The organism is Pedobacter sp. KBW06, assembly GCF_003852525.1.
GTDB lineage: Bacteria > Bacteroidota > Bacteroidia > Sphingobacteriales > Sphingobacteriaceae > Pedobacter.
Genome location: NZ_QAJL01000001.1, coordinates 1,420,833 through 1,536,175 on the forward strand (window position 1 = coordinate 1,420,833; position 115,343 = coordinate 1,536,175).

General features: G+C 42.6%; 95 protein-coding genes and 3 tRNA genes (2 of these 98 cut by a window edge). 43 read left to right on the forward strand and 55 right to left on the reverse strand.

What is annotated here, in order from left to right; all coding sequences use genetic code 11:
- Positions 1 to 1,330, forward strand: partial view of a peptidase domain-containing ABC transporter gene (locus tag DBR43_RS05575; protein WP_124578703.1) — the 3' portion only. 875 nt of this gene lie to the left of the window's left edge; only the last 1,330 of its 2,205 coding nucleotides appear in the window; the start codon falls outside the window, past its left edge; its stop codon occupies positions 1,328 to 1,330.
- A 27-nt stretch (positions 1,331 to 1,357) separates the two neighbouring features.
- Complete coding sequence (locus DBR43_RS05580; protein WP_124578705.1) at positions 1,358 to 2,671, forward strand: HlyD family efflux transporter periplasmic adaptor subunit; 1,314 nt, start codon at positions 1,358 to 1,360, stop codon at positions 2,669 to 2,671.
- Here the strand turns inward: DBR43_RS05580 and DBR43_RS05585 are convergent.
- The 3 genes from DBR43_RS05585 to DBR43_RS05595 are packed head-to-tail and all read right to left on the reverse strand — an operon-like array spanning position 2,668 to position 5,545.
- The gene (locus tag DBR43_RS05585; RefSeq protein ID WP_124578708.1) at positions 2,668 to 3,897 is read right to left on the reverse strand and encodes a hypothetical protein; all 1,230 of its coding nucleotides are present in this window, start codon (positions 3,895 to 3,897) and stop codon (positions 2,668 to 2,670) included. The genes DBR43_RS05580 and DBR43_RS05585 overlap by 4 nt on opposite strands.
- Entirely contained in the window at positions 3,894 to 4,340 is a 447-nt protein-coding gene (locus tag DBR43_RS05590; protein ID WP_124578710.1) for a Rieske (2Fe-2S) protein, read from the reverse strand. Before DBR43_RS05590 ends, DBR43_RS05585 begins: the two co-directional genes overlap by 4 nt.
- A gap of 2 nt (positions 4,341 to 4,342) precedes the next feature.
- Positions 4,343 to 5,545 (reverse strand): di-heme oxidoredictase family protein, encoded by a 1,203-nt coding sequence (locus DBR43_RS05595; protein ID WP_124578712.1) that lies wholly within the window; start codon positions 5,543 to 5,545, stop codon positions 4,343 to 4,345.
- 213 nt (positions 5,546 to 5,758) lie between these two features.
- Between DBR43_RS05595 and DBR43_RS05600 the strand changes: the two genes are divergently transcribed.
- The 3 genes from DBR43_RS05600 to DBR43_RS05610 all read left to right on the forward strand — a co-directional run bounded on the left by DBR43_RS05600 (position 5,759) and on the right by DBR43_RS05610 (position 11,615).
- Positions 5,759 to 6,802 (forward strand): hypothetical protein, encoded by a 1,044-nt coding sequence (locus DBR43_RS05600; protein WP_124578714.1) that lies wholly within the window; start codon positions 5,759 to 5,761, stop codon positions 6,800 to 6,802.
- Positions 6,803 to 7,231: 429 nt separating this feature from the next.
- The gene (locus DBR43_RS05605) at positions 7,232 to 9,064 is read left to right on the forward strand and encodes a M60 family metallopeptidase (protein WP_124578716.1); all 1,833 of its coding nucleotides are present in this window, start codon (positions 7,232 to 7,234) and stop codon (positions 9,062 to 9,064) included.
- 160 nt (positions 9,065 to 9,224) lie between these two features.
- The gene (locus DBR43_RS05610; protein ID WP_124578718.1) at positions 9,225 to 11,615 is read left to right on the forward strand and encodes a TonB-dependent receptor; all 2,391 of its coding nucleotides are present in this window, start codon (positions 9,225 to 9,227) and stop codon (positions 11,613 to 11,615) included.
- 101 nt (positions 11,616 to 11,716) lie between these two features.
- Here the strand turns inward: DBR43_RS05610 and DBR43_RS05615 are convergent, their stop codons facing one another.
- Positions 11,717 to 12,475 carry an MBL fold metallo-hydrolase gene (locus tag DBR43_RS05615; RefSeq protein WP_124578720.1) on the reverse strand — a complete coding sequence of 253 codons (759 nt, stop codon included), beginning with the start codon at positions 12,473 to 12,475 and terminating at the stop codon, positions 11,717 to 11,719.
- Between the two features lie 96 nt (positions 12,476 to 12,571).
- Between DBR43_RS05615 and DBR43_RS05620 the strand changes: the two genes are divergently transcribed.
- Positions 12,572 to 12,943 (forward strand): winged helix-turn-helix transcriptional regulator, encoded by a 372-nt coding sequence (locus tag DBR43_RS05620; protein ID WP_124578722.1) that lies wholly within the window; start codon positions 12,572 to 12,574, stop codon positions 12,941 to 12,943.
- 7 nt (positions 12,944 to 12,950) lie between these two features.
- Positions 12,951 to 13,544: an O-methyltransferase gene (locus DBR43_RS05625; protein ID WP_124578723.1), complete on the forward strand. Its 594-nt coding sequence runs from the start codon at positions 12,951 to 12,953 to the stop codon at positions 13,542 to 13,544.
- On the opposite strand, the gene DBR43_RS05630 is transcribed toward DBR43_RS05625, so the two are convergent.
- The 4 genes from DBR43_RS05630 to DBR43_RS05645 all read right to left on the reverse strand — a co-directional run bounded on the left by DBR43_RS05630 (position 13,522) and on the right by DBR43_RS05645 (position 19,323).
- Entirely contained in the window at positions 13,522 to 13,794 is a 273-nt protein-coding gene (locus DBR43_RS05630) for a hypothetical protein (protein ID WP_124578725.1), read from the reverse strand. The two genes, DBR43_RS05625 and DBR43_RS05630, sit on opposite strands and share 23 nt — an antisense overlap.
- Positions 13,795 to 13,845: 51 nt before the next feature.
- Entirely contained in the window at positions 13,846 to 16,056 is a 2,211-nt protein-coding gene (locus DBR43_RS05635) for a beta-N-acetylhexosaminidase (RefSeq protein WP_124578727.1), read from the reverse strand.
- Between the two features lie 154 nt (positions 16,057 to 16,210).
- Positions 16,211 to 18,346, reverse strand: a complete 2,136-nt coding sequence (locus tag DBR43_RS05640; RefSeq protein ID WP_124578729.1) for a response regulator — start codon at positions 18,344 to 18,346, stop codon at positions 16,211 to 16,213.
- Between the two features lie 125 nt (positions 18,347 to 18,471).
- Complete coding sequence (locus DBR43_RS05645; protein WP_148090757.1) at positions 18,472 to 19,323, reverse strand: hypothetical protein; 852 nt, start codon at positions 19,321 to 19,323, stop codon at positions 18,472 to 18,474.
- A 36-nt stretch (positions 19,324 to 19,359) separates the two neighbouring features.
- On the opposite strand from DBR43_RS05645, the gene DBR43_RS05650 reads away from it, so the two are divergent.
- Together DBR43_RS05650 and DBR43_RS05655 are read left to right on the forward strand one after the other, a co-directional pair.
- The gene (locus DBR43_RS05650) at positions 19,360 to 19,848 is read left to right on the forward strand and encodes a GNAT family N-acetyltransferase (protein WP_124578732.1); all 489 of its coding nucleotides are present in this window, start codon (positions 19,360 to 19,362) and stop codon (positions 19,846 to 19,848) included.
- Complete coding sequence (locus DBR43_RS05655) at positions 19,848 to 20,324, forward strand: MarR family winged helix-turn-helix transcriptional regulator (RefSeq protein WP_124578735.1); 477 nt, start codon at positions 19,848 to 19,850, stop codon at positions 20,322 to 20,324. The genes DBR43_RS05650 and DBR43_RS05655 overlap by 1 nt, the downstream gene beginning before the upstream one ends.
- Before the next feature lie 15 nt (positions 20,325 to 20,339).
- Here DBR43_RS05655 and DBR43_RS05660 read toward each other — a convergent pair whose 3' ends face one another.
- The 5 genes from DBR43_RS05660 to pepE are packed head-to-tail and all read right to left on the reverse strand — an operon-like array spanning position 20,340 to position 24,735.
- Positions 20,340 to 21,518 carry an NRAMP family divalent metal transporter gene (locus DBR43_RS05660; protein ID WP_124578737.1) on the reverse strand — a complete coding sequence of 393 codons (1,179 nt, stop codon included), beginning with the start codon at positions 21,516 to 21,518 and terminating at the stop codon, positions 20,340 to 20,342.
- Positions 21,515 to 22,315: a LamB/YcsF family protein gene (locus tag DBR43_RS05665; protein WP_124578739.1), complete on the reverse strand. Its 801-nt coding sequence runs from the start codon at positions 22,313 to 22,315 to the stop codon at positions 21,515 to 21,517. The genes DBR43_RS05660 and DBR43_RS05665 overlap by 4 nt, the downstream gene beginning before the upstream one ends.
- The gene (locus DBR43_RS05670) at positions 22,308 to 23,273 is read right to left on the reverse strand and encodes a biotin-dependent carboxyltransferase family protein (RefSeq protein ID WP_124578741.1); all 966 of its coding nucleotides are present in this window, start codon (positions 23,271 to 23,273) and stop codon (positions 22,308 to 22,310) included. The genes DBR43_RS05665 and DBR43_RS05670 overlap by 8 nt, the downstream gene beginning before the upstream one ends.
- Positions 23,263 to 23,973: a 5-oxoprolinase subunit PxpB gene (pxpB, locus tag DBR43_RS05675; protein WP_124578743.1), complete on the reverse strand. Its 711-nt coding sequence runs from the start codon at positions 23,971 to 23,973 to the stop codon at positions 23,263 to 23,265. The genes DBR43_RS05670 and pxpB overlap by 11 nt, the downstream gene beginning before the upstream one ends.
- Before the next feature lie 57 nt (positions 23,974 to 24,030).
- Positions 24,031 to 24,735 (reverse strand): dipeptidase PepE, encoded by a 705-nt coding sequence (gene pepE / locus DBR43_RS05680; protein WP_233602881.1) that lies wholly within the window; start codon positions 24,733 to 24,735, stop codon positions 24,031 to 24,033.
- A gap of 150 nt (positions 24,736 to 24,885) precedes the next feature.
- Between pepE and DBR43_RS05685 the strand changes: the two genes are divergently transcribed.
- Positions 24,886 to 25,689, forward strand: a complete 804-nt coding sequence (locus DBR43_RS05685; RefSeq protein WP_124578745.1) for a glycoside hydrolase family 16 protein — start codon at positions 24,886 to 24,888, stop codon at positions 25,687 to 25,689.
- 82 nt (positions 25,690 to 25,771) lie between these two features.
- Here the strand turns inward: DBR43_RS05685 and purL are convergent, their stop codons facing one another.
- A complete protein-coding gene (gene purL / locus DBR43_RS05690; protein WP_124580469.1) occupies positions 25,772 to 29,437 on the reverse strand; it encodes a phosphoribosylformylglycinamidine synthase in 3,666 nt (1,221 codons plus the stop codon).
- Positions 29,438 to 29,659: 222 nt separating this feature from the next.
- Between purL and DBR43_RS05695 the strand changes: the two genes are divergently transcribed.
- Positions 29,660 to 30,076 carry an immunity 70 family protein gene (locus tag DBR43_RS05695; RefSeq protein WP_124578747.1) on the forward strand — a complete coding sequence of 139 codons (417 nt, stop codon included), beginning with the start codon at positions 29,660 to 29,662 and terminating at the stop codon, positions 30,074 to 30,076.
- 10 nt (positions 30,077 to 30,086) lie between these two features.
- Here the strand turns inward: DBR43_RS05695 and DBR43_RS05700 are convergent, their stop codons facing one another.
- Positions 30,087 to 31,106 (reverse strand): helix-turn-helix transcriptional regulator, encoded by a 1,020-nt coding sequence (locus DBR43_RS05700; protein ID WP_124578749.1) that lies wholly within the window; start codon positions 31,104 to 31,106, stop codon positions 30,087 to 30,089.
- A 105-nt stretch (positions 31,107 to 31,211) separates the two neighbouring features.
- Here DBR43_RS05700 and DBR43_RS05705 point away from each other — a divergent pair, with 105 nt between their 5' ends.
- The gene (locus DBR43_RS05705) at positions 31,212 to 32,780 is read left to right on the forward strand and encodes a TROVE domain-containing protein (RefSeq protein WP_124578751.1); all 1,569 of its coding nucleotides are present in this window, start codon (positions 31,212 to 31,214) and stop codon (positions 32,778 to 32,780) included.
- A 476-nt stretch (positions 32,781 to 33,256) separates the two neighbouring features.
- Here DBR43_RS05705 and DBR43_RS05710 read toward each other — a convergent pair whose 3' ends face one another.
- Positions 33,257 to 34,456 carry a serine hydrolase domain-containing protein gene (locus DBR43_RS05710; protein ID WP_124578753.1) on the reverse strand — a complete coding sequence of 400 codons (1,200 nt, stop codon included), beginning with the start codon at positions 34,454 to 34,456 and terminating at the stop codon, positions 33,257 to 33,259.
- Positions 34,457 to 34,522: 66 nt separating this feature from the next.
- The gene (locus DBR43_RS05715; protein ID WP_124578754.1) at positions 34,523 to 35,104 is read right to left on the reverse strand and encodes a helix-turn-helix domain-containing protein; all 582 of its coding nucleotides are present in this window, start codon (positions 35,102 to 35,104) and stop codon (positions 34,523 to 34,525) included.
- Positions 35,105 to 35,486: 382 nt separating this feature from the next.
- Between DBR43_RS05715 and DBR43_RS05720 the strand changes: the two genes are divergently transcribed.
- The gene (locus DBR43_RS05720) at positions 35,487 to 36,065 is read left to right on the forward strand and encodes a hypothetical protein (protein WP_124578756.1); all 579 of its coding nucleotides are present in this window, start codon (positions 35,487 to 35,489) and stop codon (positions 36,063 to 36,065) included.
- A 238-nt stretch (positions 36,066 to 36,303) separates the two neighbouring features.
- Here the strand turns inward: DBR43_RS05720 and DBR43_RS05725 are convergent.
- A tRNA-His gene (locus DBR43_RS05725) sits at positions 36,304 to 36,380 on the reverse strand.
- A gap of 177 nt (positions 36,381 to 36,557) precedes the next feature.
- On the opposite strand from DBR43_RS05725, the gene rnhA reads away from it, so the two are divergent.
- Positions 36,558 to 37,031: a ribonuclease HI gene (gene rnhA / locus DBR43_RS05730; RefSeq protein WP_124578758.1), complete on the forward strand. Its 474-nt coding sequence runs from the start codon at positions 36,558 to 36,560 to the stop codon at positions 37,029 to 37,031.
- An 18-nt stretch (positions 37,032 to 37,049) separates the two neighbouring features.
- Here rnhA and fbp read toward each other — a convergent pair whose 3' ends face one another.
- The 4 genes from fbp to DBR43_RS32890 all read right to left on the reverse strand — a co-directional run bounded on the left by fbp (position 37,050) and on the right by DBR43_RS32890 (position 39,963).
- Positions 37,050 to 38,105: a class 1 fructose-bisphosphatase gene (gene fbp, locus DBR43_RS05735; protein ID WP_124578760.1), complete on the reverse strand. Its 1,056-nt coding sequence runs from the start codon at positions 38,103 to 38,105 to the stop codon at positions 37,050 to 37,052.
- Between the two features lie 22 nt (positions 38,106 to 38,127).
- Positions 38,128 to 38,619, reverse strand: coding sequence for a metallophosphoesterase family protein (locus DBR43_RS05740; protein ID WP_124578762.1), 492 nt, complete (start codon positions 38,617 to 38,619; stop codon positions 38,128 to 38,130).
- A 44-nt stretch (positions 38,620 to 38,663) separates the two neighbouring features.
- Positions 38,664 to 39,314 carry a tRNA1(Val) (adenine(37)-N6)-methyltransferase gene (locus DBR43_RS05745; RefSeq protein ID WP_233602883.1) on the reverse strand — a complete coding sequence of 217 codons (651 nt, stop codon included), beginning with the start codon at positions 39,312 to 39,314 and terminating at the stop codon, positions 38,664 to 38,666.
- A gap of 511 nt (positions 39,315 to 39,825) precedes the next feature.
- Entirely contained in the window at positions 39,826 to 39,963 is a 138-nt protein-coding gene (locus DBR43_RS32890; RefSeq protein WP_158622437.1) for a hypothetical protein, read from the reverse strand.
- A 262-nt stretch (positions 39,964 to 40,225) separates the two neighbouring features.
- Between DBR43_RS32890 and DBR43_RS05750 the strand changes: the two genes are divergently transcribed.
- Complete coding sequence (locus DBR43_RS05750) at positions 40,226 to 42,412, forward strand: glutamine synthetase III (protein WP_124578766.1); 2,187 nt, start codon at positions 40,226 to 40,228, stop codon at positions 42,410 to 42,412.
- 116 nt (positions 42,413 to 42,528) lie between these two features.
- Positions 42,529 to 43,710: an AIR synthase related protein gene (locus DBR43_RS05755; RefSeq protein WP_124578768.1), complete on the forward strand. Its 1,182-nt coding sequence runs from the start codon at positions 42,529 to 42,531 to the stop codon at positions 43,708 to 43,710.
- 299 nt (positions 43,711 to 44,009) lie between these two features.
- Here the strand turns inward: DBR43_RS05755 and DBR43_RS05760 are convergent, their stop codons facing one another.
- From DBR43_RS05760 to DBR43_RS05770, 3 genes are all read right to left on the reverse strand, one after another.
- Positions 44,010 to 44,345: a hypothetical protein gene (locus DBR43_RS05760; RefSeq protein ID WP_124578771.1), complete on the reverse strand. Its 336-nt coding sequence runs from the start codon at positions 44,343 to 44,345 to the stop codon at positions 44,010 to 44,012.
- Between the two features lie 314 nt (positions 44,346 to 44,659).
- The gene (locus DBR43_RS05765; RefSeq protein ID WP_199756961.1) at positions 44,660 to 46,858 is read right to left on the reverse strand and encodes a S46 family peptidase; all 2,199 of its coding nucleotides are present in this window, start codon (positions 46,856 to 46,858) and stop codon (positions 44,660 to 44,662) included.
- Between the two features lie 65 nt (positions 46,859 to 46,923).
- A complete protein-coding gene (locus DBR43_RS05770; RefSeq protein WP_124578775.1) occupies positions 46,924 to 48,144 on the reverse strand; it encodes an MFS transporter in 1,221 nt (406 codons plus the stop codon).
- A 96-nt stretch (positions 48,145 to 48,240) separates the two neighbouring features.
- On the opposite strand from DBR43_RS05770, the gene DBR43_RS05775 reads away from it, so the two are divergent.
- Positions 48,241 to 49,113 (forward strand): LysR substrate-binding domain-containing protein, encoded by an 873-nt coding sequence (locus tag DBR43_RS05775; protein ID WP_124578777.1) that lies wholly within the window; start codon positions 48,241 to 48,243, stop codon positions 49,111 to 49,113.
- A gap of 158 nt (positions 49,114 to 49,271) precedes the next feature.
- On the opposite strand, the gene DBR43_RS05780 is transcribed toward DBR43_RS05775, so the two are convergent.
- From DBR43_RS05780 to DBR43_RS05830, 11 genes are all read right to left on the reverse strand, one after another.
- Positions 49,272 to 50,393, reverse strand: a complete 1,122-nt coding sequence (locus tag DBR43_RS05780) for a metallophosphoesterase (protein WP_124578779.1) — start codon at positions 50,391 to 50,393, stop codon at positions 49,272 to 49,274.
- A 10-nt stretch (positions 50,394 to 50,403) separates the two neighbouring features.
- Positions 50,404 to 51,870, reverse strand: a complete 1,467-nt coding sequence (locus tag DBR43_RS05785) for a RagB/SusD family nutrient uptake outer membrane protein (RefSeq protein ID WP_124578781.1) — start codon at positions 51,868 to 51,870, stop codon at positions 50,404 to 50,406.
- A gap of 18 nt (positions 51,871 to 51,888) precedes the next feature.
- Positions 51,889 to 55,125: a SusC/RagA family TonB-linked outer membrane protein gene (locus DBR43_RS05790; RefSeq protein WP_158622438.1), complete on the reverse strand. Its 3,237-nt coding sequence runs from the start codon at positions 55,123 to 55,125 to the stop codon at positions 51,889 to 51,891.
- A 321-nt stretch (positions 55,126 to 55,446) separates the two neighbouring features.
- The gene (locus DBR43_RS05795) at positions 55,447 to 56,595 is read right to left on the reverse strand and encodes a FecR family protein (protein ID WP_124578785.1); all 1,149 of its coding nucleotides are present in this window, start codon (positions 56,593 to 56,595) and stop codon (positions 55,447 to 55,449) included.
- 79 nt (positions 56,596 to 56,674) lie between these two features.
- Complete coding sequence (locus DBR43_RS05800) at positions 56,675 to 57,253, reverse strand: RNA polymerase sigma factor (RefSeq protein WP_124578787.1); 579 nt, start codon at positions 57,251 to 57,253, stop codon at positions 56,675 to 56,677.
- A 121-nt stretch (positions 57,254 to 57,374) separates the two neighbouring features.
- Complete coding sequence (locus DBR43_RS05805) at positions 57,375 to 57,887, reverse strand: ClbS/DfsB family four-helix bundle protein (RefSeq protein ID WP_124578789.1); 513 nt, start codon at positions 57,885 to 57,887, stop codon at positions 57,375 to 57,377.
- 25 nt (positions 57,888 to 57,912) lie between these two features.
- A complete protein-coding gene (locus DBR43_RS05810; RefSeq protein ID WP_124578791.1) occupies positions 57,913 to 59,268 on the reverse strand; it encodes an MBL fold metallo-hydrolase in 1,356 nt (451 codons plus the stop codon).
- 86 nt (positions 59,269 to 59,354) lie between these two features.
- On the reverse strand, positions 59,355 to 59,768 hold the full coding sequence (locus DBR43_RS05815; protein WP_124578793.1) for a DUF6691 family protein: 414 nt from the start codon (positions 59,766 to 59,768) through the stop codon (positions 59,355 to 59,357).
- A 17-nt stretch (positions 59,769 to 59,785) separates the two neighbouring features.
- Positions 59,786 to 60,343 (reverse strand): YeeE/YedE family protein, encoded by a 558-nt coding sequence (locus DBR43_RS05820; RefSeq protein ID WP_124578795.1) that lies wholly within the window; start codon positions 60,341 to 60,343, stop codon positions 59,786 to 59,788.
- Positions 60,344 to 60,347: 4 nt separating this feature from the next.
- On the reverse strand, positions 60,348 to 61,139 hold the full coding sequence (locus tag DBR43_RS05825) for a sulfite exporter TauE/SafE family protein (protein WP_124578797.1): 792 nt from the start codon (positions 61,137 to 61,139) through the stop codon (positions 60,348 to 60,350).
- A gap of 77 nt (positions 61,140 to 61,216) precedes the next feature.
- On the reverse strand, positions 61,217 to 61,858 hold the full coding sequence (locus DBR43_RS05830) for a Crp/Fnr family transcriptional regulator (protein WP_124578799.1): 642 nt from the start codon (positions 61,856 to 61,858) through the stop codon (positions 61,217 to 61,219).
- A 37-nt stretch (positions 61,859 to 61,895) separates the two neighbouring features.
- Between DBR43_RS05830 and DBR43_RS05835 the strand changes: the two genes are divergently transcribed.
- From DBR43_RS05835 to DBR43_RS05845, 3 genes are all read left to right on the forward strand, one after another.
- On the forward strand, positions 61,896 to 62,786 hold the full coding sequence (locus tag DBR43_RS05835; protein WP_199756962.1) for a helix-turn-helix domain-containing protein: 891 nt from the start codon (positions 61,896 to 61,898) through the stop codon (positions 62,784 to 62,786).
- 65 nt (positions 62,787 to 62,851) lie between these two features.
- Complete coding sequence (locus tag DBR43_RS05840; RefSeq protein ID WP_124578801.1) at positions 62,852 to 63,430, forward strand: DUF417 family protein; 579 nt, start codon at positions 62,852 to 62,854, stop codon at positions 63,428 to 63,430.
- Between the two features lie 104 nt (positions 63,431 to 63,534).
- Positions 63,535 to 66,519 (forward strand): glycoside hydrolase domain-containing protein, encoded by a 2,985-nt coding sequence (locus tag DBR43_RS05845; protein ID WP_124578802.1) that lies wholly within the window; start codon positions 63,535 to 63,537, stop codon positions 66,517 to 66,519.
- Between the two features lie 75 nt (positions 66,520 to 66,594).
- Here DBR43_RS05845 and DBR43_RS05850 read toward each other — a convergent pair whose 3' ends face one another.
- A complete protein-coding gene (locus tag DBR43_RS05850) occupies positions 66,595 to 69,771 on the reverse strand; it encodes a TonB-dependent receptor (protein ID WP_124578804.1) in 3,177 nt (1,058 codons plus the stop codon).
- Between the two features lie 332 nt (positions 69,772 to 70,103).
- Between DBR43_RS05850 and lpdA the strand changes: the two genes are divergently transcribed.
- The 3 genes from lpdA to DBR43_RS05865 all read left to right on the forward strand — a co-directional run bounded on the left by lpdA (position 70,104) and on the right by DBR43_RS05865 (position 72,969).
- Positions 70,104 to 71,492 carry a dihydrolipoyl dehydrogenase gene (gene lpdA / locus DBR43_RS05855; RefSeq protein WP_124578806.1) on the forward strand — a complete coding sequence of 463 codons (1,389 nt, stop codon included), beginning with the start codon at positions 70,104 to 70,106 and terminating at the stop codon, positions 71,490 to 71,492.
- Between the two features lie 82 nt (positions 71,493 to 71,574).
- The gene (locus tag DBR43_RS05860) at positions 71,575 to 72,414 is read left to right on the forward strand and encodes an MBL fold metallo-hydrolase (RefSeq protein ID WP_124578808.1); all 840 of its coding nucleotides are present in this window, start codon (positions 71,575 to 71,577) and stop codon (positions 72,412 to 72,414) included.
- A 222-nt stretch (positions 72,415 to 72,636) separates the two neighbouring features.
- A complete protein-coding gene (locus DBR43_RS05865; RefSeq protein WP_410522650.1) occupies positions 72,637 to 72,969 on the forward strand; it encodes a YegP family protein in 333 nt (110 codons plus the stop codon).
- 37 nt (positions 72,970 to 73,006) lie between these two features.
- Here the strand turns inward: DBR43_RS05865 and DBR43_RS05870 are convergent, their stop codons facing one another.
- Entirely contained in the window at positions 73,007 to 73,219 is a 213-nt protein-coding gene (locus DBR43_RS05870) for a helix-turn-helix domain-containing protein (protein WP_124578812.1), read from the reverse strand.
- Positions 73,220 to 73,672: 453 nt separating this feature from the next.
- Between DBR43_RS05870 and DBR43_RS05875 the strand changes: the two genes are divergently transcribed.
- Together DBR43_RS05875 and DBR43_RS05880 are read left to right on the forward strand one after the other, a co-directional pair.
- The gene (locus DBR43_RS05875; RefSeq protein ID WP_008242129.1) at positions 73,673 to 74,533 is read left to right on the forward strand and encodes an RNA polymerase sigma factor RpoD/SigA; all 861 of its coding nucleotides are present in this window, start codon (positions 73,673 to 73,675) and stop codon (positions 74,531 to 74,533) included.
- A gap of 110 nt (positions 74,534 to 74,643) precedes the next feature.
- Entirely contained in the window at positions 74,644 to 76,092 is a 1,449-nt protein-coding gene (locus DBR43_RS05880; protein ID WP_124578814.1) for a glyceraldehyde-3-phosphate dehydrogenase, read from the forward strand.
- Between the two features lie 70 nt (positions 76,093 to 76,162).
- Here DBR43_RS05880 and DBR43_RS05885 read toward each other — a convergent pair whose 3' ends face one another.
- On the reverse strand, positions 76,163 to 77,146 hold the full coding sequence (locus DBR43_RS05885; RefSeq protein ID WP_124578816.1) for a potassium channel beta subunit family protein: 984 nt from the start codon (positions 77,144 to 77,146) through the stop codon (positions 76,163 to 76,165).
- A gap of 166 nt (positions 77,147 to 77,312) precedes the next feature.
- Here DBR43_RS05885 and DBR43_RS05890 point away from each other — a divergent pair, with 166 nt between their 5' ends.
- Positions 77,313 to 78,275 (forward strand): M20/M25/M40 family metallo-hydrolase, encoded by a 963-nt coding sequence (locus DBR43_RS05890; RefSeq protein ID WP_124578818.1) that lies wholly within the window; start codon positions 77,313 to 77,315, stop codon positions 78,273 to 78,275.
- Positions 78,276 to 78,278: 3 nt separating this feature from the next.
- Here DBR43_RS05890 and DBR43_RS05895 read toward each other — a convergent pair whose 3' ends face one another.
- The 5 genes from DBR43_RS05895 to DBR43_RS05915 form a co-directional block, all read right to left on the reverse strand.
- Positions 78,279 to 78,545 (reverse strand): hypothetical protein, encoded by a 267-nt coding sequence (locus tag DBR43_RS05895; RefSeq protein ID WP_199756963.1) that lies wholly within the window; start codon positions 78,543 to 78,545, stop codon positions 78,279 to 78,281.
- A gap of 144 nt (positions 78,546 to 78,689) precedes the next feature.
- Positions 78,690 to 80,375, reverse strand: coding sequence for a S41 family peptidase (locus DBR43_RS05900; protein WP_124578821.1), 1,686 nt, complete (start codon positions 80,373 to 80,375; stop codon positions 78,690 to 78,692).
- A 78-nt stretch (positions 80,376 to 80,453) separates the two neighbouring features.
- Complete coding sequence (locus DBR43_RS05905; protein WP_124578823.1) at positions 80,454 to 81,068, reverse strand: HAD hydrolase-like protein; 615 nt, start codon at positions 81,066 to 81,068, stop codon at positions 80,454 to 80,456.
- A gap of 22 nt (positions 81,069 to 81,090) precedes the next feature.
- On the reverse strand, positions 81,091 to 81,585 hold the full coding sequence (locus DBR43_RS05910) for a hypothetical protein (protein WP_124578825.1): 495 nt from the start codon (positions 81,583 to 81,585) through the stop codon (positions 81,091 to 81,093).
- 4 nt (positions 81,586 to 81,589) lie between these two features.
- Entirely contained in the window at positions 81,590 to 82,240 is a 651-nt protein-coding gene (locus DBR43_RS05915) for an ABC transporter ATP-binding protein (RefSeq protein WP_124578827.1), read from the reverse strand.
- A 65-nt stretch (positions 82,241 to 82,305) separates the two neighbouring features.
- Here DBR43_RS05915 and sucC point away from each other — a divergent pair, with 65 nt between their 5' ends.
- The gene (sucC, locus tag DBR43_RS05920) at positions 82,306 to 83,496 is read left to right on the forward strand and encodes an ADP-forming succinate--CoA ligase subunit beta (protein WP_073231105.1); all 1,191 of its coding nucleotides are present in this window, start codon (positions 82,306 to 82,308) and stop codon (positions 83,494 to 83,496) included.
- Between the two features lie 605 nt (positions 83,497 to 84,101).
- On the opposite strand, the gene DBR43_RS05925 is transcribed toward sucC, so the two are convergent.
- Complete coding sequence (locus DBR43_RS05925) at positions 84,102 to 85,436, reverse strand: sensor histidine kinase (RefSeq protein WP_158622439.1); 1,335 nt, start codon at positions 85,434 to 85,436, stop codon at positions 84,102 to 84,104.
- A gap of 141 nt (positions 85,437 to 85,577) precedes the next feature.
- Between DBR43_RS05925 and asnS the strand changes: the two genes are divergently transcribed.
- Positions 85,578 to 87,026, forward strand: a complete 1,449-nt coding sequence (asnS, locus tag DBR43_RS05930) for an asparagine--tRNA ligase (RefSeq protein WP_074605033.1) — start codon at positions 85,578 to 85,580, stop codon at positions 87,024 to 87,026.
- Positions 87,027 to 87,676: 650 nt separating this feature from the next.
- Here asnS and DBR43_RS05935 read toward each other — a convergent pair.
- Complete coding sequence (locus DBR43_RS05935) at positions 87,677 to 89,335, reverse strand: FMN-binding glutamate synthase family protein (protein WP_124578831.1); 1,659 nt, start codon at positions 89,333 to 89,335, stop codon at positions 87,677 to 87,679.
- 77 nt (positions 89,336 to 89,412) lie between these two features.
- Here DBR43_RS05935 and DBR43_RS05940 point away from each other — a divergent pair, with 77 nt between their 5' ends.
- Positions 89,413 to 90,033, forward strand: coding sequence for an L-threonylcarbamoyladenylate synthase (locus DBR43_RS05940; protein WP_073231098.1), 621 nt, complete (start codon positions 89,413 to 89,415; stop codon positions 90,031 to 90,033).
- Positions 90,034 to 90,072: 39 nt separating this feature from the next.
- Positions 90,073 to 91,257, forward strand: coding sequence for a Na+/H+ antiporter NhaA (gene nhaA, locus DBR43_RS05945; RefSeq protein WP_124578833.1), 1,185 nt, complete (start codon positions 90,073 to 90,075; stop codon positions 91,255 to 91,257).
- On the opposite strand, the gene trpA is transcribed toward nhaA, so the two are convergent.
- The 4 genes from trpA to trpD all read right to left on the reverse strand — a co-directional run bounded on the left by trpA (position 91,247) and on the right by trpD (position 94,926).
- The gene (gene trpA, locus DBR43_RS05950) at positions 91,247 to 92,014 is read right to left on the reverse strand and encodes a tryptophan synthase subunit alpha (protein ID WP_124578835.1); all 768 of its coding nucleotides are present in this window, start codon (positions 92,012 to 92,014) and stop codon (positions 91,247 to 91,249) included. The genes nhaA and trpA overlap by 11 nt on opposite strands.
- 8 nt (positions 92,015 to 92,022) lie before the next feature.
- Positions 92,023 to 93,204 carry a tryptophan synthase subunit beta gene (trpB, locus tag DBR43_RS05955; RefSeq protein ID WP_199756964.1) on the reverse strand — a complete coding sequence of 394 codons (1,182 nt, stop codon included), beginning with the start codon at positions 93,202 to 93,204 and terminating at the stop codon, positions 92,023 to 92,025.
- A 91-nt stretch (positions 93,205 to 93,295) separates the two neighbouring features.
- The gene (locus DBR43_RS05960; RefSeq protein WP_124578839.1) at positions 93,296 to 93,940 is read right to left on the reverse strand and encodes a phosphoribosylanthranilate isomerase; all 645 of its coding nucleotides are present in this window, start codon (positions 93,938 to 93,940) and stop codon (positions 93,296 to 93,298) included.
- Positions 93,940 to 94,926, reverse strand: coding sequence for an anthranilate phosphoribosyltransferase (gene trpD, locus DBR43_RS05965; RefSeq protein ID WP_124578841.1), 987 nt, complete (start codon positions 94,924 to 94,926; stop codon positions 93,940 to 93,942). The genes DBR43_RS05960 and trpD overlap by 1 nt, the downstream gene beginning before the upstream one ends.
- A 197-nt stretch (positions 94,927 to 95,123) precedes the next feature.
- Between trpD and DBR43_RS05970 the strand changes: the two genes are divergently transcribed.
- On the forward strand, positions 95,124 to 96,080 hold the full coding sequence (locus tag DBR43_RS05970; RefSeq protein WP_124578843.1) for an ion channel: 957 nt from the start codon (positions 95,124 to 95,126) through the stop codon (positions 96,078 to 96,080).
- 572 nt (positions 96,081 to 96,652) lie between these two features.
- Here DBR43_RS05970 and DBR43_RS05975 read toward each other — a convergent pair.
- Genes DBR43_RS05975 through recR form a run of 3 tightly spaced genes read right to left on the reverse strand, consistent with a single transcriptional unit; the run spans position 96,653 to position 98,937 of the window.
- The gene (locus tag DBR43_RS05975) at positions 96,653 to 97,495 is read right to left on the reverse strand and encodes an alpha/beta hydrolase (protein WP_124578845.1); all 843 of its coding nucleotides are present in this window, start codon (positions 97,493 to 97,495) and stop codon (positions 96,653 to 96,655) included.
- Positions 97,496 to 97,498: 3 nt separating this feature from the next.
- Positions 97,499 to 98,314 (reverse strand): SDR family oxidoreductase, encoded by an 816-nt coding sequence (locus DBR43_RS05980; RefSeq protein WP_124578847.1) that lies wholly within the window; start codon positions 98,312 to 98,314, stop codon positions 97,499 to 97,501.
- Between the two features lie 5 nt (positions 98,315 to 98,319).
- Positions 98,320 to 98,937 (reverse strand): recombination mediator RecR, encoded by a 618-nt coding sequence (gene recR / locus DBR43_RS05985; RefSeq protein ID WP_124578849.1) that lies wholly within the window; start codon positions 98,935 to 98,937, stop codon positions 98,320 to 98,322.
- Between the two features lie 78 nt (positions 98,938 to 99,015).
- On the opposite strand from recR, the gene DBR43_RS05990 reads away from it, so the two are divergent.
- Positions 99,016 to 100,596 (forward strand): sodium:solute symporter, encoded by a 1,581-nt coding sequence (locus DBR43_RS05990; RefSeq protein ID WP_124578851.1) that lies wholly within the window; start codon positions 99,016 to 99,018, stop codon positions 100,594 to 100,596.
- 19 nt (positions 100,597 to 100,615) lie between these two features.
- Positions 100,616 to 101,323: a TIGR00730 family Rossman fold protein gene (locus tag DBR43_RS05995; protein ID WP_073231079.1), complete on the forward strand. Its 708-nt coding sequence runs from the start codon at positions 100,616 to 100,618 to the stop codon at positions 101,321 to 101,323.
- Between the two features lie 461 nt (positions 101,324 to 101,784).
- Here the strand turns inward: DBR43_RS05995 and DBR43_RS06000 are convergent, their stop codons facing one another.
- Complete coding sequence (locus tag DBR43_RS06000) at positions 101,785 to 102,375, reverse strand: DUF502 domain-containing protein (protein WP_124578852.1); 591 nt, start codon at positions 102,373 to 102,375, stop codon at positions 101,785 to 101,787.
- Positions 102,376 to 102,384: 9 nt separating this feature from the next.
- The gene (locus tag DBR43_RS06005; protein WP_124578854.1) at positions 102,385 to 104,844 is read right to left on the reverse strand and encodes a bifunctional UDP-N-acetylmuramoyl-tripeptide:D-alanyl-D-alanine ligase/alanine racemase; all 2,460 of its coding nucleotides are present in this window, start codon (positions 104,842 to 104,844) and stop codon (positions 102,385 to 102,387) included.
- A gap of 597 nt (positions 104,845 to 105,441) precedes the next feature.
- On the opposite strand from DBR43_RS06005, the gene DBR43_RS06010 reads away from it, so the two are divergent.
- The 10 genes from DBR43_RS06010 to DBR43_RS06050 all read left to right on the forward strand — a co-directional run.
- Positions 105,442 to 106,278, forward strand: coding sequence for a GNAT family N-acetyltransferase (locus tag DBR43_RS06010; protein ID WP_124578856.1), 837 nt, complete (start codon positions 105,442 to 105,444; stop codon positions 106,276 to 106,278).
- A gap of 73 nt (positions 106,279 to 106,351) precedes the next feature.
- On the forward strand, positions 106,352 to 107,803 hold the full coding sequence (locus DBR43_RS06015) for a PLP-dependent aminotransferase family protein (RefSeq protein ID WP_199756965.1): 1,452 nt from the start codon (positions 106,352 to 106,354) through the stop codon (positions 107,801 to 107,803).
- A 64-nt stretch (positions 107,804 to 107,867) separates the two neighbouring features.
- Positions 107,868 to 108,356, forward strand: coding sequence for a regulatory protein RecX (locus tag DBR43_RS06020; RefSeq protein WP_124578857.1), 489 nt, complete (start codon positions 107,868 to 107,870; stop codon positions 108,354 to 108,356).
- Positions 108,357 to 108,493: 137 nt separating this feature from the next.
- Positions 108,494 to 108,566: transfer RNA gene (locus DBR43_RS06025), tRNA-Gly, on the forward strand.
- Positions 108,567 to 108,615: 49 nt separating this feature from the next.
- Positions 108,616 to 108,700: transfer RNA gene (locus tag DBR43_RS06030), tRNA-Leu, on the forward strand.
- Between the two features lie 19 nt (positions 108,701 to 108,719).
- Positions 108,720 to 108,896: a hypothetical protein gene (locus DBR43_RS32895; protein WP_158622440.1), complete on the forward strand. Its 177-nt coding sequence runs from the start codon at positions 108,720 to 108,722 to the stop codon at positions 108,894 to 108,896.
- Between the two features lie 519 nt (positions 108,897 to 109,415).
- The gene (locus DBR43_RS06035; RefSeq protein ID WP_124578859.1) at positions 109,416 to 109,994 is read left to right on the forward strand and encodes an RNA polymerase sigma factor; all 579 of its coding nucleotides are present in this window, start codon (positions 109,416 to 109,418) and stop codon (positions 109,992 to 109,994) included.
- Between the two features lie 88 nt (positions 109,995 to 110,082).
- Positions 110,083 to 111,213, forward strand: coding sequence for a FecR family protein (locus tag DBR43_RS06040; protein WP_158622441.1), 1,131 nt, complete (start codon positions 110,083 to 110,085; stop codon positions 111,211 to 111,213).
- A gap of 221 nt (positions 111,214 to 111,434) precedes the next feature.
- Positions 111,435 to 114,614: a TonB-dependent receptor gene (locus DBR43_RS06045; protein ID WP_158622442.1), complete on the forward strand. Its 3,180-nt coding sequence runs from the start codon at positions 111,435 to 111,437 to the stop codon at positions 114,612 to 114,614.
- A gap of 11 nt (positions 114,615 to 114,625) precedes the next feature.
- Positions 114,626 to 115,343: the 5' portion of a hypothetical protein gene (locus tag DBR43_RS06050; RefSeq protein WP_124578865.1), read on the forward strand. It continues 380 nt past the right edge of the window; 718 of the gene's 1,098 nt are visible here — the first part of the coding sequence; the start codon lies at positions 114,626 to 114,628; its stop codon lies beyond the right edge, outside the window.

The following is a 115,343-nucleotide window of genomic DNA, read 5'->3' on the forward strand; positions in this document are numbered from 1 at the left end:
AAACACCATTTTCTCCCTCTTTAACCTCATCGTATTTGCCTTTGTACTGATGTATTACAATGTGACCATCTTTATCATATTTTTGGTGAGTAGTGTCATATACACCCTCTGGGTGGTGTTCTTCCTAAAAAAAAGAAGAGAACTTGATTTTAAGCGCTTTGACATTTCCTCTAAAAACCAAAGTAACATTGTCCAGCTCATCAGCGGAATGCAGGAAATTAAACTGAACAATTGTGAGCAGCAGAAAAGATGGGAATGGGAAAGGATTCAGGCTTCTTTGTTCAAATTTAGCGTGAAGAGCCTTGCATTGGGCCAGTATCAGCAGGTTGGAACTTTCTTTATCAATGAGGGCAAGAACATTCTGATCACTTTCATTGTGACCAAAGCTGTGATCGACGGACAGCTCACCCTGGGTGCCATGATGGCCATTCAGTACATCGTTGGCCAGCTGAACAGCCCCATTGAGCAATTGCTGGGTTTCTTACAACAATTCCAGGATGCAAAGATCAGTTTGGAACGCTTAAATGAGATCCATGAACTTCAGGACGAAGAGCCACTGGACAAATCTTTCATGACCGAACTGCCTTTAAATAAAAGCGTTTCTTTTCAAAACTTAACGTTCAGCTACCCTGGAGCAGGAAACGAGCCTGTTTTACAAGACATTTCCCTGAACATTCCGGAAGGAAAAACGACCGCCATTGTGGGCATGAGCGGCAGCGGGAAGACCACTATTTTAAAACTGCTGCTCCGGTTTTATGAACCCCAAAAGGGCGATATTAAAGTGGGCAGCACCTATTTAAATCAGATTGGTTACCGGTACTGGAGGGGCAAATGTGGGATTGTGATGCAGGATGGCTTTATCTTCTCCGACACGATTGCCAGAAATATCGCCGTTGGCGATGAATATCCGGACATGCCGAAATTACTTCATGCGATAAAAATCGCCAATATCAGTGATTTTATTGAAGAGCTTCCTTTGGGACTCAACACCAAAATCGGCGCTGCAGGGAATGGCATTAGTCAGGGTCAGCGGCAACGCATGCTGATTGCCCGTGCGGTATATAAAAACCCGGAATACATCTTTTTTGATGAGGCCACCAATGCCCTGGATGCAAATAATGAAAAAACGATCATGGAAAACCTGGAAACCTTTTTCAAAGGCAGGACGGTAGTTGTAGTTGCCCACCGCCTGAGTACGGTGAGAAATGCAGACAACATCATCGTACTGGATAAAGGCTCCATCATTGAACAGGGAACGCATCAGGAGCTGACCAATAATAAAGGCGAATACTATGAACTTGTAAGAAACCAATTGGAACTGGGCGCGTAATACCGTCTGTGCAATAGATCAAACACCATGGCTAAAAAAAACATTGAAGAAATAGAAGAAGAAGAGGCAATTACGGGATACGAGATCAATAGTGAAGAGGTTCAGGAAATTATCACCGCGGTCCCCTCCTGGATCTTGCGGAGCGGAAGTACGGCAATCTTTCTCATCCTGTTCTCTATTGTCCTGGCATCTGCATTTATACAATATCCTGATGTGGTTAAAACCCGCTTAAAGGTCAATTCCCTGAATGCCCCAAAGCTGGTTTATGTAAAACAAACAGGCAAGATTGTATCGCTTCTGATCAAGGAAGGCGCTCAGGTAAAGCAAAATCAACCTCTGGCATTTATGGAGAGTACCGCCAGTCATCAGGACGTACTTAAATTACATGAAGCCTTGGCCCAAATCACGGAACAATTGAACAAAACGGGTATGGCGAAGGTAGTGGTAATGGAAAATTTACGCCTCGGTGAATTACAGTCGGCCTATCAGAATTTCTATCAGCAATACCTGCAGTTCATCTCCACACAAAACGGTGGTTATTATCTGAACAGAAAAAAATACCTGCAGCAGGACCTCCTGGAAATTGAGAAGTTAAAGAACCAGATCATCATTCAGAAAAAGATCCAGGATAAAGAATATGCCAATGTGGAGCAGGAATTTGAAGCGTATAAAAAGCTGCATCAAAAAGGGGTGATTTCCGTTAATGAGTTTAAACAACAGGAAAACAAATACCTCGCGGGCAAATATCCGCTGGAGCAGACGGTTACCTCACTCATCAACAACAATACCACCTATGCCGCCAAGCAAAAGGAAATACTGGACGTAGACCATACCATTCAGGAAGAGAAAGCAAAGTTCATCCAATCGCTGAGCAATATGGTCACAGAAACCGATGCCTGGCTCAAGCTATATGTACTGAGTGCCCCGGTGGCAGGAATTGTGAGTTATGCCGGGATCGTACAGGAAAACCAGACGATGAATGCCAACCAGGAATTGTTTGTCATCAACCCGGCGAACACGAATTTCTTTGGCGAGGTCTATATCCCACAGGACAATATGGGCAAGATAAAAGTCGGCCAGCGGACACTGGTAAAAATGCGAAGCTTTCCTTTTGAGCAGTACGGACTGATCCGCGGCAATGTCAATTACATCTCAGACGTGGCTTTTAAAGACAGTGTATTTATTGCCAAGATCGCTTTCGACCAATTTGAGAATAAAGATCCGGAGCATAAAATCGTACTGAAAAATGGCATGCAGGCAGAAGTTGAAATTATTACGGAGGAAAGCTCCCTGCTGCGCAGGTTTACCCGGAACATTACCAAAATGCTGAACAACAATTAAAAATAGGTAGAGATTCCAAACTGCAGGGCAGCACTTCTTACCGAAGGGTTGCCCAGAAGGTCTTTTTGCCCCTGAGCCCGGTAATTCAACCTCAGCACCGTTTGTGCTTTTGGTCTGAAACTGATTCCCGGCATTATACTCCAGAGTTCATCTGCAATGTTCCCGCCTGTTTCTCTAAATTTACCCACGTTCCAATCCACATATTCCAAACGACAGGCCAGGTTTAAGGTTGCATTTTGCCAACCCAGGATATTTCTTTTTAAAACCGGCTGAACGATATCTACAAAACCGCCTTGCTGTCTGGAACCAAACTGCTGTGTATAGGTTTTCGGAACATCGACATTTACCCAGGCCCATTCTCCGGTAATGAAAGTATTGAGCACCGGGATGCTGGTATTAAAATCGATGGCAAAAACCCTCAGCGCCCTTTTATCGTCTATAACTATTCCGTCGTCCTTCCATTTATTGTAGATGCCGCCCATATAAGACAAGCCTATTTCTCCTATTTTCTGATGCCTGAATGCAATTTTCCCCGTGATCAACGGCTCGCCGCTTGCAATCTCTTCAAAGCGTTCTGCATTCGCTTTCGATGCAGGCAGAAAGGTTTTGTTCTCCTTATTTGTGATAATTGAATTGTCAAAACCACTGGAAGCATACAATTCATAACCAAACATCCAGTCTTTCTGGTAGTACTTTCCATAAATCCCAAATCCGGCATTACTCCAGGTAGCGGGCAACATTTGCGTCATGGCGATGGGGCGGTCTGTGAATTCCCATTTCGGGCCATCATGATTTTGGTTAAATGCCCCGATCGGGTTTACAATCATCCCTCCCCTCAGGTTCAATAAGGGATGCAGCTCAAAATCCAGTGCAGCGAACTCCACGGCAATCTCTTTTTCTGCCGGTTCAAATTCAATTTCCGACAGGAATTTGATCTTTTTACCAATCGCAGAGGCGACAAATAAGGTCATGCGCCTGAATTGAAACTGATGGCCCTCAGACACCCCCTCCTTACCCATGTATTGCCAGTTTGCTTCCATGTAACCTCCCAGGGCTACCGGCAATTTACCCACTGCAGTAAATGGCCTGCTGTAGATCGCATCCATATTCAGTGCTTGTTTGCCGGTATCTGCAACCTTAGTCTTTAAAAGCAGCGGATCAATCTGGGCCTTTGCCAGATGGGCTGATGCCAGGATGATCAGGCCGAGTGTATAGATCTTTTTCATACTGCTTTAAGGGATATTTTGATTTGATTTTGTTCGATGATGACCGGAAAGGTTCGTAAATCGGTATCTGCCGGTCCATTTTGCATCAACCCTTTATTGTTAAATTCGCTGCCATGCGCAGGACATTGCAGTTTGTCCCCAAATACCTGTAATTCTGCCCCAAGATGGGTACAGGCCATCCATAATGCGCTATAATTCTGTTCGTCAAACCGATAGACACAAATTGGATATTTCAATTGCTCATGGTTCAGAATGAGGTACTTTTTAAAATACTTCTTTCCTCCCCCACTCGTTTCAAAATCAGTTAAAGGAACCACAAGATCAGTCCCCATAATGGTTCCGGAACCTGTTTTTAAGGTACTGCAGCTCTCCAGAAATGCTGCCATACCAATCCCGCCCAGGCAGGCAAAGCCGCAGGTTTTTATAAAATCTTTTCTTTCCATTGTTACAGTGATTTTAAGAACTTAAGGATGGCCTTTTTGTCTGCATCCGAAAGTTTAACAAATTCATTCCTGGCGCGACTGCCTTCTCCTCCATGCAGCAATATCGCTTCTTCAATACTTTTGGCCCTGCCATCATGCATCAGATGGTAAGTTCCGCCCTGCGAGTTTGGCGAAAGCCCGAGACCCCATAATGGCGGCGTCCTCCATTCAAAGGTCTTAGCTGAGCCTTCTGTATAACCATCGTCCAAACCAGGCCCCATATCGTGTAATAACAAATCGGTATAAGGATGAAAAACCTGATGTGATAAAGCCCCAACCGGAGAAAAGCCTGTTTTCAAATCCGGGCGGTGACAGCCTCCGCAGTTGATCTGATCAAACAGGAGCCGTCCTTTTTGTACTTCCGCATCATTCGGATTGCGTGGGATCGGCGCTTTAAGCGTCTGTAAATAAAACACCACATTGTTTACCGTTTGCGTGGAGATTTCCGGATCAATCACCAGCCGGCTATAGGCATCAACAGGGTCAAAGCTGGAGGTAATCCCGATATCCTGGTTGTAAGCATTCACCGTTTGATGAAGCAGGTTATACGCAGCCGCTTTTTTACCAAAACGATGAATATATTTTCCGTTTTTCGGAATTGCATGGTTAAAAGGAAGGACATAAGCGGGAAAATTTGCATAATTCGGAACTCCGGAAATGCCATCCTTATCGAGGTCCTCAGGATCAGACATTGCCAGAAGGTCTTCATCAGTCACCAGCTCCAGAAAGCCCAGACCTGTATTTGCCGGAGGTGTAAATTTCGAAAAGGTAGCCCCTGCCGGGATTTGTTCCGGCAGAAATCCGGGAATCGCCCTGTTTTGCAATTGCGGGCCTCCCTGCTCTAAAAATTTATTGCCGGTTTCATCAGTCTGTCCAAAACGGGTAAGCGTGGTAAAAGGATGTCCTTTTCCGTCTCCCGCATGGCAACTGCCACAACTGGTGGCTACAAAAGCGGGGCCGAGGCCTTTTTCCGGAGTGAAAATCTCATCATTAAAAGCAACGTCCCCGGATAGAAACCTTTGGCTTTGCTCATAGTTCAGGCCCGCCACGGGCCCATCCAGCAATTGATCATCTGCAGGTGCAGGAGGCAGGACCTTTTCACAGGATACCATCATCATTGCGCTGGCAATGATAGAAGTAGATAAAAAAAATAGTCTGGTTGGCATTTTGGTTGTTTGATTATTTCACAAATCTAATTATATAGTTAGATTTTCAAAATAAAATTGTTAGATAAACCTAACAATAATTAAAAGGCAAGACATAAACCCAGTCTACGATCATAAAAATAAGGAATCAGCATCCGATATATTCAGATAATATCCGGCAGTTATAGAGAAATTGATTAAAGAAAATACTACATTGAATCATAAAATCTGACAATGGAACCTACAGACGTAAAAATATCCCGTAAGAAACCGGTTTTCCCGGTTTCCGCTGCTTTGCAGAAATATCTGAAAAGCTATCAGCGGGATTCCAAACTTCCGATCACGTATAATGATTTGCTGATGTTTAACGAGTCTTACCCCATTATGGATAAAAATGGCAAAGACACACTCTGGGAAGGTCCGATATATCCCTCCGATCAGCTGGAAAACCTGCACAATGGTTTAAAAGTGATTTATGCCAATCTAAAGGCCTCTGGAAACCTGCGGATCGTTCAGCATAAGTATATTGATAAGATTGAATATTGCACTTTTGGGAATACCCATCCTTTCCGTGTCAGGATAGTAAACCGCTTAAATGATGTATACGATTATTTTTATGTTAAAAAAGCAGATGCTTCCAGAATTTACGGACTTGAGATGGAAGAGATCCTTTCTCCGAACCAGGTCAATTATCTGGTAGACCGGGAAACCCTGATTGAAGAGCACATTGCCGGAATCCCTGGTGATGTTTTTGCAAAAACATACCTGTATAACCCGGAGTATAACCAGACCAGGATTGCCAAAGAGTTTGTGAAATTTAACGAACGTTGCCTCGTGATGTTGCTGGGCGACATGAGGGCCTACAATTTTGTGGTACAGATCACGCCGGATTTCGACGATATTCAATTCAGGATCAGGGCCATTGATTTTGATCAGCAGTTTTACGAAGGCAATGTAAAAGTATATTTACCCCAGTTTTTCAAGGAAAATTTCCCTTATGTCAAACTGTGTATGGAAGAACTGACAGACAAGACTTTCCTGCAATATCAGCAGGAGGAAAAATCGTCCATACTACATCGTGTACGAAGTGAAAGACACCGGCTGGCTGATTTAAGAGATGTATCCAATGCCGATGTCTTAACAACTGCAGAAAATACAAATACCTTAAAAATAGGCATGGCGGAACATTTTGCAGATCCGAATTACCTGGAATGTAAAACGATGACAGACATTATTGAGCTAAATGTTAAAAACATCATCCGGCAGGTAAAGCTATAATTCGGGTTTGTAAACCTGACTACACAAACGTTTGCGTAGTCAGCAGTCAGAATTTCACTATAAACGCCTGATATCCTGACAAAAAGCAATTTTAAAGAAAAGGAAAATATCTGGCAGAAATCCCTGCATTCATGTCCTGATCATGGCCAATAGTGGTCAATTCCATCATTTCCGCAGCCTTTCAGACTGCTCTTCAGACCTTCCATCCCTCTGGTATCTAACTGGTGATCAAGTGCTCATGCAAACGTTTGCGCTAAGCTTTCGCCCGGTCTTTAAAGACATTATTTGTAAATTCTATCAGCACTAATCCCGCTGTCCTCAGAGACCGGGGAAGAAGTCAATACCTTAAACTGACCATTTAAAACCGCAGGTATGAAATAAGGACAACCTATTAACCATTAAAACCTAACCTAATCAATCCCAACCAACATGAATTTAAAACCTCTAAACTTTCTCAGTGCCATCATCGTATGTATGGTGCTTTCCAGTGGATGCAAACAACAAAAAATACTCCCTGAACAAAACACGACCGCCCATGATAAAACCGCGGCGAACAGCAATAACCCCAATATCAATACGACCATTGGAACCAATATTCAGGTCTTCAATGAATTAAAATCGGGTACAGCCGAAGGCACCCGCCTGAACATCACCCCCTGGTCTGATTTCGACGCAACCGGTTTTTACCTCGCACCCAATGCAACCTTACAGGTCACGGTGGATCAACTTACCGGAACTGCAAAGCCAAAGATCCTGATCGGGACCTATTCCAGGTATGAAGTAAAAAATAATCCTCAGGAATTTGCTTTAACTACCGGAACGAACAACATCACTGCCGATCAGTATGGAGGCCTGATCTGGGTTCGTTTTGGCACCTCAGGCACACCTTCATCCAGCGCAAGGATCACTTTTGTAAGCGGTCATCAAAGGGTACCGGTGTATATTAAAAATCAAACCACTCCTGCCGACTGGGCCAATCAGCTTTCTACCTATACCAGTTCGCCTGATGTGATTCTTATGGGGGATCGCGTGTATCAGGTATATTCCAGAACAAGAGCGGTAAATACACAAAGCCAGGACAATAATTATGTGCTGAGCAAAGCCGATCAGACGATGGAAGTCGAGGATGCTTTTAGTGGAATGGATGGTTCTGCTCCCCAGCATCAGTTAAATGTGAATCAGCGCATGCTGATGACCGAGAACGATGGTTCAGGCTGGATGTTTGCTACCTGGTATCGCACGGCTTATGTTACCGCAGCGGCACCTGCAGCCTTTACCGCCAGTATTGGCAGCGTTGACGGATGGGGCCCATGGCATGAACTGGGCCATATGCACCAGCAGGCTGCCTGGAAATGGAGTACCCTGGGTGAAGTCACCGTAAACATCTACAGTCTGGCTGTGGAACGTGCCATGGGCGTCAGTCCTTCGAGGCTTAAACGCGATAATGTATGGCCTGCCGTTGCCACTTACCTGGCGAATACCAGTCCCTCCAAAGATTTTAACAGCGATGCCATTATGACCAATGGCACCTGGGTAAGACTGGCGATGTTCCAGCAGCTATGGATGGCTTTCGGTGATAATTTTTACAAGGACCTGCACAAAATAACCCGTGTTGAACTGCCCAATGTGAGCACTAACGCCGAAAAAATGCGCTACTTTATGCTCAAATCCTGCAGTGTATCAGGCCGGAACCTGAGCAATTTCTTCAGAAAATGGGGTTTTCTGGTCAACGAAAGTGTATACACCGAAATTGCAGGTCTAGGTTTACCTCAGCCGCTCGTAGAGCCGAGTACCTTAAGCGAAGACAATACCGGTATTGAATCCGGCGCAACTTATAAACTCATCTCCGCGGTAAACAACACCAGTCTGGTTGATGTTTCAGGAAGTGGTACTGCCAATGGCACATTGGTGGCACTTTGGAGCAATAATAACCCCAGTACGCTGAACCAGCAATGGAAAGTAACCAGTGTTGGCAGTGGCTATTACAAATTACAGCCTTTACATGCCCTGACTAAAGTAATGGATGTTACCGGAGGAGTCAGTACCAATGGCACACAGATCCAACTCTATAACGATGCAGGTACAGATGGACAAAAATGGCAGATCAAGGATGTAGGAGCAGGTTATTACAGCCTTGTTCCTGCCTGTGCGCCATTGTCTCAACTGGACGTTAACGGAGGTTTTACGGCAGGAGGAACCAAAATTCAAATATGGACCGCAAGCTCCGGGAACTCACAAAAATTCAAATTTGTGAAACAATAATTAAAGCTCCCTTATTTCGGTTTAAATGGAAAAGCATCAGGAAATCCTGGTGCTTTTTTTATATCACCCAAAAACAACACAACACACTGTTTGTAATTAATCTAAATAAAGACTTACTTTGTGCCTAAATATTATTTAAACCATAAAAATATACGCGTATATGAAATTTTTACGAATCCTGTTGTTATTGAGTATCAGCTTTAATCTTGCCATGGCACAACAAAGTGCGGGGATAAAGGGAAGGGTGACGACCGCTGATGGACATGGGGCAGGTTATGTTTCTGTTAAATTATTGGGAAAACCGTTTGGGGCAACCACAGATAAAAATGGTGATTATACCATAGAGAAGGTAACTCCGGGAAAATATACCATTAAGGTCAGCGCAATTGGCTTATCTTCACAAACAAGGTCGATAGAGATAAGTCCTTCTGTTGTCATCACTGCTGATTTCATCCTGAATGAAAAGCTAAGTACCCTTACTGAGGTCAACATTTCTACCAACAAAAGGAAATATAAAACCGATAAGGTTTCTACTTCCTTAAGGTTAGCGGCACCATTGCTGGAAATCCCACAAAATATTCAGGTGGTCACTTCCGCAGCATTGGCAGATCAGCAGATCATCAGTATGAGCGATGGTTTGATCCGAAATGTGAGCGGCGCAGTAAGACTGGAACACTGGGGTGATTTATATGCCAATATCCTGATGCGTGGATCACAAATCCAGGCGTTTAGAAATGGCTTTAACGTAGTGAGCTCTTTTTGGGGGCCACTTACCGAAGACATGAGTTCTGTAGACCATATTGAATTTGTAAAAGGCCCTGCAGGATTTATGCTGGCCAATGGTGATCCGAGCGGTCTGTATAACGTAGTGACTAAAAAGCCTACGGGAGAAACCAAAGGAGAAGTCACCATGACTTTAGGAAGTTACGATCTATACCGCACAGCTGTAGACCTGGACGGAAAATTAAGTACGGACGGGCGTTTATTGTATCGCCTGAATGCAGCCGGACAGAACAAAAAATCACATCGTGCCAATGAATTCAACAACAGGTATAGCTTTGCTCCTGTAATTTCTTACCAGTTGGACGAGAAGACTAAAATCACTGCAGAGTATACACTTCAATATGCAAAAATGAGTGACGTCGGTTCTTACTACGCCTTCTCCCCTTTTGGATACGGGACCTTACCTGTTAATTACACCGCAATGCCTCCGGGGCTGAGCCCGACAAGAATCAATGACCACAGCGCTTTTCTGAGTCTGGAACATCAGTTGAATGACCAATGGAAATTAACCGCTCAGGGATCTTATTTCAACTATTCACAAAGCGGAACAAGCATGTGGCCATCTGACGTAAATGCCCAGGGAAAAATGATCAGAGCTATAGGCATTTGGGATGCTAAAAGCGAAATGACAATGGGTCAGGTGTTCCTGAATGGCTCGGTTAAAACCGGTAGTGTTCAACACCGCATCCTTGCCGGACTGGACGTTGGTACGAAAGATTATATGGCAGATTGGGCACAAAACCATAAACTGGATACTGTTGGCGGAGAATTTGACCCCTTAAACCCGGTATACGGAGCACCTGCAAACGGTTACCCTCAGTATGACCGTACATTGGATTTACCAGCAAGAGCTGTTAAAGCAGGTGGAATAATGGATCAGAGATACAGTGGAATTTATGTTCAGGACGAACTTGGTTTTCTTGAAAACAGGATCCGCCTTACCCTTGCGGGAAGGTATACCTATGTGACGCAATCACAATGGGGCGGAGACCAAACCAAAGCAAAACACTTTAGCCCGCGCATAGGCCTAAGTGTGTCTGTAGATAAAAATTTATCCGTATATGGTTTATACGATCAGGCATTTATCCCGCAGGGTGGAAAATTAGCTGGTGGGGGAAACATAAAACCGGTAACCGGAAACAATATGGAAATCGGCGTAAAGAAGGATTGGTTTGATGGCAAATGGAATACCACCATTTCTGCTTACCGGATCATCAAGAAAAACGAGCTAACCGGAGATCCGAACAGTGCGCCAAACTCAGGATTGAGTGTGGTGCTTGGAGAAAAGACATCACAGGGGATAGAATTTGATTTAAAAGGAGAAGTCCTGACCGGATTAAATGCTATGGTTAACTATGCCTATACTGATTCAAAAGTTACGGAAGCAACTGCCGGAACGAGCTTTATCAAAGGACAGCTGACTCCTGGTTTTGCCAAACATACCATCAACTCCTGGCTGGAATATAAAGTTCAGGATGGAGCATTAAAAGGAACAGGACTTTCAGGGAGCTTTACTTACCTGATTGACCGGGCAACAGCAAACTATAGCACTACCAACCCGGAACAAAATTTACCGGATTACTTTAAATTGAATGCAGGTGCATTCTGGGAAAAAGACAAGATTAAGCTAACGCTGAATGTGTTCAATCTCTTAGATAAATATTTATACAGCGGAAGTTATTATACCAATTATTTCTCCTCGCCAGCCTATTCATGGCAAACAGAAGCACCAAGAAATTACAGGTTAACCCTCGCTTATAAATTCTAAAGACCTTTCTACCTATGAAAAGCGAATTAACTCCAGCAAGCCAGCCTATGCCGCTGATGCTTGCTGGATTAATCGTTAGCTGCTATAAAATAAACCTCCTCTTAAAACAGAAAGCTTCCGTCTTCAGGGACAAAACACCTTTCAGACAAGCCTTGTTCTGCTAAAGCGGCTTTAATAAAAGTCCTTGATTCGCTGGCATGACTTACCGCCTCCAGATGGACCACATAAATTTTTGAAGCAGGCATATAGGCTGCAACCTTTAAAATATCTTTGGTATCCATCACTATCGGTTCACCTGCGACAAACCTGGCCGCCCCTCCATTGAGGACAATACTATCCGGCTGGTACTGATCCAGGGCCGCTTTTACTTTTTCACACCAAATCGTATCCCCCGCGATGTACAGGACTTCCTGCTCATGACGGATCACATAACCGGAAACGATGCCCATCATTTTGCCTATTTCTCCAACACCATGTTGTCCGCCTGTACGGCTGATCCTGACCTCATTCCAGACGAGATCTTCTTCGATCACCTGTGCATTGGTAAATCCCGCCTGGCGGATCGCTTCTATATCTGCAGGCTGACAAAACAAAGTCATGTCCTTTGGTAAAAGTGCTTTTGCCAGGTCGTCCCAATGGTCAAGATGGAGATGTGTCAGCAAAACGGCATCTGTCTTCGAGATCAGCAAGTTTAGTTCTTCAGTACCGATGGGCAAATCTACCGTTGGAATTCTGACCTCCGTTCCCGTCCGTTCAAAGGGAGGATAGAAATGCTGAGGTGCCAGCATCGGATCAATCAGGATGTTTTTTCCGTTTACCCGGAGTATCTGCGTTGCATTGCGCAATAGTTGTAAGTTCATCTGTTAATATTTAAATTTGATCCTGCAAAGATTAAGCTATCTTTTCATAACGCCCAGAAGTTCACCTTTTAGTAACCTGCTCACCATTTGGTAACCATGAATTATAAACAGTTTAGACATTGCGGCCTTGATGTGGCATTGACCATGTTATCAGGAAAATGGAAGCCCATCATTCTGTATCATTTATTTCATCAGGAACAGATTCGTTTTACAGACCTCTGGCGCATTATCCCTAAAGTGGCCAAGAAAGTATTGCTGGACCACCTGAAACAAATGGAAGGTCATGGCCTGATTGTGCGTACAGAAAAAAACACCTTCCCACCTGAAGTTTATTATCAGATCTCGGAAAAAGGAAGAGCGATGGGCCCGGCATTGACTGCACTGGAATTGTGGGCCAATGAATATGCAGCTGATGAGGTAAAAATCCTTCAGGAAGATAAAAAGAAGAAATATTTAATGACCCCATAAGCCCCATATGTTTAGCGAAATCAGTGATCCGTTAAAAAAAAGAATGCAGGATCTGGAAGAAATAGACCTCAGAGACCGGAAAGATGGAACGCCCAGAAGCCAAAGGCTTCGGCAGATCAATGCAGATACCGGAAAATTCCTGTCTCTTCTGGCTGTTAATTTACCGGAAGGAGAAATCATTGAAATCGGAACCAGTGCCGGTTACTCTACCCTATGGCTGGCTTTTGCTGCCAAAGAGCGGGGAAGGAAGGTCAGGACTTTTGAGATTGACGAAGAAAAAGTGAAACTCGCAAGGGAAACTTTCCGGATTGCCGGACTGGAAGCTGATATTGAGCTCATTCATGGAGACTTTTTAGTCCATGCTCCGCAGCTCGGCCCCATCGCTTTTTGCTTTATGGATGCAGAAAAAGAAATCTATAAAAATTGCTTCGAAGCCATTGCTGCTAAAATGGTCCCGAACGGACTGATCGTTGCCGACAATGCCATAGATCAATATGAAGGTATTAAGCCTATGATAGACCAGGTACTTAAAGACGAACGCTTTGATGCTTTAACCGTTCCCATTGGCAATGGAGAATTTATTTGTAGAAGGAAGGCTTAACCGCTTTAATCACTTCTCCTTTTTTATTCAGCAAGACCTGGATCTTTGTATTTTTAAACCTGGTGGTCTTACACTTTCCTTTGAATGAGCTGACTTCAGCAAACCTTTGTCCTGATCTGTTGATGTACCCGATCTCATAACCGCCATCCCGGGAGTACTGTCCGGCAGTCATCACCTGTTTTTCAGCGCGTGCAGATTGAGCGGCAATGACACTTAACAGCATCATTACCAAGAGCATTAACGTTTTCATAGCGGTAAAGTTATCATTATTTACATTAATCCAGCGACTTCGTTTAGGTTCTTAATTTTTTCTGATCATCACCACACCATTGCTGTCGTTGCTAACGTCCCCGCGTACTTTTGCTTTGATGCTGAAAGCAGCACCGGTTTCATAGTTACTGACCTCAAACTTATACTCATTGTCTTTCCTCGATCCGCCGGTAAATCCTTCATGTACATCCTCAGCAATCTTCTGTCCGTTCTTAAAGACCTCTACACTTTGGATATCCAATCTGGATGCTCCTTCGGTAAACCAGAAAGAAAGCGTGTAAGATCCATTTGCATTGATCTTTCCGGAGCCGTTCATTTCGAAAACAGCGAAGTCTTTACCTTTTACTTTCGAAGGGTTCCAGTCTGCCACAAATTCCCCGTATTTCTTAAACTTCTCATATTTCTCAGGGAAGTAGAGCGGAAGAGAGTACTGGTTGCTGTTCATGACGGTAATTGCATAAAAATCATTCAGTTTCGCCACCGTTACAGCTTCGTTGTATACCGCAGAATGAACATTTGGAAGTGTTCCATTGGTTGTATACCTGATTTTTGCACCCTTTACTGTATTTTCCAGCTTCAGGGTATATCCCTGATCTCCTTTTTGATTACTGATCAGTTTAGGCTGAGGAAGGCGGTAACCATAACCTGCCTGATCATAACGGTTGTAATGGGTACTCTGGCGTTGCTCAAAAGCGGTCCAGCTTTGTCTTGCAACCGGTGTCCAGCATACTTCCGCCAATGCCGACATCCTTGGAAAGGTCAGGTAATCAAAATATTTTTCAGAACGATCCTCATTGATCTGTGGAAGCTCCTGAAGTATGGTTCCATGGATAAACTGGTCTGACCATAAGGTTGCTGATGCCCCTAGGATCAGCGGGCGGTATTTTTCGTCCATACCTTTCAGCATGGGGTTCAGCTGATAGACCTTCTCTAAAGAAATTGGCGGAAGCCATCCTGCAGCTTTAATTTCACCGGGAATACTGCTTTCCGCAACGTCAAAATAGCAATATCCGGTCAGCGACATTACGGAATAATGTCCTGCTTCTGCAGCCTTAAATGCTTTTTTCTCATCGTGCCAAACCATTCCGACCGCTTTCTCTTTTAAGCCGTCTTCGATGATCTCATCCCAGCCAACAATGGTCTTTCCATATTTCTTAACCATGGTTTGAACCCTTTGGTTAAAGTATACCTGCAGTTCTTTCTCGGTTTTCAGTCCCAGTTCTTTCTTTTTCTTCTGGCAATGCGGGCATTCTTTCCAGCGGTCATATACCGCTTCATCACCGCCAATATGAATATATTTAGAAGGGAATATTTCGAATGTTTCTTTAAATACGTCTGCTAAAAAATCGAAAGTCGATTCTCTGCCTACACAATAGATGTCTTTACTGATGAAATGCTGGGCAGGAACCTCATGTTGTGCTCCTGTGCAACTCAGAAACGGGTAAGCAGCGATGGAAGCCAGCGCATGTGCCGGCAATTCAATTTCCGGAATGATGTCTACGTTTCTCAATGTCGCATAGGCCACCATTTCCTTCATGTCTTCCTGAGTATAATAACCTCCCGTTCTTTCCGGGCCCACGCCTCTCCAGGCTCCTATTGAAGTTAATTTTGGATATTTTTTGATCTCCATACGCCATCCTGCATCGTCGGTCAGGTGCAGGTGAAGGGTATTCATTTTGTACATGGCCATCATATCAATGAACCTCAGCACATATTCTTTTCCGAAAAAATAGCGGGATACATCCAGCATCATTCCTCTCCATGGATAAAGCGGGGCATCTTCGATTAAGGCACCCTTAACCTCCCAGTTCACTGATTTTTGGCGTTGCTTGTTATAGATTTCCACAGGCAGCATTTGCAGTAAAGTCTGGATGCCATAAAAAACACCCGCACTGCTCTGACCGTTGATCTGAATCAGGTCTTTGTTTACGCTTAAACGATAGCTTTCTTTATTGGCGGAGCCCGAATTTCCGGTCCTCAAAACAATTCCTTTACCTGCAGTTTTCGCTTCTTCCAGTACAAAGTCAAAGCCCGTAGCCGGAGATAATGCTGCAGCGAGTAATTCTGCCTGAGGCTTCAAACCTTTTTCAAACCAGATTTTAGTCTGGTTCCTGATCACAAACGGGTTTCCCCGTTCTTCTACCTTTTGAGGAAGTGGAATAATGTTCAGTTGTGCCAAAACCGGAGCGCTTACAAATAGTATTGCAGCCATTAGCAGGAACCCATGGAGTTTATTTTTCATCACCGTCGTTGTTATCGTCAATCACAATTTTAGTGAAATAATAACCAAAAACAGTGGTTGAAAAACCAGAACCTGCACACAAACGATTGCATTTTACATTTCAATCGTTTGCGTAATTTTACAATTACTGATCGGCAGGCTTAAAAAATCAAAATTAGCTGATGTAATCCAGTATTTTTTCCATCAATTCTGTTTCCGTAAACGGTTTAATGATGTAATCATTAAGCCCTGCAGAAATATAGCGGTCGTGGGATTCACTGGTGATTTGTCCGGTGATGGCAATAACAGGCAACTGCGCCTTGGTCGGATCTTCGAGTGCACGGATTCTTTTGGTCAGTTCAATACCATCCATTTCGGGCATCTGGATATCAGTAAGGACCATATCATAACGCTTCTCCTCCAGGAAGGCTAAGGCTTCCTGTCCGTCATTTGCGGTATCAAAGCTGATTCCCAGTTTCTTAAAGATCATTTTTATGACCAGCAGGTTCATTTCTGAATCGTCTACCACCAGAAGGTGAAGGTTTTTGAAACGGTCGCTATTGATGACCGGAGATTTCTCTCCTGCACGGTCTTCTGTATCTTTCGGGGCAATGGCATAAGGGATTTCCAGGATAAAAGTAGAACCCTTGCCCAGACTGCTTTCCACAGAGATCTTTCCTCTATGCAATTCCACCAGTTTCTTACTAATGGGCAGGCCTAGTCCCGAGCCCTTTTGCCAGTCGCTGCGTTTGGAATTGATGACTTGTGAAAACTCATTGAAAATCAAAGGAAGGTTCTCATTTGAAATGCCTATTCCCGTATCTATGACTTTAATTAATAAAGTAGCTTGTTTTTCATCTGCCTTTTTAACACTCACATCAATGCTCACCTTTCCTTTGTCCGTAAACTTGATGGCATTGGCCGTCAGGTTCATAACAATTTGCTTCAGGCGGTAAGGATCTCCATCCAGCAACAGGTCCGGAGCCGCGCCCTGTACCAGTTCCAGGACCAAACCTTTCTGATCTGCCAGGACCCTTGCTGTTTCTGCGATTTCTTTGAGGATTCTTTTATACCGGAAAGATGTTTTTGCCAGGGATAACTTTCCTGTTTCCAGCCTTGAGAAATCCAGCACTTCATTTACCGCCGATAATAACATGGAAGAAGAGTTGTCCAGCAGTTTGGACATCGAGCGCTGGTCTTCATTCAATGGTGTCGATTTCAACTGCTCTGACACCCCTATTATCGCATTTAAAGGTGTTCTCATCTCATGACTGATGCTCGTAAAGAACCTCGATTTGATGACTACCTGTTCTGCAGCCAGCTGGTTTGCTTTAACCGTCTTATCATAGGCATTGTAGAGCTTCCACATCAAGAGAATGATGGCGAGGTAAGACAAGATGCTGATTCCAAAATTGATCTGTCCTGATCTGCCTATGGCCTGAACAGAGTTGTTGGCCCTGTCTTTTAAAGAAGCTTTTTTCGCTTCAGAATTGATGTTCTCTTCATTTCTGAATTCCCGGAACAGCTGTTTTATGTTTTGAAAGATCTTTTCATTCAGCTTCAAAATAGCCTCTTCTTTTTGGCTCAGCTTTTTGCGGTTGTTTTTTAAATCGTCATACAGGCCTGCATAGAAACGTTCAATCCGTTCCAACTGCTTTTTGTTATATTCATCTACGTTCGAAGGCCCTTGTTCGTAGGTTACTTCTGTTTTGAGTGTTTTAACGGAATCTTTTTGTACTTCCTTATTCAGGATTGCATTTTTCAGGCGCTTAAAGAACTTCTCCTTTTTTACTTCAGGGGCAGCTTTTACCTGTTCCACCTTGGTTGTTTTTTTCAGCGTGGCCTTAGGAAAGGGCCTTAACTTCGGCACATCCCCGGTGATCTTGAGCAGTTCAACTTCGACATTGACATTGTTCAGAGAATCCGTAAGCCGCTTGATTTCGCCATACCGCACCATTTGCCCTTTTTTACTCTTCAGGTCGCCGACAATATTACCGGAGATATTACTGCTGTCTGCTACGGTCAGATCTTCCAGTAAACCGGAGATCAAAAGCACTTCTTTGGTATATTTTTTAAAGTAGACGGTATCCCAAAGGGTGGTGTACATCCTGAAATTGTTTTCTGCAGTCTGCAGACTCATGGTAATGGTATCCAGTTTAGAGATCTGCCGGCTATTTCCTTCTAATTCTTTCAGACTTGATAACAATACCCGCTGTTCTGATCGCTGAACTATGGAGTTGCGAAAAAGAAAAGCGATAAATAAAAGTATGATTACCGATATGATCAGAAAAGAGCGCTGCTTGTTTTTCATTGATGAGAAAAGTGGACCTGTAAAATTTTCAGTAAGACCTTTGGGCGTTTAGGTTACAAAATTCAAAGTTAAACATAATTTATAAGAACGCTAAAACAAGATACTAATTATGGGCCTGTACGGACCTACTGTATCGGATTGTTTACACCACAGAGCATGTAGCCCAATAGCGGCTGACATTTCTCGGCACAGGAGGTATAAAAAAAGCCTTCCCTGCGGTGCCCCGAGGCGGTTTCCCTGCCCCAGAAAAATTCAGCCATGCTAATGGGTTTCAAATGATGAATTGCCGCATAATTCAACAATTTAGGTGCACAGCAATCCCCCGTCCCTACAGGAATGCCCTTCTCCAGGTTAAAAGCAGCTTCCAATGAACGTTTCTCCTGCCTGAAATTGTGGATTTCATACAAGGCATTGAGTTTCGCGAGGATCCCATGAGAAACGATTCTTCTTTCTGCAATCTTTAAATACCATTCTTTAGATTCTTTTGGCAAAGTGGCAATCAGGTCTGTCAGCGGATGAATGTCGAGGTTTCCAAGTTCAACTTCAGCCACAAAACGATGTTCGTCTACCAATGGCGGAACCCATCCCGGAACATTCCAGACCCCATTGTGCCGGGAGGAAAAAGCACGAAGGACAACTTCTTTTCCTGCTGCATCCTGACAAACCAGGATCCCAAACATTCTGCCCCTCATGGCAGTATACAATCCGTCTGTAGACAAACGCGGATCAGCATCCTCCGGCGCGAGATCAAAGTCGATCCTCCGGTGTTCCGAAAGCTGCTCCATCAAGGCATAACAATGAGGAACCGCAAGTTCCGATGGCAACTCATGCATTTTTCCGCAATCCTTACAATATCCAAAACAGGAAATTGCAGCTATATTTTCTTTCCCTTCCCTTGTTACCATATCTTCCCTTAAACCCGACATTTCAACAAAGATAAGTAAAAAAACAAAATCAGTTTGGATATATGTAGTCAACTACGTAGTTTTGAATAACAATAAAATAAATGACAAATGGAAGTTCTAATCGTACCCATCAAAAATGAATCTTCGGCAGCAGTGATCGACATCATCCTGCCGATTCAGCAAATAGAATTTAACGTTCCGATTACTTTAAATGATCAACCCGATTTACTAGACATCGAAAATGTCTACTACCAGACCGGCGGCGGTTTCTGGGGTGCAAAGGTGAATGAAGAACTGGCCGGAACGATTGCCTTGTTAAAGTTCGATCATAGTTCAGCTGCCATAAGAAAAATGTTTGTAAAGAAAGACTTCAGGGGAAAAGAGCTGGGCCTGGCACAACACCTGCTGGAAACACTGATTGATTACTGCAAAGACAATCACATTCAACACCTTTACCTTGGAACAGTTTCTGTATTACAGGCGGCCATGCGCTTTTACGAAAGGAACGGATTTGAGCAAATTGAGAAATCGGCACTTCCGAAATTATTCCCGTTAATGAGTGCAGATAATGTTTTTTACCACCTAACCATAAAATAATGAGCGTTATCGATGAATCTGGTATTCTTGCCATCTCTACAAGGCTCCTTAGGTTGAGCGATCAGTTCAGGAAGGATGGGGCATTGATTTATAAGAGTTACGACATAGACTTTGAACCCAAATGGTTTGCGATTATCTATACCCTTCACCACAAAGGCATTTTGGGTGTGGTAGATCTTGCTTCGGAAATCGGGTATACGCATCCCTCCACCATCAGCCTGCTCAAAGAACTGGAAAAGCAAAAGCTGATCCGCTCAAAAAAGGATAAAAATGATGAACGGAAGCGCCTGATCCAGCTCAGCAGCAAAGGAGAAGAACTGATTGTAAGGATGCAACCCGTATGGAATTTAATGGTGAACGTCTTTGAAGAGGTCACCGATACAGAGAATAACCTGCTCAAAGCCATTACCGAGGTAGAGGAAAAGCTGAAACAGCAAAGTTTTCTGCAAAGGGCATTACAGGCGGCGGCTAAGTAAGCATCCGCTTTCCAGTTAACTGATCATTGTAAACAGTACTTTCCCGCTCATGAAGGTCATGATCAAGACGACCAATACCCCAAAGCAAGTGAGCCAGACCGGGTGTTTGTAATCTCCAACGATGCGGGTCTTATAAGCTGCAAAAAGAATCGTGGCCAGCGTAACCGGCAGGATAAAACCATTCACTACTCCCGCAAGGATCAGGAGTTTTACCGGTTTCCCAACCAGGATAAAAATGACCGTCGAAACCAGGATAAAGGCAATGATCACTTTGTTCTCATTTTTAGCAATTTTAGGACTGAAAGATTTCACAAAGGACACAGAAGTATAGGCAGAGCCGATCACAGAAGTTACAGCAGCAGAAAACATCACCAGACCAAACAACCGATAGCCGATTTGGCCCGCAGCCAGCTGAAAGACAGAAGCTGTAGGATTACCTGCATCAATTGCCAGTCCCTTACTGATCACACCCAGTGAAGCCAGGAACAGAAAGATGCGAACCAGCGAGGCTACAGAAATGCCCATAACGGCACTCGTACTCACTTCCTTCAATGCGGATTTCCCTTTAATTCCCGCATCCAGCAAACGGTGGCCCCCGGAGAAGGTGATGTAACCTCCAACTGTGCCTCCAACTAAAGTCACAATCGTAGCCAGGTCTATTTTTAAGGGAATGAAAGTCCGCAGCACCGCCTCTCCTACCGGAGGGGCTGAAGTGATGGCGATGTAAATGATCACGATGATCATGATGAAGCCCATCGCCTGAGCGAAACGGTCCATGGCTTTTCCAGCTTCCCTGATCAGGAAAATGGCAATAGCCAGCGCAGCAGAAATCACCGATCCTGTAACTACAGAAACACCCAGCAGCGCCTGCAAGCCTAGTCCGGCACCCGCAATGTTGCCAATATTAAAAGCCAGTCCGCCTAAAACAATCAGCAGGGAAATGAAGCCTCCCAATCCGGGAAGCAAGATATTTGCAATGTCCTGAGCCCTTTTTTCGGAGACAGCGATCACCCTCCAGATGTTCAGCTGAACCCCAATATCAATAATGATAGAAGTGAGGATAACAAATCCGAAGCTTGCGCCCAATGATTGTGTAAAGACTGTGGTCTGTGTTAAAAAGCCCGGGCCAATGGCAGAGGTTGCCATTAGGAATGCGGCCCCCATAAGGACACTTCTGTTTTTCATGATCTTCATTCAGCGGAATTATTAGCAGTTTTGCGCGTTTGATTTGCTGAAGATAAGGTAATCCCTTCCTTCCTAAAAGCAGCATAAATACCTTCGGCAAATGCTACAGCCGAACGCCCATCTCCATGAATGCAAATGGTATCCGCTTTAATGCTTACCGGGCTTCCCTGTTGAGAAAGCACCTCTCCTTTTTTGATCATTTTAATGACCTGAGCGATCGCCAGCCCGTGATCGGTGATCAAAGCATCGGGTTGTTTTCTGGAAGTCAGGCTGCCGTCCTGCTGATAGGTCCGGTCTGCAAAAACCTCGTTGGCAACCCCTAAACCAATTGCGTTTCCTGCATTGATCAGCTCGGAACCGGAAAGTCCATATAAAATAAGTTCCGGATCAACCTTATATACTGCTTCTGCGATGGCCGTAGCAAGGCCTTTATTTGCGGCGGCCATATTATACAATGCACCGTGAGGTTTCACATGCTGCATCGATCCTCCTTCGGATTTTACGAAAGCAGCCAGGGCACCGATCTGATAAACCACCATATCATAGGCTTCTTCGGGACTGATTGCCATTTCCCTTCTTCCGAAGCCCTGCAAATCGGGCAATCCCGGATGCGCGCCAATAGCGACACCATGCTTCAATGCCAGGCGAACAGTCTTTTTCATTACTGCCGGATCTCCTGCATGAAAACCACAGGCAATGTTGGCAGAAGAAACGAAAGGCAATATGGACTCGTCATTTCCGATATCGAAAGCACCAAAGCCTTCCCCCATATCGCAATTCAGATCAGCGGTATAATGGTTAACCATTGATGGGATATTTAAAAGTTAATGTTTGATGAAGTTGTCTGAGTTCCTGTTCTTCGGAAACCGCAAGGACCTGTGCCTGAGCTAAGGTAATTAATTCAAAGCTTAAAAGATCGCCACTTTGAAACTGGGCCAGTTTGCCTAAGTCGACACTGGCTACCTGTAAGATTCTGGGATAGCCGCCGGTGGTCTGATGATCGGCCATTAAGACAATCGGATTTCCTTCCGCAGTTACCTGAACCGTTCCGAAAGCTACCGCAGAGGATAACATTTCTTTCTTTTTCAGCAATTTTAATGCGGTACCCTCCAGGCGATAGCCCATCCGGTCTGCTTCCTTACTGATCTTAAATTTCTCTGTAAGTATGGCAGCCATGCTCTTTTCATGGAAATCTTCAAATTCAGGTCCTCTGATCACTCTGATCAGCTCATCCTGCCTGCGCTGGTACATTTTTGGACTCAGCGACCAGTTGAATGCGCCCGGCAGATCCGGAGCAGCAGATTTGAAAGGAATCAGGTCTCCGGTTTTTAAGGCCCTGCCTTCCAGTCCGCCAAAACCGGCACGAAGGTAAGTGGAATTACTACCCAATACCGGAGGCAGGTCGAAACCTCCATGAACAGCCAGGTATGTACGGCATCCGGAGCGGGCCTGACCGAAAGAAAGGATCGCTCCTTTTTGTATATGTATTGGACGCCACATCGGAACAGGGACACCATCAACTTCAGCTGAAAGATCGGCACCGGTAATGGCAATCAGCTGATCTTGTTCAAAAAGAAGAAAAGGCCCCATTAATGTGCATTCTATTCCGGCTTCTCCAGCTGTGTTTCCAACCAGCATATTGCCTAATTTCCAGGCATGGGCATCCATCGCACCAGCAAGTATGATTCCGTCTTTACGGTACCCATAACGTCCGGCATCCTGAACGGTCGTTAACAAGCCTGCTTTAAGCACCTTAATCCCCATTTTTAATCCTCCTTATTTTCTTAAATTCCTTTTCAGAAATCTCGACAAAGCGAAGCCTGTCGCCCGCTTTCAGAAATGCAGGAACTTCCCTGTCGAGGTCAAAAAGATCAATCGGGCTTCTGCCGATGATCTGCCAGCCTCCCGGAGTTTCAATGGGATAAATTCCTGTTTGCTCTCCTGCGATGCCTACTGATCCAGCAGCAATCTTCATTCTTGGGGTATCTTTTCTTGGGGCAGCAATCAATTTATTCATTCCACCGAGATAAGGAAAGCCGGGAGCAAAACCAATCATATACACCAGGTATTCCGGAGCCGTATGAAGTGCAATTACTTCTGCAGTACTGATCTTATTGTGACTGGCTACGAAGTCCAGGTCCGGCCCCCATTCTCCGCCATATAATACGGGAATTTCCAATACCGGACCGGAAGAAACCTCTTCCTCTTCCAACACTTCATTTGCCATTTCCTGGAGAAGTGGCAGCAATTTACTATAGTTGATAACCCAGGGCTCATAATATAATGTCACCGTGGTAAATGCAGGTACATATTCGACAAACCCTTCAAAGCTATATTCATCAAGGTAAGCACAAATAGCGCGTACCCTTGCGTTGATGGCAGGACTAATCTGATCACCAAGCTGGATCACAATAGCCGCATCACCAAGTGGATAGCATTTAAAAGAATTTGTTTTTTGTGTCATTTAAAGATCGCCTCAAAACAAATATAATGATATAATACCGGCGATTTCCGTTGCGGGTTAAAATCTTAATACCGAGCCTGGCTCCAGTTCATAAGGCGCCATCCGTTGCCTGAATATGCGGGAAGGCTTGTTTCCTGCCGTGGTTACCTCTTCTCCCTGAACGCGGATCCAGCTTCCTTCCCTGAGCCCAACTACCGGAGTGTCATTGAAGACATGAAATTCTTTGATCCGGGTTTCTCTCGTTTCGCCGTTATGTGTACTGTTTGGATCAGGGTCAAGGTAATGTGCATTAATGTTAAAAGGAACAAGTCCCATTGTAGTAAAGTCAGGAGGATATACAATGGGCATATCGTTTGTGTTCTTCATGTTGAGGCCACCGATATTACTGCCTGCGCTCGTGCCCAGGTAAGGGGTCCCGGCTTCCACGGCCATTTTCAGGTCTTCCATCAGGTTGAGCTGATGCAGCTGCTGTACCAATAAAAAGGTATTTCCTCCTCCTGTGAAAAAACCTTCCGCCTGTTGGATGGCTTCCACAGGATCAGAAAAAGTATGAACTCCGTTCACTTGAATGTTTATGGAATGAAATGCCTCCCTTACCTTTTCCGTATACTCGTCATGACTGATTCCTCCCGGACGTGCAAAAGGAATAAATACAATTTCAGAAACGTCTTTGAAGAAAGACTTCAATTCGGGCAGGAGATAAGCCAGGTACTCTTCTCCAAACATGGTAGAAGTACTTGCCAGCAGTATATTTTTCATCATTATCGGATTAATTGTATGCAATATTAAACACTTAGGCGGAGCTATAAAATTTATTCCTCCATTAATTGGTAAAAGTTTAGGTTTCCCTGCACTTGTTGTTAGACATCAGATATGTCTAAGAAATTTTATCAACCCTATAACCAACCAAAAATGAAAAAAATCTATGTTATGGCAATGCTTGCCATCGTCTTCTTCTCCTGTAAGAAAGACTCAAATGCTGAAGACCCAGGTCGTTCCAAATCAGAAAAAGTAAATTCAAAATCGGCTGTTATCCCTGTTCCCGGGGCAACCATTATCAATTTCAGTGGTTATACCTGGCAGGTTAAAAATGTGACAGATTTAGCTGTAGGTGGCCCCGGACCAAATTACTGGGCCAACAGCAGTGTATGGGTAGATGCTCAGGGCCTGCTTCATTTAAGGATCAAAAGAGATCCAGCTACCGGAAGGTGGAATTGCGCTGAGGTCAGTTCTCTGCAGGAGTTCGGTTATGGTTCTTATGTGTGGAAAGTAGAAGGCGCCGTAGATCAGCTCGACAAGAACGTGATTTTAGGTTTGTTCAACTACAAATCCGGGGATGACGGACATCATGAAGTGGACATCGAATTTGCAAGATGGGGCAATTCGGCATGGCCCAATTTCAACTACACCGTTTATCCGGCCTATGGAGATCCTGCGACACGTAAATTCAACACCTATGAGCTCGCATTAAACGGCACCTACTCTACCTATAAATTTCAGCGAAACAGTCAGAAGGTGACTTACAAAGCTTACCACGGACACAATGAGCTGGAAGGTAATTCCTTCTTTCCATGGAGCACTCCGGATACAGGTTTTCCTGTAAGTACGGAAGCGTTGCCGGTACACATGAATTTATGGTTATTCAATGGTCTGGCACCTTCAAATGCGCAGGAAGTGGAGATCATCATCCATTCTTTCCAGTTTACTCCTGCTTAATTCTAAAATTAAAAATTCCCCGGTATAAAAAGAGCAGCCTTTTGGGCTGCTCTTTTGTAATGATTGATCTTTTAGAATCCTATTATTTACTGGTATTTTCCAACCATTTTCTTGCATTTACAAAAGCTTCCATCCATGGAGTTACTTCGTCTTTACGTCCCTGAGGATAGTTTGCCCAATGCCACTGGAATAAAGAGCGCTCGATATGGGGCATCATTACCAGATGTCTTCCCGACTGATCACATAACATTGCAGTATTGTAATCTGATCCGTTTGGATTGGCAGGATAGCTTTCGTAACCGTATTTAGCAACGATACCATACTGATCTTCCGCATATGGCAACTGGAATTTACCTTCACCATGAGATACCCATACGCCCAAAGTACTTCCGGCAAGACTCGATAACATCACAGAATTGTTTTCCTGTATCGTTAATGAAGTAAAAATACTCTCGTGCTTCTGACTTTCGTTGTGCAGCATTTTAGGTTTTTCTTCATGGTCTTTATTGATCAGGCCTAATTCTACGAATAGCTGACAACCATTACAAATGCCCACCGAAAGGGTATCTTCACGTTTGAAGAAATTCTCCAACGCTACCCTTGCTTTTTCATTGTATAAAAATGCACCTGCCCAGCCTTTAGCTGAACCCAGTACGTCTGAGTTAGAGAAACCTCCTACTGCACCGATGAACTGGATGTCTTCCAGTGTTTCACGGCCGGAGATTAAATCGGTCATGTGTACATCTTTTACATCAAAACCTGCAAGGAACATCGCATTGGCCAGTTCACGCTCCGAGTTACTTCCTTTTTCTCTAAGGACCGCAGCTTTAGGCCTTGGTTTAGATTCGTCAATAACCGGTTTTTTACCATCAAACTGCAATGGGAAAGTATAGTTCAGGACATGGTTTTTATAGTTGTCAAATCTTTCTTTAGCTTTAACAGGACCAGCTTGTTTCTGATCTAACAGGTAAGAAGTTTTGAACCACACATCACGTAGGTGATCGATATCAAAAGTATGACTTGCTGCTGCATTTTTAACCGTTAAGGTAGCCTCGCTTTTTACTTCACCAATTTTATGGTAAGCAACACCTGCTGCTGTCAGTAGTCCCTCTACACTTGCATCTGCCTGGAATACAATTCCGATATTTTCTGCGAAAAGCACTTTGATCAGGTCTTCATTTCCTAAAGCGGAAAGGTCGATTTCTGCACCAAGGTTTCTGTCGGCAAAGCAAAGCTCTAATAAGGTAGTGATCAAACCACCACTGCCGATGTCATGACCTGCCTGGATTTTTCCGGCTTTGATCAGTTCCTGAACTGTATTGAAAGCGGTTTTAAATGCTGCTGCATCTTTTACATCCGGAGTTTCATTGCCAATCCTGTTTAGGGTTTGTGCAAAAGAAGATCCTCCAAGTTTATAGGCATCACCGGAAAGGTTGATGTAATAAACTGACCCGCCATTTTTCTGAAGAACAGGTTCTACCACAGCGGTAATGTCATCACAATGACCACCTGCAGAAATGATAACTGTACCTGGGGCAATCACCTCGCCATCGGGATATTTTTGTTTCATCGACAGGGAGTCTTTACCTGTCGGGATGTTAATTCCTAAATCGATTGCAAATTCCGAGCATGCTTTTACCGCTTCATATAAACGGGCATCTTCTCCTTCGTTTTTACAAGCCCACATCCAGTTGGCAGAAAGTGAAACACTTTCCAATCCATCTTTTAAAGGTGCCCATACGATATTTGAAAGTGATTCTGCAATGGCATTGCGACTTCCTGCTGCTGCGTCGATCAGTGCAGATAATGGTGCATGTCCTACAGAAGTAGCGATACCATCTTTTCCCTGAAAATCAAGTGCCATGACACCACAGTTATTTAAAGGCAACTGTAATGGTCCTGCGCATTGTTGTTTGGCTACTCTTCCACCTACACAACGGTCAACTTTGTTTGTTAACCAATCTTTGGAAGCCACTGCTTCCAGCTGTAATACCTGCTCCAGGTAATTGTCCAGCTGATTGATATCATAAGTTACCGCTTCGTATTTCCTGTCGACAGTTTTATCTTCCATCACCACTTTCGGTGAGCTTCCGAACATATCTTTCAACTCCAGGTCCATTGGTTTTAAGCCAGTGGTTTTAGAAGCAAAAGTAAAACGATGATCGCCGGTTACTTCTCCAACGGTATACATTGGGCTGCGTTCACGTTCTGCAATTTTATGTAAAGTATCGATATGGTCTTTACCAATCACCAATCCCATACGTTCCTGAGATTCGTTTCCGATGATTTCCTTTGCGGAAAGTGTGGGATCGCCAACAGGCAGTTTATCCAGGTCAATCAGACCACCAGTTTCTTCTACAAGTTCAGAAAGACAGTTTAAGTGTCCACCGGCACCGTGATCATGAATCGAAACAATCGCATTCACATCACTTTCCACCATTCCACGAACGGTATTTGCCGCTCTTTTTTGCATCTCCGGATTGGAGCGCTGGATGGCATTCAGCTCAATGCTGGAACCCAGTGCACCGGTATCTGCTGAAGATACTGCTGCACCTCCCATACCAATGCGGTAATTTTCACCACCCAGGATCACAATCTGATCTCCTGTTGATGGTTTATGTTTTTGTGCCTGATCCGCTTTTCCGTAGCCTACGCCACCTGCAAGCATGATCACTTTATCGTATCCTAATTTACGGCCTTCTTCTTCATGTTCGAAGGTCAGTACCGATCCTGTGATCAGGGGTTGTCCGAATTTATTTCCAAAATCAGAAGCACCATTTGAGGCTTTGATCAGGATGTCCATTGGGGTTTGATACAACCATTTTCTTTCTTCTACGCCTTTTTCCCAGGGGCGGTCTTCGGTAAGTCTGGATAATGCAGTCATATATACCGCTGTACCTGCAAGAGGCAAGGATCCTTGTCCACCAGCAAGTCTATCTCTGATCTCCCCACCTGATCCTGTTGCCGCTCCGTTGAAAGGTTCAACAGTGGTCGGGAAATTATGGGTTTCCGCTTTTATAGAGATTACAGAATCAAAATCTTTCAATTGATAGTATTCAGGTAGGTCTGCTCTTTTAGGGGCAAACTGCTGTACTCTTGGTCCTTTAACAAAGGCCACATTATCTTTATAGGCAGAAACAATTCCGTTAGGATTTAATTCTGAGGTTTTGCGGATCAGTTTAAACAGAGAAGAAGGTTGTTCCTCGCCATCAATCACAAAAGTTCCGTTAAAGATTTTATGACGGCAATGTTCAGAGTTGACCTGAGAAAAACCGAATACTTCTGAATCCGTTAATTTACGGCCCAGGTTTTCGGCTAGTTTATTTAGGTAATCAACTTCTTCGTCACTTAGGGATAGTCCTTCCTGTTTATTGAATACAGCAATGTCGCTGATTTCCAGGATTGGCTCCGGCTGAACATTAGTTGTGAATACATCCTGTCCCAGTCCGTCGTATTTTTGAAACAACATGTGGTCGTAATTCGAAGCATCAGCAGTTGATTGCTCAAACTCTTCAATACGGATAATGCCCTGAAGGTCCATATTCTGGGTAATTTCCACGGCATTGGTACTCCATGGGGTCACCATTGCTGCCCTGGGGCCAACAAAGAATCCACTTAAAGATGTTTCCGATTTAACTTTTGCGCCTCCAAACAGCCAACTTAATTTTGAAATATCAGATGGTGTAAGGCTCCGGTTTATTTGCAAGACATAAATCTTGGCAGATGGGGTTTCGAAGAAAAAGATCATATTCATAAAGTGATGCAAAGATACTTTAAAAAGTAATAATGATGCAATTGAAAAGCAATGAAAATAACGGTAGTCCGGAGCTTTGGCGCGATGGTACAAAAAAGACAACCACTATAGATTGTCTTTTTTGCATCAATAGTAATATATTTAAGCATTTTCCATTCAGAACACCGGATCCTGCTTTGATCGAATTAAAAAACAGTTTATCATTAATTAAACAAAATGGCAATAGGACTCAGGGTTGGCCCGATATTTTATAAAATAGGAACAGGAAGTCTCCTGCATTCCTTCTTTTCCAACATCGCCTATCACCTCGAGGATCATAAATGGGGCTCAAAATACCCGTTCCTGATGAAAGAACTCTATCAGGGCGAATTGTCTTTAGCAAACCTTTCTAAAGTTAAAGAGGAGCTCAATGAAATCAGAGCGGCATTCAAAGGATATGCTCCCGATCGTGTAATATGGGATATTGATGATTTAAAGCAGGCCCCTCCCTGGGGAACGCACATTGCAGAAACGATCACCAGTCTGTCAAACTATTTTGTGACCAGTGATGGAAAACAATTTTTTGATGTTTTCGACCAAGCATTGCAGGCAGGTATAGAAATCAGGAAACCGATCAAATTACAATCGCTTTAATATTTATTTATCAGCCGATCATTTCATAATGCCCCATCATATGCTTCAGGTGTTCTTTCATTTGAACAACAAGCACTTCAGGGCTCAGGACTTTCACCTTAGCACCGAAGCCCAGCAGCTCGCGCTCCAGTTCAAAATTTAGCACCACCTGAATGCTAAAAATTTTGCCATCGTTCTCTTCCCTGATTAATCGCTGGGAACGATGTAAAGGCTTGGTCATCATATACGGCGCATTGTCCTGGTCCGACCAGAATATCACCTCAGTATCTTTCTGGTGCGGATATTTGGAAACTCCGATTACATTATGATAGAAATTGGCAAAATCATCAATATTGTTCTCCTGATATTCAGCAGCCCCCTCAGTGATGGACTGGATTCTGTCTAATGCCAGGTTATATAACAATGCATTACTTCCCTGAACCACCCCTATGACAAACCATCTGTTGCGGTATTCCTTTAATAAATAAGGACTAAAGTTAAGCGCATTGGCCTTTTTAGCTTTAAAAGACTGGTAAGTGATGCCCAATGTCCGTTTGGCGACAATCGCTTTACGGATCACCTCAATATATTCCAGTCCTTTCAGGTCGTCATTCTTTTCAAAATCGATCAGTGGCTGCGTTTGCATTTCCTGAGCATATATCTTATCCTCCAGTTTGCTTAACATTTCATTAAGGTCTGCAAAATGACTAAAGCCTTTAAACTGGCTCAGCAAATGAGAAACCTCATTCAGCACCTGCATATCCTGCTGGTTCAGGGGACTATTGGTAATGCTGTAATCCTTATCCGCATAGGTATAGTATTTTCGATCCACCACCACTATAGGTGCTTCATAGCCCAGTTTATTGCTGCGCATCATTTCAAGATCTGCCTGTATTGACCTGCGGCTTACCCCGGTATCAATTCCCTGATATTCATATAAAGCATCCGAACAGGCGGTAATCAAATCTTCCAGGCTCCACTTTCTCCTCCGGTTTTGCAGGCATTGATCAATGGTCCGGTAACGAAGGAGTGCATTGCGGTTTACGGGCATAATTAAATATTTTTCGAAATTTATAAAAATAAATTACACTGCGCAAATAGACTGCGCAAGGCCTCCCAATCTTTGTTTCAACAAATAAAGAAAGGGAGGTTCCCAATGAAATTTAACAGATTAATTCAGCACATATTAGGCGTAACAAATCATGAAGGCGAATATGCCTTTCGACTGGATCGGGCGACGGAACTTTATACCGCTGTAGTGACCTGGAACCTCAATGATTCTTTCTATGAGAAAAACACCACACGTTTGAGTCGTGTGAAGGCACTCATTGCAAAGAATGACCCGGTGTTTGTTGGTAAACTCGCAGTTTATGCCCGAACCAAAATGCACCTGCGTTCTGCACCACTGGTCTTGTTAACCGAGCTTGCGAAACTGCATTCCGGAGACAATCTGGTTTCCCGTGTAACAGAAAAAGTAGTAATCCGTGCAGATGAGATCACAGAATTGCTGGCTTGTTACGAGTTACTGAATGATCGTAATCGTAAGAAAAAACTAAACCGGTTGTCAAAGCAGCTACAAAAAGGCCTTCAATCTGCGTTTAACCGTTTCGACGAATACCAGTTTGCAAAGTACAACCGGAATACCGGCATCAGGTTACGTGATGCTTTATTCCTTGTTCACCCAAAAGCAAAAGATGATGCTCAGCAAAACATCTTCAATAAAATTGCGGCTGGTGCCATGCAAACACCTTACACCTGGGAAACAGAGCTTTCCGCCTTAGGAAAAAGGAGTTTTGACGGAAAATTAGCAAGGGCAAATGCTTTGAGGCAGAAATGGGAAGAGTTGATTGACAGTGGCAGAATAGGCTATATGGCCTTATTGCGAAACCTTAGAAATATATATGAAGCAACAGTGAGTGAAGAACACCTGGAAAAGGTTTGTACGATGTTAACCTCCGCGGAAAATATAGCCAGGGCTAAACAATTTCCATTCCGCTATCTGGCGGCCTACCGGGAACTGTCGTCCAGACTCACAAGAGCAGATTGGTCATTACGATCGAACAACTCAGGTACAGCTGTTAAATCGGCTAAAGAAAAACTATGCGATGCTTTAGAGGAAGCAGTATCCATTAGCGCGGCTAATATTAAAGGATTTAATGGAAAAACCAGGGTATTGATTGCCTGTGATGTTTCCGGATCCATGCAAACACCAATATCCGAAAAATCTACCATCAGGCTTTACGATATCGGTTTAATGCTGGCTATGCTGTTACAGTCCAGATGTGCAAATGTACGAACTGGTATATTCGGAGATTCCTGGAAAGTGATCAATATGCCCAAACACCATATCCTGCATAATGTAGAGGAATTTTACAAACGTGAAGGCGAGGTCGGTTATGCGACCAATGGCTATCTGGTGATCAAAGAATTGCTTTCAGACCGGATAAAAATGGATAAAGTAATGATCTTCACAGACGGACAGCTTTGGGACAGCTATGGCTATGGCGGAAACATTAATGAATTATGGAAACTATACACTAGAAGTGTTGCTCCTGAAGCCAGGCTGTATCTGTTCGATTTAAAAGGTCATAGCACGACTCCTTTAAAAGTGCTAAACAATAATGTTTACCTCATCGCAGGCTGGAGTGATAAGATTTTTGAAATACTCGATGCTATGGAAAATGGCAGGTCTGCATTGAATGAGATTCACCAAATTGTAATATAGCGCAGCCGATATATAAAGAACTTAAAAGAAGGTGTCGTAGATAAGTGTTACTTCGCACTTCCCCAGCTGCCGGTGCAAATCCGGCCCTTGACCTGAAAACCGAGGTAGTGTAAGTAGCAGCACGGGGGGAAAATTTCACTTGCCGCCAGTTACCCTTCTTTTAACAACATTCAATGATGCACATCGCAATTGTGGCTAAGCCGCAGTTGCGATGAATATCAAACAGTTAAAAAAAATAAAATTAAAAAGCAGGAATACCCTATATATAAGAGCCTAAAAGAAGGTGTCGTAGATAAGTGTTACTTCGTCCAAGGTCCAGATACCGGTTCAAATCCGGTCTTTGACTTAAAGGTCAAAGTAGTTTAATTGGTAGAACGGGAAATAGTCACTTATCGCCAGTTACCCTTCTTTTACTAAAATTCAATGATGTACATCGCAGTTGAGACGTCCCATAACCTCAACTGCGTTTATACATTTTAATAAGGAACATATCCCTGCCACTTCCATGGAATACAAGTCTTACCAACAAGGGTTTCTATAAGTTCCTGAAATATCTTTTCACCGTTTTCACTATTGGCCATAATGATGATGGAAATGCCCCGATCCATAAAATTAATGTTGTAATTTCTCCAGGCACCACCGTTCCCTTCTTTAAAGAATGCTTTACCATATCCCGGGCAGTTCAAGAGCCCCCAGCCAAGTCCATACGATAAATTGATATCGTCATTTTCAGTTGTAACTTCGGCTGTTATAGGCGGGAACTGTGTTTTTGAATGGATGGCAATCTGTGGGGAGAGCATCTCCAGCCAGGCTTTCCTGCCCAGGCCTTTCTGCTGCATCACATTTTCTATAAATCTCGTATAATCTGCAATGGTTGTGACCAGAGAACCTCCGGCTACGGCTTCAGTACGTTTTCTTTTGATATCTATATCACCATTATCCATGTGTCCTACGGCCACATTACCATCCCCAAATGATTCATGCCAGATATAACCAGTCCTGGTCATTCCCAATGGTTTAAATACCTTTTCCTGCGCCAGTTCCTCTGTAGTTTTATGGGTAATTTCTTCTATCGTCAATTGCAGCAGTTTAAAACCTTCTCCGGAATACGCATACTTTTGGCCTGGTTTAAAATAAATTCTGATCCTGCCTGCCGAATCCCTTTCACTTGTTACCGGATTAAACCACCTTACATTTGGCAAGCCTGTAGTATGAGTTAAGCACATCCGGGCAGTGATTAGTTTCCAGCGGTCGTCATTCTTTAAGTCGGAAAAATACGGATATTCCGAAATTGGTTTTTCCAGGTACCGATACAGAGGTTTGTCCAGATCAAGTATTTTTTCTTCCACTAATTTCATCATCAGGTATCCAAAAACAGCTTTACTATATGAGGCTCCGTAAACAATAGTAGCGGTATCTAACATGGTGTTCGCCGGCTTGTTCTTAAAACCATAAGATTTAACCAATACCGCTTTACTATCGTTTAATACCGCAAGGTTCAATCCCTGAACATTCGCAGCATCCATTATCTTTTTTACGGTCCGGTCAATTTCTGAAACGGAAATTTTGCTGCCATCAAGTCTTACAATTTGTTGGTCTTGCCCGAATGTTGGCCTGAAGCTAAGCAACAGTGCGACCAATGTAATGGCCGGAAAAGAAAGTGTGAAAGGTTTCATATCCAATTATTTGTTGAACAAATATCGAATAGAATGGCCATCGGGGCAACGACATCTCCCTGTCAGTTAGCCGACATTTGCGGGATTTTTAATAAAAGGAATGGCAAAAGGGTATTTTGGCTGTTCATTTCCAAGTACCCTAATCAGGTTTCTTATGCAGACTAAAATACCTGTTGCATAACTTGCGATCAACAGGAAGAAACCCACAGGCATATAAAAAACAAGAACCGGAATGCTCAGACAGGCCGCTAAAGTTATGGTCAATTGAAAGTTAACCGCAGCTCTTCCATCAATGTCAAACCGGGGATGTACATCTCGTTTAACAATCCAAAGGATCAAAGGCAAAATGACATTTGTAAATGGCAATATGATTCCCAAAAGAGGCAGCGCATGATAAAGCAGTAAAAAATCGGTTTTTAATTCATTGGTCCCGGATTTCTCCGGAGCTACTCCAACAACGATGTCATTTGGTTCAACGCCGAGTACGTCTGCGATCAGTTTCAATGTCTGATGCTGAGGGATAACATCGCCCGCTTCAATACGCTGAATCGTACGGACGGTAACTCCCGATAACCCGGACAGTGTTTCCTGGGTAAACCCTTTTTCATTGCGAATACGGGAAAGGTTATTGTTCTGATTCTTCTTCATCGATTGAAGTAAATGACCTGCACAGCCAGATAACCTGTATAAAACTCAAGCGCTCAGTTATCCCTGGTTGAGATATCAGGATGTAAAGTAGTGGCTAATATATCCAAAATTTGGATGACACTTCGTTAATAAAAAGATATTTTAATCCTGGTGCTGAAGACTTTACAAATCACCCGGTTCTTTCAGACAGATTCCAAGACTTCGGCAGGGTCTGCACAGGTGGCAGAACAATCATTAGATTTGAATGATAGATTAAGGTTTGAATTACAGCATTATGTGTTACCAGATTAATCTCGAACAAAGACCAAATGTAAGGTATTTACAAGTTAGGGGTATCAGAAGGTTTCTGAACCCGTATCTTTGCAAAAATTTTTTTAATATAATGTCTGAAATTAACCAATACGCAGCACTGGAATATCTTGTAGGTGTACTGCAAAAGGCCATCATTGGCTCCAAAGTCAAACAAATCACCACTGATGAATCTGCCATTATTGATGGCAATGCATCAATAAGACTAAAATTACTGCCTGAAAACAATGGAAATCCTGCCTCAATTTTTATTAGGGACGAAAAGGAAATTCTGTATAGCGAAGAATTGTTAGAGGAAGTATACAAAACTCATGAGAGAACAGATCATCCTGCCTTGGCTCCTGCCAATATCATGATCAATGGTCTAAATATAGAGGCAGAGTTGATATTTCATGCGGTAAGAGATCAATTCTATACGCTGAGCGGCAGTTACGAATTTAAGAAGTTTATCGAGCGGAACAACCAGCAGGTAAGGTTCAGCATGACCTTTGGAGATGAGCTTACATTTGAGTTCATTATTTCTAATGAGTCAGATTTGGTAACTATTGAAGCCCTGATCGCGGAATCAGCACCAGCTGCTTTAAAAGCCGTGATCAATACAGATGTGGAAACCGTAAGCCAGGAAATCAATAAGCAATTTAAAAAAGGATAAGATTTAGGAAAAGTCAATGGACTTTAAACTAAAGAATTATTAAAAACATAAGCCCTGTTGTGAAACAGGGCTTATGTTTTATTCGGGTATGCCTGTTTGATACTGTGAGCCTATTCGACATACTTTTGATCTCGAAAAACGCTGCCTGATCTAAATTCCACCTGACTGAGAAATTCTGCCTGATCCTTGAAAAGCTTTATAAACAAAAAAAGCAGTCTTTTCAGACTGCTTTCAAAACTGGGGTGGAATATGGGGCTCGAACCCACGACCCTCGGTACCACAAACCGATGCTCTAACCAACTGAGCTAAAACCACCATGTTTTTTTCAACGTCACAAAAGTACGATTAAAAACATTTTAATCAAATAATTTTAACATTTAGGTCACACTTTTCTTTTAATTCCCTCTATTTCAGCAATTTTATTTTTCATAAAAATATTAATTGGTCTTCACAAATTGCATTTAGAGCTTAAAAACATAGATTTGTCCGTATATGATTGAAATTTTTACTGACGGAGCAGCAAGTGGAAATCCCGGACCAGGAGGTTACGGTGTTATTTTACGTTCAGGCAACCACTATAAGGAGTTGAGTGGCGGCTTCCGCATGACTACCAACAACAGAATGGAACTCCTGGCGGTTATAGAGGGCTTAAATGCTTTAAAAACACCTGGACAGACTGTGACTGTGGTTTCAGATTCTAAATACGTGGTGGACTCTGTAGAGAAGAAATGGGTATTTGGATGGGTAAAGACTGGCTTTAAAGGAAAGAAGAACAAGGACCTCTGGATTCGTTTCCTGAATGTATATAAGTTACACAGCGTAAAATTCGTATGGATCAAAGGTCATAACGCCCATCCGGAGAATGAGCGTTGCGATGTATTGGCAGTAGCCGCTGGTAAGAACCGCGCTGCACTTGCTATTGACTTTGAATTTGAAAAAGAAAGAGATAAGCCAACCTTATTATAGACTGGCTTATCTCTTTTATTATCCTGCCTGATCTAATTTTGCAGGAGCCACGGCATTTACATTCTTTTCTGCCGAAAATTCGGTCATCATGTCTTCCGCCATATTGACCATTTCTTTGGACCCTATAAAGATCGAACTGCGTTGATGCAATTCTGTAGGCTCTATATCCAGGATTCTGTTAAAACCATCTGAAGCTACACCACCGGCCTGCTCAACGATGAAAGCCATTGGATTACATTCATACAATAACCTCAACTTTCCTTTTGGAGAGCTGGCCGTAGTCGGATAGATATAGATTCCGCCTTTAATCAGATTTCTATGAATGTCACCAACCATAGAACCAATATACCTTGAGGTATAAGGTCTGTTTGTCGCTTCATCATGAACCTGTACATATTTTAAGTATTTCTTTACACCTTCCGGGAAGTGAACATAGTTACCCTCGTTTAAGGAATAGATGTTACCGCCATCGGGAATTCTCATATTTGGATGAGATAAACAAAACTCCCCTATAGAAGGATCTAAAGTAAAGCCATTCACCCCTTTTCCTGTCGTATACACCAACATGGTTGAGGAACCGTAGATCACGTAACCTGCAGCCACCTGTTGTGTACCTTTCTGTAATACATCTGCCAGGGTAGCCTCTCCTTCCACAGATTTCCTGCGATAAATGGAGAAGATCGTTCCAACTGCCACATTACAATCGATATTTGAAGAGCCATCCAGGGGATCAATACAGACAATATACTTCGCATTTTTCGACACCGGAGAGTCAATACGCACAAAATCATCCTCTTCTTCCGTCGCTACAATACAGCATTCTCCACCACTGGTAAGGGCGCTGATGAATTGAATATTCGCAAATACATCCAGTTTTTTCTGTCCTTCGCCCTGAATATTAACCGTTCCGGCATCGCCTAGAATATCCACCAAACCGGCTTTATTCACCTCTCGGTTTACGATTTTCGAGGCAATTCCTATGTCCCTCAGCAATCTGGAGAGCTCTCCTTTTGCATAGGAGAAGTCTGCTTGTTTTTCAATTATAAATTGGCCTAGTGTTTTAATGCCCGACATATTACTTAGTGTATTTTATACGTTATCTATTTCCTATTTCTATGGCCTCTAAGGTATGGATTTTTTCCTCCGAAATACAAAATCTAATTAATGTTTTCACCCGGTGCCATCCCGAATTTCCCGCTGCACCGGGATTTATATGCAAACAATTAATCTTTTTATCAAACATCACTTTTAGTATATGAGAGTGTCCTGTAATGAACAACATCGGGGGCTTAGTGTATATTTCACCCTTTATATTAGGCGCATATTTCCCCGGATATCCGCCGATATGGGTCATCCAGACATCGACCTTTTCGCAGTTAAAACGCAGGTGTTCGGGGAATTCTGAACGGATTTCTTTTCCATCAATATTCCCGTAAACCCCTTTAAGTGGTTTAAAGGCAGCTAAGCGATCTGCAACGTCGGGTCCGAAGTCGCCCGCATGCCATATTTCATCACATTCATCAAAGTGTTTAAAAACCGCATCGTCAAGAAAACCGTGCGTATCGGAAATGAGTCCTATTTTTTTCAAAGTATAGCTTTTTTGTTGGTTAGACAAAGCTATGGATATTGAGATCAGAAGGCAAGAAAGAAATCTTTTAACAGCAAGCGGTAAGCATTTGTATACACTCCCTTCGACTCATAGATGTAAAAAGTTTCTCTTTCGGTTATCTCTTTTAGTGCAGAAAGACAAATGATCTGACGGATAACCGGCTTGCTCTGGTCGGAACAAATGTCAATCTGTTTGAGAAGCGACAGGTTAAAAGCAGCTGCACTTTGCACCAGCAATTCCGCCTGCTTAACGGGTAAAATCACCCAGAAAAAACCTTCCTCGGTTAGTATCTCAGAAACCTTAGTTAGCAAGGATTCAAAAAACTGTGCATCCGCATGCCTTGCAATGCCCTTTCTCAGTTCGGGGTTTTTGAGATCGTTCACAAAATATGGAGGGTTGGAAACAATCAGGTCGTACTTTCGCTCGGTGACGTAATCTTCTATAGCACCGAAATGAGCCCTGGTACGTTCAGAAAAGCTGGATCTTGCAAAATTTCCTATCGCGGCATTTGCAGCGGATTCGTCAATTTCCACCGCATCTACATTGGCATCAGGAAATCGTTGCGCCAACATTAAGGCAATCACTCCGGTACCTGTACCGATATCGAGTACAAAACGCGGATTGGCATGCCACACAACCGCAGCCAGCAATACACCGTCCGTATTGATTTTCATCGCACACCCAGATTGGTCTACCTCAAATTTTTTAAACCTAAAAACACTCCCCATGATGGTATCCGAAGTTTTGTATACTATATATAATATATAGCCTGTTGTCTATGGAACGGGGACAAAGGTAAAAAACAACCATCAGGATCTTAGTTCGGGGAGGAAATAAAATTCCTGATGGTCATTAAAGATATAGCAGGCTCCGCGTTACCAACGCCGGAAATTTAGTCCTGCTATGATAAAGAATGTGTTCATGAGGTCTGGGATCTCCCATCACGCTCAGATCAGCATTCACAATTGCCCGAAAAGGTGCTACACCACCCAGACAGGCAAACATCCATATCAATATGATTAGGGGTCACATCAAAAAGGGTTGTTTCTCTTTCCTTTCGCAATACTAAGATCACGATGTTTTCATTAATTACCGACCTCCCTTTATTATCCGTCGGGATCGCGCTTGTATTTGTATGAGTTGTCTTATTATTTGTTTTTTACATTATATATAAGGAATACGGCATTATTGCAGCATGGTAAAAGAGATCGGAATTCCGGAAGGTTCTGACCTTAATATATATGCCCCATAACTTTCGTTTCTCTTTTCAAACACAACATCAAGCCAATCAGACTGGTATAGATCAAAAGAAGAATTCATCATGACTTAAGAGGTTAATTCAATGACATGATGTAAAGATTACTCACATTCCATAAGCAGAAGGCAGATAATCTCAAAATATTCAAAAAACAGCAAAAACATCAAACAAGCTGCAGAATAAGCCTATTTTTCAAAACCCTTCCCATAAAATATCCAAAAACATCAAATATTTCTTTGATTATTTCCTGACATTCGTATTTTTACAAACAATTCACAGAAAATACCAAACAAAAATTATATTTTTGATCAAATTTTAAACAAATAAATGAAAAGCTTAAGAACAATTGCATTAAAAGAGGCGCAATCAAGAATTTCACCGGAAGTAAAGTCTCCTTCGACTAAGATTTCTGAGTTTTTTGGCGTTAATGTTTTCGATAAGAAAAAAATGAAAGATTTCTTATCAAAAGAGGTGTTTGAGAAATTGATTTCGTCCATTGACCAGGGCGAGTTAATTAACCATGAGGATGCCAATCACATCGCTACAGCAATGAAAAGCTGGGCAATGGCGAAAGGTGCGACACATTATACTCACTGGTTTCAGCCACTAACAGGATCTACTGCCGAAAAACATGACGCTTTCTTTGAGCCAAGTAAAGATGGTGCAATTGAAGTATTCGCAGGAAGTGCATTGGTTCAGCAAGAGCCGGATGCATCCAGCTTCCCTAACGGAGGAATCCGTAATACTTTCGAGGCCCGTGGATATACTGCATGGGATCCTTCTTCTCCAGCTTTCATTATGGAAAGCAAAGCCGGTAAAACGCTTTGTATTCCTACCGTATTTGTTGCCTATACCGGTGAAGCTTTAGATTACAAAGCACCACTATTAAAAGCGCTTTCTGCTTTAGATAAAGCAGCAGTTGATGTTTGTCAGTATTTCGATAAAAGCATCACTAAAGTAAACGCATCTTTAGGTATTGAGCAGGAATATTTCCTGGTTGACCTTGCATTATACAATGCACGTCCGGATCTTGCCTTAACAGGTCGTGCGCTATTTGGACACATGTCTGCAAAAGGACAACAATTAGAAGATCATTATTTCGGATCAATTCCTGAGCGTGTATTTACTTATATGGTTGATTTTGAAAACGAAGCCCTGAAATTAGGTATTCCTTTGAAAACACGCCACAATGAGGTAGCTCCATCTCAGTTTGAATGTGCTCCGATCTACGAAGAAATCAACCTTGCGATTGACCACAATCAGTTGTTGATGGACTTAATGGAAAAAGTTGCCTTAAGACATAACTTCAAAGTTTTATTACATGAGAAACCATATGCAGGTATCAACGGATCAGGTAAACACAACAACTGGTCATTGATCACCGATACTGGTAAAAACTTATTATCACCAGGAAAAACACCTAAAAACAACCTGATGTTTTTAACGTTCTTCGTAAATACCATCAAAGCAGTTCACGAACACGCAGATTTACTAAGAGCAAGTATCGCTTCAGTAAGTAATGATCACCGTCTGGGCGCTAACGAAGCACCACCGGCAATCATTTCCATCTTCCTGGGTTCACAACTTGCGGATGTATTAGATGAGATCGAATCTTCACGCAGCATCATCAAAAAAGTGAAAAGCGAAGATTCATTATGGTTAGGTATTCCTAAGATCCCACAGATCTCTTTCGACACCACCGACCGTAACCGTACTTCTCCGTTTGCTTTCACAGGAAACAAATTTGAGCTTAGAGCCGTAGGTTCTTCTGAAAACTCTTCTGCTCCAATGACGGTTTTAAATGCAATCGTTGCTGATCAGCTGACTAAATTCAAAGTTGAAGTAGATAAACTGATCAAAAAAGGAGAGAAAAAAGATGTGGCTTTATTAACCATCATCAAAAAATACCTTAAAGAATCTAAAGACATCCGTTTCGAAGGAAATGGTTACAGTCAGGAGTGGGAAGAAGAAGCTGCAAGACGTGGTCTTTCAAACATCAAAACTACACCTAAAGCTTTAGATGCTTACCTGACAGAAAAAACAGCTGAGCTATTCACGAATACCAATGTATTCAGCACACGTGAGTTACATGCACGTCATGAGATCTTACTGGAAAGCTATTTCAAAAAACTTCAGATCGAAGCAAGGGTAATTGGTGAGGTAGCAAACAGCATGATCATTCCTGCAACAATTGCTTACCAAAACACTTTAATCGAGAATGCAAGAGGATTGAAAGACCTTGGCCTGGGTAAAGATGCTTTGGAGACTCCATTAGCGATCATTAACAAAGTTTCAGAGCATTTGGGAATCCTTAAAACCAATATCGACAAGATGCTGGAAGAACGTAAGAAAACCAATGCAATCGAAGACTCACGCGATAAAGCAATCGGTTATGATGAGAATGTTAAATCTTACTTTGACACCATCCGTTATCATACAGATAAGTTAGAACAAATTGTGGATGACAGCGTTTGGCCTCTGCCTAAGTTCAGAGAATTGTTGTTTTTAAAATAAACCAAACCTCCATAAACCAACTATTTTAGTTTTGTAACCCTTCAATTAATTTTGAAGGGTTATTTTTTTACGGTTAAGGCTTTAACATTCGGGCGTTTCCCTATCTTTGCAGCAACATGAGTGATAACAGGTACAACCAACGTGGCGTTTCTGCGTCAAAAGAAGATGTGCACCAAGCCATCAAGAATATAGATAAAGGTATTTTTCCGCAAGCCTTCTGTAAAATCATCCCCGATATACTGGGAAATGATGAAGCATTTTGCAACATTATGCATGCAGACGGAGCAGGCACAAAATCATCTCTGGCCTATGTTTACTGGAAAGAAACAGGCGACCTTTCTGTATGGAAAGGAATTGCTCAGGATGCCATCATTATGAATATTGATGACCTCATCTGTGTAGGTGCAACAGACCAGATCCTTTTATCCTCTACTATTGGCCGCAACAAGAACCTGATTCCGGGAGAAGTGATCGCAGCAATTATCAATGGTACAGAAGAAATCCTGGCAGAATTAAGGGCAATGGGCATCTCCATTTACTCTACCGGTGGTGAAACGGCTGATGTTGGCGACCTTGTTCGTACCATCATTGTCGACTCTACGGTAACCTGCAGAATTGAAAGAGACAAAATCATCAGCAATGATAAAATTCAGGCAGGCGATGTCATCGTAGGACTTTCTTCTTACGGACAGGCCAGCTATGAAACGGAATACAATGGCGGAATGGGTTCCAATGGACTAACCTCTGCCAGACATGATGTTTTCGAAAAATCTATCGCGAATAACTATCCTGAAAGTTTTGATCCATCCGTTCCTTTTGACCTGGTATTTTCAGGAGGCAAAAAACTAACTGATCTTGTTAAGATTGATGAAGAGACGGAAATTACAGCAGGGAAGTTAGTACTTTCCCCTACCCGTACCTATGCTCCTGTTATTAAAAAAGTATTGGAAGCACACAGAGATCAGATTCATGGTATTGTACATTGCAGTGGTGGTGCTCAGACTAAGGTCCTTCACTTTGTAAATGATGATGTGCATGTGATTAAAGATAATCTATTTCCTATTCCTCCGTTGTTCCAGTTGATTCAGGAGCAGTCTGGCACAGATTGGAAAGAAATGTATAAGGTATTTAATATGGGTCATAGAATGGAGTTATATGTCCCTGAAGCTATTGCACAGGAGATTATAGCTATATCTGAAAGCTTTAATATTGAGGCACAGATCATTGGCCGTGTGGAATCGTCTGCACAGAAACAAGTAACGATTGAAAGCGAAAAAGGTACGTTTATATATAATTAAGTAACCTGTTTACTAAAGGAACCGGCAGTATTTTTTAATTGCCGGTTTTTTTTATGGTTTTTTGGGGTTCCCTCTCGTTAAATTTTGCTGTTAAAAAAGAAGCATTACTCTTCAAAGGCTGAAAACCTTGCGCTGAAGGGCGCAAAGCCTTCTATGCCTTTTCTGAGAACGCATTCTTTTTTATAATAATATTGCTCATTCCCACCATGCTTTATAAGCAGGATGCCGATACTCGCTAAACAAAAAAGGATCAAGCGTTATGCTCAATCCTTTTTCTGTTTATAGTCATCTGGCTTTAGTTACTCCAGTTTCAATATGGCACCATTGTCTATTTTTTTCAGTTCGGTTGCACTTAAGATTTCAAATTTATAAGTGTTTTTATCTTCTTGAACAACCAGAGAAGAACCGTCGATTTTATAAGTCCCCTGACGCATGATATCACCACCAGTCAAAATTCCCGCCTTTCCATCCGGACGAAGGTTTAGAATAAATTTATTACCCATCATTGGATTATCAGGTGGCTTAACGTTAGTCTCCACAAAGGTCTTGTCGACATCAACCTTTAACAATTCCTGTTTACATGCAGTCACTCCGATGCAAAATAGCAACAGCAGTGATAAATAGATCTTTTTCATAAGTAGATAGATTAGTCTTTCTACCTAAGTTAAACAATTACAGACAGAGCGCAAAACAAAGCAGGCTTAATACAAAACAATCCCAATCCATAACCTTGAACAGCGCATAAAAAAAATGCCTCCTATTGGAGGCATTGATTATTTAACATTCAGTAAGACTCAAGTAATCTAAAAGTCTGCAATAGAACCCTGCAAACCCTTAATTTGGAGGAGAATTTTCCTTTTCCCCAAAAAAATTGTTCCTCTTTGAAGGCCTTAGGAGATTTGCCCTTCAGCAAAGATCCGAGCCTGAAAAGAGGAATAATTTTTTACTTTTACTTCTTAGCAGCAGCTTTCTTAGGAGCTACTCCATCTTTTCTGATATCCAATTCGTCGATAATATTTTTCGCACCACCCAGTACATCAATACACCACAATACATAGCGTACATCCACACAGATCGTTCTTTTAAATTTCTTATCAAAAGCGATATCACCGCTCATTGCTTCCCAGTTACCATCGAAAGCAAGACCGATCAGTTCACCGTTACCATTGATCACAGGAGAACCGGAGTTACCACCAGTAATGTCATTATTGGTAATGAATCCTACGGTTAAAGTACCATCGTTACCATATTGTCCGAAGTTCTTTTTATTGTAGTTTTCGATCAGGTTTGCAGGAAGGTCAAACTCACTGTCGCCGGGAACATATTTCTGCATGATTCCTTCGATTGTGGTCGTTGTTTTATACGACATACCATCTTTTGGAGAGTAGTCCTGTACATTTCCGTACGACAACCTCATGGTAGAGTTTGCGTCAGGATACATGATTTTCCCTGCATTTTTCTCCAGGATTGCTTTCAGGTAAAGGTTATCCAGTTCTGCTTTTTTAGTTTCAAAATCAGCCACTAAAGAACCGAAGTTTGCTTTTACATAATCTGCAGGAAGCAGGTTTACGGCATATTTATATCCCGGATCTGCTGTGATCGCATCAAGACTTGGGTTTGAAGCGATAAATTTCTTCAGTTTCTCAGGTTTGATGAAATTACTATTTTCCCACAGGTAATCTGCGTACTTCTCGAAAGTTGTTTCCGGGTTTCCTGTCCAGTATTTCTCTGCGATTTCTGCGAAGAATTTAGGTTGTGATTTTACAGGAACATCATTGTAGAAAGAAGCAAGGATCTTAGCAAAGATCTTTTTATCGGCAGCTTCCACATAGGTTTCTTCATAACCAGCGATGGTGGTGTTGATTCCTGACTTTACTTTTTCAGCAAAGGCAGCGTCTCCCTTTTTCTGATCCATGGCAGACCATGCGCGACCGATACCAATTGCAGTTGGCACCCATCCTGAAGCCATAAAGCCTTCATTGATGTAAGTACGTTGTACAGAGATCGGGTCGATGTCTTTATAGATCTGAGCATATTGGTCCATCAGGCCGGCAAATTCAGTTTTCTGAGCTGCCCATTCGGTAAATGCTTTTTCTTCTTTTCTTTTGGAGTCAGCAACTTTTAGTCTTTTCAACTGCTCTGTCTGACCAATAAAGTATTTCCAGTAATTCGCGATGTTTGCATACTGTGAAGACAATTTAAGACGGGTATCTACGCTTTTATCCATTTCCTGTTTCCAGGCTTTCAGGCGGATATCACGCAGCTTAACGATCGTAGGACTTACTTTTTCAGTAGCCAGATCTACACCATAAGAAGTCAGGTATCTGTCTGTACGTCCAGGGTAACCATAAACGATAGAGAAGTCACCATTTTTCACTCCTTTGATCGACACCGGAAGGTATTTTTTAGGTGCATAAGGAACGTTTTCAGTGCTGTATTTTACCGGTTTATTGTCTTTACCCGCATATACTCTGAACACAGAGAAGTCGCCGGTTTGACGAGGCCATTCCCAGTTGTCTGTATCGCCACCAAATTTACCAATGTTTTGAGGAGGTGCTCCTACCAAACGAACATCATCAAAGCGTTCGTAAACAAACAGGATAAACTGGTTTGATTTATAAAAATCTTTCACGTTTGCTTCAATTGTTGGGCCGGTTACCGCAGCTTTAGCGATTGCAGTAAATGCTTCGGTCATTTTTGAAGCTTTCTCTGCACCTTTCAGTCCTTTGGTTGCAGCTTCTACTTTATCCGTTACATCTTCCATTTTCAGCAGGAAACGTACAAATAAGCCGTCAATAGGTTTTTCTTCACCATAGTTCTTTGCGTAGAACCCATTGTCAAGAATGTTGTTTTGAGCGGTAGAGTTAGAGGCAATGGCATCATATCCACAGTGGTGATTGGTAAAGATCAGTCCTTTATCAGAAACGATCTCACCGGTACAGAAACCACCGAAATGAACGATGGCATCTTTCAGACTGGAACCATTTGCATTGTACAGGTCTTTTGCGGTTAGCTTAAAGCCTTGTTTCTTCATTTGCTCATAGTTCTTTCCTATCAGCATCGGGAGCCACATCCCTTCATCTGCTTTAGCTGTATTCGCAAAGGAGAACACCAATGCACACAGCAACAGATAAACTGTTTTTTTCATAATATAAATAAATTAGTTAGTGTTCCCCCAAAGTTAAGTAATTGGGATCAGTAATAGGGCAGGATTTACAGGCTAACCGTCTTTCTTTGGGAATATTTGCTCCTGTAAATGATAAATGCGATTGTCGCCGTAATACCGATCGTTCCTTCGATAAAGATTGCAGGTCTGGGGCCAATCAGGTTTGCTGCCCAACCGATCAGCAGGCTTCCGATCGGGATAATACCCTGGTATGCCATCACATAATAGCTGATTGCCCTGCCACGCATCTCCGGAATGGAATGTGTCTGTATATAAGTATTGATTGCCGAAGTCTGTGCCATCATCCCTACCCCAGCCAGCGTCATGAAGAACAAAGCGAATGGCAGCTGAGGGGCATAGGCCAGAAACAGCAGGCTTCCACCCAGGATTACTCCTGCGATGGCCACCATTTTGATCAGGCCGTTGCTGTTTTTAAGGTTGGCCAGATAGATGGCACTCAGAATAGAGCCCAGTCCTGCCGCGCTTTCAAACCAGCTAAAAGTCCTGGCATCGCCATTAAAAATATCTTTTGCGAACATCGGCATCAAGGTATTGAAAGGCATGACGAACAGACTGCTCATGCCCAGTACAAGGATCATACTGCTGAGGTCTTTATCTCCGGATACATATTTAAACCCTTCTTCGAGCTCTGCCCAGATGCTTTTCTCAGATTTATGGATCACAGTAACCTCGAGTTTCATCATAAACAAACAGATCAGTACAGGAATATAGCTCAGGAAGTTTCCTATGAAACAGAAATCCGTACCGAAAGCACTCAGGATAATTCCAGCTACTGCTGGTCCGGCGATGCGGGCAAAGTTCACCATTGTAGAATTTAGTGCGATGGCGTTTGGAAGGTCTTCCTTATCATCCACCATTTCCACCATCAGCGATTGGCGGCAGGTCATGTCAAAGGCATTGATGATTCCCTGGATCAGGCTCAGCAGGATGATTAACAATATATTATGGTAGCCAAAAAAGATGATCCCTGCCAATGCCCCTGCCTGCATCATCGAGGCAATCTGAGTAATCACCAGGATGCGGTAGCGGTTATGTCGGTCTACCAGGCTTCCTGCATAAGGAGAAAGCAATAAGGAAGGGATCAGGCTCACGAAGCCCACTACGCCTAACAACAATGCAGATCCTGTAAGCTGATACACCAGCCAGCTCACCGCCGTCTTCTGCATCCATGTTCCAATCAGGGAAATGGATTGCCCGTAAAAAAACAGTTTGAAGTTGCGGGATTTGAGGGATCTGAATAATGCCATAGGATTTATTGATGTGATGGCTCAAATTTCGGCATTAACTATATATTTGTAAAATTGATAGTTTTAATGATATTGATTAGTTTAAACGATTGATTTATGGAATTTAGGCAACTGAATTATTTCATTAAGGCAGCAGAGCTGCTTCATTTCACCGATGCTGCAGCCGCATGCTTTGTCACACAGTCGACTTTATCGCAGCAGATCAAACAGCTGGAAGAAGAACTCGGGATGCCCCTCTTCGACCGGATTGGCAAGCATGTCCAGCTGAGTGAAGCTGGAAAACTGTTTTTAAACCATGCCAGAGAGATCCTGCTGGAAGTTAAAAAGTCAAAGCAAGCCATATTTGAATTAAACAACCTGTTGAACGGCGAACTCAGGATTGGGGTTACTTACGCTTTCAGCTCCCTGTTGCTCCCCTTCCTCACCCCTTTTTCCAGGAAATATCCAGGTATCAAGCTCCATATAGAATCCGGTATTGCCGGCGAGCTGGAGGTCAGGCTAAAAAATGCAGACCTGGACTTCATCCTTGCTTTTCATGAACAATCCGACAATGAAGGATTAGACATGCAGTTGTTGTTTACCTCAAGAATTAAGATGGTCACCTCTAAGGATAATCCCATGGCAAAGCTTGACAAAATATCTTTAAAGGAGCTCGGACAAACGGAGATGGTATTGGCCAACAAAGGATTTAGCTCCAGAGATATGCTCGATCAGATCTTTAAAAAGAACAACATCGTGCCCAATATCAAAATCGAGATGAACGACACCCATTCCTTATTGTCGCTGGTAGATACCGGCAGTTGGGTAACCATCATCAGCGAGAAAGCCATTAGCGGCTGGAAAAACCTTGTCGCCATTCCAATCATCGGAAAGGAGCTGCATAAAGAGGCATTCATCATGTGGCAGAAGGGGGCATTTAGAAAAAAATCAGCAACTCTTTTTGTAGAAGAGCTGCTGAAGATTATGTAGGAGAACGTATTGATCCGGTTTTCCTTTCATTTGTTACATTAAAAATAAGGTTATTATTTCTGTAATACAATAATTAAATCAATAATTAACGCAAAAAAAGCTGCCCAAAAGATTTTTCTTCTTTTGGGCAGCTTTTTTATAATCGTCAAATCGACTATTTATTCCTTCGGTAATGGCTGTTTATTTCCACTGGTATTGATCTTATACCAGGTTTTATTTTCAAACAACGCGCCTTCATGTTTACCATTATGCTGGTCGACATCTATTCCCAGAACTTTTCCTTTATAATAAAAACCTACATTGGATTCAGTAATGGTATGGCCAACGATAATCGTTTTCACCTTATACAGTGCGAGTGTTTGATCCACTTCAGCTTCCGTAGCTTTTGGTTCTACAAAATATCCCCGGTACCAGAATAAGGAAGAACGCGTGCCGTCAAAGAATGTTCTGACTAAGGTATCTGTAAAAAGCTTTTTATCTTTTGCTTTGTCATAATATGGCCGGCATCTGGTATTGATCTCCTGAAGTCCCATTGCCAGGGTATTGATCACCGGGGCAACTCCCGCATGCATACAAAGGTTATCGCCAATCTTTTCGATCAGGTTTTTACTCCTTAACCAGCGTCCAAGCTCGGTATCCGGACCATATAATACTTTATAATCCAGGCCCATCAGCTTTGCATTTTCAAAATATTTCGGCTTCACATAACGCAGGTCGCCACTCAGGTTCATGATGTCATGGTTTCCGAGAATCGTATGCAGGTATCCTCCCTTTGCTTTCGCATCCTGCTCCAGCTTATAGAGCAGCCAGATCGTTGCCGATACTTCCTGACCACGGTCGAACAGGTCACCGCAGATCACGAGATGTCCTTTACCAAAAATCCAGTTGTACTGTTCATCAATGACTTTATTGGCCAGCAACAGCTTTCTGAAAGCTTCAAACTCCCCTTCAATATCCGAAAGTGCCAGTAATTTATCCGGTTGCTTAAATTCTGAAGGTTCATTTTTAAGCTCAGTCTGCATTTTTACAGAGAAATCCCATTCGGGATGATCCGAAAACTGCACTTTCAAGGGAACAGCGGATTTCTCTTTAAGTGTAAAGGTCTCGACCTTTACACTTCGTACACTATCTTTTGATACAATATTCCTGACGACGATCTGATCCTTCTGATACGACACATAAGGTCCGTCATTTTCATTTCTTTTCTTTTCTTCCTTAGGATCAGCCTGAAATACAAGGCCATTGATCAGAAGGGGCAATACCATCGTCAGTAGTTTCATATCTTATTTGTTATTTTATATAACCTTCATTTTGTTCCATATTTGGATTTGCGTTCATTTCCGACAATGGGATCGGCAGAACGGTTCTTAATGAAGTACTGGGAACCGCTATGGTCAGTCCGCCTGTACGGTATTTGGTGAACGCCAGTTTATGACGGGTAAGGTCGAACAAACGGTGTCCTTCAAAAGCAAACTCCTTACGGTTTTCAAGAAGGATCAGGTCTTGTAAAGCCTGTCCGGTTGCCGTAGTTGTTACTGCCGTGGCATCTGCACGTTTTGCTACCACATCTAAATCCGCTGCTGCGAGCGCATCTTTTCCACCTTGTTTAGCTCTCGCTTCTGCACGAATTAAATAGACTTCGGATAAGCGGATGACTTTAACACCTTCTTCATAAGTCGTGATGTTGTTGTATTTCGTAATCACGAAAGCAGGATCTTCTCCCCCGCTGCTGCTTCTTTTACTCTTAGCCATAAATCCCCTGCGTACATCTGTGCTCTTGTACAGGTTGTACAGGTCATCTGTAGCCAGACCATCGCCATAACTTGCACCTTGCAACAGAAAGCTCGACAAAGCATTTTGTGCCAGGTTATTGGTCGCTGTATATTGTACTTCAAAAATAGCTTCCGGATTGTTTTGAGTCCTGAAACCCGGCGCACCACCTGCATAATTAGCATTGGTCGATAAAGTATACTTATTGCTCGCGATTACATCTGTTGCCATTGCTTCTGCATTTACCCAATCACCCATATACAAATATACTCTTGCCAAAAGGGCTTTTGCCGCATAATGCGAGATATGCCCTCTGTTTGAAGCGGTAAATCCTACCGGAGCTGTTGCCGGAAGAATGGTAATTGCTTTTTGCAGGTCAGCTACAATCTGGGTATATCCTTCTTTCACGGTATTGCGCTTAGGAGAGATCACTTCTTCTTTACTCGTTCCGCTTTTGACCACTACCGGTACACCAAGATGACTGGCGTCAGCCGTTGCATTATAGGGTGCCGCAAATAAACGCAACAAGTCAAAATGTGCCAATGCCCTTAAGGTATAGGCTTCACCGATCAGGTGCTTCATTTCTGCTGTCTGAGTCTCAGGAACCACCAGTTGTTCTCCTTTGGCAATAATGATATTGCTGTTTACCACCGTCTGATATCCACGTTCCCAGGCACCTGAAGCACTGCCATCATTGGTGAGTGTAATGTATTGATCATAACTGGTATACCTGTTGGAATTCCTTCTGCTGATATACATATTGTCGGCGAGCAGATCTGGCAGCACCGTAAAAGTACGGCCATAATAATCAACACTTTGCAGGAGTCCATAAGTCCCCATTACCGCAGCTTTTGTAGTCGGCAAATCAATTACCACCAAATCCACTGCAGTTTGCTGTTGCGGATCAATTTCAAGAAACTCCTTTTTACAAGAACCAAAGGATAAGGCCACCATCAGTAATGGTAATATTTTATATGAATGTTTCATCGTTTTCTGCTTAACTGTTTAAAATTTAAGATCAAGACCCAGGAGCGCCGTTTTATAAACCGGTACATTTTTATCGGCAAGACCGTCTATTCCTACCTCCGGATCAAAGCTGATTCGTTTATCCTTGATATAAGTGTACAGATTGTTCGCTCTGAAATAAATCCTTGCACTGGAAAGCTTCGCATGTTTGATCCAGCTCATTGGCAACTGATAGCCCAGAGACACATCGCGAAGGCGGATATAATCGCCATCATAAAGGAAACGGGAAGAAGTCTGACCTGAAGCGCCTGACTGTGTACCCAGGAATACCATTTTAGGCTGATCTGTAATATCTCCCACATTACGCCACCTGTTTTCATAAGCATAACGCGTCATCTTTGTAGTAGGTGTAAAACCTCCTGAACCATCAGAAGCACTGGTTCCGCCATAATTGTCGTACACCTTATTTCCGAAGTTAAAGTTCAGCTGGAAGCTCAGGGAGAAACCTTTATAAGTAAAGGTATTTGTTAAACCACCAAAGAAATCAGGCAATGCACTTCCCTGATTGAACTGAGTAGCGGATCCATATACATTTGTGGTTTGGGTTTTAGTACCATCAGTATACCATAAGGCATCTCCGTTTGCAGGATCAACACCTGCGTAACCAACCATGTATAACTGATAGAAATCTCCACCTTCAAAACGGTTGTACACCCCTGAAACAATAGGACTGCTTAACGTGGTAATCTTATTCTTTATCGTAGAAATATTGAAACTGGTTGTCCATCCGAAACCATTATTTTCAGGCTTGAAGTTGATGCTGTTTAATTCCAGCTCCAGTCCTGTATTTTTCATCGCGCCAATATTGTCCGTATAGGTTCTCAATCCGTTTGTGGCCGATATTGGTCTGTTTAACAATAAATCTGAGGTAGCACGTGTATAATATTCAAAAGTACCTGACAACCTATTGTTGAGCACACCAAAATCCACGGCGATATTAAAAGGCTTGTTCTTCTCCCAGGTCAACAGGTTATTTCCATAGTTAGAGAAAACCAGACCCGGTGCATTGTCATAGCTTGAACTGCTATATAAAGCACGGGAAACAAAATTATCAATATCCTGGTTTCCATTCACCCCATAACTCGTTCTCAGACGCAAATCAGAAACGACGTCTTGTGCTGCCATAAAGCTTTCTCTGCTCAGGTTCCATGAAGCACCAAGAGACCAGAAATTACCCCATCTTTTTGCAGAACCAAATCGGGAAGAACCATCACGACGTGCAGAGGCACTTAAATAGTATTTCGACTTATAATCTGCTGAAGCATTTAAGAATACCGAATTCAGCGCATTGGCTGTGCCGAAAGATCCTCCTTCCGATAATATCGAAGCATTATCTAAAGTATACGTGTTTGGCAGGAAATTCTTTTTAGTCAGGTTATTACCTACGTTCACTACTTTTTGTGCTTCATAACCAATATAGGTTTTTAGGCCAAATTCGCCAAAAGTCTCATTAAAACGAAGAATCGTGGTATTTACCCAGTTCGTTGCACGGGCCGTTGAAGAGGTTGCCCTTCCACCATCTGTACGCGAGGTACCCACACCAGATTTATTATATTCCAGACGTTCATCATAACCGAAACTGATATTTGATTGGTTTTCGACAGACAAAGATGGGATAATCTGATATTTTGCCAGGAAATTACCCAGCATTCCATAAGCATCTCTCTTATCAAAACTCTCCAGCACCTGGGCCATCGGGTTGTAACGGTTAAAATAACTGAAATCATAAGTACCATCATCATTGTATGCCTTTAACCAGGGCTGATAAATGGTGTACATACGAACAGGGTTTCCAAAGGTTCCTCCATCAGCCTGACCTTCGGTATGGCGATAGTTGATTTGAAGGCCTCCGTTAAATGAAAGGTTTTCTGTAGCCTGGTTGCTCAGTCTCAGGTTACCGGTACTTCTGGTAAATTCACTACCCAATAAAGCTGCTTTAGCAACATAATGACTTCCGGAAACATAAAACTTAGTTTTCTCCGTACCGCCGCTTGCAGAAAGATCCAATTGCGTATGGTTTCCTGTACGGGTGAGCAGATCGAACCAGTTGGTATTCACGTTAGGATCAACTGCATTGTCTGCCAAAGCTTTATCGAAAAGTGCAGGATCATTGTCTTTTGGCTTATTGCCCCATCCTTCTCTCAGCAACTCCAGCATCTCAGTCGTGTTCAAAGGCTTATGACCTTTAATATTCGTCACATTATTTGCACCTGTTTGTGCAGAGGCCGTAATCACAGTTTTACCTGACACACCTGCTTTCGTGGTGATTAAGATCACCCCATTTGCCGCTCTTGATCCATAGATCGAAGCTGCAGAAGCATCTTTCAAAACCGTTACATTTTCGATATCGAAACTGTTCAGACTATTGATTTGTCCGGATTCCAAAGGAATTCCATCCACCACATACAGCGGACCACTTCCGGCGTTTACCGAACCAATACCACGGATCCTTACATTAGGAACCGCTCCCGGCTGACCAGAACCATTTGAAGAAACCAAACCCGCAACATTTCCCTGCAAAGTTTCCTGAATGCTGGCTCTTGGACTACCACCCAAAACATCAGATTTCAGTGTTTTTGCAGATCCTGTAAAGGAAGCTTTAGTCTGTGTACCATAAGCAACGACCATTACCTCAGCAAGGTCCTGATTGGAAGGCACTAAAGAAATGTTCTTCAATACATCCCCTTTTGAGACCTCTACAACAACGGTTTGTTTTTCATAACCTATAAATGTAGCCGTCAGCTGATATTTACCAGCTTTTGAAAGGTTAAACGCATATTCTCCCGATGAATTTGTCTGGGTGCTTTGTTTAAAACCTTCCGCATGCAACTGGATGCTCACCCCTGGAAGTGGCAGCCCCGTCTCATCGATTACCTTTCCTTTTAATACCATCGTCTGGGCGGCACCTTCAGATTTGATCAGTTCCAGCTCTTTTCTTCTTAGCAGGACATTATTTCCAACGATCTTAAAAGTTAGCGGAAGCACCTTTGAACATTCGTTTAAAACAGATTCCAGGGAGGCGTTTCGTACTTCGATAGAAATTCTGGTCTGGCGGATATCATGATTGTCGTAAAAAAAGACATATCCGGTTTGTCTTTTTATGGATTCCAAAATCCTTTCTAAAGGCGCATTTTTTTCCTTCAGGCTGATTTGGCTGTATCCTTTTGCACTGGCCTGCATCAGGGCCAGGAACAATAAGATGGAAGTCAACTTCATAATAAGTAGCAATTTAGGAGGTAGCCATGTCTTGGACATAGCTATAGTAATAGCATTAAAATTCATACTTTTGTAATGTTTGGGTTAATACAGTAAATAGTTCGCAAGATTGTTTTGTCCCGGATTTTACCGGGAAAGGTTAACTCAGATATTCCGCAGTTGTGCTCGAACACTTCTGCGGTTTTTTATCAGCAGATGCTTCCTTTGGGAAACACCGCTCTTTGTTGAATTACCCTGATCTGGGATCAGTCTTTTCGTAGTTTTCTTTCCATTTCTTTTTTTGTTTGTTTGGTGAGTATGGTTTGGTATTTATAAGTTGGTCTATTTTGTGACAGTGATGGTCTTGCCATCTACTCTGAAATGCACTTTAAAGAAGCTCAGGATGTCCAGTACTTCCGATAAGTTGATATTGCGGTGGATCTCCCCGGAAAATTGCCTTGCCGGCAGTGTTCCTTCGTAATTGACCTGTACATCATACCATCTGGCAACGGAGCGCATGACCGTTTGCAGGTCTGCATCTCTAAACCTGAACATGCCATTTTTCCATGCCATAACTTCTTCTTCATTCACTTCTGCTACATTCAGCTGTGCGCCACGTAATGCCGATTGCTGTCCCGGTTTCAGGATCAATTCTTTTACCGCAGCTGAAGGGCTGATCACTTTAACCGCCCCTTCCAGTAAAGTTGTTTTTACTGCAGACTCATCGGTATAAGAATTGATATTAAAATGAGTCCCCAGCACTTCTACCGTCTGCGTTGTTGTGGACACTTTGAAAGGCATTTCCGGGCGTACTTTAGCCACTTCAAAATACGCTTCTCCCGTTAAACTGACCTGACGGACCCCGGCAGTGAATACCGCAGGATAACGCAATGAAGAGGCAGCATTGAGCCATACTTTTGTTCCATCGGGCAGGTTAACCTGGTATTGTCCGCCTTTGGGGGTAGCGATCATGTTCATTGCCGGTCCTTTAGCCGCAACTGCCGAAGGGGAAAGGGTATACACCAGCTGCCCATCTTTAGTTTTGGTAATCGTGATACCAGCCTGTTCTGCCAGCTTCCCATTTCCGGCTTCATCAAGCGTAATTTGTTTGCCATCCGCAAGTGTTAGTACCGCCTTATTGCCCCCGGGAAGAATTACCGGCTGCGTTTCCGGCTTTACTTTGGACAACTGTTGCTTTGAAGAAGCTAATGGGGAAGGACTGAAGAAATCCAAAGCCAGGGACCCCAGCAATACCACTGCTGCTGCTGTCCCAATTGCGGGCCAAAGGTTACGCCTAACTGGTTTTACCTCTTCTACACCATGAATTGGCATCCTGTTCCAGATCCGGTCAGTGGCATCCGTAATTTGAGTATCGGAAAGCAAATTGCCTTCCTCCTGTTCAAACTTCAGATACCATGTTTCTACAATTGCTTTTTCTGCATCCGTACAATTTCCTGTCCTGTATTTCTCTAGTAATTCTTTTGCCTCCATGAGCTTTATCCGCTAATTAGAGTATAGACGGTTAGCCCGGGCTTAGGGCGTAAAAGAAAATGAAAATATTTTCAATTATTTAATGATGTCCCAGATAAAGCAGAAAGCTGATCAGGCCAAACTTGCTTCTAAGGATCTTCAACGCATTGTTGACATGCTTTTTAACCGTCATTTCTGACAGTTCCAGTTTGCCGGCGATTTCTTTATGGGAAAGGTTCGCTTTCCTGCTCAGCTCAAAAACCTCCCTCATCTTGGCCGGCAAGGCGCTGATCTCTTTTTCGATCAGGGCGCTCAATTCATTTTCTCTCACCAGGTGATCGGTAACCGCTTCGCTATGGTCAATGAAATGCTGAAGGGAGACCATGTATGCTGATGCTACTTTTTTATGGGAGATCACATCGATGATCCTGTTTCGGATCGCCTGATAAAGGTATCCGGAGAGGTTTGTCTTTAAAAAAAGTTCTTCTCTTTTGGTCCAGAGGGAAGTGAAAAGCTCATGTACCACATCGTCTGCTTCCTCTTGATTTCTCAGCCTGTTATAGGCGTGGATATACAATAAGCCTTTATATCGATTGTAAATTTCGGTAAAAGCAGTTTTGTCACCATCCTTCAGAAATGTAACTAAATCATGATCGGTTAAAGTCGTGTACAAGGTCATACTTTGGAATCTGCCCCCCTTTTATGAAGATTCCGCTCAATATTAATTAAATTTTCTGTAAAACCTTTAAAAGGTCAATGTAATCAAATTGTTAAGTACCACACAAAACACTGATTTATAATCACATTAGCTTCATTTCCTTTTTCCATTTGCGAAGGCGTCCTCTGGCATTCACATATGGGGAGGAGGTATTAAACTGGACCATCCTCCCCATTGTCCATTTGTCATACCAGGCAAGGCCATAAAGTGCCTCATTACTTTTTTCTTCCAGTACAGACAGGATCTGTTGTACGGCCTGTTCCAGTTTCCCGCTAATCGTTTCCAGGCTGTCCCCTTCATAATCTTTATAAAATTTCTGCGCCAGTTTCCCCAGCTCATTCCATTTATATCCGGTTTCCGGAAAATCTACCGGTAAAGCAAGCGCTTTTCGCTCCTGCCATTTCAAGACCAGTTCCGCCCATCCGCAGAGGTAAGACAGCAAGTTGACCACCGTCATTTTGGTATCTTTTGCATGTCCCTCCAGTTCGGGAAGCTGTGCCTGATTTTCTGAAATGCCTGCGATCTCTGCTTTTAACTTCTGATAGCTTGTCCGGATTGCGGTTAAAAGTTCTTCCTTATTTTGGGGGACTGCCATATGATGCTCTTCCTGTTGATGGATGCTATTTTTCTGATGCGGTAAAGTCGCGGGTAGCTCCTCCTAAATCATAGACCGGAATTTTCGCACCCAGTTCCGCAGCGATGATACTGCTTCCTGCAGCACTTCTGCTTCCGCCGGCACAGTGTACCACAATTGGTTTTCCTGCCGGAACTTCTTTAATGCGCTCCCTTAATTCTCCAAGCGGGATGTTCAGCGAATCTGCGAAGATGGTTTTCTTTTTCACCTCATTTTCATTTCTGATGTCAATAATGGTAAAATCGTCCGGATTACTGATAAAATATTCCAAAGGCATCACCGGCATGATCACATCTCCTGTATAGGTTACAAATGCAGCTTCGATCAAATCTTCATAGCCAATGCTTGCTGTTCTCCGGACCAGTTCGGTTAATTGTTCCTGATCGGCAGCTGTCAGGTAGAATTTCTCTCCCGGCCTTACAATACTTCCCAACCAGGTTTCAAATTTCTTACCATAGACGATGTTGATCGCTCCCGGTAAATGTCCTTCCTTAAAAAGGTTTTCGGGACGGGCATCGACTACTAAAATATCTTCATGAAGTGCTTCGGCATCAGGATGATTTAAAATCTTCACTTTTTCCATTTGCGGTAGAAACGCAGCAGCACCTTTACGGTTCAGGTCTACATCAAAGCCGAAATATTTAGGAATGAACGGCTGATCGGCGATGAGTTCCTGTACGAAGTCATCTTCCTTCATTTCCTGTAAAGACCAGTTGCTCAGCTTCTCTGCCCCTATCGTGCTTGAGTTGGCGCTGCTCAATGCTTTACCACACAAGGTTCCTGAACCATGTGCCGGATAAACCAGAACCTCATCCGCTAATTTCATCATTTTATCCCTCAGCGAATGGTACATTTTCCGGGCCAGTTCTTCTCTTTTCGCCTGCAGGTTTCCTACAGATTCCCTTAAATCCGGCCGGCCACAATCCCCGATAAATAAGGTATCGCCTGTAAACACTGCTTTATCGCGTCCATCATGTTCCAGTACAATGGAAATGCTGTCGGGAGAATGCCCCGGAGTATGCAGGCTTTTCAATTTTATTTTACCGAAACTGATCTCCCCGCCTTCATCAAAAGGCCTGAACGGATAAGATACTCCTGTTAAACTGTGTGCATATATTGTTGCCCCGGTATCCTGATGAATCTGCAAATGACTGCTCACAAAATCCGCATGGGGATGCGTTTCGATCACACCGATGATCGTTGCTTCAAATTGCTTCGCAAACTCATAATAAGGTTCCGGATTACGGGAAGGATCGATCAGTATGATCTTTTGTTCACATTCGCTGACTATTGCATAGCTGTAATGGGCTAAAAATTCATCTTTAAATTGTTCTATAATCATCTTTATTGTTTTTAACGTAAAACCCTTTGTCCCTACAAATTTGGGCATTATGGACTACTTTTTTAGTGATGAAAGTCACACATTGTTTAATGAGGCAATTTATCTTTGATCAGTCCGTAAAGAAATGTTCCCAGGAGCGCACCTATAATGACGATCGCCATTGTCAGATAGCCATAGCCCAGGTTTACAAACATTGGCCCCGGACAGGCACCGGTCAAAGCCCATCCCAAACCAAAGATCGTTCCTCCGATCAGGTATCTGGTATACGGACGTTCTTTATCTTTGAATACGATCGGAAGTTGGGAAGCATCTTTCCAATTCATTTTTTTAATCAGAAATACCGAGATCGCGCCCAGAACAACTGCTGTTCCGATGATGCCATACATTTGAAAAGACTGGAAGCGGAACATCTCGTAAATCCGGAACCAGGATACCGCTTCCGATTTGATCATGACAATGCCAAAAAGAATTCCGGCAAGGATATATTTTATTGATTTCATGTGTTGCAGATTTATAGTTACAGAATAAAAGGAAGAATCAGCCAGGTCATCAGTAATCCGCCGATAAAAAAGCCAATTACGGCAATCAGCGAAGGAAGCTGTAAATTCGACAAGCCCGAAATCGCATGACCAGAAGTACAGCCACCTGCATATCTTGAACCGAACCCAACCAGAATTCCCCCTGCCAGCAATAACAACCAGGTCTTAGGACTGGACAATGCGCCAAGGGAAAACAACTCGTCCGGGTTAAGTGCCCCGTTAAAATGAATGCCAAGTCCTTTCAGCTCTGCGACCGTATTTGCCGACAATTGCAGTTCATTCGGATTGCTCAGAAACTGAGCCGAGATCCAGCCTCCGATGATGGAACCCAATAAAAACAAGAGGTTCCATTGCTGTGCTTTCCAGTTAAAATCAAAGAATTTCACTTTCTTCCCTGCACCTGCCATACTGCAAATGGTCCTTAAATTGGAAGAGAAGCCGAATGATTTGCCCCAGAAAATCAGCATAAGCATGATCAGTACGATCATAAAACCTGAGAAATACCAGGGCCAGGGTTGTCTGATGAAGTCTATCATAATGTTAAAGAATTTCTTTTAAGAGGATATAGCTCCCCATTAATAATACAAACCAGCCAAAACCGGTTTTTAATTTTTTACTATCTACTTTCGCACTCATTTTACCTCCGACAAAAATTCCGGTCACTGCGATAGCGGTAATCTTTAGCAGAAATAACCAGTCGATCTCGAAATGGCCAAAGTCGCCGGAAAAACCGATCAAAGAGTTGAGCGCGATGATAAAAAGAGAAGTACCAATCGCTTCTTTCATCGGAAGGCCCACCAATACCACCAGGGTTGGAATCAGCAGGAATCCACCTCCGGCACCCAACAATCCGGTTGTTAAACCAATTCCTACCCCATAACACAGCAGTTTAGGCAAATTCAGTTGTTCCTCTGCTTTGTTGCAAACTTCTGCCGTCTTCCCATTTCTGATCATGGCAATTGCTGCAGTGAGCATCAAAATGGCAAACAATACCATCATCAGCATTCTTTCTGTCAGCTCAAAATGGTCGAATGTTGCAATGTGCTGAGGGATTGCCGGAATCAGAAACTTCCTCGTCAGCCATACCGTACTGATCGAGCTGATTCCGAATAAAAAAGCTGTTTTCACCTGAACCAGGCCATTTCTATAGTTCTGCCAGGCGCCAACCAGACTGGTACATCCTACAATGAATAAAGAATAAGAGGTAGACAGCAAAGGCGGGACTCCAAAAAGATAAACCAGCACAGGAACGGTCAGAATCGATCCGCCCCCTCCTACCAATCCCAAAGAAATACCAATCAGCGCTGAGGCCAGGTATGCAACAACTTCCATAAATCAATTTAAATAATAAGCTTAGGACAAATATGTAGATTCTTCCGCTGACATCAGGTGACTTTTGTCACCGGCCATCAGTTTAACAATGCGATATAATTTCTATATAGCTGGATCTCCCCTCTTTGTTCCATCTTTTTCAGTAACCTGGAGATGACTTCCCTTGAAGAGTTCAGGTCTGTGGCAATCTCCTGATGGGTTAAGTTCAGTTGTTTAGTACCCAGATGTTCACCTTGTTTTTTAAGGTAAAAACCCAAACGCTCATCCAGTCCGTTAAAGGCAATGCTATCGATAACCAGCAAGAGCTCTTCAAATCTGGAGCGGTAAGTTTCCATCACAAAGTAGTACCAGCTGGGATACCGCTTCATCAATTCGTCCATCAGTGCAATGGGAACCATTAAAATCGTACTGTCCTCAATCGCTTTCCCCATGATTTTACTCGATTCCTGCTTTGCAGCGCAGATCATAGAAAGGGCACATGCATCTCCCGGCTGAAGGTAATACATAAAAAACTCGTTGCCATCTGTACCCTCCCGGTAGAGTTTCACCCGTCCTTTTACAATCAGAACGGTAGACCTGAAATACTGTCCCGTTTGCATCAGCAGCTCAGTAGCTTTAAAGCTTTTCATGGTCACATGTGCGATTAGTTTTTCCTTTAATACAGGTTCAAACTGAGGAAATAATTCATGGATGTAATCACTGATGCTGTTTTGAGTCATGTTTTACGATATTTTAGGTGTTTCCAGCCTTAAATGTATGATTAATTCTAAATTTGAAACGATGGCCAGTTTTGTCGCTAAAAAATATTCCTCCGCCTCCGGAGATTGTATGTTGTCTCTTCAGGAAACAGATGCCGGGCTGTTGGCGCATCCCAGTCAACATTCACGTTATACCATTCTGTTTATTAAAGAGGGAAAAGGCGTTTTTCAGGCAGACTTTGGAAGTTTCTCATTTGAAGGACCTGTCATCTTTTTTGCCACCCCTTATCAGGCCATTCATTTTAAGGAAGCTCCTTTATCCAGGGTCCGGATGCTCCAGTTTCACGGTGACTTCTATTGTATAGAATACCATAAGGCCGAAGTGGCTTGTAATGGACTGCTGTTTAACAACATCTTTCTCGAGCCTTCGATTGCATTGCTTCCGGAAGAGTCTGTTTCATTTTCAGAACTCATGACGCAGCTGGATGCAGAACTTTCCAGGGAGGAACCCAATGAAGCCGTTCTTACCGCTTATTTACAGTTGTACCTCGCGAAGGCGAGCCAGATCAAGTTAAAGTCTGCTCCGGCTAAACTTCAAAAAAACGATTCCCTGCTGGAAGATTTCAAAATTGCACTGGAGACGAACTTCCTCCGGATGCGTAAGCCCGCGGATTATGCCGCTTTGCTCCACCTCAGTCCAAATGCGTTGGCCAAACGCTGCAGCCGTTATTTCGGTAAATCTCCTTCCAGATTAATTCAGGAACGTATCGTGTTAGAAGCTAAAAAGAAGCTGCACCTGAGCAGACAAAGCATTAAAGAAATCGCTTATTCACTCAATTTTGAAGACGAATATTATTTTAGCCGTTTCTTTAAAAAGCTGACAAAAGTCTCTCCACAGACCTTCCGTGAGAAAACAGGCATTTCTATTATGGCTGATTTGTCCATCTGATATCCTTTATTGTCCATGGCAGCAGCCGGACACAGCCGGTAAATTTGCAGGATAACAAATCTATCATGTCCAATAAATTTTCTTCCTTAGCCCATTCCCTTGCCGGTTTATCCGGTTTAAGCATTCGTCTGATCCGCATCTCCATTGCCATTGTCCTGATCTGGATCGGCGGTTTAAAAGTATACCACTATGAGGCCGAAGGCATTGTGCCTTTTGTGGCCAATTCTCCTTTTATGTCGTTCTTTTACGCACATCCTGAGGACTACAAGGCACATATGCAAAAAGAAGGAGAAGCCAATCCCGACAAGATTGCCTGGCATGAAGCCAACCATACCTATCTTTTTTCCTACGGATTGGGCAGTGTGCTCGTTGTCCTTGGTTTCTTATTACTGGCCAACAGATACCATCCGGGAATCGGAATGACCGGGGCCGGCCTGGTCATGATCATGTCTGTCGTCACCTTATCTTTTCTCCTGACCACCAAAGATTCCTGGGTTCCTGCTTTAGGGGATCCTGACCATGGTTTCCCATTGCTTTCTGCCAGAGGCAGATTGGTGATTAAAGACCTGATTATGATGGCAGGAGCTTTTACAGCACTTTGTGATTCGGCAAAACAATACCTGAATTCTAAGGCTTTGAAATAAGGCAAACCCTGGCATAGCCTTTACACAAACGATTGCGTTGATTTATTTTCCGCGGCAGGGTAAATAACTGCTAATTTTAAATATAAATCAACATAACCGTTCGTATGAAAAAATACCTTGTACCATTTGTTTTAATCTTTCTTGGCGGTACTGCTACTGCCCAGGAATTAAAATACACCAATGGGAATGATGCCTGGAACCCCGACTCTCTGGGCAATCATCGTGTGGTCCTTAATGTCAGCAGTAGCGGGAAGGTTGCCAAAGCAGTCATCCCATGGAGAAGAAAGGACCTCCAGCCGGAACAAAAAGAACTCTGGGTGGTAGACGCGAAAAGCAATCAGAGAATTGCCCATGTGAAAATTGCCGGCATCAGCAGAGAGCAGGGGACCATTTACTTTGAACCGACCTCCGGAGCCGGAACGTATTACGTTTATTATATGCCTTATAAAGTAGATGGCCGTTCCAATTACCCCAACGCAAGTTATCTCAAAAGACCCGCCACGACTGATGCAAGCTGGCCGGGCGCGACAGATAAAGCTGCCCTGGTGAAGGTGCAGGAAATCCAATCGGTAAACGCCATCAACAGCAATTACCCGATGGAGGTGATTGCCACAGCACAGGAGACGGAAAACCTGATCAGACAGCATCCGGATAAATCTTACTTTGTTTTTCCTGAAGATCGCCTGAACCCCATAAAGATGAGCACAGACCTGCCACAGCGCTGGATCCTGAAAGGTTTAAAAAACAGCTTTTCAGCCACTGCTGCAAAGGGAGAAAACTTCGCTTTCCAATTTGGGATCTATGCGGCTAAAAAAGAGCTCAACAATGTTGAAGTTAAGTTTACCGACCTTAAAAGTAAAAGCGGAGGACGCATCCCTGCCGGTCTGCTTTCCTGTCTGAATACCGATGGTACAAACTGGAATACGCTTCCTTTACATAAAACCGTAAATGTTGCTAAAGGCAAGGTTCAGGCCCTTTGGGTCCTGGCTAACCTGCCCAAAGATGCAGCTGCAGGAACCTATACCGGAACAGCTACCGTTTCTGCCAAAGGCGAAGCAAAGACGACCATTCAAATCAGCATACAGCTGAGCAATCAGCTTGCCGTAGAAGGCGGAATTAACGAGCCCTGGAAACAAACCCGGTTAACCTGGCTTAACTCTACCCTGGCACAAAAGAATGAAGTCATTGCGCCTTATATTCCTTTAGTGGTAAAGGAGCAGACCATCTCCTTACTAGGCAGAAAAATCGCGCTAAACAAAGATGGCTTACCTGCACAGATCCAGACCTTCTTTACACCGGAAATGACAGAATTGTCTGCGACTCCAAAGGACATCCTGACCGAACCGATCCACTTCCACGTAACCGGTGCCGATCATAAAGACATCAGCTGGAAAAACGGTCCGGTAACCTTTACAGAAAAACAACCCGGAACGGTACAATGGAATACCACCAATACTTCCGACAAGTTAACCATGCAGGTAAATGGCGCTGTTGAATTCGACGGTTTTCTTTCTTATACCGTTCAGCTGATTGCGCAACAGGACATCAGTCTGGACGATGTCCGCTTACACATTCCATTTACCGAAGCCGCATCAAAATACATGATGGGCCTGGGGCTTAAAGGTGGAAACAGACCGGATACGCTGAAATGGAAATGGGACGTAGCGAACAAAAACCAGGACGGTGCCTGGATCGGAGATGTGAATGCAGGTTTACAATATTCTTTGAGAGATCAGCATTATGTACGCCCGCTGAATACGAATTTTTACCTGCAGAAACCATTGATCCTTCCTTCTTCCTGGGGAAATGAAGGCAAAGGCGGAATCCAGGTTTTTAAAAAGGGAAAAGCAATCCTGTCCGATAATTACAGCGGAGCAAGGATGATGAAAAAGGGAGATACCTTGTATTACAATTTCACCTTGCTCATCACGCCTTTCCATCCGATCAATACGGATTTTCAATGGAGCAACAGGTTTTATCATAAATATGATAACCTGGATACGATCAAGGCAACGGGGGCAACACTGATCAATATTCACCACGCAACCCCGATCAATCCATTTATCAATTACCCTTTCATTGCCCATAAAGAGATGAAATCTTATATCAATGAGGCACATTTGAAGGGACTGAAAGTGAAAATTTACAATACGGTACGTGAGCTATCCAACAGTGCCTACGAGACCTTCCCTTTGCGAAGCCTTGGCCATGAAATCTATTCTCCCGGAAAAGGTGGCGGTTACTCCTGGTTACAGGAACACCTGGGTGAAGATTATATCGCCGCCTGGTATGTTCCGGAAATCAAAGATGCGGCCGTGGTAAACAGCGGAATGAGCAGATGGCATAACTATTACGTGGAAGGCATGAACTGGCTGGTAAAGAACGTAGGTATTGATGGCATCTATCTGGATGATGTTGCCTTCGACCGGACGACCATGAAACGCATAAAAAGGGTCTTGACAAAAGATGGTCATCCTGGAATTATTGACCTTCACTCGGCCAATCAATACAATAAGAGCGATGGTTTTAACAACAGTGCCAACCTTTATATGGAGCACTTCCCCTACCTGAACCGGCTGTGGTTTGGTGAGTATTTTTACTATGACAAAAACAGTCCTGATTTCTTCCTTACGGAAGTCTCAGGGATTCCTTTCGGACTGATGGGCGAAATGTTGCAGGATGGTGGAAATGCCTGGAGAGGGATGGTTTATGGCATGACGAACAGGATGCCATGGAGTGATGGTGCTGATCCACGTCCGATCTGGAAAGCATGGGATAATTTTGGCATGCAGGGCAGCAAAATGATCGGCTACTGGGTAGAAGACAATCCGGTGAAGAGCAACCATGCAAATGTGCCTGTAACCATTTACAGAAAAGATAAAAGTGTTTTAGTGGCCCTGGCCAGCTGGGCAAATGAGGATGTTAAAATTAAGTTGAACATCGACTGGAAAGCTTTAGGCATTGACGCGGCTAAGGCGACCATCACTGCGGCAGAGGTGAAGAACTTCCAGCCAGCGGCAAGCTTTAGGGATCAGGAAGAAATTACTGTGCCGAAAGGAAAAGGCTGGATGCTGGTGATTAAGGAGTAGCCTGAACTACATCCAATAAAAAATCCCCGCTCCTTTATCAGGAACGGGGATTTTTTATGTGATATTGAATTGGTATTAGTTAAATAAATATCTCACACCAATTTGTGCTTGCCATCTTGAATCAAATTGAGATACATTGTATGGTAGGTCACCTGCAGGAGCTTTGAAGTTGAAACCTCTGTCGCTTGACTGCGTAGTATTGTAGTTAATGATAGTGTTTGCACCGTTAGTTACAAAGTATTTTCTACCCCAGTCCTTGTTTAACAAGTTACCAAAGTTGATGATGTCAAGAGACAATTGTAATCTGTTTTTAGTGCTTCCGATCATACCACCAAGATCTTGCATTACACGTAGATCAAACTGATGTTCCCAAGGCATTTTAGCAGTATTACGTTCTGCATATTCACCTCTGTGTTTGCTTAGGTAAGGATCGTTCGAGATAAATTTATCAAGTGCAGTCCATTGCTCTGCAGGAGTAGCTGAACCAGCAGCAATCACCACCTGGTTTGAAGCATTTCTGGTATAGAAAGGAACCAGTTTAACTTCGCTTGCAGTTCTTGGAATATAGATTAAGTCATTCGCATTAGCGCCATCACCGTTAAGATCACCATTATAAAGGTAAGTAAACGGAGAACCTGATCTACCAACATAGATCATTGAAATTGACGTTCCGAAAGTTTTGTTTTTACCATAGTTCACACCATAGCTTAAGCTGCTGACAATGCGATGTCTAAGGTCAAAGTTTGAGAAAGACAATGGTGGGTTGTTGGCATCATTAACGATCTGGTTAAACTGCCAGTTAGAGAAAGCAGTACTGTTTGCTGCACTGTTCACATCTTCTGATTTACCATAAGTATAGGCTCCCATTAAGCTCAAACCGAAGTCAAATGATTTCGACAACTGACCTGTTAAAGTATAAGAAGATCCTTTGTTGGTGTTTTGCAATAAAAGTACGTTTGTGAAAGTTGAACTTACTTTACCAGAATAAGCAGGTCTTGTATCCTGTCCACCTGAAAGGTTAGCAGGGATTACACCTGATTGACCTTTAACATTGATGTTCTGATAAACCACGTTGTTTACTGTTTTAGAGTAAAGGGCGTCAACAGTTGCTAAAATACCACCTGGTAATTTAATGTCCGCACCTAAGCTATAACGTAAAGTTTGTGGAAGTCTGAATTTATCAGCTAATAAATTCACTTCGTATGTTTTACCCTGAGTACCGGCAGTGCTTTGTTTGTTAGGATCTGGCTGGAACGTAAGTGGAACTGCTGTACTTGCAGTCTGATCTACGCTACCATACAACATACCACTGTTTGTGAACTGATTCGCCATCCATACAAAAGGAACACGACCTGTAAACAAACCAATACCACCTCTGATCTGTGCTGACCTGTCGCCATTCACATCCCAGTTAAATCCGATTCTTGGAGAAACCAGGATTTGTCCGCTAGGCAATTTATTAGTGTATAAACCCGGGAAAGTTGAAGTAACCAATGGGTTATCCAATGGCTTATCAAAGAACAAAGGAACATCTACTCTTAAACCTGCAGTTAACTTAAAGTTTTCAGCAGCTTCGATCTCATCCTGGAAATAGAAACCAAGTTGAGCAGCAGAGAATGCAGCAGCAGGGCGGTTATCACCAGGAACGATTGAATAAGCAGCCTGAACCCTGTTTGGTTTGTTAGCTGTTAAATAATCATCCAGGTTATTATATTGCCAGTAACCACCAACGTTATTGATGAACAAGTTTCTGAACTTGAAGAATTCGTTATGTGTACCTAAAGTAAAGGTATGTTTACCTGCAAATAGTTTCAGGTTGTTTGTAAATTCAAAGATATCCTGATCTAATTCGTTCGCACCAGAACTTCTCTCTGTACCAAAATTCACAGACTGACCAGGGATACCGTTCATGTTGTTGATCTGGATGTGTGGGAAAAATGTTCCGGCCGGATCTCTCTTATCTCTGATTCTTGAATAACCAATGATTAAGTTATTTGAAAGGTTTTGATTAAAACGGCTTCTTAACTCTAAAACAGATACGTTTTGAGTGTTGCTGAATTTGAAAGCATTGTTACCAAAACGGAATGATGTACCGCTTCTTGAAATGTTGTCATCATAAGCATCAATATAGTTGTGACGAAGTGTCAATTGATGTTTATCGCTGATGTTCCAGTCTAAACGGGCTAAAACTTTATTACTTTGAGTTTGAGTCTGAGTTTCACCGAAAGAACCTACATCATAGTTATACTTGCTCTTTGTGAAATCTGCAATCTTCTGTGCGTCGTCTTTGCTCAAAACTGACAAAGGATCACCTGCGTTAAACGACGTTGGTTGTTTAATACGGGTCATCTCACCACTCACGAAGAAAAACAATTTGTTTTTTACGATTGGGAATCCAAGACGTGCACCATAAGTAGTGTTGTAAAATTCACTTGCTTTAGTGTTTAAACCATCTACACTTTTACCAACAGTATTTTGATTTCTGCCAAAGAAATAAGCAGATCCTTCTACTGTATTTGTACCTGAACGGGTAATCGCATTGATACCACCACCAGTAAAGTTACCCTGAGTAACATCATAAGGAGCAACCACTACCTGAATCTCCTGAATTGCATCCAGAGAAATTGGTTGTGTACCTGCCGGCCCACCCGGAGTACCATTTGAAGACAAACCGAAAACATCATTATTAACCGCACCATCGATGGTGATGTTGTTAAAACGGTTGTTGGCACCAGCAAAACTGCTACCGTTAACCTGTGGTGTTAAACGGGTGAAATCCTGAAGACTTCTGCTTAAAGAAGGTAAGCCTTCAATCTGTTCTTTAGAAACAGTTGTTGAAGCACCTGTTCTTTTACTGTTCAATACGGTGCTGTTTTTTCCAATCACCTGTACTTCCTGTAAATCCTGGCCACCTTCTTTCATGTTAATTTTAAGGGCGAAAGTCTCACCTAATTTAAGGTAAATGCCTTCTACTTTTTCTGCTTTATAGCCAACATAACTTACAGAGATGGTATATGGTCCACCTGTGTTAATGTTCACGAAGTTATATCTACCTTCACCACTGGTGGTAGCAGTATACCTTGTTCCTGTTGGATTATGGACAGCGATAACAGTTGCTCCGGGCATACCACCTTTTGCATCGTTAACAACCCCACTTAAATTGGATGTGGTAACCTGAGCCATTGCTGCAGAGAACGTTCCCGCAAAGACTAAGATCATGACCACGAATTTAATTAGTAATGATTTCTTCATACTTTTTTTAATTACTTTTCGTTTTTTTATGATATTCCAATATTAAATATCGCGACAAAGGTAAATATTAATTTATCCTACACCTTGATTTCAATGTTAAATTATTATTAAATATCACAATATTTTTCAACATTTAACATCTTATTTAACATATCTAACTTTCAGTTTACCAGCAAATTGTTTTTTCTTCAAAAACAGATCTCCCTCATAAAAATGTAACATCTTCAAATTATATCGCCTAAAACGTCTTTACAAAAATCTTAGAAGCGGTATTAATGAACAATTTTTTTAATTTTGGCAATTACTTAAGTTAAAATTCCTTTATATAAGATATGAACTACGATGTAATTGTAATAGGCAGCGGTCCTGGTGGATATGTAGCTGCAATAAGAGCTTCTCAGTTAGGTTTGAAAACTGCAGTAGTAGAACGCGAATCTTTAGGCGGAATCTGCCTTAACTGGGGTTGTATCCCTACCAAAGCCTTGTTAAAAAGTGCACAGGTTTTTGAATACATCAACCATGCAGCTGAATACGGAATCAAAACTGCGGCAGCTGAAGCTGATTTTGCTGCTGTAATTAAACGCAGCCGTGGTGTTGCCGATGGCATGAGCAAAGGTGTTCAATTCTTAATGAAGAAGAACAAAATTGATGTGATCATGGGTACCGGTAAAGCAAAACCCGGAAACAAGGTAGAGGTTAAAGCTGCTGACGGAACACAGAAAGAATATACTGCAACCAGTATTATATTGGCTACAGGTGGCAGATCAAGAGAATTGCCTAACTTAAAACAAGACGGTAAAAAAATCATCGGTTACAGACAGGCGATGGTCCTTCCTGAGCAGCCAAAATCTATGGTTGTTGTAGGTTCAGGTGCTATCGGTGTGGAATTTGCATATTTCTATGCAACTTTAGGTACGAAAGTAACCGTGGTTGAATTCATGGAAAACATCGTTCCTGTAGAAGACGAAGACATTTCAAAACAATTGTTGCGCAGCTTCAAAAAAGCAGGTATAGAAGTGATGACTTCTTCCAGCGTAGAATCTGTTGATACCAGCGGTACAGGTTGTAAAGTTCAGGTAAAAACAGCTTCAGGCATGCAGACTTTAGAATGTGACATCGTTCTTTCTGCTGCTGGTGTGGTTGCCAACATAGAAAACATAGGTTTAGAAGAAACCGGCATCAAAACTGAAAAAGGTAAAGTTGTTGTGGATGAATTCTACAATACCAACGTAAAAGGTTATTATGCAATCGGTGATATCGTTTCCGGTCAGGCTTTAGCGCATGTCGCTTCTGCAGAAGGAATCATCTGTGTAGAGAAAATTGCTGGTCATAAACCAGAGCCTTTAGATTACAACAACATCCCGGGATGTACTTACTGCAGCCCTGAGATCGCTTCTGTTGGTTATACCGAGAAAGCAGCAAAAGCTGCCGGATATGAGTTGAAGATTGGTAAATTCCCTTTCTCTGCTTCAGGTAAAGCCAGCGCTGCCGGTGCTAAAGATGGTTTTGTAAAAGTAATCTACGACGCCAAATACGGAGAATTGCTTGGTGCACACATGATCGGTGCAAATGTTACAGAAATGATCGCTGAGATCGTAGTGGCCCGTAAACTGGAAACTACAGGTCATGAAATGCTGAAATCTGTACATCCTCACCCAACCATGAGTGAAGCGATTATGGAAGCAACTGCTGATGCTTACGGTGAAGTTATTCACTTGTAACCCATAAATAAACGATAAAAAAACCTGTTGAGCTTTCAACAGGTTTTTTTTTACTTTTATATTTTCCTTAACCGAATGCAATATGAACTTACATACGATTGATACCGGATTATTTAAATTAGACGGAGGTGCCATGTTTGGTGTCGTTCCAAAAGCTATCTGGCAGAAAAGCACCCCTGCTGATGCAAATAACATGTGTACCTGGGCCATGCGCTGCCTGCTGGTTGAAGACGGAGACCGGCTGATTTTAATCGATAACGGTATTGGCGACAAACAGGATGAGAAATTCATGGGGCATTATTACCTTCATGGAGAAGATACCTTAGACAAATCCCTGGCTGCAAAAGGCTTCTCCCGGGACGACATTACCGACGTCTTTTTAACGCATTTACATTTCGATCATTGCGGAGGTTCCATTGTCCGCCAGGGAGATAAACTTCGCCCTGCGTTTAAAAATGCCTTTTACTGGAGCAATGCCAAACACTGGGACTGGGCAGTAAATCCCAACGACAGAGAAAAAGCTTCTTTCCTGAAAGAGAACATCCTGCCCATCCAGGAAAGCGGGCAATTGCGTTTCGTAGAAGACGTGGAAGGCGTTTCCTTTCATGAGGGCATCAATATTCGTTTCGCTTACGGCCATACCGATGCAATGATGCTTCCCCAAATTCAATATAAAGGTAAAACCCTGGTCTATATGGCAGACCTGCTTCCCTCAGTTGGACACATTCCTTTACCTTACGTCATGGCTTACGATATGTTTCCTTTAACCACCCTGACCGAGAAGAAATCTTTCCTTCAGGAAGCCGCAGAGAAAGAATATATCCTGGTGCTGGAACATGACGCAGTTAATGAATGTTGTACGCTGCAACAGACAGAAAAAGGCATCAGGCTGAACCGTACGTTTGACCTGGCGAGTATATAATCATGTTAAAGCCTTTACTGAAGGATGTTTATTAAGTACAACAGTAACTACTTGTTATATACAACAGCAGCCTGGCGTATAGCTTATCGCAGTATGACAGGGGGCACAATCCCCTCTTGCTGAACCTTTAACAGAAAAATAATAGGATCGCTTTTTGTTTAACCTTTGTTTTTTTATAAATTGGATTATTAATAATCAACCTAGAAAACCAAAAAAAAAACGATTATGGGAAAATTCGAGATCAAAACACGAAAAAACAACGAATTTCAGTTCGATCTGAAAGCAGGCAATGGCCAGGTCATCTTAACAAGTGAAGGTTATACCACCAAGAGTAACTGCATCAATGGAATTGAATCCGTTAAAAAGAACTCAAAAGACGACAGCAAGTTTGACAGAAAAACTTCGACAAACGGAAAGCCGTACTTTAATTTAAAAGCCACCAACGGACAAGTGATCGGAACAAGTGAAATGTATGAGTCGGAAGCAAGCCGCGATAACGGAATTGAATCTGTGAAAAAGAACGCACCAGAGGCCGAGATTTCAGACCTTACTTAATCCTTATAAAAAGATATGGACATTCCGGAGTACAGCGTTATGATTCAACGGCACTGTACTCCAGAATATCTCCAGGCTGACAGTCCAGTACTTCACAGATGGCATTCAGCGTCTCCAGCCTTATCGCCTTTGCTTTACCCGTCTTCAGGATGGAAAGGTTTGACATCGTAATCCCTACCCGCTCGCTTAACGCGGTAAGGGACATCTTCCTCCTCGCGAGCATCACATCCAGATTTACAATTATTGCCATATTTACACGATTAATTCCAGTTATTCATTCCAATGATGCCCTGTTTTAAATACATCAGCAATGCCATTCCTATAAATGTTCGTCAAAAAGCACTATTTTCAATTCTTTTCATTTTATGTCAGGATGACTTGTCCTGCACTTGTCAGAATAAAAATTTCAGCTTTAGGTAATTTTTACTTTCTGACTTCTGCAAGACAAAGCATATTTCTATGCAAACATAAGGCATTTGTTATTACTAATCATCATATAAATATTGATTTACAATAAATACATGTCAACAATCAATAAGGGCTCAAAATACTGACAAAAGTATTTTGGAATAATTATTGCTGTTAAAATATTGTAGAAATAACAGTTGTAAACTGTAACATTTTCAGGAATTTATGTTTTCAAATTACCTTTAAATTCTTACTTTTGCACGTTCAAACACATAACGAGTACCAAAGCATATAAATGAGACAACTCAAAATCACGCAATCCATTACCAATCGCGAAAGTCAATCTTTAGACAAATACCTTCACGAAATTGGTAAAGTAGATTTAATCACCGCCGAAGAAGAAGTAATATTAGCAAGAAAAATACGCGAGGGAGATCAGGCCGCATTAGAACGTTTAACAAAGACTAACCTACGTTTCGTGGTTTCCGTGGCAAAACAATACCAAAATCAAGGTTTAACGTTAGGAGATTTAATTAATGAGGGTAACCTTGGTTTAATTAAAGCTGCAAAGCGTTTTGATGAGACCAAAGGTTTTAAGTTTATCTCTTATGCGGTTTGGTGGATCCGTCAGTCTATATTGCAGGCTATTGCAGAGCAAAGCCGTATCGTTCGTTTGCCATTAAACCAGGTTGGTTCCCTAAGTAAAATCAGTAAAGCCTTCTCTAAATTAGAACAGGAATATGAGCGTGAGCCTTCTCCGGAAGAATTGGCAGATATCCTGGAAACTACGGTAGATAAGATCTCCGATACTTTAAGTAACTCAGGACGTCATGTATCTATGGATGCCCCATTTGTTCAGGGTGAAGAAAATACATTATTAGATGTATTGGAAAACCATGAGCCAAATACAGACAGCAGCCTGATCAATGAATCTCTTTCTGAAGAGATCAAACGTTCACTCTCTACACTAACAGAACGTGAGCGTGAAATCATCGTTCTTTTCTTTGGATTAAGTACCAACCACCCCCTATCTCTTGAAGAGATCGGAGAGAAATTTAACTTAACCCGTGAACGTGTTCGTCAGATCAAAGACAAAGCTTTACAACGTCTTCGTCATACTTCCAGAAGTAAAATATTAAAATCATACCTGGGATAAGCAAAATTCAGCTGAGCCAGCCAGGGCGATAAATTATATAAGTAAAAAAGATTGGGTACTCGCTCAATCTTTTTTACTTTTGTGCCATTCTAACCAAAAATATTCCACGCATGCTAAAGAAATACCAATCCGAATTCCAGAGTTGGATTGAAAAAGAGAAAAAAGCGATTGAATTGATTAACGTTGTTGGCCAATTGTGGTTCGACAGATCTATTGAACTGGTACTATTCCGTAAACCTTTATTTGATGTTGGAAGCAGTGAAATACTTGCGCATCACCAATATGCAAAAGAAGTAAGCGGCAAAGACATCAGCATTTACGAAACACTGGAACTTGCCGTTACCATTTCTAAATGTAACCTCGCCCCATCACGTGTTGACATTGGCAGACTAGCTTCAGAATGGCTGGAAGACAACAACAATTATCCTACAATGCACGACTTTGTAGTGAGCAAACTCAGCAAACACATCGGTAAAGACAAAATCAGCTTAAAACCTAAAGACGTTGTTCTTTTTGGTTTTGGACGTATTGGACGTATCGCCGCACGTGAACTGATCCTTCAGGCCGGTAAAGGAGAACAATTGCGCTTAAGGGCTATTGTTACCAGAAGCTATAGCGATGAAGAACTGATCAAAAGAGCAGAGTTACTACGCACAGATTCCATCCACGGTCCTTTCAACGGAACGATTGTAGAGGACTTTGAAAACAAAGCACTGATCATCAATGGTCAGACGATCTTTTTCATCGAAGCAAAACAGCCTGATGAAGTTGATTATACGCTTTATGACATCCATGATGCCCTGCTGATTGACAATACAGGGATTTTCCGCGACCGTGAAAGCCTGGGCAGACACCTGACTGCCAAAGGAATCAGCAAGGTATTACTGACTGCACCCGCTAAAGGAGACATTCCTAATGTGGTGGCAGGAATCAATGATGCCCATATTGATTATGCAAATGAAACGATTTTATCCAATGCATCCTGTACCACCAATGCCATTGTACCGGTATTGAAGTTAATTGATGATGCTTTTGGAATCGAAAAAGGACATATTGAAACGGTTCATTCTTATACGAATGACCAGAACCTGTTAGACAATTACCATAAAAAATATAGAAGAGGCAGGGCTGCTGCATTGAACCTGGTGATCACTGAAACCGGTGCAGATAAAGCAGTAGCAAAAGTCATCCCTCACCTGGGTGGCAAGCTGACCGGAAATGCCGTGCGTGTTCCTACACCAAACGTTTCCCTGGCAATCCTGAACTTATCGTTAAACAAAGTGACTTCCAAAGAAGAAGTAAGCGAGATCTTAAGACAAGCTTCCCTTTTCGGCGACCTCTCTGAGCAAATCGAATACTCCATCTCCAATGAGCTGGTAAGTACCGATTTAATCGGAAACAGTCATGCTTCCATCGTTGATGGCCCGGCAACGATTATGGCGAAAGACAATAAATCAGTGGTACTTTATACCTGGTACGACAATGAATATGGCTATACCAGACAGGTGATCCGCCTGGCTAAAAAATTAGCTGGAGTAGTGAGGTTAACTTATTACTAATCGCTTTAAAAGCAATAAAAAAGGCCGGTGTTTTGTTCAAACACCGGCCTTTTTCTTTAACCTGCTGATTTTAAAACTGAGGCAAATGTGGCTTGGTTTGCATGATCTCTTCTATGCTTGTCAAAACCTCTTCCGTTAACAAAGGAAGCACCTCCAGGGTAGTCAGATTTTCTTTCAGCTGTGCAGTCTTAGAAGCACCCAGAATTACGGTACTTACATTTGGATTTTTAAGACACCAGGCCAATGACAACTTCGCCAATGGAATGTTTAACCCGTCGGCCAGCCCCTGCAGTTTTTCCGCCTTTTTAAGCTTCTCTTCATTTAAAACGGCATCTTTCAACCACTCCATCCCTTTCAGTTCCAGACGGGTATCCTTCGTATTTCCTGAAGTATATTTACCGGACAATAATCCTGAGGCCAACGGCGACCAGATCGTGGTGCCCAGCCCGTATTCCCTGAACAGCAAGAGGTATTCGTTCTCCATCTTATTCCGCTCCAACAGGTTGTATTGAGGTTGTTCCATCGTTGGGCCAATCAAATTGTATTGCTTTGCAACCCTGATCGCTTCCATGATCTCCGAAGCACTCCATTCAGAAGTTCCCCAGTACAGAATTTTCCCTTGTTGCAGTAAGGTATTCATTGCCCATACCGTCTCTTCAATTGGCGTATGCTTATCCGGCCTGTGACAGAAATACAGGTCGAGGTAATCTACCTGCAAACGTCTCAACGCAGCGTTACAGGCTTCTATCACGTGCTTGCGCGATAAACCAACCCTGTTCGGCCCCTTATTCTCTGTCCCAAAAAATACTTTACTGGACACGACAAAGGATTCCCGCTCCCATTTACGGGATTTCAGGATTTTCCCCATCACCTCTTCCGATTTCCCTTCCGCATACCCTTCTGCATTGTCGAAAAAGTTAACCCCGGCATCGTAAGCAATTCCCATTAACTCATCTGCAGTTTTATCGCTGATCTGTTGTCCGAACGTAAGCCAGCTTCCTAAAGAAAGTGCACTTACCTGTAATCCTGACTTACCTAAACGTCTATATTCCATTGATCTTTTATTTTTAATGATGTACTGAATTTTTAATGATGTACTGAGCTGAAATTACCTCATAATATCAAAACATTCCACACTGGTTTAAGTTTTGACAATCAGATGTCGGAGGAGATGTCAGCTAATATAATTACCTTTAGCTTACCTAGAACCAGATCAAAAGATGAAAGTATACCTGCTATTACCATTCGTTGTGTTGTTGAGTTGCAATTCCGTAAAGAAACCCGTACAGGCACAAACTGCAACCCATTTCTCAAAAGCAGAACAGCAACTGCTTAAAGATGTGGAGGTACTCTCTTCGGATGCTTATGAAGGACGTAAGACCGGCACCAAAGGCGCAGAAATGGCAAGGGCATACATAAACACCAGATTCAAGCAAATCGGCTTAAAACCGATCCCTTTACTTTCCGGATATGAGCAGGTCTTCTCTTTCAGAAACAACAAAGGGGTAGAGATCTTTGGAAAGAACCTGCTGGCCTGCATTCCCGGAAAAAATGAAGATGTGATTGTGATCTCGGCTCATTATGACCATGTTGGCATTATGAATAATGAGGTGTACAACGGAGCAGATGATAACGCATCGGGTGTCGCAGCCTTGTTAAAATTTGCGGAATACTATAAAAATAACAAACCCAACTATACGTTAATTTTCGCTGCTTTTGATGCAGAGGAAATGGGCTTAAGGGGCTCAAAGGCATTTGTAGAAAAACCGCCGGTAGCATTGGAAAAAATTAAGCTAAACATCAATATGGACATGATCAGCCACAATGACAAAGGCGAACTGTATGCCTGCGGAACTTACAAGTATCCGGAATTAAAGAAATATTTTATCAGCACAGATCCCCGGATCAAGGTGTTGCTGGGACATGACGATCCTAAAACAGGTCATGAAGACTGGACGGATCAAAGTGACCAGGGTTCATTTAATGCAAAAGATATTCCTTTTATCTACTTCGGTGTGGAAGACCATAAAGATTACCATAAGGCCACAGACGAATACCAGAACATCAACAAAAAGTTCTTTATCGATGCTGCCGCTTCCATTCTGGAAATCATCAACAACATCGATAAAGAACGTAATTTAAAATCCATCTTCAGAGAAAAGCTTCGGATGAAAAAGCAATAAGCCTTAAAATTCTATCGCCAGCAAACTGCTCAAAGGAATGTGAATTCCGTTTTTCAGCTGAATGTATTTTTCTGTCACTGACCAAACGGTCGTAGAAACCGTTCGTGGCCCTTCCTTGGTATTGAAGGAGATATCTGCCTTAGACTTAAACTCATTTCCAAGTCGCTGTGCAGAGTTCAGCTTATCTCTCAATTCTTCTGTATGGTTTTGTTCAGCAGGTATGATCTGACTGATGTCTATTGACTCTTTTTCGATTAATTCCCCTATCATAATATAATGCCTTAATTCTAATTAAATATGCGTTTAAACAATTAAAATCGCAATAAAAACAGATACTTCAAAGTCATTTTTACATAATTGTGTAAATAGGCTTTTACATTCAAAAAAATCAACTGACTAACAGCAGCTTAAGCGTTACTGTCTTCTTCCCGGAGTTTTAATCATTCCTATAAACTCTGTATTTCTATCCCTGGATACCAGGATCATTGGCGGAACAGCAGTCGTCGTGTTACTTTCCTCCCTAACGCTCATTCTTGCGCTTTTAGCTGAAGCCAATGCAGAAGATCCAGCAGTCCCGGGAATGGCAGCTACCGCCTTCGCGAGGTACCCTTCTTTTACATCTCCGAATTCATAAAGGGGATTGTCAAAAAAAGTAGCTTCAGTCGATGTCGCGGCATCGTAATCAGGAACGATTCCATTGAAATAGCCTCCCTCGCCATTCGCATTTTTAGTTTCAAACATCGCATAGAAAACATCATATCGGTTTTCAATCCTTATTGGAAAGAAACCTACAGGTTTTCCATAAGTGGTTTCACCAACCAATTTAACATTTACAAAAGGTTTTAAACTATTAATCACGAGTTCGCTTGCGGAAGCAGTTCTGTCAGACACAATAAAAACGACATTAGTTACCCCCGTCAATGCTCCTTTTTTACTAAATGAAGTAGATTGAGCTTCAGGGCTGTAATCGTCATCTGCCTGAGTCAGGTTTCTTCCAAGCGTCCTGTCATATATTAATTTGCCATTGACGTCGGTAACCGGCTGATTGATCAGGATTCCTGCCTTTCTACTGCGCATGGTATTGTTATAATATTCCCTGAACATCACTTTTCCATTGAGACCAGAAGGGGCAATCAGATTGATCAGGTATTCTGCGGTGTTGATGTATCCACCTCCATTATAACGAAGGTCGATCACGAGGTCTTTAACTCCCCTTGTAGAGAAATCAGCGAAAGCGGCATCCAAGTCTCCTTTTGTAGTATTGTCCAAAGTCGAAAACCTGGCGAAAGCCAGATAACCAATCTTCTTTGTTCCAGCCGTAAGCGTAATCGCTTTATAAATCGGACTGCTTTTATAACTTTTCTTGGTTAGGGTCAATGCAAAGTCGTTCAGCTTTGTTCCTCCGGTATATACGGTCCCTGTTATTGCTAAACTTGCACCCTCAAATGCATTAATGGCAGCATTATACTCCGTATTGATGTTGGCTCCAAAAGACTGACCATTAACAGTTCTGATTACCCATCCCCGCTTCACACCGGCAGCCTCCGCCGGAGAACCGGGATAAACTGCAGTCACAATTAAACTATAGGTCAGCGGATTATTTGCATCGGTTCTGTAGGCATCAATTCTGATCCCCACATCATTCCCATTACCTTCTGAATCTACAGAAGCCAGTGAATTAGGTATGCTCGCCTGAGGGTTAGCCGCGGTTGCGTCCTCTATGAAAGAGTATTTTAAGGAAGAATAACCCTGTCTGTAATCAACAGATGCGGAAATCTTACCTATATTAAAAAGATTATTTTTATACTTATCCAGATTAGCAGCGCCATTTGTATATTTCCTGGGCAGATATTCATCATAGGTCGGCAATGCTTCATTCCAGTAATAGACTTCTTTGGCATAAAGGAACAAAGAGTCATTCGTGAGCTGAACTCTATCCGTCGTAGGTGTTTGCTGAGTATTTCCGGTAGCCGGATCGCTCGTCTGTGGTTTTTTCTCCGGTGTCGGTTCTACTTTGTTCTTTTTACAGGCTGTAAATCCCAGAGCAAGCACTATGACGGCCAGTGCAGCATAACGTCCGGAGGGCATATGTTTTATCATCGATATAGAGTTAGATTATAACAAATTTAAGATAATTAAACAGCATTACCGCAGGTTGTTATGGGAATACTAACGTAATTAATCCTCCAATAGTTTATCTGCAGCTAAAAAATCAATTTTTGCATTCAAGGCGCATTCCCTGTCCAGCCCTTCCTTACCAATAAACAACAGCTCCTCCCCTTTTAAACCATGTTTCTCCAGGATCAATTCCAATCCGGCAGCAAATGGTTTTTCGGCGATTTCTGCGGCAAAATAGACCACCAGGTTCTGCTCCAGACCATTCCATTCAATCTGTCTGATTTTATTCAACTGCATCGCCGGATCGCCGGATACAAATAAAAATACCTGCTTTCCTTTAGCTACAATTTCCTGTAAAGAATTCAGCATTTTATTAAAGATCAACAGTTTTAAAGGAAGCCTTGCATTTTGAAGCAGCAGATCAAAGTTAACCTGGTATTTCAATGGAATATTAAATTTAGCAGCAGTTTCAGTAAAGATCTCTTCGGGTCCGTCTGCAAGGTATTTCTCCTGCATAAACTGAAGGATTTCTGTGGCATTCAACTGCTCCCCATATTCAATAAACTGTGCAAACAGGTAATATACCTGGAGTAAGTAATCTTTTTCGGGATAAAGAACATCGTCAAGTTCAAAAACAAAAGCTTGTTTTTCTTCTAAGAGTTTTTCAGATACCATGAATATATAGAATGATGGGGTATTAATTGATTGTAAATAAAATAGGCTCCAGTCCTTCGGTACCGGCGATGATGTAGAAAGCGCCGTTTAAGCCTGCTTCTTTTTCAGGCTTTAGCTGCTCATCAGAAGGGCTTGAAGAGAACAAGAGGGTCCCATCCCGATAAATAGCCCAATTACCCGATTGCTTTTCTGTGCTCAGGTATTGATCCAGTTTACTGATTTCCGGGAGCAATACAGAGATTCCAAATTCTTCGAACAGGACGATAGACCTGGAAACCGCTTCTATTTCAAAAGGATGGAGTGGCAGAATCATTTCCACTCCTTCGTCCAGACAGTTATTTAATAAATTATGCGCTGTAGTATCGTCATTCCGCGTTCCTAAAGAATGCATCTGATAGGCTGCAGAGCTGAATGAAGGCATATCGCCATAGTCTGCCAGTAATATATGGTCATCGGAAAATGCTTTCAGCAGTTTTAGTGTTGCTGCAGATTTACCTCCTGTAATTAATATCTTCAAAATGTTATATGATTAATCCGTCTTTCATGGTGACTACCCTGTCACTGATTTTTGCCAGCCCTTCATTGTGTGTCACAATGACGAAGGTCTGTTTAAAATTGTCCCTGAGGGTGATAAAGAATTCATGCAAAGCATTGGCATTGGCAGAGTCCAGATTTCCTGAAGGCTCATCGGCCAATATAATTGAGGGCCTGTTCACCAATGCCCTAGCTACGGCAATCCGTTGTTGTTCTCCTCCGGAAAGCTCGTTGGGTTTATGGCTTGCCCGGTCTTTGAGGCCTAAAAGGTCTAACAGCTCCATGGCACGTTGTTCGGCTTCCTTTTTACCTGTTTTAGCAATAAAAGCAGGAATACAGATGTTCTCCATTGCGCTGAATTCGGGCAGCAGGTGATGGAATTGAAAAACAAAGCCTATATTTTTGTTACGAAAGAGACTTAACAGCTCACCGGAAAGCAGATTCACTTTGGCGCCGTTCAGTTCGACCGTGCCCTGATCAGGCTTATCTAAAGTCCCCAATATATGCAACAATGTGCTTTTCCCTGCTCCGGAAGCACCGATGATACTTACAATTTCTCCTTTTGCCACTTCAAAATCCACCCCTTTCAGGATGGGTAAATTTCCATAAGCTTTCTTTATACCTGTAGCTTTTAGCATAAATGCAAACTTACTGTTTTTAAAACCAATCTGAAATTGTAGATTTGGACAAATTTTTTCAGCAAATGAATATCCACGAATATCAAGGTAAAGAAATACTTAAAAGTTTTGGTGTAGCCGTACAAGAAGGCATTGTTGCCGACACGGTTGAGCAGGCTGTAGAAGCTGCTAAAAAAATGAAAACTGACTTCAATTCTGATTGGGTTGTGATTAAAGCACAAATCCATGCAGGCGGAAGAGGTAAAGGCGGAGGTGTAAAACTGGCCAAAAACCTTGACGAGGTTAAAGAGAGAGCTGCTGCAATCCTGGGCATGCAATTGGTAACCCCACAAACTGGCCCTGAAGGTAAGAAAGTAAACAAAATTTTAGTTGCACAGGATGTATATTATCCCGGAGCTTCAGAAACTAAAGAGTTCTATGTAGGCGTATTGCTAAACCGTGCAACGGGCAAGAACATCATTATGTATTCTACCGAAGGTGGAATGGATATTGAAGAAGTAGCAGAAAAAACACCTCATCTAATATTCAAAGAAGAGATTGACCCTAAAGTTGGTCTTCAAGGATTCCAGGCCCGTAAGGTTGCCTTCAATCTTGGATTGAGCGGAGCTGCTTTTAAAGAGATGGTGAAATTTGTTACTGCGCTTTACAAAGCCTATGACAGCATTGACTCTGCTATGTTTGAGATCAACCCGGTATTAAAAACTTCTGATGACAAAATCATCGCAGTAGATGCTAAAGTTGATTTAGATGAAAACGCTTTGTTCCGTCATCCTGATTATGCAGCAATGCGTGATAAACTGGAAGAAGATCCAACAGATGTTGAAGCCAGCGAATCAAACTTAAACTATGTAAAATTAGATGGTAATGTTGGCTGTATGGTTAACGGTGCTGGTTTAGCTATGGCGACCATGGACATCATCAAAATTGCTGGTGGTGAGCCTGCCAACTTCCTTGACGTTGGTGGAACTGCAAATGCACAAACTGTAAAAGCAGGTTTTAACATCATCCTTAAGGATCCTAATGTTAAAGCAATCCTAATCAATATCTTTGGTGGTATCGTTCGTTGTGACCGTGTAGCTCAAGGTGTAATTGATGCTTACAAAGAAATCGGAGATATTCCTGTTCCAATCATCTGTCGTTTACAAGGTACCAATGCCGCAGAAGCGAAACAGTTAATTGATGAGTCAGGATTAAAAGTATATTCAGCAATCGCATTGAAAGATGCAGCTGCTTTAGTTACTAAAGTACTTTCATAGTATCAGGTAATTACCTATCATAAAAAAAGGTCAATTGTTCATTCAATTGACCTTTTTTTATGACCTATATTTTCGATACTTCTGGTTTCCATTGTTTTCATCAACAAACAGCGCAGGTGCGGATCAATTCCCAACCCGGCCAAAATGCCATGATGATTTTATTCATTTCCCCATTGCCAGCATGATTTCCTATTGTCAGCATGATTCCCCCATTGCCAACAACATTTTATTATTCCCGTCAACATTTTTCCTATTCCCGGCAGGTTACAAAAATAAGAAGCCTCCAGTCATCCAACGGGAGGCTTCTTTAACCAAATATAAATTAAACGAGCTGACACAAATATATAACTTAAAGACAAAAAACACAATTTATTTCAACAAAAAATCATAAAATCACCAAAAAGACCAAAATAAAAGACAACAAAACAAATTAAAACACACAAAAATCAACAAAACACACAAAAATAATCCAAACAATCACCATAAAAATTCAAATTTTAGCTAAAAACAAAAATAAAATGACTAAAAACACAAAAACACTAACAATAAAATCAAATTAAGAATAAAAAATGCTCATAAAATCAAAAAACACCAAAAACAAACCACTAAACAGCTCCTAATTTAAAGGAAACATAAAAAACAGTGCCTTTATCTTCCTTACTCTCAAACCAGATTTTACCTTGCTGCTGTTCCGTGAACTCTTTACATAACAACAGTCCCAATCCGATTCCTTTTTCATTGTTGGTGCCATAGGTGGCGGAAGCATTAAGATGAAACAGGTTTTCCTGCTTATCATCGGAAATCCCGATTCCATTGTCGGAAATAATAATCATACCCTCATTATCGCGATACCTGGTAGATACAATAATCTCTCCTCCAGCCGGCGTAAACTTCAGCGCATTGGACACCAGATTCCTGATCACCAGATGCAGCATATCATGATCCGCCATTAAGTTCAATTGTCCGGCCGTTAAAACATTCAGGCGAATCCCTTTCTTATCAGCTATTGACTTTTCAATTTTCAGCCAGTTCTTCAGCGCCTCGTTCACATCCAGAGACTTCAACTGAACATTGGTTCCCATCAGCTGAGTTCTTGACCAGGAAAGCAGGTTCATGAGCATCTCAGAAGTATCTCTGGTGATTTCCAGCAATTGCTCTTCTATAAAAGACTTTTCCCCTTCCTCCAGTCCTACTGCATTCAGCAACTCCAGATATCCCTGTATAGAGCTCAATGGCATCCTTACATCATGCGCCACAATGGAAAGCAACCTGTCCTTTTCCCGGTTCAGGTATTCCAGCTCCTGCTTTTGAAAAAGAATCTCTTCATTCTGCACTTCGATCGCCCTGTTCCGCTCCTCAACAGAAGACCTTTCATGGTCATAATTCTTTCGCATATAGCTGATAGAAAAGAAAATCAGGGTAGTGGCGACGATGTAAGTCACCCCAAAATCGATCGTTCTCACCGCATTATTGAGGTATAAGTTTGGTGCTAAATGCGGCCAGTAAAGTTCTACAACCAACACCGCAAGCACTACGAGCAGGTTGAGCGGCACCCAAAACACATACTGCTGCTTGGGAATAATGGTAATGATGATAAAAAAAGAAAGCGCAAAGAGCAAAATATTCGGGCCAAGAATCCCTGAATTATAGAAATAACAGAAAATAAAAGCAATGTTACAAGCCAGGCAAAAAAACATAATGCACAAGGAAGACTTCCGCTTCACCCTCGACCCATAGTATAAGGCCAGGATAAACAACATACATACACAACAAAGCCATGCCAGTGCTTTCAGGTTCACGACATAGTTATAGGGAGCTTCCACTGCCATAGCAAAGAAAGCAAAGATGCACATGGTATTAAAAATACGTTCTTCTAGAGAAAAGTTATAGACATCACCAATGGCATTTTGCCAGAAGGAAAGTTTAAGATTTGGTTGCACGTTAATATGATTGAGAATGAAACGCAAACTTAATATATTAAGAAACATAAAAAAAATCATTATACAATTGAATATAAGCAACCTATTCCCTCTTATTTATTGAATGAAATCCTTATTTTTGACGCTCTCCACAATAAAATCATGATAAAACGAGAAAAAGTAAAAAGCCTGTTAGAGACAGAGCAGTTCGACAGAGAAGTGACCGTTATGGGTTGGGTTCGTACCTTCCGTAACAATCAGTTTATAGCTATAAATGATGGTTCCTGCATGGGAAATATCCAGATCGTTGTCGACTTCAATAATACCCCTGAAGATTTATTAAAACGCATTACTACCGGAGCTGCAATATCCGTTACAGGAATTATTGTGGAATCCGTTGGTAAAGGCCAGAGAGTTGATATAAAAGCAAATTCCATTGAAATATTAGGCGATAGTGATCCGGAAAAATTCCCGTTACAGCCTAAGAAACACAGTTTAGAATTCCTGAGAGAAATTGCGCATCTGCGCTTCCGTACCAATACTTTCAACGCCGTTTTCAAATTGCGTCATGCCCTGGCTTTTGCCATTCATCAGTTTTATAACGACAGAGGCTTTGTGTATATGCATACCCCTGTAATTACAGCTTCCGATGCTGAAGGTGCCGGTGAAATGTTCAAAGTAACCACTCTGGACTTTGACAATACCCCACGTACCGAAGACGGTAAAGTAGATTTCTCACAAGATTTCTTTGCCCGTGCCACCAACCTTACCGTATCGGGACAACTGGAAGGTGAGCTTGCAGCAATGGCATTTGGACAGATTTATACATTCGGTCCTACCTTCAGAGCTGAAAATTCAAATACAACCCGTCACCTTGCAGAATTCTGGATGATTGAACCTGAGGTTGCTTTCGCAGACCTTGAAGACAACATGCAGCTGGCAGAAGACATGATGAAGTATGTCATCGACTATGCCTTGAAAAACTGCCCTGAAGAAATAGAGTTCCTGAACAACCGTTTACTGGAGGAGGAAAAAACCAAACCACAGAATGAACGCAGTGAGCTTTCTTTAATAGAGAAGCTTAACTTCTGTCTGAACAATGACTTTGAGCGCCTGACTTATACAGAAGCCATCGCCATCCTGAGGTCTTCCAAACCAAATCAAAAGAAACAATTCAAATACCTTATTGATGAATGGGGAGCAGACCTTCAGTCGGAACACGAACGCTATCTGGTAGAAAAACATTTCAAAAAACCGGTGATCTTAACAGACTACCCGGCAGATATCAAATCATTCTACATGCGTCAGAATGAGCCTGATGCTCAGGGCAGAAAAACAGTTGCCGCCATGGACATCCTTTTCCCTGGAATCGGAGAAATGGTAGGTGGTTCTGCAAGAGAAGAACGTATGGATAAACTCGTTCAAAGAATGGAAGAGCTGAACATCCCACAGGAAGAATTGTGGTGGTATTTAGACACCAGACGTTTTGGAACAGCTCCACATGCAGGATTCGGATTAGGTTTCGAAAGACTGGTACTTTTTGTGAGCGGAATGACGAATATCAGAGACGTGATTGCTTTTCCACGTTTCCCGAGAAACGCTGAGTTTTAATCTTTATAAAACAAAAAAGCTGGTTTCATTTGAATGGAACCGGCTTTTTTGTTTTTTGGTTGGGGAAATTAAGTGTTACAAAAATATCCCATCTCCTTTTCATCCCCGAATCTTTGCTGAAGGGCAAATATTCGAATGTCTTCAAAGCAGAGGGACATTTTTGTTTAAAAAATTTTGCTCCTTCGCATGATGCAATTGAACGTCCCACCTGAACTTAATTAAACATCTTATATTTCTATTTCAATAATTCAATCGAATATTCTATTCTACATACCGTTCAATTGAACTGCCTACTCTGATATAGCTCAATTAAACATCCCAACCTCTATATCGCCTAACTGAACTCCCTACTTAGTCATACAATTAACCATCCAATAACTCAATCAAACATTCTATTCTTCATACCGCCCAATAGAACTTACCTTCCACACCATCTAATCCCCTCCCTAAATAACACTATTAAAATAATACCCGGGTCGAGGTTTAGCTTGTGGAGCGAACCTTAATTCTATGCAGGATTTCTCCAATAAATGTGGAGTTCAGAAAAGGCATAGAAAGATTTGCGCCCTTCAGCGCAAAAGATTTCAGCCTTTGAGGAATCTCTACATTTATTGAGCGCAGAAAGCCTGAGATACTAAGCATGAGCGGAACTACCCTCCAGGCGTCAAATTGTCATTAAAAGAATTTGCATGCGCATAATCTACAATAGAAACCTTGTAATCCGTAGGTGTAAAACTAGCAGAAGTACTCAATGCCATTCCCAGCTCAAACCTCAAAGGGTAAGGTGTTCTCAATAAGCTACCTTCCGGAATATAAGGGAAACTCTCCATGTACGACTGCATCACATTGGGAGCAATCCTTCTGTTGATATAAGCTCTTGTCAACTGATATGTGTGGTGTAATCCCGCGGCGCCGAGCAGCTCAACGGCACTTTCTACCGTCAGCTTATGAAAGTTAAACACCCGGACTCTTTTATCTTCTACAACGAGTCCTTTCATCAGGCTGGCATCTTGCGTAGCCACTCCTGTCGGACAAGTATTGCTGTTACATTCCAAAGCCTGTATGCAACCCAGTGCAAACATCATTCCTCTAGCAGAGTTACACAGATCTGCCCCTAAAGCAATGTTTTTTACCAGGTCAAATCCCGAAGAGATTTTTCCGGAAGCGATGATCTTGATGTGTTGTTTCAGGTTAAAACCACTCAGTACATCATATACAAAAGCCACCCCTTCTCTCAAGGGCATACCTACCGCATTAGAAAATTCCTGAGGTGATGCACCCGTACCACCTTCACCTCCATCAACTGTGATAAAGTCGACATAACTTCCTGTTTCTGACATTGCTTTACAAATGGCAAAAAATTCGCTTCTGCGACCAATACACAATTTTATTCCGATGGGTTTACCGCCCGACAACTCCCTTAATTTTTGCACAAAAGCCACCAGCTCCAAGGGTGTTTTAAAAGCGGCATGTGCAGGTGGGGAGATCACATCAAAGCCTTCTTTCACCAGCCTGATCCTTGCAATTTCGGGAGTTACTTTTTTGGCTGGCAAAATCCCTCCATGTCCTGGCTTCGCACCCTGGGAAAGTTTAATCTCAATCATCTTCACCTGTTCAGACTGTGATCGTTCTGCGAAGGCATCATAATTAAAACTACCATCGTGATGGCGACAACCGAAATAACCTGTTCCGATTTGCCAAATGAGATCTCCTCCAGGATTGGCATGGTAATCACTGATTCCGCCTTCTCCTGTATTATGGGCAAAGTTCCCTAGTTTGGCTCCTCCGTTTAAGGCAAGAATCGCATTCTGACTCAATGAACCGAAACTCATGGCCGATATATTGTAGATACTTGCAGAGTATGGCTTTTTACAACCAGGACCGCCGACAAGCACTCTTGGATCTTCATCCAGTTCCGTATGACTGATCGCGGCAATGCTGTGACTCAGCCATTCATATCCGTTTTCATAAACATCCAGCTGTGTACCAAATGGAATCGTATCGTTCTCTTTTTTTGCTCTTTGATAAATCAGCGAGCGGTTCAACCTGCTGAATGGTTTCCCATTCGTATCACTTTCCACAAAATACTGATAGACTTTTGGACGCAGGTCTTCCATAAAATACCTTAAGCGGCCAACCACGGGATAATTCCTGACGATACTGTGTTTGGGCTGGTAAAGGTCGTAAACCCCTAATATGATAATTGGTCCGATAAAGATAAAAGCCCAGTAGAATGGTGGCCAGGCCAGGCTGATCATGACCGTTGCGGTCACCAGAAATGCAGCAATTGCGATAAAAGCTTTTCTCATATGGTTTAATTTAATAAAAACATACTAATAGAACAATAATAAGCATAATAAGGTATAAAGATTTTGTAATTTTACATATGCTTATCAAAATCTATCCTGAAAATCCGAATCCTAAAGCAATAGAACAAGCGGTGGAAGTCTTAAAAAAAGGAGGCATCATCATTTATCCTACCGATACCGTTTACGGGTTGGGTTGCGATATTACCAACCAGAAAGCCATAGAAAAGATTTGCCGGCTGAGGGGAATCAAACCAGAAAAGGCCAACTTCTCCTTCATCTGTTCTGACCTCAGACACATTTCAGACTATATTAAACCCATTGATACCACTACATTCAGGGTATTGAAAAAAGCATTACCTGGTCCGTTCACCTTTATATTCAATGCGAACAACAATGTACCAAAACTGTTGAGCTCCAATAAAAAAACAGTAGGTATCCGTGTTCCTGACAATGCCATTGCCCGTGAAATTGTCATGTTGCTTGGCAATCCGATCCTATCGACTTCCATAAAAGATGACGATGAGTTGATTGAATATTCTACAGATCCGGAATTGATCCACGAGAAGTACGAAGATAAAGTAGACCTGGTAATTGACGGCGGATACGGTGACAATGAGCCTTCTACCGTTGTAGATTGTACTTCCGGAGAATTCGAAATCATTCGTGAGGGTAAGGGCGATCTGGAAAGTTTCCTTTAATTTGTTGCCTAACTCCCCCTTGAATGGTATCTTTAACACATGTCGAAACTATTCAATTTACAAGCGTTCAGAGATTTTATTCGTTCAGGACAAATCGGGGGCATCATCCTCATGGTTTGTGTTGCCATCTCTTTATTTATTGCAAATTCCTCCTATAGTGAAGGATTCGCCAATCTTTTAGCCACAGATTTAGGGATTACCTTTGGCGGCAGCAGCTATTCTTTTACCGTTTCTGCCTGGATCAATGATGCCCTGATGGCCGTATTTTTCCTGTTGGTAGGACTGGAAATTAAAAGGGAAATGCTGGAGGGAGAGTTATCCTCGCTCAAGAAGGCCTCCTTACCGGTAATTGCGGCATTGGGTGGAATGCTCGTTCCTGCACTGATCTATTTTGCTTTTAACCACAATACGCCGACAGCTTCGGGATGGGGAATCCCAATGGCAACTGATATCGCTTTTGCACTCGCCATCATTTCCATGTTAGGCAAAAGTGTCCCTACTTCCTTAAAGATCTTTATGGCTGCACTGGCCATTGTTGACGACCTTGGTGCGATCCTCGTGATTGCCGTATTTTACACCAATGAAGTTCATTTTGACTACCTGTTAATGGCTGCAGGCGTCCTGGCATTGCTGTTTGTATTTAATTTCTTCAATATAAAGCCATTATTTTTCTACCTGATCCCGGGAATCTTTTTATGGTACTTCATCCACCATTCGGGAATCCACGCTACGATTGCAGGTGTATTGCTGGCCTTTACTATCCCTTGTAATGCCACCAATGTAGAATCACCGCTGGAAAAACTGGAACACCTGCTGAACGGACCGGTAAACTATTTTATCATGCCCATCTTTGCTTTGGCAAATACCAATATCACCTTTCAGAAAGAGATGCTTGGTGGCCTGGTTTCCCCCTTGGGAGCAGGGATTATTCTAGGTCTCTTTGCCGGAAAAACAATAGGGGTTACGCTATTTTCATGGCTGGCAGTGAAGCTAAAGCTAGGCACCTTACCTTCAAGGTCCGGCTGGAAACACATCATTGGATTGGGGATGCTTGCCGGAATTGGATTCACCATGTCTATTTTTATTTCCCTATTGTCTTTCAGCGACGAGATGCATGTAACGGAGGCTAAATTCGCCATCCTTTGCGCTTCTATCATTGCCGGATTAATTGGCTTTATCTACCTTAAATCCATCAAAAACACGAAAGAAGAAGTTACGGCTTAAAGGTTTTCATAAAATCCTTCACGCTGTCGGTTACCTTACCTGATTTCAGGCTTTTCACAAAGGCACTGCCGATAATGGCACCATTTGCATACTGACAAGCCTTATCAAAGGTCTCCTTACTGCTGATGCCAAAGCCGATCATCGTTGGGTTATTGAGCTTCATCTCCGCGATTCTCGAGAAATAGGCCTCTGTATTTTCCGATACCTGCAGGTTTTGTCCCGTAGTGGCCGAAGAAGAAAGCAGATAAATGAAGCCATTGCTGAGTCCGTCGATCTTACGGATCCTCTCCGTAGAAGTCTGCGGGGTCACGAGGAAGATATTGGTCAGTCCATTTGCTTCAAATACGCCACTGTACAACTCTTCATACTCAACCATTGGAAGATCCGGAACGATACATCCATCTACGCCCACTTCCGCGCATGACTTACAAAAATTCTCAACCCCATATTGCAACATCGGGTTTACGTAGCCCATTAGCAATACCGGAATGTTCACTGTTTTACGAAGGTCTTTCAATTGCTCAAACAGCAGTTTAAGCGTCATTCCTCCATCCAGGGCAGTCTTGCTGCTCGCCTGAATCACCGGGCCATCCGCTACCGGATCAGAATACGGAAAACCGATTTCCAGTAAGTCTGCGCCCGACCTCTCCAACTCTTCTGCAATCGCTACGGTATCACCTAAGTTTGGGTATCCTGCAGTATAATAGATGGATAATATATTTTTTTTCTCCTGAAATAACTTATTAATTCTGTTCATTGCTCTTCTTATAAACCAAAATACTTCATATAGGTATCCATGTCTTTATCTCCCCTTCCGGACAAACAAACGACTACATTTTCCTTACCTGTAAACTTCATTTTCTCTAAATACGCCAGGGCGTGCGCGCTTTCAATCGCCGGGATAATTCCTTCCAGCTGTGTCAGCAGCAAGCCTGCCTGTAAAGACTCATCGTCCGTTACCGATACATACTCCCCTCTTAAAGTCTTAAACAAATGTGCATGCTGAGGGCCTATTCCAGGGTAATCCAGACCTGCGGAGACCGAATAAGGTTCAATCACCTGTCCATCTTCCGTTTGCATCAGGATGCTTCTGCTGCCGTGTAAAACACCTTCTTTTCCTAATGAAGTTGTTGCGGCAGAATGTCCGCTGTCTACGCCTTTTCCTGCCGCCTCTACAGCAACCAGTTTCACGTTTTCATCATTAATAAAATGATAGAACATTCCCATGGCATTACTTCCGCCACCCACACAGGCCAGCACATAATCAGGCTGGTCATTTCCGGTCTGCTCAATTAATTGTTTTTTTGTTTCCTCGGAAATGATCGATTGAAACAGGGCTACCATATCCGGATAGGGATGCGGGCCTACCACAGAACCGATAATGTAATGGGTATCGATGGGATTATTGATCCAGTCGCGCATGGCTTCATTGGTCGCATCTTTCAGTGTTTTACTGCCTGAGGTTGCAGGAACCACCGTAGCACCGAGCATTTTCATTCTCGCTACATTGGGCGCCTGACGCTGAATGTCGATCTCTCCCATATACACCACACATTCCAGGCCACGCAAGGCACAAACCGTAGCTGTTGCCACCCCATGCTGTCCTGCTCCTGTTTCTGCAATGATGCGTTTTTTTCCCAATCGTTCTGCCAGTAAAATCTGACCGATGGTATTGTTGATCTTATGTGCACCGGTATGGTTCAGGTCTTCTCTTTTCAGGAAGATGTTTGCATTGTAGCGCTGCGATAAACGCTTTGCCAGATACAAAGGAGAAGGCCTTCCGACATAGTCCTTCAGCAGCTGATGAAACTCCTTTTGAAAGTCTTCATCTTCAATAATTTTCAGATAATTGGTTCTCAGTTCTTCCACATTGGGATATAACATCTCGGGAATGTACGCTCCTCCGAAATCTCCAAAATAACCCTTCTCATTTACAAAATAGTTCATAATCCTGTTCTTATTTCTTTAGTATTCCGTTATCCATGGCAGCTAATAACGCTTTTCTGTTCCTTAATATTCCCTGAATTGCCATCGGGCATCAGGACAACTTGTGTTTAAATTCTTTCAATTTACCCGCATCTTTCAATCCCGGCTCCAGTTCAAACCTGCTGTTGATGTCGATCGCAGACAGTCGCGGGTCGCTGATCTCATTCAAGGCTTCTGCACTTTCCGGTCCGATTCCCCCACTCAAAAAATAAGGGACATCGAGCTTATATTTGTCCAGCAGGCTCCAATCGAACTTCTTCCCTGAGCCCCCATGATCGGGTGTTTGGGTATCAAACAAAAAGTAATCTACCACTCCCAGATAGGCCTCCAGTTGCCGGAAATCAAAATCGACATTGATGCCAAAAGATTTGATCACTTTAAACTCCGGTTGCTTGTCTTTAACATATTGAGCGACCTCCCTGCAATACTCCGGACTTTCGGCCCCGTGCAGCTGCACTGCATTCAGTCCGTATTGAAAAACCAGCTCCAGTACTACCTGCGCATCTTCATTTACAAAAACGCCAGTCCTCCGGATCTGTTCAGGCAAGGCTTTAACCACTTCCGGATCTAACTCACCGGCATATCTTTTGGAGCCTTTAAAAAAAATAAAGCCCAGATAATCCGGTTCCAGTGCCGCCACTTCCGCAATGTTTTCCGGATGCAGCATACCACATATTTTCAATTGTACCTGCTTCATCAGGACAACAAACTTTTAAAAGTATTCAATGCCCTCTTGCTGAATAAAGATTCCTCCGCTTCATAGAAGCAATCTGCAAAGGTTTTACTGCTGTCTATCGTTTGGATCGCCAATGCCGCATTACACAATACCACATTATTCTGCTCATTCTCTCCTTCCCCGTTCAGGACTTTCATAAATATCTCTGCGGAAGAAGCTACCGTATCTCCACCTTTAATCAATTGCTCGTCAATCTCTTCAAAGCCAAGGTCAGATACCTTTCTCAAGGCTTCCCCGTTTTTGCTGAAGGTCTTAAAATCGCAGGTTAAAGAAACCTCATCAAAGCCATCTACCGCATGAAGAATTGTGTAATTCTTATCTGTATCCTGATACAGGTAGGCATACAAACGTGCAAGCTCCAGACTAAACACCCCAACCAACTGGTTTTTCGGTTGTGCCGGATTACACATTGGGCCCAGCATATTGAAGAAGGTTTTCACTCCCAGTTCCTTACGGATCGGCGCTACCGTTTTCATCGCCGGGTTAAACAAAGGCGCATGGATAAAGCAAATCCCCGATTTGTCAAGGCTTCTTTTCAGCACATCCTGATCACTTGTAAACTGATAACCCAGATACTCCATTACATTGGAAGATCCGCAGCCCGAAGAAACACCATAGTTACCATGCTTGGCCACTTTATGTCCTGATCCCGCCACCACAAAGGAAGCCAGTGTAGAAATGTTAAAAGTATCTTTTCCATCACCACCTGTTCCACACAGATCGATCAGTTCATGATTGGAGAAATCCAGCTTTACGCATAAGTCCAGCATGGCATCACGGAAGCCTTGTAACTCTTCCACCGTAATGTTACGCATCCCGTAAACTGTAATAAAAGCAGCGATCTGGGAGGTATTAAACTCACCCAAAGCAATGGAAGTCAGAATTCGCTGTGCTTCAGCTCTGCTGAAGGTCTTGTTTTCAAATAAGTGGTTGAGTATTTTCTTCATGGGTATAAAACAAAAAAGGTTGCCCTAAGCAACCCTCAAAATATTTTTATGTAAAATAAAACGTTCCAAATAGGGGTTACACTACGCTAATGCGTTGTGCCACCACCAAAGATTAAGTCCGTTTGTTTGTATCATCTAAGCAAAGATGGAATAGTTTTTAATAATTGCAAAATTTTTCTTGAAATTAGTAAGAAATTATGGCATTATTTAAACGGAAATCACAGATAGATGATGATTTAGGCTTTGGTACACAACCTGTTAGCGAGAATCAAAGATTAATGAATGCTGATGGTTCTTCCAACGTCCGGCGGACCGGCCTTCCCATTTTCAGAAGTTCCGACACTTATAACTGGCTGATTTCCATGTCCTGGAAGAAATTCCTGTTCATCATCTTCCTGGCCTACCTCGTTGTGAATACCCTCTTTGCCACTTTGTATGTATCCATTGGAATTGAACACCTTAAAGGAGCCGACGGCATCAGTCCCAGAGATCATTTCTTTGACGCTTTCTTCTTTTCAGCTCAAACCATTTCTACCGTAGGCTATGGCCATATCAGCCCGGATGGCTTTGCCACGAGTTGCCTTGCCGCTTTTGAATCTATGCTCGGCCTGCTTGCATTTGCCCTGGCCACAGGTTTATTGTATGGCCGCTTTTCAAGGCCTACCGCAAAAGTAGTTTACAGCCCAAACATGGTTATCGCCCCTTATAAAGGAATTAAAGGACTGATGTTCAGACTTGCCAATCTAAGAAACAACCAGCTTATAGAGATTGAGGTTCAGGTTGTAATGTCTTATAATGAGCTGGTTGAGGAAAAAAAGATCAGGAGGTTTTACCCCTTAGACCTGGAAAGATCAAAAATCGGATTGCTGAGTTTAAGCTGGACCGTTGTTCATCCCATTGACGAGCACAGTCCCATTTTTGAAAAAACAGCAGAAGAGCTTGCCGATGCAGAAGTAGAAATTCTGGTCTTGTTAAAGGCTTTCGACGACACCTTCTCTCAAACGGTACATACCAGAACCTCCTACCGCGATGAGGACATTATACACAATGCTAAGTTCTCCAGTATTTTCTCCAGAGACAACAGCGGACGGACCACGCTTGATCTTTCCAGAATCGGCAAGACAGAAATGATTGAGGTTTCTGCTTCCACTTAAGGTTATTTGGCTGATTCAAGGCCAGAGAAATTAAGTGCTACAAAAATATCCCATCTCCTTTTCATCCCCGAATCTTTGCTGAAGGGCAAATATTCGAATGTCTTCAAAGCAGAGGGACATTTTTGTTTAAAAAATTTTGCTCCTTCGCATGATGCAATTGAGCGACTTACCCTTCACAACGCTCAATTATGCAACCTGTTAATCAATCAATCAATCAATCAATCAATCAATCAAAGGCCCTATTCTCCAGATCATCCAACTGAAATTCATATTCAACAGCAACGTTTAACAGATCGATTGAATGAAAATTCTCCAGATCATCCAATTGAAATCCATATCCAACCGATACGCTCCTGAAATAATACCCGGGTCGAGGTTTAGCCTATGGAGCGAACCTTAATTCTGTGCAGGATTTCTCCAATAAATGTGGAGTTCAGAAAAGGCATAGAAAGATTTGCGCCCTTCAGCGCAAAGATTTCTGCCTTTGAGGAATCTCTACATTTATTGATACAGAAAAGACTGAGATATTAAGCAAGAGCGGAATCCCTGTTGGTAGAGAAAGACCTTGGACACTAATGCCCTGCTATAAAAGTCAGAATGGTCTTATAAAGTGGATTACTTCCGAAAATCATCTGACTGATCATACCGACATGCTTTTTTTTACTAATCAGGTGTAGTTCAAAGAATACCTGTCGTTTGGTTAGCTGATTACACAATAGATTTGACTGGTCCCAGATCGCGGGATAAGTTTTCTCCCCACATAAGATCAAATGAGGGTTATGAATGTTTTCCTTATAATTTAACGGAGAAGCCTTAGTCCATACCTCAGGATTACTGGTAAAGGTGCGGAGGAAATTGTGGTAATTATCATCATGCACTGCTTTACTCAGGTATTCGTTCATATCCAGGCCAAAAGCATCATTTAAAATCACCCCACTGATCTTTCCTTTAAACCCGGCGTTCTTTAAGTATTGCGGATCGGCATTGATCAATTCTGCCAGGTGCCCACCTGCAGAATGCCCCATCAGAAAGATGCGTTCGGGATTTCCGCCATAATCGGCGATATGATCCGACACCCATTTCACTGCATTGGCACAATCTGCGGCCATTTGCCCATATTGCTGATCCGGTGCCAGGCCATAATTAATGACCACCGTCACCAGGCCTTTTCTTGCGAAGTTCCGTCCCAGCCACCAATAGGTCTCTTTCTTTCCGCTGCTCCAGGAACCGCCATGAATAAAGATCAGTACATCTTTCATTTTTTCCGGACCTGCCGAATAATAGACATTGAGTTGATTGCTGATTTTTCCCTTATCAGAACCGTAGTCAATATCCTTTGCCACTTTAACCTTTGCAGACAAAGTGAATATCGAGGAAGTAAAAGCGAGTAACGTCAGTAACAACCTGGTTTTCATTTTCTATTTAATCAATGCGTTCTTTTCTTTTGTAAAGTGGTTAAACACCAGTTTATCCGCCAATGCAGGTAACAATTTATTGATCCACACCGTTAATTTTCCCTGGCCTGTCATGATCAAAGTGCGTTTTCTTCCTGCAATTCCATCTACAATACGGCCGGCAACCTCATCGGCGGTCATCATTTTCCCTTCTTCCATACTCGTTTCCCCATGTGAAGAGCCATCTTTAGCTAAAGCAGTCACACGGATATTTGAAGCGGTAAATCCGGGGCAAGCCACCATCACATGCACTCCTGTTTTTAAAAGTTCGGTCCTCAGTGCTTCCATAAAGCCATTCATGGCAAATTTAGAGGCGGAGTAACCTGTTCTTCCGGGTAATCCACGATAACCTGCAATGGAAGATACGCCAATTATACTGCCTTTGGTTTTCAGAATTTCCGGTAAAGCATATTTTGTACAATATACTGTGCCCCAGAAATTCACATCCATCAGGTTTTTCAGGACAGAAAGGTCCAGGTCATCGAATAAGGCACGCATGGATAATCCCGCATTGTTGACCAGGATATCGATTTTATCGAAAGTGACCAGGGCCTGTTTGATCAGTACTTCACAATCGTGTTCTTTGCTCACATCAGCCTGTACTGCCACTGCACGGATGCCATACCTGTTTTCCAGGTCGGCAGTAATTTCGCAGAGGGTTACATATTGTCTGGCAGCGAGCACCAGATGGGCACCGCGTTTTGCAAATTCTTCGGCACAAGCCTTTCCTATACCGGAAGATGCACCGGTAATGATGACTACCTTATTCTTAAAATCCATGTAGGTTATTTGATTAATGAGTTTTCATAAGGCACCCTGGTTACGATAGAGCGGCCTAAAGTGATTTCATCTGCATACTCGAGTTCACCGCCAAAAGCAATTCCACGTGCAATCGTTGTGATTGGAATCTGGAAATCTTTAAGGCGTTTGTATAAATAAAAGAGCGTGGTATCTCCTTCCATCGTTGCACTCAGGGCCAGGATCACCTCTTTTACCGGCGTGGTCGCAACGCGCTGCACCAGAGAGTCAATAAAAAGATCGGAGGGTCCTATGCCGTCCATTGGAGAGATCAGGCCCCCCAGCACATGGTAAACCCCAAAATACTGACCTGTATTCTCTACTGCCATGACATCACGGGTATCTTCCACCACACAGATCACTTCTTTGTCCCGCTTATTGGCAGTACAGATCTCGCAAATGTGCTGATCAGAGATATTATGACAAACGGTACAGTGTTTAATCTCCTGACGGAGTCTGATAATGGCATTTCCGAAGTTCGAGACCTCTTCCTGCTCCTTATTCAATAAATGCAATACTAAGCGTAATGCGGTCTTTTGTCCAACTCCTGGCAACTTTGAAAATTCATTGACAGCGTCTTCAAGAAGTTTAGAAGAAAAGTTCATCTTACAAATTTATATTTATCTTCCGTTATTTGATTTTTAAAATTTGATTTTCTTACATTTAGCTGCTAAAAACATACTATGAGCCCAGCTATACTTCTGTCTTTTTTAATTGGTTACTTTCTGATCCTGATCATTATTGCGTTTGCAACATCGAAGAAATCATCTGATAACGCTACATTTTTCATTGCAAACAGAAACTCAAAATGGTACCTCGTAGCCTTTGGAATGATTGGAACCGCATTATCCGGTGTAACTTTCATTTCCGTTCCCGGAGAAGTTGGTGCCCCCTCAGGGAACCAGTTTCAATATTTCCAGTTTGTGCTCGGCAATGCCATTGGTTTTATCATTATCGCAACCGTACTCCTGCCCCTCTATTACCGGATGAGGCTCACTTCGATTTACAGTTATATCGAACAAAGGCTGGGTTTCTACAGTTATAAAACCGCAGCTTCTATTTTCCTGATCTCCAGAACCATAGGCTCCGCTTTCCGTTTATACCTCGTAGTCATTGTATTACAACGTTTTATATTTGACAGTTACGGCATTCCTTTCTGGGCAACCGTACTGATTTCGCTGGGACTGATCTGGTCATATACCTTCAAAGGCGGACTAAAAACCATCATCATTACCGATACCCTGCAAACGTTCTTCCTGGTATTATCCGTATTTCTGACGCTGTATTTCATTTGCAGCAGCCTGAATATGGACATTCCTACGGCCTTTGAATCGATAAAAAACAGCGGTTATTCCAAAATCTTTTTCTACGAAAACTTCCTCACCAGCGATTTCTATTTCAGTAAACAGCTGATTGGCGGGATATTCGTCACCATTGCCATGACCGGGCTGGATCAGGACCTGATGCAGAAAAACCTGAGCATGAAAACGATTGGCGAAGCTCAGAAAAACATGTTCACCTTTACCGGAGTCTTCGTTGTACTGAATATCTTCTTTTTATCAGTAGGTGCTTTACTTTATATATACGCCACTAAAAACGGAATTGAAATTCCTTTGGACCATGTTACCGGCAAACCAAGAACGGACTTTCTTTTTCCTGAAATTGCATTAAACCACCTGAGTGTGATCCCCGCAATCGTTTTTATGCTGGGCTTAACTGCGGCGACTTTTGCGACAACAGACTCGGCATTAACAGCATTAACTACCTCATTCTGTGTAGATTTTCTCCACATGGATAAAGAAAGTGCTCCTGTTGTTTCCGAAAACACAAAAGCAGAATCAAGTGTTGCCTCAGATCGCCTGCTTAAAGAGGCGGCGGAGAAGAAATCCAAAGCGGCAGTCAGCAAAAGACATATGGTCCATGTTGCTTTTTCATTATTAATGTTTGTTGTGATCATTATATTCAATGCATTTAATGATGAATCGGTAGTAAAAGGCATCTTTAAAGTTGCATCCTATACTTATGGCCCACTTCTTGGTCTGTATAGCTTTGGTCTTTTTGTTCGAAAAAGAGGACTTCATGATAAATTAGTACCTTTAATATGTATCATTTCACCAGCGTTATGTTACCTCCTGAATGCAAACTCCGCTACCTTACTGGGAGGATACAAGTTCAGTGTCGAGCTGATTCTGGTTAATGGGCTTATCACCTTTATCGGGCTGTTACTGATCAGCAAAAAAACAGATTTACAAACTAAATTTTAATACCTTAAATATCTATAGAATGACAAGTGAAGAGAAAATAAGAAGTGCGTTTGAGAATAAAAACTGGCAGGAGATAAAAGTTACTGACTCTTGGCAGATCTTTAAAATAATGGCCGAATTCGTAGACGGCTTCGAGAAATTAGCAAAAATAGGCCCTTGTGTATCCATCTTCGGATCGGCAAGAACAGCAGAAACAAATAAGTATTATGAGATCGCGGTAGAATGTGGCAGGTTATTAACTGAGCGTGGTTACGGTGTCATCACTGGTGGTGGTCCCGGCATTATGGAAGCAGGAAATAAAGGTGCACACATGAACGGTGGAAAGTCAGTAGGCTTAAACATCGACCTTCCATTTGAGCAGTTTCACAATAAATATATTGACCACAATAAGTTATTGGAGTTTGATTACTTCTTTATCAGAAAGGTCATGTTTATGAAGTATTCTCAGGGATTTGTCGTTTTACCGGGTGGTATGGGAACAATGGATGAGCTTTTCGAGGCGATTACGCTGATTCAAACCGGAAAGATTGCCAGGTTCCCGATCGTATTGGTGGGTAAGGATTACTGGGGTGGCCTGGTAGACTGGATCAAAAACACCATGCTACAGAAAGAACACAATATCCATGCTGAAGATTTAAACCTGTTCAGGTTAGTGGATACTGCTGAAGAAGCAGCAGAACATATTTTCAGGTTCTATGATAAGTATGTCCTGAAACCGAATTTTTAATCTTTCGGGGAGGCTTTATTTTATTTGTAACGCTTTACTTAGGTAAGGCGTTTTTTATTTGGCGCATATAGAGGGCTTAATCCGGAATTAAGGTCCAACAAAAAAGATATAATTATTCGTCTCCTCAAATCTTTTGCTGAAGGGCAAAACATTTGAATGTCGCCTCATAACCATATCCTTTTTGTTTTGTTTAATCTCCCTTGGAATATGACTAACAGCCGCCTGAAATACCCCGTCTTATCGCATCAGCAGCATTCCAGTAGATTTTTAGGGCTTCTTTAATGCGTAATGGTCAGGAGCTTTATTTTGGAACTTAATTTAAAATAAAAGCCATGTGGTTATGAGACGACATACAAATATTTTGCCCTTCAGCAAAAGATTTGAGGAGACGAATAACTATATGGTTTTTATCTGATTGTACTTAATTATCATTAGGCTGCGTTTAATGACAGCTTAGAGATCTAGAAATGACTAACGCCCCCTGAAACCACCAGCTTCATTGCATCGGCAGCACTCATATTGAGCGGTTTTATCTTTTCATTTTTCACTACGTATACCTGACCGGCAAAAGAATAAGAGAATGGGAAATACACCACAGCTTCTCCGGGAAGGCCGATATTTGTAAGGTCACTTTGGGTAAGGAAGCCGATCCGTTTCAGGTCACCTTCTACTTCTACCAGCACTGGGTTATTGAATTTTTTCTCATCACCTACGAAGGCTTCAGTCAGGTCTTTTATCGACGAATAGATGAATTTCAGGATGGGAAGTCTGTCCAGTATTTTTGTAAACCAATTGTACATTGGTTCAGTTACGAAATTGGTGACAAAGATTCCGGCGATGAGTGTAATGGAGATCACGAGCAGCAGTCCTAATCCGGGGATATTTCTGCTGGCTCCGGTTCTTGGGTCAACACCTAAAATATTGTTCACATTCAACCAGCTGTCTACTGTGGTGACAGCCCAGATTACAATAAAAATACTAAGCGCAATAGGCAATACGATAAGGAGCCCTTTAATCAGGTACCTTAAAAAAGCCCTACCAATTCTGTTCATGCTGCAAAACTACTCATAAAAATAGACCCGTTTCACCCTTTGTGAAATATTTGTTAAGATCTCATAAGGGATGGTTTCTATTTGTTCTGCCAGGTCGGCGATGGTCAGCTCTCCGTTGAAAACGATCACCTCATCCCCTGTTTTTACGGTGATTCCGGTCACGTCTAACATACACATGTCCATGCAGATGCTGCCAATTGTAGGCACCAGCTTTCCGTTAATCAGCATTTTACCTCTGCCGTTTCCAAATCTTCGGTTATAGCCATCTGCATACCCGATTTTTACCGTCGCCGTTGTTCCTCCATTGGGCAGAATCCCATTTCGCCCGTATCCGATGGTTTCATTTGGCTTGACCTCTATCACCTGTGTGACGGTAGTTTTCAGCACAACGGCGGTTTGTAACCCATGATTTTTTGGGAGCCCTCCGTCATAGCCATAAAGTCCTATTCCTAACCTCACCATATCCATCTGAGCTTCCGGATGACGGGTAATCCCCGAGGTGTTGGAGATGTGCCAGATGAATTTATACCCCAGACCTTCCGAAATCTGTTGCGCAAATGCACTAAATCTTTCAATCTGGTGTTTCGTAAATGCATCGTGATGTTCATCCTCACTTCCAACAAGATGGGAGAATGCCGAAACCACTTTGACTTTTCTGCTGTTATTGATGTTTTCCAACAGCTCGCCCAGGTCTGCTTCTTTGAAGCCTAAACGATGCATTCCGGTATCTATTTTCAGGTGAATCGGGTAATCATACCTATCGGCAGGAAGGAAACCGATGAAGCTGTTTAAAATGTCCAGGTTGTATATCTCGGGTTCCAGTTTATATTTTACGATGGCATCAAAAGCCGATGGCTCCGGGCTCATCACCATAATTGGCATCGTGATCCCTGCTTTTCTTAAGGCCACACCTTCATCGGTGTAGGCCACAGCAAGGTAATCGACTTTATGGTACTGCAGTACATTTGCGATTTCAAAACTGCCGCTTCCATAGGAGAAGGCTTTCACCATTGCCATTATTTTCACCTTTGGTTTCAGCTTATTTCTGTAAAACTGAAGGTTACCGGCAAGCGCATTCAGGTCAATTTCCAGCACTGTATCATGTACTTTCTGAGTGATCAGCTTACTGATCCGCTCAAATTCAAATTTCCTCGCCCCCTTTACCAGGATGGTTTCATTGCTGAAATGAACCGCGGGAAAATGATCTATAAAATCCTGTGTACTTTCAAAGAAAGCCGTCTCCATATCAAACAGTGCTGCTGATGCAGAGATATGAGGGCCGATTCCGATGAGCCGGTTCAGGTTCTTCTGTTTTAACAAAGCCGCAATTTCAGTATAAAGCTCGACTTCATTTCTGCCTGTTTCATGTAAGTCAGACAGGATTAATGTTTTCTTTGGGTGTTGATTTTGCAGGTTAAGGAAATCCAGTGCAATCGCCAGTGAAGAGGTATCAGCACTATAGGAATCGTCGATCACAGAACATTGATTGATGCCATTTTTCAATTCCAGCCGCATTCCCACCCGGGTTAGTTTCTCTAAACGTGCATCAGCTTCTTCCGGAGTGTAGCCCATAGACAATAAGCTGGCCCAGCAGATAATTCCGTTTTCAACCGAAGCCCTGTCGGAGAAGGGAATCAAACACTCGATCTCTGTTCCCTTAAAAATCGCCCTGATATAGTTGCGGTCTTCAATTGGCTCAATAAAAGAAATTTGAAGGTCTGCCTTCTGCTTCATGCTCCAGGAAAATTTTGTCTTCCCCGGCAATTCCGATGTGGGAAGGCCAAGGGTATAATCCGGGGAGTAAATGAATACTTCGGCATCTTTAAAAAGCTTTAACTTTTCCAGGAGCTTGTCTTTCTGAGAAGCAAAACCTTCCGCATGTGCCTCTCCCAGGTTCGTTAAAATCCCTATTGTGGGACGAATGATTTTCTGAAGCGCCTCCATCTCGTTTTCTTTGGAGATTCCAGCCTCGAAAATCCCTAATGTATGTTCTTCAGTGATGTTCCATACAGATAAAGGCACCCCAATCTGAGAATTAAAGCTTTTCGGACTTCTGACAATATTGAAATCTGCTGCCAGCAATTGATACAACCATTCTTTAACCACGGTTTTTCCGTTACTTCCCGTGATGGCCATCACCTTCAAATCATACTGCTCCCGATGGGTTATGGCCAGGCTTTGCAATGCAGCAAGCACATCCGCCACCAGTAAAATATTGGCATCAGTAAAGGTTTTCAGATAGGCCGGGTCACTGATGACAAAGCTTCTGATCCCATTTGCGTAAGCATCTTCCAGATATTCATGACCATCGCGTTTTGCATTCAACGCAAAGAACAAGGAGCTTTCCGGATCTATGACACTTCTGCTGTCAATTACCAGTCTGGTAATTTTAAGTTCCGGATTAGAAATATAGGATTTTGCATCAAGAATTTTCGCAAAATGATCAATCGTGTAGATGACATTACTCATGTTTCAAAATTAAAGCATTTATATTAAAAATCTAAGGTATCCGGAGATCTCCAATCATTTATTTAAAAATCAGAAAGATAGATTTCAAAGTCAAACCAGCAGCGCATTTTTGATTTTACAAATCCATTCATCAAAACTGAAAATTCCGCTCAGAACCGGACATACAACGGAACAGGCGAACCTTAAACAGGGAATCCTCAAGAAAAGATGGAAGGCTGAAAAGTATAAACAAAGAAAAATCAAACTTGTATAAGCCCATCGGGAATAACAATTTTGTGTGTATAGTCAATTTAAAATTAATCCTATAATCTGTATGGCCATACACCGGTAAAACAAGGTTCGGAACCGCCCCGGAACAGCTTCCGGCTATACAGGCTCTAACCACGCTCTATACTCGGTCTATACTCGGTGCAAGCCCCTTAAAAGCCTGTTAAAGGCGGGTAAGCAACGAGGTAAAACCGGGTGAATATAGAGGCGTACTGCAAGCTGTTTCCTGCCTGACTCAAAGCATGTAAAAATCTTAAAACATGAAGTTCCCTCAGCTCCCCTTTAAGGAGAAATATATAATTTAGCCAGCAACACGGAAACACAGATCATATGCTAAAATATAAAACTCTGGAAAACATATCTCCTGAGGTTCTACTGGAAACCTTTAATGAATCTTTTTCAGATTATTTCGTCAAACTACAGCTAACCAAAGAACAATTAGAGCGGAAATTAATCTCTGATTCTATAGACCTCAGTCTTTCAGCCGGGGCTTTTGAGTCCGAAAGACTAATCGGCTTTATCTTACATGGGATTGCGCCTGTAGATGGAGAAAAGGCAGCCTACAATGCCGGAACGGGGGTTATCCCATCGAAAAGAGGTCAGCAGCTTACTAAATTAATGTACCAGTTTATACAACCTTTCCTTGAGGCAGCCGGAGTAAAGAACTGCTATCTTGAAGTGCTGGAACAAAATATTCCTGCCATAAAAAGCTATGAATCCGTTGGCTATACACTCAATAGAACATTGATCTGTTTTAAAGGTATTCCGCAAATCCGGGAGGATAGAAAACAATATGCCGTCCTTGCGCTGAAAGAAATGGACTGGGACAAATGGGCATCTTTCTGGGATTGGCAACCCTCCTGGCAAAATGCCATCACTGCCTTAAAAAATATTGGCAGCGGAAACAACAGCATTGGGATTCATCTGGATGAAAAACTGGTTGCCTATGCCAGCTACAACCCACAAAACAACCGGATCTCCCAGTTCGCTGTGGCAAAAGAATGTAGAAATCAGGGATTGGGCAGCGCCCTGTTTCAATACATCTTTAATGAAAATAAGGCAGAGGTCTCTTTGATAAATATAGATGCTAATGCAGCCGGGACCATCAGCTTCTTAAAATCTATTGGCCTCGCAGCTTTTGTGAATCAATATGAGATGAAAAAGTAAAGCTGCTAATCTGAAAGGATAAGAACCACTACAGATACAATTTGATTACATTTGATCAATACAGTTATCTGAGATGAATATAAAAAGCAAGCCGTTTTTATACCTGAAAATTGCTGACAGGCTGGAAAAACAAATCATAGATGAGGTTTTGAAGGCAGGTGATAAACTGCCTTCCGTAAGAATGCTCTGCAGGGAACAGGGATTGAGCATGAACACGGTGACACAGGCTTACTATGAGCTGGAAAGCAGATCCTTAATTGAAACCCGTCCCCGTTCCGGGTACTATGTCTGTATTCCACCCATAAAGCGGCTGGCCATCCCTGAAACGAGCAACCCATCTGCATTAAATGGGTTGCTGACGCCGGACGACCTGGTGAACAAGGTTTATCTGGACCGGGAAGACCCTAAAAACACCCTTTTTTCACTGGGGATGCCACATGACGACTTTTTACCCATTGCCAGGCTAAATAAAGGGCTCATGCAGGCGATGCGCAGCTTACCCGCCAGTGGTACAAGCTATGAACCGACTCAGGGAAATGAAGACCTGAGAAGGGAAATCGCGAAATGGTCCTTTGGCTGGGGTGCCGACCTTACAGAAAAAGACCTGATCACTACTGCAGGCTGCATCAACGCCATTTCCTATGCCCTGATGGCAGTGAGCAATCCCGGCGATACCATTGCTATAGAAAGTCCGGCTTATTTTGGGATCTTACAGCTGGCAAAAAACCTCGGCCTGAACGTACTGGAACTCCCTACCAATGCCATTACCGGAATTGAAATCGAAGCTTTAAAAAAAGCACTGGACAGCAATAAAATCAAAGTATGTCTTTTTGTAAGCAATTTTAACAATCCCTGTGGCTCCTCCATGCCGGATGAACATAAGAAAGAAGTGGTCAGGCTACTCGAACATTACCATGTTCCGCTGATAGAAGACGACATTCATGGCGACCTCTATTTTAGCAACAACAGGCCAACAACCTGTAAAACATACGATGAAAGCGGCCTCGTCCTCTATTGCAATTCCATTTCCAAAACACTGGCCCCCGGCTACCGGGTAGGCTGGATCGCTCCGGGAAAGTTCAAAGAGCAGGTGATGAAACTTAAAAGATACCATGCACTCTCCTCTGCTCCCCTGACCTCAGAAGTGGTTTCCATCTTTCTCAAAAATGGGCGTTATGAAAATCACCTGAGAAAATTACGTCAGTCCCTATACCATAACAGCAGGAAATATATTGGCGCCATCGCCGATTATTTTCCGGAAGGCACCAGGGTGAGCCAGCCTCAGGGAGGTTATTTCTTATGGGTTGAACTGGATAAGGCAGTTAACACTGTTGACCTATACCAGCAGGCGATGAAACAGCACATCAGTATCGCTCCGGGAAGGATGTTCACACTTCAGGCTCAGTTTGACCATTGTATGCGACTGAGTTTTGGCTTGCCATGGACCTCCGCTTTGGAGAAGAAGCTTCAGCAATTGGGGAAACTGGCCACCAACATTCAAAGGTCATCACTGGCATTGGTTTAAATTTTACTCAAAAACAACTCAGTTCATGCTCCTGCTTGCTGCTGATTATGTAATATTGTAAGCATTGGAAACATCAGATAAAAAAACCGTCAGACTGGATAAGAAGACCGCTTTGTTTAAGGCCGAGCATTATTGTGCCTATCAGGAGCGCGCGCAGCAGGAAGTTCGTGACAAGCTTTATGAATTCGGGTTACACAAAGATGAGGTGGAAGAATTGATCTCCGAACTCATCAGCACCAACTTTTTGAACGAAGAAAGGTTTGCCCAGGCCTATGTTTCCGGAAAGTTTAACATCAAAAAATGGGGTAAGATCAAAATCAAACAGGCGCTGAAACTGAAAAAAGTTCCGGAGAAAATGATTTTGAAAGCATTAAATAAGATAGATTATGATGAATATTTGAATGCTATCCTCGTTTCTGCGGAGAAAAAGTCAGCATCAATCACTGAAAAAGATCCCTACAAAAGACGAAATAAGCTCATTACCCACCTCATGAGCAAAGGTTTTGAAAATAATTTGATCATGGAAGTATTGAAGTCCAACGACTTATACTAAACATGCAAATTATTTATAAAAAAAACTTGACAGGAAAATAAAAGTGTCTATATTTGCATTCCCAAACGAAACAAAGGGTATTACAAAATACACTTTACTAGAATGGCAACATCGGATGATGTTAAAACCAAAATCATGCGAAAGTAGCTCAGTTGGTAGAGCACGACCTTGCCAAGGTCGGGGTCGCGAGTTCGAATCTCGTCTTTCGCTCTAAATGCCTTCATTACATGAAGGCATTTAATTTAAAAGGTTAACACCTGCTCAGATGGTGGAACTGGTAGACACGCAGGACTTAAAATCCTGTGACCTTAAAAGTCGTGCGGGTTCGATTCCCGCTCTGAGTACACGAAAGGTTTAAACACCTTGCAAAACCTAACAGTCAACCTGTTAGGTTTTTTCTTTTTCAGGGCAGGCGACAACCAGACCATATCCGGTCAATATCAGAAGGCTTTCTTTGAAATATTCAGGATCATTGATGGTGCCGGAAACCTTCTTAAGCATTTCATCAAAATAGCTGTTGATCTGTTCGGGGAATTATAACCGTATAGTCCCGGCTGAAGGCTGATAAATGATTTTTTAATCAATTCAACTTCCTGTCTTCGTTGATCAGCTGATATTTTATGCTGAATTTGCTGCGCCGTCACTTTTAATCCGACAACAAGCAAAACAACCACAAGAGCTGTTTTTCTCCAGGCTATTTTTGGATGTATAAAAGCATAAATTATTTCCACATTCATCTGATTAACTATCGCTTACCCCAATACAAACAAACTATCTAATGAATAAAATCATAAAGAAATTTCAGAAATTAAGCAATCACTTCAGGATATTTAACCGCATATTCAAATCATATTGCCACTATCACATTACGGTAAGCCTCAACCCTATTGACAATCCCATTTCAGCCGGTTCGCTTCTACATGACAACTTACGATAACATGCACATGGACAATAAGCGCTAAGGGATAGCTTAGCAACAGGTACTGTTAAATTAATAATTTGATAATATATACCCGACAGTGCATTATTAGATGTTGTTCAACTTTGTCTTCGCATAAGATGACAGACTATAGCAGTTATACTGACACCGACCTGGCCTCGCTTTTAAAAGAGGGTGACCATCAGGCTTATACTTTCATTTATGACCGGTATAAATTCTTGTTGTATGCCCATGCCTACAAGAAATTGGCAGACCGGGAGGAGGCACGCGATGTGGTTCAGGAGGTTTTTGTTACGCTATGGAACAAGAGAGAACGTATAGACGCGCAATCAAATCTGGCCGGCTACCTCTACACCGCGCTTCGCAATGCGATCCTGAATCTCTTTGCCCGCAAGGAAGTCCGGACACGCTACACTGACGCTATGGCTGCGCACTACAGGGATGACTATGCGCCTACCGATCACGGTATACGCAGTCAGCAATTATCCGAGCTGATCGACAGGGAAATAGAAGCCCTACCTTCAAAAATGCAGGAAGTATTTGTACTCAGCCGCAAGGCCCACCTGAACAGGAAAGAAATTTCACTACAATTGGGCATATCCGAAGCGACAGTAGACCGACAGATTGCCAATGCCCTGAAAATATTGAGGGCGCGTTTAACCCTTGTTGCCTACCTGCTGGTTTTCTTCAATATCTAAGGCATCGTAATTTTTTTTCATTTTCATCTGCATGGTCCGGCCGACTTATCTGTATTGATGATGTATTCAATGGAATCAAATGGCTGCTATGGAAAAACCCGACTTCGATCTACTGCTCGAAAAATACCGAAAAGGAGAATGTACACCACAGGAACTGGATTTTATCGGGAGCTGGTACCTGCAGTATCAGAAAGATGCTGAGCCGCTATCACAGGCTGAGCTGGAAACTGAAGTCGCCAGGATGACCGAAAACATTGCGCTGAAAATAGCTCCTCCAACCAACCAGACTCCCCTATTCCGACGCTTGCGCTTACCACTCGGTATTGCCGCTTCTATCTTAGTCATTTTCAGCATTGGCTATCTCCTTTTACCTGCACGACGAAAAGAACCGGAAATTGCCAGGCAACAGCAAGCGATCAGTCCGGGCAGACAGGCAGCAAGCCTGACCTTAGCCAATGGTAAAAAAATCTTCCTTTCAGATCAGCAGGCAGGTCAAGTGGTACAGGAAGCGGGCCTAAGCATTTCCAAAACCAGCAATGGCGAACTGGTCTACGAGGTCATGGGTTCAAAGGATCAGGCACACGGATTCCATACACTTACAACCAGCAACGGGGAAACCTACCGCGTCAGATTGCCCGACGGCTCAACGGTATGGCTGAATGCCGCGTCTTCGCTGAAATATCCCGTCTCCTTCAAAAACAGCAGTACCAGGATAGTTCAGCTTTCCGGAGAAGCCTATTTTGAAATTTACAAAGACCGCAGGCATGCTTTCATCGTCAGGTCCCGAGGGCAAGAGGTTGAAGTATTGGGTACTCATTTCAATATCAATGCTTATCATGACGAAACCGGTATAAAAACCACTTTACTGGAAGGAAGTGTGCGCTTAAAATCAGAACGTGGAGCAAGCAGGATGTTAAAGCCCGGCCAGCAGGCAGAATTAACAGATGGGAAAATCAAAATTCTGCCGGCCGATACCCGTTCTGTTACGGCCTGGAAAGACGGTTATTTTCGCTTCAGGAATGAAAGCCTGAAAAGCGTGATGCGGAAGATCTCACGCTGGTACAATGTCGAAGTCGTTTTTGAAAAAGGCCTGCCGGAAGATACCTACAGCGGCGCGGTAGCGCGCCACGACAACCTCAGCCAGATACTGGAGATTATGGAAGGATCGAATAACATCCATTTTAGCATTAAAGGAAGGAGGATCATCGTCAGTAAATAAAACCCACCCGACGGTCATCTAAAAAAAAAGCCACCTCAGTTCGCGCTGAGATGGGCTTAACACATGATGACAAATAATTATAAAACTATTTGATAACCCGCAGACACCCCCTTATCCTTGAAAACGAGTGGGTGCCCCGCAAATAACATGTATTGCAAATGTACGGTTTTTACCAAAACAAACCTGTATGGCCATCGCGTCATGCCACTAAAATACTACTGATGATAAAATTGACCACGCTGCTGTTCTTCATCACCATACTGCAAATCAGCGCGGCTACTTTTGCGCAAAAGGTCAGCCTGAATGTAACAAACGAACCATTAGAGCGGGTATTTGACCGTATCCGCGACCAGAGCGGTGTCGACTTCTTTTTCTCCGCTTCGCTCATTGCCAGCGCAAAACCGGTGAGCATCCATGTCAAAGACCTGGAACTGAATGTTGCCCTGGCAGAAATATTCAGGGGCCAGCCACTCCGCTATGTACTCAGTAACAATGCAGTAAAGGTCATGGCAAAAGAATATAACAAATTAGTAAAACCCGGCCGGATCTCCGGAAAAATTGCAGATGAAAAAGGCCAGCCTCTTCCGGGAGCAAATGTTAAGGTAGTCGAAACAGGTGCAGGTACCCAGGCTGCTGCCGATGGCGCCTACATCTTAAACCTGCCACCCGGCACTTATACACTGGAGTTTAGCTATGTCTCTTTCGCTACACAGCGGGTAACAGGTATCGTGGTAACAGAGGGTAAAAACACGCCGCTTGACCTCTCTATGAAAACAGCTTCAACAGGATTGAAAGAAGTGGCAGTCACCTCCGGTTATAAAAAGGCATCGGCCGAAGGCCTGTTGGTTAAACAGAAAAACGCATCAGAAATCAGCAATGGAATCAGCGCTGAGCAAATTGCACGTACGCCCGACAAAAATATCGGAGAAAGCTTAAAACGCATCAGCGGCGTAAATACGGTTGACAACAAATTTGTATTGGTACGCGGCATTGGCGAGCGTTATAACTCAGCTATGCTGGACGGTGTTATCCTGCCAAGCACAGAAGCGCAAACGCGTAATTTCTCCTTTGATCTGATTCCGGCCAATCTGGTGGACAATGTGGTGGTGAGCAAGACGGTAACCCCCGATATGAATGCCAGTTTCGGCGGAGGCCTGATACAAATCAACACTAAAGACATTCCGTCTGAAAATTTCATGGGCTTTACCGCAGGGACTTCCTATAATGACCAGTCTACGGGTAAAGATTTCTTTAGTCACGAACGGGGCAAATATGATTACTTTGGTTTTGACGATGGCCGGCGAAAATTCCCGGAAGGTTTAGTACATACCGATAAAGGGGTTGCACCAAATACCACATTAACTGATTCGGAATTTCAGCAAAAAGTAGATCAGCAAAGCCAGAAATTTAAGACCGATAATTTCACCCTTTATAAGTACAGGGCAGCTCCTTCCCAAAACTACCAGTTTACCATCGGGCAGTTAATTGCAATCGATACTGCCAACCAGAACAAATTAGGCTTTACCGCTGCGCTCAGTTATCGCAACACACAATCTATCGCCAACTTTGACCAGCAGCGAAGAAACGGATGGGAGCCTACTTTTAACAATTATGGCGCAACGTATAACTTCAACACCACCCTGGGAGCTTTATTAAATGTTGGGCTTCAATTGGGAAGCAACCGTTTCAGCCTGCGTAATACCTATACTCATTTGTATGACAATGCCTTGATCAGAACCACAGGTTATGATTTGGATAATGGCGTTGTTGACCTGGCAAGCGGTGTCCCCCCAAATCAGATACAGGAAGCAGATGATCCGACATTTACCAATTTACTGCAAAATAAATTAAGCGGACAACATCAGTTGTCTAAACTGAAGATAGAATGGAATTTTGCCAGAACGGGTATCGACCGTAAAGAAAAAGACTTAGGCATTGCCACGAGCATGCCTGTGCTGATCGGTAAAGAATATCGCTATTTTTATATTGCCTCTCCGCAAATCCAGGCACAGATCGTCCCGATGTCCCGTCATAATTACCACAATCAGGAAACCAATTATTCCTGGCAGTTAGATGCCAGCACTCCTTTTACCTTAGGCAGCCTGCGCAATACGATAAAAGCCGGCTATTTTGGGATTACCAGAAGAGCTAAGTTCAACTGGCAAATTGCATCTTTTATTTATAGTGCCAACCGGGATGAAAGTTTAAGATATCTACCGCTGAACGAAATGGTGAATCCTGCCAATTTTGGAGCAAACGGGTACAATTATGCCATTACCCAATATTACCTGGATAATTACGATGGCAAGAGCATTACTCATGCCGGTTATTTAATGTTTGATACCAGGTTTATGGAAAAGCTGCGCCTGATATGGGGGCTCAGAGCAGAGCATTACAAATATACTGAAATCAAAAACGGGCAATTTTTAAGAGGAAAAAGTGAGTTTAAGCTGCCATCCGAAAAGACATGGCAATTTTTGCCTTCTGCAAACCTGACCTATAGTCCTCTTAGTCAGATTAACTTCAGGGCTGCGATTTCCAGTAGTGTGGTCAGGCCTGAATTGATGGACAACAGCCAGTTTTTTAAATTCAGTCCCATACTTAACGCACAGTTTGGTAACCAGGGTTTATCCAGTACCCGGATCAACAGCTATGACCTGAAGGCCGAATGGTTCCCCGGCCTTGGTGAAATTATTTCTGCCGGTGCATTTTATAAAAACTTTGATAAGCCTGCCGAACTTACCTTCAGTATTGCAACCGGTAACATCAGCTATTACCTGGAAAATGCTTCAAAAGCCCGGGTTTACGGTCTGGAATTTGAATTGAGAAAGAATCTTGCCTTCATACACCCCAATAAAATTTTAAGCAACATTACGTTGTATGGTAACCTTACCTTGCAAAAATCGAGTGTATTTGGAAGTTACAGGGTAAAAAACCCAGACCCTAAAACCGACGGAGATATCAGGGTGGCTGTTAAGCAGGAAAGGTCAATGTACGGACAGGCGCCTTACCTGGTCAATGCAGGGCTTCAATACACAGGCGAGCAATTTGGTATAAACGTAGCTTATAATAAATCGGGGTACAAAACCTATATCGTCAGTTTCTACACTAACCAAATTGAATACGAAATGCCACGTGAACAAATCGATGCGCAAATCAGCTATAAGTTTCTCCGGAAAAGGTTTGAAGTGAAACTGAATGCCGGAAACCTGCTCAACAGTGCCTCTACATTCTTTGTCAATACAGGTAGTTATGACCATGTACCTTTTACTCCTGGAACCGGTGATAACGGACTTAGGTTAAAAGAAGGATTTACAGATAAATATGAAGAAGGCGATCAAATACGGCTTAAACAAAAATTTGGACGAACCTATAGCACATCGCTTAGCTATAACTTTTAAAGCATTTGAAAATGAAAGCAAATTTATTAAAACTATACATGGCCGGTGTGATGCTCATTGCACTTTACACTGCCTGCAATAAAAAAGAACTGGCCAGCCCCGACCATGGCCGGGTCGTTAAGTTGACGATAGCAGGAAGTTCTACCGAACAATTAGAGTTTGTATACAAAAATGAGGTCATTGCTGCAATGACAAATCCTGGACAGATATCCATCAATGCCATGTTATCCGTTAGCGGACAGGATGCGGAAGTTGAAATCAGAAAGAAAGGGACAACAGACATTCTTCAGCGCAAAAAGATTACCGATGCTCCCTTCGCACAACATGTAAATATTTACTACGACGGCAGTAAATTATATGAAAATGCGGTATCACTCCTGATAAAAGGATATGCCATTTCGGGCGAACTGGAATTTTTGATTGATGGCAAACTGGCGGCTGAAGGTTCTGCAAAGATTGAAAACAGGTTAACCTTCCTGATGGATAAAGACGGTACCAGAGCGCTAACCATACGTAAAAAAGGAGAAACTGCCGTGTTGTTTACAAAAACAATCCAGGTAAGCCCTGAAAACCAGTCGCTGGTGTTTCTTTTTGACGGGACAAGTATTGTCGGAAATATACAGCTTGACCCACCTGCAAATCCACAAAATATGATGATCAGGGCAAGATTTCAAACCATCTTTCCACTTCAGTTCAAGAATGTTGATGTGGACCTGGTATTCTACACCA

Coding starts and splice junctions, on each gene's coding strand:
- DBR43_RS05975 (WP_124578845.1), bottom strand. CDS start 97,495: ATGAAAACCAGGTTGTTACTGACGTTACTCGCTTTTACTTCCTCGATA.
- DBR43_RS05600 (WP_124578714.1), top strand. CDS start 5,759: ATGGAACCTACAGACGTAAAAATATCCCGTAAGAAACCGGTTTTCCCG.
- DBR43_RS05815 (WP_124578793.1), bottom strand. CDS start 59,768: ATGAAATCAATAAAATATATCCTTGCCGGAATTCTTTTTGGCATTGTC.
- DBR43_RS06035 (WP_124578859.1), top strand. CDS start 109,416: ATGACAGACTATAGCAGTTATACTGACACCGACCTGGCCTCGCTTTTA.
- pepE (WP_233602881.1), bottom strand. CDS start 24,735: ATGATGAAAAATATACTGCTGGCAAGTACTTCTACCATGTTTGGAGAA.
- DBR43_RS05795 (WP_124578785.1), bottom strand. CDS start 56,595: ATGGAGGCAAAAGAATTACTAGAGAAATACAGGACAGGAAATTGTACG.
- DBR43_RS32890 (WP_158622437.1), bottom strand. CDS start 39,963: ATGATGAATTCTTCTTTTGATCTATACCAGTCTGATTGGCTTGATGTT.
- DBR43_RS05760 (WP_124578771.1), bottom strand. CDS start 44,345: ATGAAAAAGATCTATTTATCACTGCTGTTGCTATTTTGCATCGGAGTG.
- DBR43_RS05665 (WP_124578739.1), bottom strand. CDS start 22,315: ATGGTTAACCATTATACCGCTGATCTGAATTGCGATATGGGGGAAGGC.
- DBR43_RS05790 (WP_158622438.1), bottom strand. CDS start 55,125: ATGAAGTTGACTTCCATCTTATTGTTCCTGGCCCTGATGCAGGCCAGT.
- DBR43_RS05590 (WP_124578710.1), bottom strand. CDS start 4,340: ATGGAAAGAAAAGATTTTATAAAAACCTGCGGCTTTGCCTGCCTGGGC.
- DBR43_RS05880 (WP_124578814.1), top strand. CDS start 74,644: ATGCTAAAGAAATACCAATCCGAATTCCAGAGTTGGATTGAAAAAGAG.
- DBR43_RS05940 (WP_073231098.1), top strand. CDS start 89,413: ATGCTTATCAAAATCTATCCTGAAAATCCGAATCCTAAAGCAATAGAA.
- DBR43_RS06000 (WP_124578852.1), bottom strand. CDS start 102,375: ATGAACAGAATTGGTAGGGCTTTTTTAAGGTACCTGATTAAAGGGCTC.
- DBR43_RS05810 (WP_124578791.1), bottom strand. CDS start 59,268: ATGATTATAGAACAATTTAAAGATGAATTTTTAGCCCATTACAGCTAT.
- DBR43_RS05785 (WP_124578781.1), bottom strand. CDS start 51,870: ATGAAACATTCATATAAAATATTACCATTACTGATGGTGGCCTTATCC.
- DBR43_RS05850 (WP_124578804.1), bottom strand. CDS start 69,771: ATGAAGAAATCATTACTAATTAAATTCGTGGTCATGATCTTAGTCTTT.
- DBR43_RS05885 (WP_124578816.1), bottom strand. CDS start 77,146: ATGGAATATAGACGTTTAGGTAAGTCAGGATTACAGGTAAGTGCACTT.
- DBR43_RS05780 (WP_124578779.1), bottom strand. CDS start 50,393: ATGAAACTACTGACGATGGTATTGCCCCTTCTGATCAATGGCCTTGTA.
- DBR43_RS05670 (WP_124578741.1), bottom strand. CDS start 23,273: ATGGGGATTAAGGTGCTTAAAGCAGGCTTGTTAACGACCGTTCAGGAT.
- DBR43_RS05805 (WP_124578789.1), bottom strand. CDS start 57,887: ATGGCAGTCCCCCAAAATAAGGAAGAACTTTTAACCGCAATCCGGACA.
- DBR43_RS05800 (WP_124578787.1), bottom strand. CDS start 57,253: ATGACCTTGTACACGACTTTAACCGATCATGATTTAGTTACATTTCTG.
- DBR43_RS05995 (WP_073231079.1), top strand. CDS start 100,616: ATGACAAGTGAAGAGAAAATAAGAAGTGCGTTTGAGAATAAAAACTGG.
- DBR43_RS05775 (WP_124578777.1), top strand. CDS start 48,241: ATGGAATTTAGGCAACTGAATTATTTCATTAAGGCAGCAGAGCTGCTT.
- DBR43_RS06045 (WP_158622442.1), top strand. CDS start 111,435: ATGATAAAATTGACCACGCTGCTGTTCTTCATCACCATACTGCAAATC.
- DBR43_RS05660 (WP_124578737.1), bottom strand. CDS start 21,518: ATGAAGATCATGAAAAACAGAAGTGTCCTTATGGGGGCCGCATTCCTA.
- fbp (WP_124578760.1), bottom strand. CDS start 38,105: ATGTCGGGCATTAAAACACTAGGCCAATTTATAATTGAAAAACAAGCA.
- DBR43_RS05990 (WP_124578851.1), top strand. CDS start 99,016: ATGAGCCCAGCTATACTTCTGTCTTTTTTAATTGGTTACTTTCTGATC.
- DBR43_RS05715 (WP_124578754.1), bottom strand. CDS start 35,104: ATGAAGAAGAATCAGAACAATAACCTTTCCCGTATTCGCAATGAAAAA.
- rnhA (WP_124578758.1), top strand. CDS start 36,558: ATGATTGAAATTTTTACTGACGGAGCAGCAAGTGGAAATCCCGGACCA.
- trpB (WP_199756964.1), bottom strand. CDS start 93,204: ATGAACTATTTTGTAAATGAGAAGGGTTATTTTGGAGATTTCGGAGGA.
- DBR43_RS05710 (WP_124578753.1), bottom strand. CDS start 34,456: ATGAAACCTTTCACACTTTCTTTTCCGGCCATTACATTGGTCGCACTG.
- nhaA (WP_124578833.1), top strand. CDS start 90,073: ATGTCGAAACTATTCAATTTACAAGCGTTCAGAGATTTTATTCGTTCA.
- DBR43_RS05820 (WP_124578795.1), bottom strand. CDS start 60,343: ATGATAGACTTCATCAGACAACCCTGGCCCTGGTATTTCTCAGGTTTT.
- DBR43_RS06010 (WP_124578856.1), top strand. CDS start 105,442: ATGCTAAAATATAAAACTCTGGAAAACATATCTCCTGAGGTTCTACTG.
- DBR43_RS05585 (WP_124578708.1), bottom strand. CDS start 3,897: ATGAAAAAGATCTATACACTCGGCCTGATCATCCTGGCATCAGCCCAT.
- DBR43_RS05905 (WP_124578823.1), bottom strand. CDS start 81,068: ATGGTATCTGAAAAACTCTTAGAAGAAAAACAAGCTTTTGTTTTTGAA.
- DBR43_RS05895 (WP_199756963.1), bottom strand. CDS start 78,545: ATGATAGGGGAATTAATCGAAAAAGAGTCAATAGACATCAGTCAGATC.
- DBR43_RS05900 (WP_124578821.1), bottom strand. CDS start 80,375: ATGATAAAACATATGCCCTCCGGACGTTATGCTGCACTGGCCGTCATA.
- DBR43_RS05595 (WP_124578712.1), bottom strand. CDS start 5,545: ATGCCAACCAGACTATTTTTTTTATCTACTTCTATCATTGCCAGCGCA.
- DBR43_RS06005 (WP_124578854.1), bottom strand. CDS start 104,844: ATGAGTAATGTCATCTACACGATTGATCATTTTGCGAAAATTCTTGAT.
- purL (WP_124580469.1), bottom strand. CDS start 29,437: ATGATCTTTTTCTTCGAAACCCCATCTGCCAAGATTTATGTCTTGCAA.
- DBR43_RS05695 (WP_124578747.1), top strand. CDS start 29,660: ATGGCAATAGGACTCAGGGTTGGCCCGATATTTTATAAAATAGGAACA.
- DBR43_RS05635 (WP_124578727.1), bottom strand. CDS start 16,056: ATGAAAAATAAACTCCATGGGTTCCTGCTAATGGCTGCAATACTATTT.
- DBR43_RS05935 (WP_124578831.1), bottom strand. CDS start 89,335: ATGAGAAAAGCTTTTATCGCAATTGCTGCATTTCTGGTGACCGCAACG.
- lpdA (WP_124578806.1), top strand. CDS start 70,104: ATGAACTACGATGTAATTGTAATAGGCAGCGGTCCTGGTGGATATGTA.
- DBR43_RS05970 (WP_124578843.1), top strand. CDS start 95,124: ATGGCATTATTTAAACGGAAATCACAGATAGATGATGATTTAGGCTTT.
- DBR43_RS05630 (WP_124578725.1), bottom strand. CDS start 13,794: ATGAAAACGTTAATGCTCTTGGTAATGATGCTGTTAAGTGTCATTGCC.
- DBR43_RS05755 (WP_124578768.1), top strand. CDS start 42,529: ATGAGTGATAACAGGTACAACCAACGTGGCGTTTCTGCGTCAAAAGAA.
- DBR43_RS05915 (WP_124578827.1), bottom strand. CDS start 82,240: ATGCTAAAAGCTACAGGTATAAAGAAAGCTTATGGAAATTTACCCATC.
- DBR43_RS05875 (WP_008242129.1), top strand. CDS start 73,673: ATGAGACAACTCAAAATCACGCAATCCATTACCAATCGCGAAAGTCAA.
- DBR43_RS06040 (WP_158622441.1), top strand. CDS start 110,083: ATGGAAAAACCCGACTTCGATCTACTGCTCGAAAAATACCGAAAAGGA.
- DBR43_RS05745 (WP_233602883.1), bottom strand. CDS start 39,314: ATGAAAATCAATACGGACGGTGTATTGCTGGCTGCGGTTGTGTGGCAT.
- trpD (WP_124578841.1), bottom strand. CDS start 94,926: ATGAAGAAAATACTCAACCACTTATTTGAAAACAAGACCTTCAGCAGA.
- DBR43_RS05835 (WP_199756962.1), top strand. CDS start 61,896: ATGATTAATTCTAAATTTGAAACGATGGCCAGTTTTGTCGCTAAAAAA.
- DBR43_RS05860 (WP_124578808.1), top strand. CDS start 71,575: ATGAACTTACATACGATTGATACCGGATTATTTAAATTAGACGGAGGT.
- DBR43_RS05825 (WP_124578797.1), bottom strand. CDS start 61,139: ATGGAAGTTGTTGCATACCTGGCCTCAGCGCTGATTGGTATTTCTTTG.
- recR (WP_124578849.1), bottom strand. CDS start 98,937: ATGAACTTTTCTTCTAAACTTCTTGAAGACGCTGTCAATGAATTTTCA.
- DBR43_RS05705 (WP_124578751.1), top strand. CDS start 31,212: ATGAAATTTAACAGATTAATTCAGCACATATTAGGCGTAACAAATCAT.
- DBR43_RS06015 (WP_199756965.1), top strand. CDS start 106,352: ATGAATATAAAAAGCAAGCCGTTTTTATACCTGAAAATTGCTGACAGG.
- DBR43_RS05840 (WP_124578801.1), top strand. CDS start 62,852: ATGTCCAATAAATTTTCTTCCTTAGCCCATTCCCTTGCCGGTTTATCC.
- DBR43_RS05765 (WP_199756961.1), bottom strand. CDS start 46,858: ATGAAAAAAACAGTTTATCTGTTGCTGTGTGCATTGGTGTTCTCCTTT.
- DBR43_RS05720 (WP_124578756.1), top strand. CDS start 35,487: ATGTCTGAAATTAACCAATACGCAGCACTGGAATATCTTGTAGGTGTA.
- DBR43_RS05830 (WP_124578799.1), bottom strand. CDS start 61,858: ATGACTCAAAACAGCATCAGTGATTACATCCATGAATTATTTCCTCAG.
- DBR43_RS05625 (WP_124578723.1), top strand. CDS start 12,951: ATGTTTAGCGAAATCAGTGATCCGTTAAAAAAAAGAATGCAGGATCTG.
- DBR43_RS05610 (WP_124578718.1), top strand. CDS start 9,225: ATGAAATTTTTACGAATCCTGTTGTTATTGAGTATCAGCTTTAATCTT.
- DBR43_RS05890 (WP_124578818.1), top strand. CDS start 77,313: ATGAAAGTATACCTGCTATTACCATTCGTTGTGTTGTTGAGTTGCAAT.
- DBR43_RS05845 (WP_124578802.1), top strand. CDS start 63,535: ATGAAAAAATACCTTGTACCATTTGTTTTAATCTTTCTTGGCGGTACT.
- DBR43_RS05960 (WP_124578839.1), bottom strand. CDS start 93,940: ATGAAGCAGGTACAATTGAAAATATGTGGTATGCTGCATCCGGAAAAC.
- DBR43_RS05580 (WP_124578705.1), top strand. CDS start 1,358: ATGGCTAAAAAAAACATTGAAGAAATAGAAGAAGAAGAGGCAATTACG.
- sucC (WP_073231105.1), top strand. CDS start 82,306: ATGAATATCCACGAATATCAAGGTAAAGAAATACTTAAAAGTTTTGGT.
- trpA (WP_124578835.1), bottom strand. CDS start 92,014: ATGAACAGAATTAATAAGTTATTTCAGGAGAAAAAAAATATATTATCC.
- DBR43_RS05640 (WP_124578729.1), bottom strand. CDS start 18,346: ATGAAAAACAAGCAGCGCTCTTTTCTGATCATATCGGTAATCATACTT.
- asnS (WP_074605033.1), top strand. CDS start 85,578: ATGATAAAACGAGAAAAAGTAAAAAGCCTGTTAGAGACAGAGCAGTTC.
- DBR43_RS05655 (WP_124578735.1), top strand. CDS start 19,848: ATGAGCGTTATCGATGAATCTGGTATTCTTGCCATCTCTACAAGGCTC.
- DBR43_RS05750 (WP_124578766.1), top strand. CDS start 40,226: ATGAAAAGCTTAAGAACAATTGCATTAAAAGAGGCGCAATCAAGAATT.
- DBR43_RS05615 (WP_124578720.1), bottom strand. CDS start 12,475: ATGAACTTACAACTATTGCGCAATGCAACGCAGATACTCCGGGTAAAC.
- DBR43_RS05605 (WP_124578716.1), top strand. CDS start 7,232: ATGAATTTAAAACCTCTAAACTTTCTCAGTGCCATCATCGTATGTATG.
- DBR43_RS05685 (WP_124578745.1), top strand. CDS start 24,886: ATGAAAAAAATCTATGTTATGGCAATGCTTGCCATCGTCTTCTTCTCC.
- DBR43_RS05650 (WP_124578732.1), top strand. CDS start 19,360: ATGGAAGTTCTAATCGTACCCATCAAAAATGAATCTTCGGCAGCAGTG.
- DBR43_RS05700 (WP_124578749.1), bottom strand. CDS start 31,106: ATGCCCGTAAACCGCAATGCACTCCTTCGTTACCGGACCATTGATCAA.
- DBR43_RS05870 (WP_124578812.1), bottom strand. CDS start 73,219: ATGGCAATAATTGTAAATCTGGATGTGATGCTCGCGAGGAGGAAGATG.
- DBR43_RS05980 (WP_124578847.1), bottom strand. CDS start 98,314: ATGGATTTTAAGAATAAGGTAGTCATCATTACCGGTGCATCTTCCGGT.
- DBR43_RS05620 (WP_124578722.1), top strand. CDS start 12,572: ATGAATTATAAACAGTTTAGACATTGCGGCCTTGATGTGGCATTGACC.
- DBR43_RS05770 (WP_124578775.1), bottom strand. CDS start 48,144: ATGGCATTATTCAGATCCCTCAAATCCCGCAACTTCAAACTGTTTTTT.
- pxpB (WP_124578743.1), bottom strand. CDS start 23,973: ATGACACAAAAAACAAATTCTTTTAAATGCTATCCACTTGGTGATGCG.